Raw genomic sequence first — 115343 nt, 5'->3', positions numbered from 1 at the left:
ATGATTCGTTGCATGCCTCGAGCCTAGAGGCTGCGGCGTGTCCTACAGGTACTGGCCGGTGTTCGTCTCGGTGTCGATCGCGCGGCTGGCGCCGGCGCTCTTGCCGGTGACCAACGTGCGGATGTAGACGATCCGCTCACCCTTCTTGCCCGAGATCCGTGCCCAGTCATCGGGATTGGTGGTGTTCGGCAGGTCCTCGTTCTCGGCGAACTCGTCGAGGATCGAGTCGAACAGGTGCTGCACCCGCAGTCCCGGTGTGCCCGTCTCGAGCTGCGACTTGATCGCGTACTTCTTCGACCGGTCGACGACGTTCTGGATCATCGCGCCGGAGTTGAAGTCCTTGAAGTACATGACCTCCTTGTCGCCGTTGGCGTAGGTCACCTCGAGGAAGCGGTTGTCGTCGTTCTCGGCGTACATCTTCTCCACGACGCGTTCGATCATCGCCGCGATGCACGCGGAACGGTCGCCACCGAACTCCTCGATGTCGTCGGCGTGGATCGGCAGTGTGTCGACGAGGTACTTCGAGAAGATGTCGATCGCGGACTCGGCGTCGGGTCGCTCGATCTTGATCTTCACGTCGAGGCGGCCGGGCCGCAGGATCGCGGGGTCGATCATGTCCTCGCGGTTCGACGCACCGATGACGATCACGTTCTCGAGGCCCTCGACACCGTCGATCTCGCTGAGCAGCTGTGGCACGACGGTGGTCTCGACGTCGGAGGAGACACCCGATCCGCGGGTGCGGAAGATCGAGTCCATCTCGTCGAAGAACACGATCACCGGTGTGCCCTCGGACGCCTTCTCACGCGCACGCTGGAAGATCAGGCGGATGTGCCGCTCGGTCTCACCCACGAACTTGTTGAGCAGCTCCGGGCCCTTGATGTTGAGGAAGTACGACTTGGCCTCGCGGGCGTCGTCGCCGCGGGCCAGTGCGATCTTCTTGGCCAGCGAGTTGGCGACGGCCTTGGCGATGAGCGTCTTGCCGCAGCCGGGAGGGCCGTACAGCAGGACGCCCTTCGGCGGGCGCAGGTCGTAGTCGCGGAACAGGTCCTTGTGCAGGAACGGCAGCTCCACGGCGTCGCGGATCTGCTCGATCTGGCGTCCGAGACCACCGATGTCCTCGTAGCCGACGTCGGGCACCTCCTCGAGCACGAGGTCCTCGACCTCGGCCTTGGGGACCCGCTCGAACGCGAATCCGGCCTTGGTGTCGACGAGCAGCGAGTCGCCCGGACGGAGCTTGCGGCGGTGGCCGTCCTCGCCGTCGACCTCGCCCATGAGGGGTTCGGCAAGCCACACGACGCGCTCCTCGTCGGCGTGACCCACCACGAGTGCCCGGTCACCGGTGCCGAGGACCTCGCGCAACGTGCTGATCTCACCGACGGAGTCGAACGCGAGGGCCTCGACGATCGTGAGGGCCTCGTTCAGGCGCAGCGTCTGACCACGCTTGAGCGTCTCGACCTCGATGTTCGGGGAGATCGTGAGACGCATCTTGCGGCCCGAGGTGAACACGTCGACCGTGGAGTCCTCGTAGGTGTCGAGCAGCACGCCGTACCCGCTCGGCGGCTGGCCGAGGCGGTCGACCTCCTCGCGCAGCGCGAGCAGTTGCTGGCGGGCGTCCTTGAGGGTGTCGAGGAGCTTCGCGTTGCGCGCGGTGAGCGTCTCGATCCGGGTCTGCGGGTCGGTGCCGGTGGAGTCCGGCCCGAGATCGACACCTCGGTTCCCGGTATCGGGCATGGGGACGTTGCCTGAGCCTGCCGAGCGCGCGGTCGATTTCTGCGCGCCGGTGGGGTCGTGGCGATCGGATTCGGTCATTGCTGACTCCTCTCCCCGGCGGAACACCATCGGTTTCACCGTTCCCCCACGCTACCGGCGTGCGGGACGACGTGCCCCGCACGCCACGACGTTCGGTGGCGCCGTCTCGTCAGCTGGGATGACGCGGGCGCCCGCCCGGTCGGTCAGCGGTCGTCGGAACCCTTGTTGGAGCGCCGCTGCGGCCGCAGGGTGACCGTGCCCGGTGCGAGACGTCGGGCGGTCACCAGAAAAGCGGTGTGACCTTGCATCTTGTGCGACGGGCGGACGGCGAGGCCCACCACGTTCCATTCGCGCAGCATGGTCTCCCACGACCGCGGTTCGGTCCAACACTGCTGCTCACGCAGGGCCTCGACGACCCGGGAGAGCTGTGTGACGGTCGCCACATAAACCACGAGCACGCCGCCGGGTCGCAACACCGACGCCACGGCGTCGAGGGTCTCCCACGGCGCGAGCATGTCGAGGATCACGCGGTCGACCGATGCCGCGGCGTTCGCGGTGGCGGCGAAGTCGACGATGTCGGCGACGGTGAGTTCCCAGTTCGCCGGCCGCTCGCCGAAGAAGGTCTCCACGTTGCGCACCGCGTGTTCGGCGTGGTCCTCGCGCACCTCGTAGGACAGCACCCGTCCCTGGGGGCCGACCGCACGAAGCAGTGAACACGTCAGCGCGCCCGATCCGGCACCGGCCTCGAGCACCACGCTGCCCGGATAGATGTCCCCCTCGGTGACGATCTGCGCGGCGTCCTTCGGGTAGATGACCTGCGCCCCGCGCGGCATCGACAACACGTAGTCGGTGAGCAGCGGCCGCAGCGCGAGGTACTGGGCGCCGCGGGTCGACGAGACGATGGTGCCCTCGTCCGTACCGATCAGGTCGTCGTGTGCGATCGCGCCCTGGTGGGTGTGGAAACTGCCCCCCGCCTCGAGGTGGACGGTGAACTTGCGGCCCTTGGTGTCGGTCAGTTGGACGCGGTCGCCGACGGTGAACGCCGAGGCGGCCGCGATCGGGTCGCCGGTGGCGTCCTGCGCGGCTGTGTCGTACATCAGGCATACCCTGCCAGGTGTGAGCACGGCGTCAGATCTCAACCCCACCGGCGACAACCCCGCAGGCCTCGACCTCGCAGGGGCCGACCTCGCAGGGACAGACCCCGCACCGTTGGTCGACCCCGTCCCCGAGGGACCACGCCGACCGGCCCTGTCCCCCTCGCGCGCGGCCGACTTCAAACAGTGCCCGCTGCTGTACCGCTATCGCGCGATCGACCGTTTCCCCGAGGCGTCGACGACAGCGCAGGTCCGCGGCACCGTGGTGCACTCGGCGTTGGAGAACCTCTTCGACCTCCCCGCGCCGTTGCGCACCGTCGACACCGCCGACGTCCTGGTCGACGCCGCATGGGATGTGCTCTGCGAGAAGGATCCCGGCCTGCGGTCCCTGGTGGCCGAGTCGGAGGTCCCGGCCTTCCTCGCCGAGGCCCATCGACTCATCGCCACCTACTACACGATGGAGGATCCGACCGCGTTCGACGCGCAGGCGTGCGAGATGCGCATCGAGATCGACCTCGCCGACGACGTCGCCCTGCGCGGGTTCGTCGACCGCATCGACGTCGCCCCGACCGGGGAGGTCCGCGTCGTCGACTACAAGACCGGCCGCTCCCCCGGCGAGATGTTCGAGGCCCGGGCTCTGTTCCAGATGAAGTTCTACGCCTTGGCCGTCATGCGACTCCGCGGCGTCGTCCCCGCGCGTCTGCAGTTGATGTACCTCTCCGACGGTCAGGAACTGCGGTACACCCCCGACGCCGAGGAACTCGAGCGCTTCGCCGGTACCCTCACCGCGATCTGGCAGGCGATCCTCGCCGCCGGTGTCACGGGGGACTTCCGCCCGAAGAGATCGCGGATGTGCGCCTGGTGCGACCACAAGGTCCGCTGCCCCGAGTTCGGCGGCGAGATCCCGCCGTACCCCGGCTGGCCCGGCGCGCCGGCCCAGGACACCGTCGCCGACCACCTCGCCTCATGACCGCCTCGACCGCAGGGACCCCTCCGACGGCGGCCGAGCCGCGCGGCTACTACGTGCCGCTCGGCGCGGACGACGGCTGGGAACACCTCATGCCCACGGCCGACTCGGTGAGCGTGTGGACCGACACCATCCAGCACGGCGGCCCGCCGTCGGCGCTCATGGTCCGCGCCATCGAGAACCTGGAGTTGCCGGGGCACCTGGCGATGTCGCGGGTGACGATCGACATCCTCGGTGCCATCGGGCTGTCGGAGAACCGGGTCCGTGCGCAGGTCATCCGCCCGGGCAGGCAGATCGCCCAGGTGCAGGCCGAACTCGACGTGCGCACCGACTCCGGTGGGTTCCGGACCGCTGCGCGCGCCACCGCGTGGTTCATCGCCACCTCCGACACCGCCGCGGTCACCGCGCCCGTCGAGAACCCCCCGGTGCCGACCGCCACCGACGACACCGTCGGTGGTCTGCCGCCGTGGCTCGACGCCGGTTGGGGTGCATCGGGTTTCATCTCGACGGTCGACTTCCGCGCGTCGACCGACCCGGATCGGCCGCGGCTCGCCTGGCTGCGGCCCACCGTCGACATCGTCGCCGGGGAGACCGCCACACCCCTGGTGCGCACCTGCTGCATGGTCGACGTGGCGAACGGTCTGGGCTCGGTGCTCTCGCCGACGGAATGGACGTGGATGAACACCGACACCACCATCCATCTACGCCGGACGCCGACCGGCGACTGGACCGGCATCGACGCCGCGATGGTCGGCGGGGCACACGGATTCGGCTACACCGCCGCCGATCTGTTCGACGACGAGGGCTCACTGGGTCGGTCGAGTCAGACGATCCTCATCACCCGCGCCGGCTGACCCCGCTCAGAAGCGGCAGGAACGGATGTCGCTGGCCAGGATGGCCTTGGCGCCCATGGCCGAGAGATCGTCCATCACCGACTGGTGCCCGGCCCGCGGGACCATGGCGCGCACGGCGACCCAGTTGTCGTCGGCCATCGGTGCGACGGTGGGCGATTCGAGCCCCGGGGTGATCGCGACCGCGGCGTCGAGGAGATCTTTGCGGCAGTCGTAGTCCATCATCACGTACTGCTGACCCACCACCACGCCCTCGACGCGTTTGATGAGCTGTTCGGCGGCGCGGGACGGCGCGACGTCGGCGCCGTGGATGAGCACGGCCTCCGACTGGCACATCACCTCGCCGAACGCCTTCAGATTGTGTTGGCGCAGTGTGCGTCCGGAGCCGACGACGTCGGCGATGGCATCGGCGAGGCCCAGCTGGATGGAGATCTCGACGGCACCGTCGAGCCGGATGATCTCGGCGGTGATGCCGCGGCGGTCGAGGTCGGCGCGCACGATGTTGGCGAACGACGTCGCGATCCGGCGACCCGACAGGTCGGCCTCGGTCATGTCGGTGTCCACGGGACCGGCATAGCGGAACGTCGACGCGCCGAACCCCAGCGACAGGCTCTCGGTGACGGGAGCCTGCGAATCCCAGGCGAGATCACGCCCGGTGATGCCGAGATCGAGTTCCCCCGAACCGACGTAGATGGCGATGTCCTTGGGACGCAAAAAGAAGAACTCGACGTCGTTCGCGGAGTCGAGGACGGTCAGGTCCTTGGCGTCGGTGCGTCGGCGGTAGCCCGCCTCGGCGAGCATGGCCGCGGCCGACTCCGACAGCGCACCCTTGTTCGGCACGGCAACGCGCAGCATGTGATCGGTTTCCTTCGTGAGGGACGTGAGATGTCCGTCTGTCGTGGGTGCGGGTCTACAGGTACCGGTACACGTCGTCCGGGGTGAGACCACGTTTGATCATCATCACCTGCAGCCAGTAGAGCAACTGGGATATCTCCTCGCCCAGCGACTCGTCGGACTCGTGCTCGGCGGCCAGCCACACCTCGCCGGCCTCCTCGATGATCTTCTTACCGAGGGTGTGGACGCCGGCGTCGAGTGCGGCGACCGTGCCGCTGCCCTCCGGTCGGGTCGCTGCACGCTCGGTGAGCTCGGCAAAGAGGTCGTCGAAGGTCTTCACGGGAGATCAGTCTCCCACGGCCGCGTGGGCGGCCCGCCCGCGACGCCACGCGTCGGACACCGCGGTCTCGTCGAGTCCCACGAGACTCGTCCGGAACGTCCGACCAGGTGCCTGCGGCACGTCGGCGTCGGACGGCACCACCAGGGTCGGGCACCCCGCCGCGCCGGCGGCCGCGGCACCGGTCGGTGAGTCCTCGATGGCCAGACAGTCCGCGGGTGACACCCCGGCCGCGCGCGCCGCGGCGAGGTAGATGTCGGGTGCGGGTTTGCCCTCGGCCACCTCGTCGCCACACAGGGTGTGCGCGAACCGGTGCTTGCCGATGGTCGGCAGCGCCCGCTCGGTGAGGTCGCGTTCGGTGTTGGTCACCAACACCATCGGGATCCCCGCGGCCGCGATCGTCGTCAACGCCTCGTCGGCTCCCGGCCGCCACGGGATGCCGTCGGCGAACAGCTCCGCGACCCGCCCGCGCAACCAGTGCGCCTGGGTGTCGAGGTCACGCTCCGCCTCGGGCACACCGGCGGCGTCGAACAGTTTCGTCATGGCGCCGACCATGGAGTTGCCCAGCGTCGACTGACGCAACTCCACGGTCATCACCGCTCCGAGCCGCACCGCGAGCTCGGCCATCGCCACATCCCACAGCTTCTCGGAATCCAGCAGCGTCCCGTCCATATCCCAGAGAACCGCCCGCGGTAGGGCCGTCGATGCCACGTCAGACGTTGAAATACTTGGCCTCGGGGTGGTGCAGGACGAACGCGTCGGTCGACTGCTCGGGATGCAGCTGCAGCTCCTCGCTCAGCTCGACCCCGATGCGGCCGGGCTCGAGCAGCTCGATCATCTTCGCGCGGTCCTCGAGGTCGGGGCAGGCGCCGTAGCCGAACGAGTACCGCGCACCGCGGTATTCGAGATCGAAGAAGCCCTGCGGCGAATCGGGGTCGTCGCTCGCGACCGACTGGTCTCCGAAGGTGAGCTCCGACCGGACGCGCTGGTGCCAGTACTCGGCGAGCGCCTCGGTGAGCTGCACACCGATCCCGTGCACCTCGAGGTAGTCGCGGTAGGAGTCCTTCGCGAACAACTCGTTCGCGAAATCGGCGATGGGCTGACCCATCGTGACGAGCTGGAACGGCAGCACGTCGACCTGACCGAGCTCGGTGGCCCGTTCCTTCGAGGCGATGAAGTCGGCGATGCACAGGAACCGACTGCGCTGCTGACGCGGGAACTCGAAGCTGAACCGGATGTCGGCGTCGGGTCGCGGCTCGGTGAGCACGTGGACGGTGTCGCCCTCGCTGACCGCCGGGAAGTAGCCGTAGACCACCGCGGCGTGCTGCAGGATGTTCTCCGTCGACAGACGGGCGATCCATTCGCGGAAACGCGGACGCCCCTCGGTCTCGACGAGCTCCTCGTAGCTGGGACCGTCGCCGCTGCGGGTCCCGCGCAGACCCCACTGCCCGAGGAACAACGCGCGCTCGTCGAGCAGGCCGCGGTAGTCGGCGATCGGGATGCCTTTGACGATCCGCGACCCCCAGAACGGCGGTGTCGGGATCTCGTTGTCGGCGGCCACGTCCGAGCGAGCCGGCACCTCGACGGGGGCCTGCTCGGCCTTGCGCTTGGCCGCGATCCGGGCCGACTTCTCGTGTCGGGCCTTGCGTTCGGCGGTCTTCGCCTCGGCCGCGGCCTTCGCCTCGGGATCCTGGGTCGAGCCACCGCCGCGCTTGGCCGACATGATGTCGTCCATCAGACGCAGACCCTCGAACGCGTCACGTGCGTAGTACACGTCGCCCTCGTAGGTCTCCGACAGATCGTTCTCGACGTAGCCGCGGGTGAGCGCGGCACCGCCGAGGAGCACCGGGAAGTTCTCGGCCAGCCCGCGGGAGTTGATCTCCTGCAGGTTCTCCTTCATCACCACGGTCGACTTCACCAGCAGGCCCGACATGCCGATCACGTCGGCACGCTTGTCCTCGGCCACCTCGATGATCGTCGTGATCGGCTGCTTGATGCCGATGTTGACGACCTCGTAGCCGTTGTTGCTCAAGATGATGTCGACGAGGTTCTTGCCGATGTCGTGGACGTCGCCCTTCACCGTGGCCAGCACGATGCGACCCTTGCCGTCCTCGCCGGTCGCCTCCATGTGCGGCTCGAGGTGCGCGACCGACATCTTCATGACCTCGGCCGACTGCAGCACGAACGGCAGCTGCATCTGCCCCGAGCCGAACAGCTCGCCGACGGTCTTCATGCCCGCGAGCAGCGTCTCGTTGATGATCTTGAGCGGCGGGACCTCTTTCATCGCGTCGTCGAGATCGGACTCGAGACCGTTGCGTTCACCGTCGACGATGCGCCGCTCGAGACGCTCGAACAGCGGCAGCTTGGCCATCTCCTCGGCGCGACTCTCGCGTGCCGACGCCGCCGACACACCCTCGAACAGACCCATCAACGTCTGCAGCGGGTCGTAATCGGGGTTGCCCTCGCTACGGACACCGTCGACACCGCGGCGGTCGTAGACGAGGTCGAGGGCGACCTCGCGCTGCTCGTCGGGGATGCGCGCCATCGGCAGGATCTTCGAGGCGTGGACGATCGCGGTGTCGAGCCCCACCTGGGCGCACTCGTGCAGGAACACCGAGTTGAGCACCTGGCGGGCGGCGGGGTTGAGGCCGAACGAGATGTTCGAGATGCCGAGGGTGAAGTGGACCGCCGGGTGCGCCTCGTGGATCCGCCGGATCGCCTCGATGGTCTCGATGCCGTCCTTGCGGGTCTCCTCCTGACCGGTGGAGACCGGGAACGTGAGGGCATCGATGATGATGTCCTCCTCGCCCAGACCCCAGTTCTCGGTGATGTCGGTGATGAGCCGTTCGGCGACGCTGACCTTCCAGTCGGCGGTACGCGCCTGGCCCTCCTCGTCGATGGTCAGCGCGACCACGGCGGCGCCGTGTTCGACGGCGAGCTCCATGATCTTGGTGAATCGCGAGTCAGGTCCGTCGCCGTCCTCGTAGTTCACCGAGTTCACCGCGCAGCGGCCGCCGAGCGCCTCGAGTCCGGCCTTGAGGACCGCGGGCTCGGTGGAGTCGAGCATGATCGGGAGCGTCGACGAGGTCGCCAGGCGCGTGGCCAGGGCGGTCATGTCGTCGGCGCCGTTGCGGCCGACGTAGTCGACGTTGAGGTCGAGCATGTGCGCGCCGTCGCGGGTCTGGTCCTTCGCGATGTCGAGGCACTTCTGGTAGTCGCCGGAGAGCATCGCCTCACGGAACGCCTTGGAACCGTTGGAGTTGGTCCGCTCCCCGACCATCATGAAGCTGTTCTCCTGCTCGAACGGCACGGAGGCGTAGAGCGAGGACACCTCCGACTCGTGCTCGATGGTGCGGGTGCCCTTGGTGGTGCCGCGCACGGCCTGGGCGAGCTGGGAGATGTGCTCGGGGGTGGTGCCGCAGCAGCCGCCGACGAACGACAGGCCGTAGTCGGAGACGAAACCGCTGACCGCCTCGGCCAACTCGTCGGGCAGCAGCGGGTACTCGGCGCCGGACGGGCCGAGCTGCGGCAGGCCGGCGTTCGGCATCACCGACACCGGGATCCGGGCGTGCTTGGACAGGTAGCGCAGGTGCTCGCTCATCTCGGCCGGGCCGGTCGCGCAGTTGAGCCCGATCAGGTCGACGCCCAAGGGCTCGATGGCCGCGAGTGCCGCGCCGATCTCCGACCCGAGCAGCATCGTGCCGGTGGTCTCCACCGTGACGTGGGAGATGATCGGGATCCGCCGACCGAGCTGCTCCATCGCACGCTTGGCGGCCAGCACCGCGGCCTTCACCTGCAGCAGGTCCTGCGAGGTCTCGATGAGGATCGCGTCTGCGCCGCCCTCCAGCATGCCCAGCGCGCACTCCTGGTACGCGTCGCGGATCACCGCGAAGGTCGTGTGGCCCAGCGACGGCAGCTTGGTGCCGGGGCCCACCGAACCGAGGACGAACCGCGGCGTCCCGTCATCGGACGGGCCCATCTCGTCGGCGACACCCTTGGCGATCGCGACGCCCTTGCGGGCGAGCTCACGGATGCGGTCGGCGATGTCGTAGTCGCCGAGGTTGGAGAGGTTGCAACCGAAGGTGTTCGTCTCGACCGCGTCGGCGCCGGCCTCGAAGTAGGCGCGGTGGATGCCGGCCAACACCTCGGGGCGGGTGTCGTTGAGGATCTCGTTGCACCCCTCGAGATTGTTGAAATCGTCGAGGCTGAGATCGGCGGCCTGGAGCATGGTGCCCATGGCCCCATCGCCCACGAGGACCCGTTTGGCCATCGCGTCGAGGAACGCCGAGTCGTACGAACCGGTTCCGGTGGTGGCAGACATGGTACTCAGCGTAGTTCGCTCCCTATCGGTGTTCGGTCGTAGGCTGGTTCGGTGCACGCTGAGAAGTCCGGCCATCGCCCCACACTGCGGTCACCGATCCTCGTCGCAGCGTTCGAGGGCTGGAACGATGCAGGTGACGCCGCCAGTGGCGCGGTGGAACATCTGGCCCTCATCTGGGATGCGCAACCCCTCGCCGAGATCGATTCCGACGACTACTACGACTTCCAGGTCAACCGTCCCATCGTAAAGCAGGTCGACGGTGTCACGCGACGGATCGAGTGGCCGGCCACATCGGTGTCGTGGTGCAGCCCGCCCGGATCCGATCGCGACGTCGTCCTGCTCCGCGGGATCGAACCGAACATGCGCTGGCGTGGATTCTGCGCGGAGATCCTCGACATCGCGCGCTCGCTCGACGTGCAGACCATGGTCATCCTCGGCGCGCTGCTCGCCGACGCGCCCCACACCCGCCCCGTGCCGGTGACCGGGACGGCCTACAGCACCGATTCGGCGTTGGCCTACAACCTGCAGGAGAGTCGGTATGAGGGCCCGACGGGCATCACCGGTGTGCTGCAGGACCAGTGTGTGAACGCCGGCATCCCCGCGGTGTCCTTCTGGGCCGCTGTCCCCCACTACGTGTCGACACCGCCCAATCCCAAGGCGACCGTGGCGTTGCTCGGTCAGGTCGAGGAGGTCCTCGACCTCGAGGTGCCGCTCGGTGATCTGCCCGCCCAGGCCGAGGAGTGGGAGCAGGCGGTCACCGAGATGACCGAGGACGACGAGGAGATCGCCGAGTACGTCCGCGGCCTAGAGGAGCGCGGCGACGCCGAGGCCGGCACCGACGACGCGCTGTCGAAGATCGACGGCGACGCTCTCGCCGCGGAGTTCGAGAAGTACCTCCGCCGACGCGGACCGGGGTCGTTCGGCGCCTGAGCGCTCACCGGTCCCGCAGCGGCGCGGTGAACAGCTGAGCATCGAGATGTAACACCGCGGCAAAAGTCCATTGATCCCGGCGACGAACACTGACGCTCATGTCGTCGACTCCCATGTTCCTGCAGGGGGTGTTCGGGTTCACCGGTTCCGGACTCACCGCGCCCGCCCCTCTCGACCCGTCGCTCACGTACGTGGTCCCGCCCGGTATGACCGCGCAGCCGTTGTACTTTCGCGGCGGCAACAGCTCCGACGAGCTGGTCTACGTGACCCTGACGCTCGACGGCGCCCCGATGCGACTGTTCCCGATGGGTGCGCGGGCATCGGTCAACGTGCCGTTGCGGGTGGTGCAGGACGTCGACCCGGATTCGGTGCTCGCGCTGACCTTCGCGGCCCCCGAGGGGTGCAGCGGCTCGATCGTGGTGGATTTCGGTTGGGTGGTCTTTTGATGCCGCGTCGCCGCCTCGTGGTGGTCGGCAACGGGATGGCGGGTGCGCGCACGGTCGAGGAGATCCTGGCCCGCGGCGGTGGCGATCAGTTCACGATCACCATGATCGGCGACGAGCCCTACGGCAACTACAACCGCATCATGCTCTCCCACGTGCTCGCCGGCGAGAACTCCATCGACGACGACGATCTGATGCTCAACCCCATGGCCTGGTACCGCGACAACGGTGTCGAACTGTTCGCGGGTGACCGTGCGGTCTCCATCGACCGTTTCGGCAAGGTGGTGACCTGCGAGAGCGGTCGGGAGATCTCTTTCGATCTGCTCGTCATCGCCACCGGGAGCACCACCTTCTTCCCGAACATGGACGGGCTGCGAGAGTCCGACGGCCGACTCGCGCGCGGCGTCTTCGGGTTCCGCACCATCGCCGACACCAACGGGATGTTGCAGATGGCCGAGACCGGTGGGGCCGAGGGCAGGGTGCGTGCGGTCGTCATCGGTGGCGGCCTGCTCGGACTGGAGGCCGCGTACGGCCTGCAGACGCAGGGTGTGGCCGTCGAGGTGGTGCACTCCCCCGGCCACCTCATGAACCAACAGCTCGACGAGCGCGGCGGACGGGTGCTGCGGACGAAGATCGAGGCGCTGGGAGTCGGGGTGCACACCTCCCGTCGCACCACCTCGGTCCTGCGTGACGACACGGGAACGGTGACCGGTGTCGCGTTCGCCGACGGGTCGAGCCTGCCGGCGGACATGGTGGTGGTCACCGCAGGGATCCGACCCAACGTCGAGTTGGCGCGTCGTGCCGGTCTGGTGATCGAGCGCGGCATCGTGGTCGACGACCAGATGCGTTGCGAGGACGAGGGTTTCCTCTATGCAGTCGGCGAGTGCGCGCAGCACCGCGGTGAGGTCTACGGGTTGGTCGCCCCGCTGTGGGAACAGGCCGTGGTGCTCGCCGACGTCCTCACCGGCGCCGATCCGGCTGCGGCGTACCACGGTTCGCGTCTCACCACGAAGCTCAAGGTCGCCGGTGTCGACGTCGCCGCGATGGGGGTCAAGGGGCCCGAGCGCGACGACGACGAGTTCGTCCAGTTCTACGAACCACGCAGCGGCACCTACAAGTCGGTGGTGGTCCGCGACGACAAACTCATCGGCGCGATGCTGCTCGGCGACATCAGCAAGGCGAATTTCCTCACGCAGGCCTTCGACGACAAGGTCGCGCTGCCCGCCGAACGCATCAGCATGCTGTTCGACATGGGAACCCCGTCGGCCGCGGTCGGCGCGGCCGAACTCGCCGACGACACCGCGGTGTGCAACTGCAACGGGGTCACCAAGGGTGCCATCGTGTCGTGCGTGCAGGGCGGGGCGCGCACCGTCGGGGAGGTGGTGGCGGCCACCCGGGCCGGCAAGGGCTGCGGATCCTGCAAGGGTCTCGTCGCCGACATCGTCGCCCACGCCGCGGGCGGCGACCTCGCCGAGGACGTGTCGGCGAACTGGTACGTGCCGTGTATCCCGATGACCAAACCCGAACTGCTGGGTGCGATCCGGGCGAGCGACATCAGGTCGGTGTCGGAGATGTTCGAGAAGCTGGCCCCGAACGGTGAGGACGCGGCGGCCAAGATGCCGTTGGCATCGCTGCTGCGGATGGTGTGGGGTCCCGACTGGACCGACGAACGTGGCGCGCTCTACATCAACGACCGGGTGCACGCGAACATCCAACGCGACGGCACCTTCTCGGTGGTGCCACAGATCAAGGGAGGGGTGACCACGCCGGATCAGCTGCGGCGTATCGCCGATGTCGCCGACAAGTACGCGATCCCGATGGTGAAGATCACCGGCGGCCAGCGCATCGACCTTCTCGGCGTGCGCAAGGAGGATCTCCCGCAGGTGTGGGGCGACCTCGACATGCCGTCGGGTTTCGCCTACGGCAAGAGCTTCCGCACCGTGAAGACATGTGTGGGCACCGAATACTGCCGGTTCGGGTTGGGCGACTCGACCGCACTCGGCATCGCCATCGAGACGCGGTTCCAGGGCCTCGAGACACCCGCGAAGCTGAAACTCGCCGTCACCGGCTGCCCGCGCAACTGTGCCGAGGCCCTGTGTAAGGACGTCGGCGCGGTGGCCGTCGGCGCGGCGGGCGCGGCGTCGGATCGGTGGGAGATCTACGTGGGCGGCGCGGCGGGTGCCCACATCCGCAAAGGCGACCTGCTTGCGACGGTCGACTCGTCCGAGGAGGTGGTGCGGTTGTGCGGCATCTTCATCCAGCACTACCGCGAGCACGCCAGGTGGCTCGAACGCACCTACGCGTGGGTGCCGCGAGTCGGCATCGACGAACTGCGGGCGGTCCTCGTCGACGACCGAGACGGCATCGTCGACGGCCTGCAGGCACGTATCGAGGAGAGTGTGGCCGGCTACCGCGACCCGTGGCAGGACCGCACCGAGCCACGATCGCCCGCGCAGTTCACCTCCGCGCTGCCGCTGCTCCCGCTCCCCCGGGTCCCCGTCCGATGACCTCCGACACCGGCGACGTGGTCGAGACCCGCAGCCCGGCAACGTTCGTGGCGGTCGGACCGATCTCCGACCTCACCCACGGAGAAGGTCGGGCCTACGCGATCGACGGCGTGCAGATCGCGGTGTTCCGTGTCGGACCCGACGAGGTGCGGGCGACCGGCGCGGTGTGCCCACACCGCGGTGGACCCATCGCCGACGGACAGGTCGACGGCACGAAAGTGATGTGTCCGCTGCACCAGTACAGCTACGCGTTCGCCGACGGCACGTGTTCGGACCCGTCGATCGGGGTGTTGCCGGTCTATCCCGCGCGGGTGGTCGGCGACGTCGTCGAGGTGGCGCTCTGACGGGAGGCCGCCGGGGAGCGCAGCAGCGTCAGCTGATGCGTTCGATCGACACGACGGGGGTGGTGATGCGCCAGGTGCGCACATCGGGATCGTCGGCCGCACGCACCCAGAACTGAGCCGATTCGCCTATGCGACATGACTTCACGCCGAGTAGCGGGATGTCCTCGGAATCGCGGCGCAACTGGCTCACGGCCCAGGAGTCGTCGGCCGACCCGCCGACCCCGGGTGCGCGCAGCAACGTCATCTCGGAGAAGTCGAGCAGGTAGGTCGAGGTCCGGGTGACGACGGTCCACACGCCGGTGGTGGTGTCGGGGTCGATCTCTTCCAGATGGGCCACGTGCAGGACTCTACCCAGCGCACCCAGGCCCGTGACGGCGTACGGCGTCAGCGACGCAGCGCCACACCGAGCAGCGTGTCGAGTGCGTGCTCGACGTCGGCGCCGGCGGTGGTCGACGACCCGAGACCGCGCACCGCGTCCGCTGCCCACGCGTCGAGCGCGGCAAGCGCTTTCGGGGTGTCGAGGTCGTCGGCGAGGTGCTGACGCACCCGGGCGACGGTGTCGGTGGCGTCGGGTCCGGTGGGTCGTGACACCGCGTCGCGCCACGACGCCAACCGGGTGTGCGCCGTCGCGAGAGCGTCATCGGACCACATGCGGTCGGTCCGGTAGTGATCGGCGAGCAGGCCGACACGGATCGCGTTCGGGTCGACGTCGGCGGCACGGAGTTTCGAGACGAACACGAGGTTGCCGCGGCTCTTCGACATCTTCTCGCCGTCGAGCCCCACCATGCCGGTGTGCACGTAGTGGCGGGCGAACCGTCGCTCGCCGGTGAGCGCCTCGGCGTGGGCCGCGGAGAACTCGTGATGCGGGAAGATGAGGTCGCTGCCGCCGCCCTGCACGTCGATCGGGGACCCGAGCCGGTTCAGCGCGATGGCGGCGCACTCGATGTGCCATCCCGGTCGACCCGGCCCGTGCGGTGAGGGCCACGACGGTTCGCCCTCGCGGGCCGCGCGCCAGATGAGAGCGTCGAGGGGGTCACGTTTGCCCGGCCGCTGCGGGTCCCCGCCGCGTTCGGCGAAGAACTCGGACATGGTGGCGTGGTCGTAGTTCGACTCGTAGCCGAACTGCGGTGTCGCATCGGTGCGGAAGTAGATGTCGGGGTACTGCTCGTCGTCGACGATGTATGCCGCGCCCGAGGCCAACAGCTTGTCGACGACCTCGACGACCTCGTCGATCGACTCCACCGCGCCGATGTAGTGCCGCGGCGGCAACACCCGTAGCGCGGTCATGTCGTCGCGGAAGAGCTGCGTCTCGCGGGCACCGAGATCGCGCCAGTCCTCCCCGTCGCGGTCGGCCCGCTCGAACAGGGGGTCGTCGACGTCGGTCACGTTCTGCACGTAGTGCACCTCGTGGCCGAGGTCGCGCCAGATCCGGTTGACGAGATCGAAGGTGAGGTACGTGGCGGCGTGACCGAGGTGCGTCGCGTCGTACGGGGTGATGCCGCAGACGTACATCGTCGCCTCGGCGCCGGGCGTGACCGGTCTGACCTGCCGATCGGAGGTGTCGTAGAGCCGGAGCTGCGGGCCCTGCCCGGGAAGCGGACGTACCTCGATGTCTGACCACGACTGCATCGCTCCACCCTATGGGCGAGCCGTCACCGGCCGTCGGGGCACCCACCGACGGGCCGCGGGCCGCTCGTCTAGAACGCGGGCCAGGGAATCGGGCGTGACCGGTCGGCGCTGGGCATCACCGGACGGTCGAGGAGATCGCGGACGCGCAGGGTGAGGGCGGCCACCTCGGTCGGGGTGATGAGCGTGGGCAGGTCGCGTGCCAGATCCGAACCCGCGGTGGTGAGCTCCACGAGGAGCTCCTCGATGTCGGCGACGAGGTGTGCGGGCACCGGCTCACCGGCCCACCCCCACAGCACCGTGCGCAGCTTGTCCTCCGAGTGCAGGCAGATGCCGTGATCGACGCCGTAGACCTGCCCGTCGAGACCCTCGAGGACGTGCCCGCCCTTGCGGTCGGCGTTGTTGATGACGACGTCGAGGACGGCCATCCGCTGCAGCCGCGGGTCGTCGGCGTGGACGAGCGTGACCTCGTCGCCGCGGGCGTCGTAGGCGTCGATGACGCGGCGGAAGTTCTCCGGCACCATCGCCGTCGGGCACAGGTCGACGAGATCGAGGTGTTCGGGGACGGTGTCGGTGGGCTCGGGGGTGTCGATCCAGCGCTGGACCATCCCGGGGCCGAACTGACCGTCGCGGAGCACCGTCGTCGGGATCACCGACCACCCCAGCGCGTCGGAGATGCGATACGAGGCGATCTCACGTCCCGCGAGGGTTCCGTCGGGGAAATCCCACAACGGCTGCTCACCGCGTACGGGCTTGTAGACGCATCGCACGGTGTCGTCGCCGAGGCTCGCCTCGCACACCAGGGTGGCGTTGCTCGCTCCGCGGATCTGCCCGATCAACTCCATCTCGCCCGTGCGCAGGATCTCTGCGACGTCGGGTGAGGCCCCCGATTCCGCCACGGTGGGCGGCATCAGCGAGACGGCCCGTCGGTGGCGTCGTCCCCGCCGTCCTCGTCGTCATCGTCCTCGAGGGCCGCGCGCAGGTCCGGGTCGTCGAACACGTCGGGGTCGACGAAGTCGAGCGACTTGTCGAAGGTGATGTCGCGCTTGTAACCGTTGGTGCGCACGCACATGTGACCCGTCGGGTCGAGCGGTAGACCGCACAACGGGCACGGCTCACGACCGGCCGAGATGACGCGGGTCGAACGCGCCGCGAACTCACGTGCGGCCGCAGTGCTGAGGAACACGCGCACCGCGTCGGGACCCTCGTCGGTGTCGTCGAGCACGACACTCTCGTCGAACTCGCCCTCGGTGATGGCGAGGAGTTCGACGACGACGGCCTCGGACTCGGCGTCCCACCCCAGGCCCATCGTGCCCACCCGGAACTCGGCGTCGACCGGCATGATCAGTGGGCTGAGGTCGGCGATGTGATCGGACTCCGGTGGGAGCGGGGTGCCGAAACGCCGGTTGATCTCCTCGAGCAGGGCACCGATGCGGTCGGCGAGGATCTGCACCTGCTGCTTCTCCAACATGACGCTCACCACGCGTGCCTCGTGGGTGGCCTGCAGATAGAACGTCCGGTCGCCGGGCACGCCGACGGTCCCGGCCACGAAACGGTCCGGGCTACGGAAGACGTGTATCGCTCTGGGCATGGCACCTCCTGTCGCTGTCGTGGGTCGTGGGACGGGCTCTCACGGGTGGTTCAGCCCGCGTGGTTCGTGTGCGGCGTCGGCGGTGCCGCGTGTGATGGCGTGCCGTGGGCTCCGGTCGAGCCTCCGATGACGGCGTCGTCGTCGGAGGCGGGTGTGGTCCCTGACGCGCTGTCGGCGGGCGGCGGCGCGGGCACCGTGGGGCGCGCGCCCGTCGAGTTCACGGTGTGCACGTACGGGCGCGACGAGCTGTATCGGATCACGCTGATCGACGCCGGTTCCACGACGATCCGTTGGAACGAGTCGAGATGCATCCCCATCGCGTCGGCGATGATCGACTTGATGACGTCGCCGTGCGAGCAGGCCACCCACACGCCGGAACCGTCAGGACCGCCGTAGTGCGCATCGAGTTCGCGGATGGCGGCCACCGCTCGGCTCTGCACGTGCGCGAGGCCTTCACCCTCGGGGAAGATCGCCGCCGACGGTTGCTGTTGGACGGTCTTCCACATGTCCTCGCCGAGCAGGTCTTTGATGGGCCGGCCGGTCCACCGGCCGTAGTCGACCTCCACGAGGCGTTCGTCGACCACCTCGGTGAGACCGCGTGCCTCGACCAGCGGTGCGACGGTCTGCCGGCATCGCTGCAGCGGCGAGCGGACCACGGCGACCAGCTTCTCCACGTGTCCGAGGCGTTCGACGACCTCACCGGCCTGCCTGCGACCGGTGTCGTCGAGATCGACGCCGCCGCTGCGACCGGCCAGCACACCCGAGGTGTTGGCGGTCGAACGGCCGTGGCGCAGCAGGATGACGGTCACCCGACCACCCTATGCGGCGCATCGGCGCGCCCGCCGTCGTCGCGGTGCGCGTTCGCGGCCAGCGCAACCGGGCACCTCGGCGACCGCGAGAGACCGGCGGTGCGGTCAGGTCGCGCTGACGACCCCGCCCGCGAGCAGGCCCAGGACGACGAGTCCCACGATGGCGCGGTAGCCCACGAACCAGTTCAGGGAGTGTTTGGCGACGAAGCGCAGGAGCCAGGCGATCGACGCGAACCCGATGACGAACGCGATGATCGTCGCCACCAGCAGTTGTGGACCGCTGGCCTCGAGGCCATCACCGCTGGGAGAGAAGGCGTCGGGGAGGCTGAACAGCCCCGACGCGGTCACCGCCGGGATGGCCAACAGGAACGAGAAGCGCACCGCCGCCTCACGCTGGAGGCCGAGGAACAGGCCGGCGCTGGCCGTGGCGCCCGAGCGCGACACCCCCGGGATCAGCGCCAGACACTGGGCGAGGCCCATGGTGACGCCGTCGCGCAGGGTCAGCTCCTCGATCGGGCGGCGACGCTTGCCGTACCGCTCGGCGAGCACGATGACGGCCGAGAACACGATGAGCATGGTCGCGATGAGCCAGAGGTTGCGTGCCCCGGTGCGGATCTGGTCCTTGAAGACGAACCCGAGCAGCCCGATGGGGATCGTGGCGAAGATCACGTACCACCCGATGCGGTAGTCGAGTCCCCGCTGCTCGGACGAGAAGAGGCCGCGGAACCACGCGGCGACGATGCGCACGATGTCGCGGGCGAAGTACAGGAGCACGGCCGCCTCGGTGCCCAACTGCGTGACCGCGGTGAACGAGGCGCCGGCGTCGTCGCCGAAGAACACCCCGGACACGATGCGCAGATGGCCCGAGGACGACACGGGCAGGAACTCGGTGAGGCCCTGCACGGCCCCCAACACCACGGCCTGGGTCCACGTCATCGCATCAGTCACCGCGCGAATGCTACGTCACCGCCACACCCGCCCCCGACCTGAACGCACACCCATCTCCCGCGGTGCGCCACTATGGTTCTCATGCCCTCACAGCGCCCGGCCGCGCGATACGCGCCCGCCCGCCACGTCGTCGGCGCCGTGCTGGCGGCCGTCCTGCTCGTCGCGGTGTCGGCGTGCGGCAGCGGTTCGTCGGACACACCTTCTGTCGCCACCACCACCCCGCAGACGCCGTTGCCCGCGCCGACGGGTTCCGCCCGCCCGGCCGGGTCGGTGGTGGCCGCGCCCGCCTCGAGTCACCTCGTGCTCGACTCAACGGGCAAGCGGCTCGCCGTCCTCGGCGCCGACCGCCGATCGGTCGTCGTGTACTCCACGGCCATCCCGACCGCGCCCGTCGCGACCCGGACGATCCCGCTGCCCGAGGCGGTGTCGGCGATCGGTGCGGTGGCGGGCGACGACCTCGTGGCCGTCGCGCCCTCGACGCTCGTCGACGTCGATCTCGCGACCGGTGTCGCCTCGCGCCACGACGTCGCCGTCGGTGAGCCGCTGAGCGTGGCCCGCCTGTCGAACGGGTCGGTGCTCATCGGCACCGCCGACGGGAAGATCGTCGAGGTCGGGGCCGATCGTCGCGTCCTCCGGACCGTCGACGGTCTCGTCCGGGTCGACGAACTGGCTGTGGCGGTGAGCGACGGGCGGTCCGATCAGGTCGTGGCGCTCGACCGTGCGCAGTCCTCGGTGACCTCGGTCGACATGTCCGACGGGTCGCTGGGCGAGGCGCTGCGGTCCGGGGACGGCGCGACCAACCTCGTCGTCGACCACTACGGGCGGTTCCTCACCACCGACACCCGTGGCGGCGAATTCCTCGGCTTCGACGGCGACCCGCTGCTCACCAAGTTCCGCTATCCGGTGGCGCAGGGACCGTACGCCGTAGGATACGACGACGTCCGCAACCTGGCCTGGGTCGCGACCACCGGCACCAACGAGGCCATCGCGTTCGACCTCGCGTCGGGGATCCCGATCGAGAAACGCCGTGTGGCCACGGTGGGCCAGGCCGATGCGTTGGTGGTCGACAGCGCGACCGGGATGGTCTACCTGCTCTCGGCTCGCGGCGACGGGTTGCAGGCCGTCAGCGGATGACCGTGGTCACGAGCAGGATCCGGGAGGCACAGTGCGACGTGGATCGGAGGGTCGGGTGACCCGCGCAGGCGCGTTCCCCGCGGAGTGGAACGAGATCCGCAGCGCCGAGGACTACGAGTACGTCCCGCTGCGGCTGCCCCCGGACGTCACCCGGGTGACGGCGTCGATGCGTCTGGCCATCGAGGCCGAGTTCGGGGGCTGGGAGATCTCTCGCGTCCGTCTCTACACCGATGGCAGCCGCAAGGTGCTGTTGCGGCGCAAGCGGACCCGCACCACCCCCGACGCCGCGCCCGCGCAGGTGCACCGGTGATCAATCGGCTGTACCGACTGCTCTATCCCCTCGCGCTGCGGGCCATGTTCCTGCTGCCCGCCGAACGTATCCACACGCTCATCTCGCGGGCGCTGTCCACCCTGGGACACCGCACACCCGTACTCGCGGTGACCACCCGCCTGTTCGCGCCGACCGACCCGATCCTGCGGTCGCAGGTGTTCGGTGTCGACTTCCCGGCGCCGATGGGTCTCGCCGCGGGCTTCGACAAGAACGCCGAGGCGATCGACGCCTGGCCGGGAATGGGTTTCGGCTTCATCGAGATCGGCACGGTCACCGGGTCGGCCCAGCCCGGCAACCCGCAGCCGAGATTGTTCCGGCTCCCCGCAGACCGCGCCCTGATCAACCGCATGGGCTTCAACAACCACGGGGCAGCGGCCGCCGCGCACCGGTTGCGGGGGCGTCGCCGCGGGCCGGGATCGATCCCGGTGGGCGCGAACATCGGCAAGACGAAGCTGGCCGGACCCGACGAGGCCATCGACGACTACCGCACCAGCACAAGGCTTCTCGCCCCGCTCGCCGACTTCCTGGTCGTCAACGTCAGCTCCCCCAACACCCCCGGTCTGCGCGATCTGCAGGCCGTCGCGTCGCTGCGACCGTTGCTGTCGGCGGTGCTCGAGATCGCCGACATCCCGGTGCTGGTGAAGATCGCCCCCGACCTGTCCGACGCCGACATCGACGACGTCGCCGATCTCGCGGTGGAGCTCGGACTCGCCGGGATCGTGTGCACCAACACGACCATCGGCCGCGAGGGCCTCACGACCGACGCCGACGAGGTGGCGCAGATCGGTGCCGGTGGTCTGTCCGGTGCCCCGCTGGCCGACCGATCGCTGGCGGTGCTCCGTCAGCTCTACCGCCGTGTGGGCGACCGCGTCGCCCTGGTGTCGGTGGGCGGTGTCGAGACCCCCGAGCAGGCGTGGGAACGGATCTGCGCCGGCGCGTCACTCGTGCAGGGGTACACGGGCTTCATCTACGGCGGCCCCATGTGGGTGCGCGACATCCACGACGGGATCGCCCGACGCCTACGCGCGCAAGGGTTCTCGTCGTTGCGCGAGGCGGTGGGAAGCGAGAACGCCCCCCACGCTGCTGCGTGAGGGGCGCCCCGGAACACGGTGGGACAGACGCGTGTCTCAGTCCTCTGCGGCCTGCTCGTAGGTCGCGTGGATGACCGCGCGCCCGATGGCGTGGCTGAAGAGGTTGAATCCCAGGAACGCGGGCGTCGCGTCGTCGGGCAGCCCCAGTGACTCCACGTCGACCGCGTGGACGACGAGGAAGTAGCGGTGCGGTCCATGTCCGGGCGGCGGTGCGGCGCCGATGAAACGCTTCGCCGATGCGTCGCCGGCGAGGGTGACCGCTCCGGCCGGGAGGCCACTGCCGTTCTCGTCACCTGCGCCCTCGAGCAGCGACGTGGTCGACACCGGGATGTCGGCGACGGCCCAGTGCCAGAAGCCCGACGCGGTGGGGGCGTCGGGGTCGTAGACGGTGACCGCGAAGCTCTTGGTGCCCTCGGGGAAGCCCGACCAGCTCACCTGCGGCGAGGCGTCGTCGCCCCCGGCGCCCATGATGCCGCTGACCTGCGGCTGCTTGAGGGCCTCTCCATCGGCGAAGCTCTCGGAGGTGACGGTGAACGTCGGGAGGTCGGGCAGGGCGTCGTACGGGTTGTAGCTCGACATGGGTGTGGTGCACATCCTTTCGAGATCACGTGCGCCCGGGTGGACGCATCGTGACCGTCCAACGCCCGGGAACCGCGTACGTGTTCCCGGGCGTGGTGACGACGTGGCTCAGTAGAGCGAGAACGTCGCCCTACCGGGGAGGTTGGGGAGCGTGGTCTCGCCGGATTCGTCGTACTTGCTGTACGTCGTGATGGTGGACTCGACCCGGCCGGATCCGGGCGCGAAGCCGAACCCGTCGAGGATGTTGTCCGGGACACCCTCGATGGTTCCGTTCGGTAAGACCGTCTCGATCTGGCCGCCGGTTCCCCCGACCGTCAGGTTCCGCCAGTTCACCGCGAGCTTGAAGGCGCCGCAGTTCGCGCCGAACCGGCTGATCTGCACCTTCACCCGGTAATCCATGGCCCTCGTCTGCGGCAGTTTGGTCGCGTTGATCACCGCGAAGCAGGCGAAGCCCGGTGTGACGGTGAGTGTCGGCGAGTAGGGCACCGCACCGGTGTAGACGGTCGGCGGGGCAGGAGCAGCGGTGGCGGCGCCCGCAGCACCGGTGACCGCGCCGGCGGCGACGACGGTCGCCGCGATCAGTGTGCGCAGTCGCTGCGAACCAGAACGTGTCGAGATCATGTGCGTACTCCTCGTGATCACGGGTCGGAGGGCTCCGACCTCACGGGGTACGTCGCTGTACCGAACGTTTGCGTTACTAGTTAGCGAGAAGTATGGATAACGATCTGATCTCGGGTCAGCTGTGCAGCAGGAAGTGCTCGAGGACGCGGGTGCCGAACAGCAGCCCGTCGACGGGGACCCGCTCGTCCACGCCGTGGAACAGCGCCGCGAAATCCAGATCGGGCGGCAGTTGCAGCGGGGCGAAGCCGAAGCATCGGATGCCGAGCTTCGCGAACGCCTTCGCATCGGTGCCGCCGGAGAGCATGTACGGCACGGTCCGACCGTCGGGGTCGAACTCCAGGATGGCGTCGTTCATGGCGTCGACCAGGTCGCCGTCGAAGGTCGTCTCGTACGAGTCGAGCTTCGTCACCCACTCCCGCGTCACGTCGGGGCCGATCAACTCGTCGACCTCGGCTTCGAACTGCGCCTGACGGCCCGGCAACACGCGGCAGTCGACGACGGCGGTGGCGGCCTGCGGGATCACGTTGGCCTTGTAGCCCGCGTCGAGCATCGTCGGGTTCGCGGTGTCACGCAGTGTGGCGCCCACGATCCGGGCGATCGACCCGAGCTTGAACAGCGTCGTCTCGAGATCCGGCGACGCCGCGTCGAGCTGCAGCGTCGACTCCTCGCTGACCGCGGCGAGGAACTCCGAAACCGACTCGGTCATGACCAGCGGGAAGGTGTGTCGGCCCAGCTTCGCGACCGCCTCGGCGAGGATCGTGACGGCGTTGTTCTCGTGCAGGAACGATCCATGACCCGCGGTGGCCGTCGCGGTCAGCTTCATCCACGCGATGCCCTTCTCGGCCGTCTCCACCAGGTACAGCCGCTTGGTGGAGCCGTCCGGGGTGTCGACGGTGAGCGAGTAGCCGCCGACCTCGCCGACGGCCTCGGTGATGCCCTCGAACAGATCGGGGCGGTTCTCGACGAGCCAGTGCGAACCCCACTTGCCGCCGGCCTCCTCGTCGGCGAGGAACGCGAAGACGATGTCGCGTGGCGGCACGGTGCCGTCGCGTCGGAACTGTCGCGCCAACGCCAGGGCCATGCCGACCATGTCCTTCATGTCGATCGCACCGCGGCCCCACACATAGCCGTCGGACACCGATCCCGAGAACGGGTGCACACTCCAGTCCTCGGGGCGCGCGGGCACCACGTCGAGGTGGGTGTGCAGCAGCAGGGTGCCGCGTTCGCGATCGGCACCGGGGAGGCGTGCGAAGACGTTGCCGCGCCCCGGTTGACCGGATTCGACGTACTCCGTCTCGTATCCGACGTCGGCGAGCTGCTGCGCCACCCAGCGCGCGCACTCCTCCTCGCCGACCGTGGTCGCGAGGTCACCGGTGTTGCTGGTGTCGAACTGGATGAGTCGGCTCACGAGGTCGACGACCTCATCGGTCGCTCTCGGGCTGGTGTGCTCGGAGGTGTCGGTCACGGGAACCATCCTGTCACCCGGCTGCCGACGCCTCGGCGCACCGGGGATTTGGGATCCGACGATCGGGTCGGTTAATGTCGTCAGGCACTCGCACGGGCCTCATCGCCCGTACATGTCCGGGTGGCGGAATGGCAGACGCGCTAGCTTGAGGTGCTAGTGTCCTATTAACGGACGTGGGGGTTCAAGTCCCCCTCCGGACACTCTTTTTCGACTTTCGCCGGTTCACGGCAACTCCCCTCGCACGGCCTTCAGCGCGGCATCGATCGTGTCGTCGACGGACCCCGTCGCGGCGACCCGCACCCCCCGCTCGTCGGGTCCGAGTTCCTCCAACGTCGCGAGCTGCGACTCGAGCATGCTGACCTTCATGTAGTGCCCACGGCGACCCTCGAGGCGACGGCGCAGCTCGTCGGTCGGCGCCGTCAGATGCACGAAGACGACCCCGGCACGCGCATCGGCGATCCGGTCCCGGTACGTCCGCCGCAGTGCCGAACACGCGAACACCGTGGGTTCCGCGTCACCGTGGCCGTCGAGCCACGCGACGACCGCGTCGAGCCACGGTGACCGATCGGCATCGGTCAGGGGCTGCCCGCTCGCCATCTTCTCGATGTTCGACCGCGGATGGAGATCATCGGCGTCGCCGAAAGGCCGCCGCAGCCGCTCGGCGAGGCCCTGGGCGATGGTCGTCTTCCCCACCCCGCTGACACCCATCACGCAGAGATGAGGGCCGGCGATCGGGTCCGCGGAGCGCGTGTCGGTCACGCCACCCTTCTAGCACAGCCCGGGCGCCTCGAGACGTTTCGTGTCGCGCGCACCTGCTGCCTAGACTGGCCTCCCGTGACGTCTCCGATCGATCCTCCGCAGCAGATCGATCCTGCGGACATGGCCACGGTGCGGCGCGTCCTCGATCAGGTGGCGGCCATGGACACCGCGCATCCCGATTCGATCGAGGTGCAGCGTGCGGTGGCCCGCATGTTCAAGCTCGCGAAACGATCGAAGAAGAAGGCCCGCCACGCCGAGCGGCTCGCCGCCGACCGCGCCGTCCTCGGTGCCACCGCCACCGGATCGGCCGACCGTATCGACGACGAGACCGCCGGCGTCGGGTTGTCGGGTGACGGCAGCGGCATCGCGGGGCACCTCATCCGGCCGCAGGCCTGCTACATCTGCAAGACCGAGTACACCGAGATCAACGCTTTCCACCATCAGCTGTGCCCGGACTGCGCCGCGGACAACCGCGCGCGCCGCAACCAACGCACCGATCTCACCGGACGCCGCGCCCTGCTCACCGGCGGGCGGGCGAAGATCGGCATGTACATCGCGCTGATGCTGCTCCGCGACGGCGCCGAGCTGACCATCACCACCCGGTTCCCCCGCGACGCCGCCCGCCGATTCGCCCGGCAGGCCGACGCCGACGACTGGTTGCACCGACTCACCATCGTCGGCATCGACCTGCGTGATCCGGCTCAGGTGGTCGCGCTGGCCGGTGCGGTCGCCGAGCGCGGCCCCCTCGACATCCTGATCAACAACGCCGCGCAGACCGTGCGCCGCTCACCCGGTTCCTATCGCTCGCTCGTCGACGCCGAGGCCGCTCCGCTGCGCGGCGCCGCCGCCACGATCCCCGCGCTGACGATGGGCGACAGCTCGGAGCTGCACCCCACCGCACTCGCCGGCGGGTCGAGTTCGGATGCGGCTGCAGAATCGCTGGCGGCGCTGGCGATGACGGCCGGATCGGCATCGCCGGCACGCATCGCCGACGGCACCGCGGTCGACGCCGGTGGGTTGCTCCCCGACCTGGTCAGTTCCAACAGCTGGGTCGCCTCGGTCGACCACGTCGACCCGCTCGAACTCCTCGAGGTCCAGCTGTGCAACAGCGTGGCGCCGTTCATCCTGCTGTCACGGCTCACGCCGGCGCTGCGGGCGTCGAGCGCCCGACGCAAGTACGTGGTCAACGTCTCGGCGATGGAGGGGATCTTCTCGCGCGGCTACAAGGGGCCCGGACATCCGCACACCAACATGGCCAAGGCGGCCCTGAACATGTTGACCCGCACCAGCGCCGGGGAACTGTTCGACGACGGCATCCTGGTGACCGCCGTCGACACCGGATGGATCACCGACGAACGCCCGCACGAGTCGAAGATGCGCCTGGCCGACGAGGGCTTCCGCGCGCCCCTCGATCTCGTCGACGGCGCGGCGCGCGTCTACCACCCGATCGTCGACGGCGAGAACGGGATCGACCTCTACGGCTGCTTTCTCAAAGATTTCGAGAGGTATCCGTGGTGACCACCCCGGCACTCCACGACGCCGCCGAGACGATCATCCAGGAGAATCTCGGTGCGCTTCGGGCCATCGTCGCCGAGCTCGGCGACGACCTGGCGAACACGACACCACCGCTGCCGCAGACCAATTCGCCCTACGCCATCGTGTTCCACTGCGTGGAGATGCTGAAGTTCTGGGGCGGCAGCGTGATCGGCGGCGAGAAGATCCCCCGCGACCGCGACGCCGAGTTCACCGCCACCGGAGCAGTCGGCGCACTGTGCGAGGCCGTCGATGACGTCGCCTCCCGTGTGCCGGGGTGGATCGCCATCGCGACCACCGAGGGCGTCCGCGATCGCAGCGCCCGCGGCTCGACCCGCACCACCGCCATCGACACCGCCACCCCCGAGTGGATCCTGCTGCACATCGTGCGCGAACTCGCCCAGCACCTCGGACAGCTCGAACTCACCCGCGACGTCCTCGTCGCCGGGGCGCATTCAGTCGAACGATAGTGTGCGCGGATGACCGTGCACCCCATCGTGTTCGACTGCGACACCGGCATCGACGACTCCCTGGCGCTGCTGTATCTGCTGGCCCGCCCCGACGCCGATCTGCTCGCCGTGCTCTCCACGGCCGGGAACGTGCCCGCGGACGTGGTGTGCGCCAACAACCTCGCCTGGCTGGAGCTGTGTGGACGTGACGACGTCGAGGTGTGCCTCGGCGCGTCGTCGCCGCTGGTCGCCGAGTTGATGACGACCGAGGACACCCACGGGCCGATGGGCATCGGGTACGCCGATCTGCCACCGGCACCCCGCGCACCGTCGCCGCGGTCGGCCGCCGACGCGTGGATCGAGATCACCGCAGACCGACCGGGCGAGGTGGTCGGACTGGTCACCGGGCCGTTGACCAACCTCGCGCTCGCCGTCGAGCGCGACCCCGACCTCCCGTCGCGTCTGCGGCGGCTGGTGGTGATGGGCGGCGCGTTCCACCACCCCGGCAACACGACCCCGACCTCGGAGTGGAACATCGCCGTCGATCCCGAGGCCGCCCAGCGGGTGTTCGCCGCTTTCGGCCGCGACGGCGCACCCGCACCGGTCATCTGCCCACTCGATCTCACCGAGACGATCGTGATGACGCCCGATCATCTGGGTCGCCTGGCCGCGCAGGCCGGGAGCGCCCCCGTGGAACAACCGTCGCCGACCGACGACCGCGGCCTGCGGTCGGTGGCCGACAACCGCGTGGTGCGACACCTCGTCGACGCGGTCCGGTTCTACTTCGAGTTCCATGCCGATCACGATGAGGGCTACATCGCCCACATGCACGACCCGTTCGCCGCGGCGGTCGCCCTCGATCCGTCGGTGGTCACCACCCGATCCGCCGTGGTCGATGTCGAGCTCGTCGGCGCATTGACCCGCGGCACCACCGTCGCCGACGAACGCGGGATGTGGGGTCGAGACGTCAACGCCGCCATCGCGACCGCGACCGACCCCGATGCGTTCTTCGACGACCTCGTCGACCGGATCGCCGCGCTCGCCGCTCAGTCGCGCTGAGGGGGCCCGGGGTGGGCGGCATAGAACTCGAGATGGCGCTCTGCGGCGACATGCCATGACATCGACCGGGCGAGGGCGCGGCCGACGTCCGCGCGGTCCGCTTCGAGCGTGAACGCCTCGCCGAGCCGCGCGGCCAACTCGTCGACCGTGGCGGCGTACTCGACGGCGTCGCCGAACACCTCGCGGAGCACGGGTAGGTCGCGCGCGACGACCGGGCGGCCGGCGGCGAGTGCCTCCATCGCCGCGAGACCGAACCCTTCCTTCACCGACGGGAACGCGAACACCTCGGCCGACGCGACGAGCGCGGGCAGCTCATCGTCGTCGACGGTGCCCAACACCACCGGCGCGACCGCGAGTTCGGCACGACGACGGTCGAAGGCCTCGCGGTAGTCGCGGTAGTCGAACAGCGTCTCGCCGCCCGCGAACACGAGCGTGACGTCGGGATGTGAGACCTGCAGCCGCGCATACGCTTCGAGGAGGTCGATGCTTCCCTTGCGGGGTTCGATACCCCCCACGGCGAGGATGTGACGCCCGAGACGATCCCGCCACCGATCGCGCTGCGCCGTCGCCGCGGGGGTGTCGGCCGCGGCGGCGGCGAACCGGTCGGCGTCGACACCGTTGGCGATCACGGTCGGGTGATGCCCCCAGCCCGCGGTCACCTCCGCGGCCACCGCGGCCGACACGCAGATGTGGGCGTAGGGCTCCACGATGGCCTTCTCGTGGCAGTCCGCGAGCACCGGTGTGGTGAAGGTGTCGAGGTGGTGCACGGTGCGGATGCAGGGACCGACGGCGTTCGCGCTGATGCAGTCCTGCGCGTGCACGATGTCGTACTCGTGGGGGGTGAAGGCGCGGCGCATGGTGTCGATGGACCGGACGATCCGCTCGGTGACCGTCTCGTCGTCGACGACCGGGAAGTCGATGAGCCGCAGTCGGACCCGCGGATCGACGGCACGGAAGAACCCGCGGTCACCGGCACGGGCCAACGACCACACCGTCACCTGTGCGCCGGCGTCGACGAGAGCCTCGGCGAGGTTCAGGGTGTGGACCACCCCGCCCCGCGGCTTGGTCGAATACGTGATCAGGGCGATGTGCACGGCTTCTCCTCCCCTACGCCGACGGGAGGGTCTGCGGCGTCGGAACCGGGTCGGCACCCGTCGTCGTCGCCGAGAGGTAGGTGTCGGGACGTCGTTCGGCGAGATGGTGCAACACCTTGCGCGCACGGGTGATCTCGGCCTCGACGTCCATCGTCACCGTCGCCATCCCGCCCTTCGAGCGGGTGGTGGCGAGGATCTCCCCACCGGGCCCGACGACCTTCGCCTGACCGAGGAAACGCAGCGACCCCATCACGCCGGTCTGATTCGACGACACCAGCACCACCTGGTTCTCCGCGGCGCGCGCGGCGTCGTAGAGATCGAACAGTCGCGACTGGCGGTCGGCGGGGAGCCGCGACGCGCGGTCGGTGACGCTGGCCGGCCACGCCGACAACGCCGCGATGATGTGCGCACCGTCGAGGGCGACGGCGCGGGCGGCCTCGGGGAAGGTCTTGTCGTAGTCGATGAGCATCCCCAACCGACCGACGGGGGTGTCGAAGGCGGCGAAGCGATCTCCGGCGGTGTAGGCGATGGACTCCCCCGCCGGTTGATGGACCTTGCGGTGGGTACCGAGGACGCCGTCGCCACTGACACAGACCGCAGAGTTGTACCCGCTCCGCGGTGCCGCCAGGCCCTCGTCGGACACCTCGGCGTACCCGACGCACACCGTCATGTCACCGGCCGCGGCGATGATCGCGGCGATCTCGGGTCCGTCGGTCGCGAGCACCGGCGGCAGTTCGGTGAGGTCGGGACTGCGCAGGTCGCCGATGTAACCGCCCAGGCTCGCATCCGGGAACACGAGGAGATCGACACCGTCGCGGCGCGCCGACTCGACGATCCCGACGACCTTCGCGACGCTGCGCTCGAGGTCACGGCCGAAATGCGCGGCCACCGCGCCGATGGTGATCGGTGCCATCAGCACGCACCCGGGTGATCGGGGGTCACGCGCGACCCAGACCGGTGACCCCCGAGCTCACCGCGATCGTCCTGACCCCGTCGGGCCAGCGCAGTCGGACGCCGGGGTTCGGGGTCAGCCGACCGCAGACCGCGCTCACCACATCGTGCGGCAGACCCGCAGGCGCAGCGGAGCCCGCGGCGTCGGCGGTGAGCATCGCGAATCCGGGGAAGCACGTCAGCCACGATCCCATGTCGACGCCGGTCGGACGGGGAACAGCGCCCACGTCGATCTCGGCGCCGGTCCCGCACGCCTCGGCCAACATCCCCGTGGTGCCCGCGATCCCGGCCATGCTCACGTCTTTCGCCGCGTGCGGGGCGAGATCGCGGACCATCGCGTTCATCGCGCGCAGGTCGGCGGCCGAACGCGTGCTCGTCGAATCCCACTGCCCGCCGTGATAACCGGGACGCCACGATCCGCTCACGTCGACGGTCAGTCGGATCTGCTCCCCCACCCCGGCGCCACCGGCCGGGACGGGACGAGGTGTGGTGCCCAGGGCGGTCACCGAGAGCGAGGCGGGCACCCCCAGTTGGGTGTGGCCGCCGAGAACCGGCACCCCCCACGCCCGGGCGGCGCCGACCATGCCCCGCACGATCCGGGTGAGCTGCGATCGGGTGGTCGCGCCGACGGCGTCGAGGAGACCGGTCGGCGTGGCACCCATCGCTGCCAGGTCGTTGAGATTGACGAGCACCGCACACCACCCGGCCCACTCGGGGTCGCGATCGACCATGGAGGGGAGGATGGCGTCGCAGGCGGCGATGATGTCGCTGCCGGGGACTGGGACCCCGTCGTCCCCGGTGAAACCGGCCGGACCGAGGCCGCCCGGCTGTCGGCGGAACGGTTCGAGGGCGTCGGCGAGGAACGACTTGGTCCGCTCGGCGACGTGGGCGATGCGGCGCGGATCCCACCGCATGCGAACGTGGGGTCGGCCGCCGATCTCGCACTCACCGACCACCTCCCAGCCGAGATGGACGAACATGCGTCGGTGCGGCCGCTGCACGGTCGCCTCGAAACGCAGTACGCCGTGCTCGGAGGCGTGCGCGCACGCCGCCCGCACCAATGCGGGGCCGATGCCGGTGTCGTGCCGTGATCGGTCGACGACGAGTCTGCTCCCGGTCCACCACCCGATGTCGGTGTCGGTCCCCCACCCGTGCTGCGGCGCGATGCGCACCCCGCCCACCACGGCGCCCTCGGGGGTGACGGCCACCAGCACGACGGCGCGCGGGTCGTCGTCGATGTCGTCGATGTCGCTGCCCGCGAACACCTTCTGCTCGTCCACGAACGCCGCGCGACGCAGCCTCCGGTAGGCGTCGTGCTGCGCGGGGGTGGTCGCGGGGGTGATGAGGAACCCGACCCGTGTGGCGTCGACACCTCGCGGGTGCCCGGAGAGGATCGACATCTCGGCGAGCGGTGGGTGCACGTCAGCCGCCGACGTTCGGCAGGATGCTGCACGCGCCGCAGGCGGCGCACCCCGCGTTCTGGTCGGCGCCGCTCATCCCGGACAGCTGCAGATGTTCGGCGACACCACGCGAGACCTTCTCCAGGACAGCCGCATCGGGTGCCCCTGCGCCATCGACATCCACGGCGAGGGTGCCCGGGTGCGGACGGAACGGGACGACGAAGGGGTACACGCCCGCGTCGATCAGTTCGCGAGCACCGGCGACCATCTCGTCGGCGTCCTCACCGAGTCCGACGATCAGGTACGTCGAGACCTGGTTGCGCCCGAAGACCGCAACCGCCTCGGCCCAGGCGGCCCGGTACTCCGACAGGGGGACCGTGGCCTTTCCCGGCATCCACCGACGGCGGACGTCGTCGTCGAGCGACTCGACGTGGATGCCGATCGATCGGGCACCCGCCTCGTAGAGCTCGGTGATCGTGCTCAGATCCGCCGGTGGCTCACACTGCACCTGGATCGGGAGGTCGGGTACCGCCGCGCGCACCGCACGGACACACCGCGCGAGATGTCGTGCACCCCGGTCGCTCCCGGCCGAGGTCCCGGTGGTCATCACCATCTGTCGCACACCGTCGAGGCGAACCGCGGCCTCGGCGACCTCGGCCAACTCGTGCGGTCTCTTCACCGCGACCGTGGCCCCCGACCGCAGCGACTCCTCGATCGAACAGAAACGACACCGCTGGTCCTCGCCGTAGCGGATGCAGGTCTGCACCACCGTGGTCGCCAACACGTCCCGTCCGTGCAGTCTCGCCAGCTTGTCGTAGGCGACACCGTCGGCGGTCTGCAGATCGTAGAAGTTCGGTCGGTCGACCGGTGAGACGTCCAGGCCGGTGTCCACGCCGTCGAGCAACACCCTATCCCCGTCGAAGACGAACGGGCTCAACGGGTTGCGCGGGATCGCGGCGGGCAGGCCGTCGATGACGAGATGCCCGTCGTCGCTGGGTCCCGCGCCGGGCGACCGCGTCACCGGGGCGCTGCCCCGGAAGCCGAGCAGCGCGAGGTCGACGCGCGTGGATACCGACATGTCCGTCTCCTAGACCATGTACGTCGAGTTGATGATGGCGCCCTTGCGGGCGTAGTGGATGAGCGCGTCCTGGACGTCGAGGGGATGGGCCGGGATGACGCCCTCGATGAGGTCCTCCTCGCGCCCGCCGTGCAGCGCCAGCCCGAAGCGACAGCAGTAGACGGTGCCGCCCTCGGCGATGAACGTCTCCAGCGAACCGTTGATGTTCTGCTCGCCCGGGAAGCCGGAGTCCCCGGTGGTCGGGAATCCGCGTGTTGCCGAACAGTTCATCGCGCCGGGTCCGTAGAAGTAGATGGCCGATTCGAAGCCCTTGCGCAGCGCGCGCGTGGCCTGCAGGACGGCGACGAAACTCACCGACGACTCGTGGGCGATGCCGTGAACGAGGGTGAAGTAGGTCTCGCCGTCCTCGGCCTGGTAGTCGGGGAACAGCTTCGTCGAGCCGTAGATGTTCGACCCCTTGGGAAGTGAGGGGTGCGGGATCTCGGCGAGGGACTTCTTGATGTTCTCGGCGATCTGGTCGTCGATCTCGGACATGGGTCCTCCTGGAGGTGAGGAGATGACGAGGGTGTCATCTCGTGGGGTTGTCCCGACTGGTTCGATGTCGAGTACACAGGTGAGCCGTTTCCGGCTGGTTGTGGATGGAATAACGCGTTGTTACGCAATCGATCCCGCGTTGCGGTCAGGTTTCGCCCATCGGTCCGGCCCCGACCGTCCGTGGCAGCGACGAGCGGCGCACCTTCCCGGCGGCGTTGCGTACCGGCACGCGACGCACGGTGATCGGTCCGGTGGCGCAGTGGGCGGCGAGGTGGGTCCGGGTGAAGGTCTCGACACTGTGCCGGCCGACCTGTGCGTCACCGATGTCGACCACCGCACACAACCGCGTCTCGCCGGCGCTCGTGCGGGAGCCGAAGACCACGGCCTCACGGACGGCGGGATGACCGACGATGTGTTGTTCGAGCCGTGTGGGGTAGATGTCGGTGTCCCCGCAGGTCACCACCTGCGTCCGGCGATCGACGATGTGGAGCCACCCGTCGTCGTCGACGAACCCGAGGTCGCCCAGGGTGTCCCAGCCCTGGTTGTCGCGGCGGGAGTCGGCCCCGAGATAGCGGTACCGTGACCCTCCCGATCGACGCATCCAGATCTCGCCGGTCTCACCGGGAGCGGCGCGACCACCGTCGTCGCGTCGGATGCACACCTCGGTGTCGCCCAGTGGCCGCCCGACACTACCGGGATGGGCCAACCACTCGGTGCCGTCGATCATCGTGATGCCGTTCGATTCGCTCCCCGCGTAGATCTCCACCACACGCTGCGGACCCACCAGGTCGATGAGTGCGCGTTTGTCCGCCTCGGGACACGGTGCGCCCAGGTGCAGGACGGTGTCGAGCGAACTGAGATCGGTATCGGACCGTCGCGCGGCGTCGGACCGTACGAGTCGGTGGATCTGGTTGGGGTTGAGCATCATCCACGTCACCCGGTGGCGGGCGACGACCGCGAGCAGCGACGGCGCGTCGAGCGGGTCGGCGAGCACCAGGGTGTGGTCGGTCATCAGTCCACGGAAGGCGTAGGTGAAGGTCGCCGAGTGCCACATCGGTCCCGTGACCAGAGCGACCGCCGACCGCGGGAGGAACGCGGGGCCGGCGGCGTCGGGATCGAAGCGCGCCGGCGCCGTCGACTGCACGACCTTCGGCGTCCCGGTGCTTCCCGAGGATGTCGGTGCCTTCCAGCTCGCGGCGCAGCGATCCTCGACCGGCCCCGCCGACACCGAGGTCGGCGCGATGCTTCCGGCGGGCCACCACCGAAGGGTCTCGTCGACCGGTGGGGCGCCGACGACCAGCGCAGGCCGGGCGACGGCCTCCACGGCGGAACGTTCGGCGGGGTCCAGCTCGGGCGCGAGGGGTTGTGGTGTGGCCCCGCACTTCCAGATCGCCGCGCACGTCACGACGAACTCGATCGAGGTGGGCAGGGCGACGGTGACGAGGTCGTCGATCCCGACACCGATCCCCTCGAACACACGCGACAGGCGATTGCTGCGCCGGTCGAGCTCGGCTGCGGTCAGCTGCTCGCCGGAGTGGTGGTCGACGACGAGTACCCGATCGGGGTGGTCGGCGGCGCGATCGGAGATCAGGCGGCCGATGGACTTCTCGGTCATGGTCGATTCACCCCGTCACCGTCCTGGGCGTCGGGTCACGGCCCGACCGCCAGGCGCAGCGACCCGCCCCGACCGGACGCGCGGCCGGCGATGACGTCGGCGACGTGGGCGGCGTCGCGGTCGATCCCGAGGAAACGCCCCGATCCCCATGTGTGCATCCACGGCAGACCGATGAAGCTCAATCCCTCGACGGCGGTGATCCCACGTGTCTGCATGGGTCGACCACCCCCGTCGAAGGCACTGGCCTCGATCCATCGGTAGTCGGGTCGGTAGCCGATGGCCCAGATGATGGTGGTGACACCGGCGGCGCCGAGATCGAGTTCGGTGGGGTCGCTGTCGGGTTCCCACACCGGTGTGTAGCGCGACGGCGGTGGCGCATCGAGGCCGGCGCGGTCGATGTGGGCGTCGATGTCGCGGCAGATCGAGTTGTAGACGGCGTCGGCGGCGTCGAGGGATGCCGACAGCGTGGGGGCGAACCGCAGTGTGCTCCCCTGGCCGTCGACGAGGGTCCCGTAGAGCCCCATCCCCTCGCGGGCGAAGGCACGCAGATCGACATCGCGGCCCCCGTCGCGCCCGGTGACGTAGTGGTTGGTCTTCTCCCGTGCCGCGGCGCCGCCGGGGTACTGCTTGGCCGGGACGTCGTACAGACCCATGTCGGCCAACCAGGTCATGGCGTCGCGGCCGCGGTAGAACCGCGCGACCCGGGGTGCGTTGCCGATCGCGAGGTGTACGTCGCGGCCCTCGAGGTGCAGGTCCTCGGCGATCTGTGCGCCGGACTGCCCCGAACCGACCACGAGGACGGCGCCGGGGGCGAGCTCGCCGGCGTTGCGGTATTCCTCGGAATGCATCTGACGCACACCGGGATCGATCGAGCCCGCGAACGGTGGGACCACCGGGATCGGGTATCCCCCGGTGGCGATGACGACCTCGTCGCACGACAGCGTGGTGGTCCCCTCCGCCGATTCGAGGGTCAGCGCGAAACCGCCGTCGGCGTCGTGCGCCAGACGCGTGACCCGCGTGTGGGTGATCAACGGCGGTGAGAAGGTCTCCAACCACCCGGCGAGCCAGTCGACGACCTCGTCACGGGTCATGAACCCGTCCGGGTCGCTGCCGTCGTAGGCGTAGCCCGGCAGTCGGCAGTGCCAGTTCGGGGTGACCAACGTGAAGTTGTCCCAGCGGGTGTCGGCCCACTGGTGCATCGGCGTCTGCGCCTCGATGACGACGTGGTCGACCCCGCGGTCGGCGAGGTGCCAACTGACCGACAGACCGGCCTGTCCGCCGCCGATGATCGCGACCGGAACCCGTTCGGGCGGCTGCTGCGGATCACGCGCGAGGCGCTCGGCGGTCGTCACGACGCACCGTGGGATCGGTGACCGACGGAGGCCGGGGCGTGCAGCGGGGGATGCATCTGCGTGACCGTGACCACGGCGTCGCCCGCGAAACGTGTTGAGCTCGAAACGATCTTCTCGCTCGTGGCCATCGCCGAGGTGCAGGCGAAACCGTACTTGGCGCGCACACGTTCGGCGGCGGCGTCGAGCGCCGAGACCGATCGGGTCACGAAATCGTCGACGGTGTAGCTCGCGCCGTCGGTCAGGTGATCGTGCATCACCAGGCTGGGTGAGTAGCAGCGATCGACACTGCCGTCGGGCCACCGGACGTCGAAGGTCATCTCAGGCATGGGTCAGTCCCTTCCAGGCCGCGGTGTGGTCGGTGTCGGTGAGCGCGCCGTAGACGTCGGGGCGACGGTCGCGCAGGTGGAACATGCCGCCCCGCATGGCGCGGAAGGTCTCGTCGATGTCGACCTCGGCAACGGCCATGCCGCTGCCGAGGAGCGTGGTGGCGAGGATGTTGCCGCCCGGGTCGACGACCTTGGCGTTGCCGACGTAGCGCAGTGAACCGAAGGTCCCGGATTGGTTCGCCGCGATCCAGAAGACCTGGTTGTCCAGTGCGCGCGCCTGGTCGAACAGGTTGAACCGGTGGGTCCAGCGGTCGTCCTGCAGGTTCTCCGCGGTCGCGGTGCGCGCTGCCGGCCACGCCGAGAGGCTCGCGATGATCTCGGCACCGTCGAGCGCCATGGTTCGCGCCGCCTCGGGAAACGCCTTGTCGTAACAGATCTGGAGACCCACACGCCCGACCGGGGTGTCGAACACGCCGTAATGGTCACCAGCCGAGTACGACATGTTCTCCCCCAACGGCTGGTGCACCTTGCGGTAACTGCCGTAGACCTGCGTGCCGTCGAGCACCGCGGCCGCGTTGTAGCGGACCTCGCCCCCATCACGTGAGTCACCGTCGGGTGCGGTCCCGAGCTCGCAGAACCCGATGGCCACGACCATGTCGCCGACGATCTGCTGGACCCGGCGGATCTCGGGGCCGTCGAGGCTGATGGCCGGGGGCAGGGACCGCGAGGTGGTCTTCACCGTGTCGCCGTGGTTGCCCAGCGACGACAGGTAGCCGCCGATGGCGGCCTCGGGGAACACGAGGAAGTCGACGCCCCGCTCCCGCGCCTGGGCGACCATCGTCTCGATGAGTGCGTAGTTCTGGTCGAGGTCGCGCGTGAAGTTCGCCGACACACCTGCGATCGTCGTCATGATGGGTTCCTCTTCGTGTGACCCGCTGGGGGTCGGACTGGTTCGGGTCTCGTGCTCGAATCCAGTACACGGGTGGGGAATTGCGTGGTGGTTGCGCCCAGAACAACGCTGCGCAGCGCACTGCTCACAGCCGTAATGTCGCCGAAACGTATGGCGGAGGGTGGCGGGTCAGCCGCGATCGTCGAAGGCGCTGACGATCTCGAGGGCGGCCAGCGCGGGCGTCAACGACCCGTCGCGCACCTGCGCCTCGACACGGGCACGGGTCGCCCGGACCGTCGGATCGGTCCCCAGACGGTGCATGAGGGCATCGGTGACCATCGCCCACATCCAGTCGACCTGTTGTTGGGCCCGCCGCGACTCGAATCGTCCCGCGGACGCCAGCACCTCACGGTGACGGCACACGGTGTCCCAGAACTCCCGTACGCCGGTGTTCTCCAGTGCACTCATCGTGAGCACCGGCGGGAGCCACAGGGCGTCGTGCGGATAGAGAAGTCGCAGCGCACCACCGAGCTCCCTTGCCGCCGAACGCGCTTCGCGCTCGTGCTTGCCGTCTGCCTTGTTGACCACCACGACGTCGGCGAGTTCGAGGACGCCCTTCTTGATGCCCTGCAGCGAATCCCCGGTGCGCGCGAGGGTGAGGAAGCAGAAACTGTCGACCATGTTCGCGACCGTCACCTCCGACTGGCCGACCCCGACCGTCTCGACGAGGACGACGTCGAAGCCCGCGGCCTCGAGCAGCACGATGGTCTCGCGCGTGGCCTTCGCGACACCGCCGAGGGTGCCCGATGTCGGTGACGGCCGGATGTAGGCCTGCGGGTGCACCGACAGGCGCCCCATCCGGGTCTTGTCGCCGAGGATGGATCCGCCGGTGCGGGTCGACGACGGATCCACCGCGAGGACCGCGACCTTGTGCCCCTGCTCGATCAGGTACATGCCGAGCGCCTCGATGGTGGTCGACTTGCCCACCCCGGGCACTCCGGTGATCCCCACGCGATACGAACGGCCCGCGTCGGGCGTCAACTCCAGGAGCAGTTCCTGGGCGAGTGCGCGGTGGTCGGCCCGCGTCGACTCGACCAGCGTGATGGCGCGCGCGAGTTGAGGTCGACGGTCGGCTCGGATGTCCTCGGCGAGCGCCGTGGGATCGATGGGTACGGGAGGCATCAGCGCGGCGAGGGGCCGTCCCGGTCGATCATCCGGCGGCCGCCGAACTCGGCAGTTCGTGGCCGAGCTGCGCGGCGAGCTCGGTGATGAGCTGCACCGCGCTGTCGGCGATGACGGTGCCGGGCGGGAAGATGGCGGTCGCGCCGGCCGCGTACAGCGCGTCGAAGTCACCGGGCGGGATGACGCCGCCGACGACGATCATGATGTCCTCGCGACCGACCGCGGCGAGGGCCGAACGCAGCGCGGGCACCAGGGTGAGGTGACCTGCGGCGAGCGAACTGACCCCGACGACGTGCACGTCGTTGTCGGCAGCCTGACGGGCCACCTCGTCCGGCGTCTGGAACAGCGGGCCCACGTCGACGTCGAAGCCGAGGTCGGCAAAGGCGGTGGCGATCACCTTCTGGCCGCGGTCGTGACCGTCCTGGCCCATCTTGGCGATGAGCACACGGGGGCGGCGACCCTCGGCCTCGGCGAACTCGCCGACGATGGCGATCGCGGCATCGATGTTGCTCACCTGCCCGGCCTCATGTCGGTACACCCCGCTGATGGTCTTGATCTCCGCCTGGTGCCGACCGTAGACCTTCTCCAACGCCTCGGAGATCTCGCCGACCGTCGCCATGTGACGCGCTGCCTCGATGGCCAACGCCATCAGGTTGTTCTCGACACCGTCCTGCGCCCCGGGCCCGCCCTCGGTCGCCGTACCGGTGGCCTCGGCGGCCCGGGTCAGGTTCGCCAGTGCCGCCGTGACCGCCTCGGTGTCGCGTGACGCCCGCAACGACGCGAGCTTCTCGAGTTGCTCGGCACGGACGCGGCTGTTCTCGACCTTGAGGACCTCTACCTCCTGATCGGAGTCGACGGCGTACTTGTTGATGCCGATCACCGGCTGTCGGCCCGAGTCGATGCGCGCCTGGGTGCGGGCGGCGGCCTCCTCGATCCGCAGCTTCGGGATGCCCTCGTCGATGGCCTGGGCCATGCCGCCGGCCTCCTCGACCTCGGCGATGTGGGCGCGTGCCCGTTCGGCGAGCCGGTGGGTGAGCCACTCGAGGTAGTACGAGCCGCCCCAGGGGTCGATGGGACGGGTGGTGCCGGATTCCTGCTGCAGCAGCAGTTGGGTGTTGCGGGCGATGCGTGCGGAGAAGTCGGTGGGCAGGGCCAGCGCCTCGTCGAGGGCGTTGGTGTGCAGGGACTGGGTGTGGCCCTGCGTGGCAGCCATCGCCTCGATGCAGGTGCGGGCGACGTTGTTGAACGGGTCCTGCGCGGTGAGCGACCACCCCGAGGTCTGCGAATGGGTGCGCAGCGACCGCGATTTCGGGTTCTTCGGCTCGAACTGGGCCACCAGTTCGCTCCAGATGAGCCGGGCGGCACGGAGTTTGGCGACCTCCATGAAGAAGTTCATGCCGATGCCCCAGAAGAACGACAGGCGCGGGGCGAACGTGTCGATGTCCATACCCGCGGCGAGCCCGGCGCGGATGTACTCCACGCCGTCGGCGAGGGTGTAGGCGAGCTCGAGATCGGCTGTGGCCCCGGCCTCCTGGATGTGGTAGCCCGAGATGGAGATCGAGTTGTACCGGGGCATCTTCTCGCTCGTGTAGGCGAAGATGTCGGAGATGATCCGCATCGACGGCTTCGGCGGATAGATGTAGGTGTTGCGGACCATGAACTCTTTGAGGATGTCGTTCTGGATGGTCCCGGCCAGCTTCTCCGGCGCCACGCCCTGCTCCTGCGCCGCGGCGACGTAGAGCGCGAGGATCGGCAACACGGCGCCGTTCATCGTCATCGACACCGACACCGAGCCGAGGTCGATGCCGTCGAACAGCTCACGCATGTCGAGGATCGAGTCGATCGCGACCCCGGCCATGCCGACGTCGCCCTCCACCCGGGGATGGTCGGAGTCGTAGCCGCGGTGGGTGGCGAGGTCGAACGCGACCGACAGACCCTTCTGACCGGCGGCGAGGTTGCGCCGGTAGAACGCGTTCGATTCCGCGGCGGTGGAGAACCCGGCGTACTGGCGGATCGTCCACGGCTGGTTGACGTACATCGTGGGGTACGGCCCGCGTAGGAACGGGGCGGTGCCGGGATAGGTGTCGATCGGGAAGCCCTCGGCGACGGCCTCGTCGCGATCGGCGCGTCCGTACACCGGACGCACGTCGATGCCCTCGGGGGTCGACCACGTCACCTGCTCGGCGGTGTACCCGTTGGCCTCGGCGCCGGACTCGGCGAGTGAGTCCAGGTCGTCGCGACCGATCTCGGTGGTGTCGGGACCCGCGGCGCCGGGGTCGACGAGAGGGATCTCGGCGAAGCTGCCGACACCGGGTCGTGTCTGCTGTGTCGTCTCGGCCGGGGCCGTCTCGGGTGGGGTCGTCATGCGGGGGCTCCCTGCGATGTGAGCATGTCGAGCAGGTCGGTGAGGACGGCCACCGCGTCGACCCCGAGGGTCAGGTGGCCGTCGGGACCGAGCGTCTCGTCGTCGGCGGCCGCGGTGTCGGCGAGGGCTTTTCGGGGCCCGGCCAGCAGGACCCGGGTCACCCCGGCCGACCTCAGCGCGGCGATGGCGTCGAGTGCCTCGGCGGCATAGCGCTTGTCGGTGCCGCAGACCACCGCGACGGTGCACCCGGCCGACCGTGCCGCGTCGGCGAGGTCGTCGGTGGGTCCGGGGTCGATCGCGGCGATCCCGCCCGCGGCCATCAGGTTCGTGGTGAACGTGGTGCGCGCGTTGTACTCCGCGACGGTGCCCAGCGGTGCGAGGAGGACCGACGGGCGGTCGCCGGTGGCGGCGAGGTGCGCGTCGGAGCGGTCGCGCAGCGCCTCGAAGGCCTCGCCGTAGCGAGCCGCGGTGGGCGCGACGCGGTCGGCCGGAAGGGGCTTCTCGGCGAGGTTCGGGAACTCGGTGACACCGGTGACGGCGACGCGTCGGTGCGCGATGTCGTCGTCACGACGCGCGCGGGTGGCGGCCACGTCGTCGGCGAGCGATCCGGAGTCGAGCGCCGCGGTGTACCCGCCGCCGGCGTCGATCCGCTGCAACACCTCCCATGCCGCCTGCGCCATGCGATCGGTGAGGTCCTCGACGAACCACGATCCGGCTGCCGGGTCGAGCACCCGACCCAGGTGGGATTCCTCGAGCAGCAGCAGTTGGGTGTTGCGGGCCATTCGTTCGGCGAAGGTGCGCGAGACCCCCAACGCGTCGGGCGGTAGGGCGGCGTCGAACGGGAGCACGGTCACCTGATCGGCGCCCCCGATCCCGGCGCCGAACGCTCCGAGCGTGGTGCGCAGCAGGTTCACCCACGGATCGCGCTGGGTCATCATCGCCGACGACGTGACCCCGTGCTGGGGGGCTCCCCCGTGCTCGGGGGCACCCGCGACCTGGGCGACACGTGCCCACACCCGGCGGGCGGCGCGGAACTTGGCGATCGTCTCGAACTGGGCGTCGGTGGCGGCGAGGCGGAAGGAGATCTGGTCGAGGGCGTCGGCGACCGACATGCCGCTCTCGGTGGCCAGTCGCAGGTATTCGACGCCGGCCGCCACCGCCGCACCGATCTCTTGTGCCTCCGATGCACCGGCGTCGTGGAACACCGTGCCGTCGACGCAGATGGTCCGGATCGGTTCGGTGCGTGCGGCCGCGGCGGCCGCCAGCGACAGGGTGTCGGGGACAGAGGTGCCGTCGCGTCCGGCGAACCTTGCGGTCAGGGGGTCGGCCCCGAGGCAGATGTGGGTGGTGGTCGGGTCGGCGGCGTCGGGTCGCGCGTCGAGCAGGGAGAACAATGCCGAACCGACCGAGGCGGTGGCGGCGCCGGCATCCACGGTGAGGGGTGCGAGGTCGAGGAGCACCCCGTCGAGGGCGCGGGTGAGATCGGCGGCGGGGTCGTCGGTGCTCGGGCTCCACCAGATCGCGCTGACCCCGGTCGTCAGACCGTCGAGGATGGCCGTGTTCACCTCGGCGGGGTCGGTTCCCTCGCCCCCGTAGACCGCGGTGACATGCCAACCGCGTGTGACGTCGCGGGTGGCGTCACGACCGCGGACGAACGGGAACCGGCCGGGCAGGGCGGGCTCGGGTGTCTCGGTGCCGGGATCGTAGAGCGGGTCGATGCCGATGTCGTCGTAGGTGGTGGTGGTCAACAGCGCCGACGCGGGCTGGGGGATCTCCGAGGGATCGACACGGCGTGTCTTCGCCAGCACCCCGGCGACGGCCTGCTCCCAGGCGGCGCGGGCGGCCTCCGGCGCATCGGCGGTCGATGCCGCCCGATCTCCTGAGCTCTGAACCACGTGTGGAACTCCTCGTCCCCGGTCGATCCCCGGTGGGTGTGATCGTAGCGGCGGTCGGTCACCGTGCGGCGTCGTCGGCGGTGGTCGACGGGCATGCGTGGTGGGTGGGCCTCCTGTGTATCTACCGCATCCGTCGATGAGACGGCGGTCACACCCGTGTGAACGCTCGGTCGGGTGGCGGTGGTGGGGTGGCGGGTACGGTGAAACACCGTGGTCGGAGCTCTTCGCCGGTGGTGGCGACTCGGTGCGGTGGGTGTGGTGTTCGTCGCTGCCGCGATCACCGCGACCGTTGTCGGTCTGCCCGACGTCGACCAGTTCCGACAGTGGTCGTCGTCCATCGGTCCCGGGTTCGTGATCCTCTTCCTCGTCGTCCACGCGGTGGTCTGCGTGGCGCCGATCCCGAGGACGATCTTCACCCTGGCCTCCGGCGTCCTCTTCGGCCCGGTCCTCGGCCTCGCCGTCGCCGTCGTGGCCAGCACCGCGAGTGCGACCGCGGCGTTTCTGCTGGTCCGGTCGCTGGGCCGCGAGACGGTCGCCGCGAGACTCACCCATCCGGCCGTGACCGCGGTCAACAGGCGACTCGAACGCCGCGGATGGTTGGCCGTCGGGTCGTTGCGGATGATCGCGCCCGTGCCGTTCTCGATCATCAACTACTGCGCCGGGTTGTCGGCGGTGCGTCTGCTCCCTTTCGTGGCCGCGACGGTGGTCGGCATCCTCCCCGGCACGGTGTCGATCGTGATCCTCGGCAGCGTGATCGGTGGCGGGGCGAATCCGTGGGGTCTGGTGGTGTCGGTGGCCGGTGTCGCCCTGGGCCTGGTGGGTATGGCCCTCGACGCGCGCCTACCGGTCACCGAGACAGGCAAGCCTTCGGACTTGTCCAGCAAAGATCAAGCCTCGGACATGGACAAGGATCCGGTGACGCCGCACTCGTAAAGTCGTGAGGCTTGACATGAGCTGGTCAACCATTCAGACTTGACGAATGTTCGTGATGACCGTCGATCAGCGACGCAGCCGCCGCGAACGCGACCGTGTGCCGGACCTGCTGGCACGGTTCGCCGACACACCCGTGGTCCGATCTTTCGACCGCACCGCCGGCGACGAGGTCCAGGCCGTGGTGGCCGAGGCATCGGTGGTCGTCGACATCACCCTCGTGCTCGCCGAACTCGGCACCTGGAGCATCGGCATCGGCGCGGGCCCCGTCGAGGAACCGCTCCCCGCGGTCACCCGGGCCGGTCGGGGGCCGGCTTTCGAGGCGGCGCGCGAGGCGGTGACCCTCGCCAAGCATGCGCCGGGATCGGTGTGTGTGCGCGGCCCCGACACCGACACCGCGGCCGACGCGGCAGCCGTGCTCAGCCTGCTCGCCGTCCTCGTCGCACGTCGATCCCCGGAGGGTCGTGCGGCGGTCGAACAGATGCGGGCCGGCCGGTCGCAAAGCGAGGCCGCCGACGCACTCGCCGTCAGCAAACAGGCGGTGTCGCAACGACTCGCGGTGGCCGGATGGCAGGCCGAGACGGCCGGTCGACGCACCGCCATCCGTCTCGTCGAGCGCGTCGACCCCGGGCCGGGCGGTGCGTCGTGATGGTCCTGGTCGTCGCCGCCCTCGTGGTCTCCGCCCTCGCCCCGCTCCCCCAGATCCTCGGGCTCCGATCGCCCACCGCGCGTCGCATCGCCGCGGGCCTCGGGGTCGTCGGGGTGATCGTCGCCGCGATCGCGGCCACCCAGACCGATCCGGCCACCGGGTTCGCACGCGGACTGGTCCTCGTCCTGGGCGTGACCTCGGCAGCGACCGGCGCCATCGCCCTGGTGCCCCTGCTCTTCGACATCGTGCGGGCCGAGGACGACCGACACCCCGCACCCGATCCCGACAGCGCAGATCCCGACAGCGCGGATCCCGACAGCGCGGATCCCGACAGCACCGACCCCGCGCCGACGATCGTCACGACGCCGTTGCGCGGCGGACGACTCATCGGGGTCCTCGAACGTACGGCCGTCGCCGCCGCCGTCCTCGCCGGGTGGCCCGAGGGCATCGCCGTCGTGCTGGCGGTGAAAGGTCTCGCCCGCTACCCGGAGATCCGCGCCGCCCACGCCGGCGAACAGTTCATCATCGGCACGTTCGGATCGGTCCTGTGGGCGCTGGCCGTCGCGGGCACCGCACACCTCGCCCTGTACTGACACCTCGCCGAGATCGGTGCGTCCACGAGGCGTCTTACACTGTGCGCCATGATCTCTCGTACGGGGCTCGCCTCGGCACTCGTCGTGACCACACTCACGATGTCGATTCCCACGATCACCGCGGCCGCATCACCGACGCCCTCGGTGTCCGGTGCCGGCGCGATCGTCGCGCCCGTCGTCGAACGCCTCGTGCTCGCCGACGCGGTGGCGCGGTCGAAATGGCTGACCCGCGGTGCGATCGATGATCCGGTGCGCGAACGGGCCGTCATCGACGCCTCGGTGGCGGGTGTGGCGCCCGCGTCGACCGATCGGGTGCGTGCCGTGGTCCGCGATCAGATCGAGGCGAGCAAGACGGTGCAGCGGGCACTGTTCGCCGAGTGGCGGGCGGCCCCGTGGACCGCACCCCGCGTCGAGCCGGACCTGTCGGTCACCCGCAGCAGGATCACCGACCTGACGACCGCCATCGTCGTGCGACTCACCGACCGCGACATGCGCGACCCGTCGTGTCGGGCCGACGTGGCGTCGGCCACGGTGCGTGCCGTCGCCGACCGCAGGCTGACGCCGCTGCAGACCGTGTCCCTCGTGCAGGCCGAACGCTCGCTGTGCGCGCTATGAGCCTGTGCCGGGGCCGATCTCGTCCTGACCGGCGTCCGGGTAGCCGCGATCGCGACCACCGAGCACCGTCTCCGGTACCGACGACTGTGAGCGCGACGTGAGCGGTTCGGCGACCGGCTTGCGGGCCACCGCCTCGGCCTCGGCGACCGCCTGCGCGACCTTCGGGTCCGATGCGAGATCGAACCAGTCCTCGACGTCGGAGTCGTCGACCACCGGCGGCTCGTCGGAGTCCGACGGCTCGTAGCGGAACACGCCGTCGTCCCCCTGTGCGCCGAAGGACTTCGCGAACCCCTGCAGCGCGGACCCGAAGTCCGACGGGACGACCCATACCGAATTGCCTTCGCCCGCAGCCATCTCCGGCAGCTTCTGCAGATACTGGTAGGCGAGGAGTTCCGGGGTCGGCTTGCCCGCCTTGATCGCGGCGAACACCTTCTCGATCGACTTGGCCTCACCCTGCGCATAGAGATACTGCGCGGCGCGCTCACCCTGGGCGCTGAGGATCCGAGACTGGCGGTCGGCCTCGGCGGCGAGGATGGCGGCCTGCTTCGCGCCCTCGGCCGAGAGGATCTGGCTCTGCTTGTTGCCCTCGGCGGTCTTGATCGACGACTCGCGCTGACCCTCGGCGGTGAGGATCATGGCGCGCTTCTCGCGGTCGGCCTTCATCTGCTTCTCCATCGACTCCTGGATCGACGGCGGCGGCATGATGCTCTTGAGCTCCACACGGGCGACCCGCAGGCCCCAGCGTCCGGTCGCCTCGTCGAGCACGCCGCGCAGCTGCGCGTTGATCGAGTCGCGGGAGGTCAGCGTCTCCTCCAGCGTCATGCCACCGACGACGTTGCGCAGGGTCGTGGTCGCGAGCTGCTCGACACCGATGATGTAGTTGTTGATCTCGTAGACCGCCGACTGCGGAACCGTCACCTGGAAGTAGACGACCGTGTCGATCGACAGGGTCAGGTTGTCCTCGGTGATCACCGGCTGCGGCGGGAACGACACCACCTGCTCACGCAGATCCACCCGCGCGCGGATCCGGTCGACGAACGGCACCAGCAGCGTGAGCTGGCCCGACACCGTCTTGGTGTAGCGGCCGAGTCGTTCGATCACCGCCGCCTCCGCCTGCGGGATGAGGGCAACCGACCGGAAGAGGATGACGAATGCCAGCAGAACCAGCACCACCACGACCACGAGTCCGACAACCATTGCGTACCTAGCCTTTCCAGACGACCGCGGTCGCCCCGTCGATCTGCATGACCATGACGTCCTGGCCGGATTCGAAGACATCGGACTCGTGCAGGGCACGAGCCGACCACACCGCGCCGTCGAGCTTCACCTGTCCGCCGCGACCGTCGACGGTGGTGACCACCGTCGCCGTCTTCCCCTGCAACGCCTCGGCGTTGGTGGCCAGCATCGGTCGACGCATCAGATGCCGTCTGGCCACCGGACGCACCGCGCCGAGCAACAGCACCGACACCCCGGCGAACACGATGCCGTCGACCACCAGCGGCAGGTCGAACAACGCGACACCCGATGCGGCGAGTGCACCGCCGGCGAGCATCAGCAGCACCAACTCGCCGCTGAGCGCCTCGGCACCGACCAGGATCAGTGCCGCAGCCAACCACAGGAGCGCGGACATGACCCCATACTGCCAGAACGCTCGTACGAGCCGGTCGATCGTCGATCGCGGCCCGGGCCCGCGGAGGCCGGTACGACTTCCGCGCCGGACAGGGGCCTACTCCGGTACGGCCGTGACGAAGTCGATGAGTTCCTCGACACTGCGGAGCAACTCGACCCGCACGTCGCGGAAGTCACGCACCGCGGCGTACACCCGACGCCACCCGTCGGTCGGTGTCCCCCAACCCAGTCGGGCGCAGACACCGGCCTTCCACTCCTCCGACCGGGGCACCGTCGGCCACGAGTCGATCCGTAGTCGTTCGGGTTTGACGGCCTCCCACACGTCGATGAACGGGTGGCCGCACACCAGCACATGGGGTCCGACGCTCCGGGTCAGCCGGCTCTCCTTCGAGTGGGCGACGAGGTGGTCGACGAGGACCCCGGCACGGCGATGCGGTGCCGGGCCGAACTCCGCGAGGACCTCGTCGAGGTTGTCGAGACCGTCGAGGCTGACCACGACGATCCCCTCGGCGCGCAGATCGTCACCCCAGATCCGTTCGACGAGGGCCGCGTCGTGCACCCCCTCCACGAACAGGCGACTCGCACGGGCGGTTCGGGCCCGCCGTGTGGGGGCGGCGACCGATCCCGACGCCGTCCGTGCCCGGGTGGTGGGCGCCGAGACGGTCGGGCGGGTGAGCGTGACCGGGGCACCGTCGATGAGGAAGGCTGCGGGCCACATGCCGAACAGTCGGGTGCGGCCGGCACGGTCCTCGAGCCGGACGTGGTCGACGTCGTTGCCGCGTTCGATCCCGACGACCGCGCCGCAGAAGCCGGTCGCCGCGTCCTCCACGACGAGATCGGTCTCGGCGGCCACCGTGGGCGTCGGGGGTCGGCGACTGCGTCCTCCCGCGAGGACATCGGATCCGTAGCGGTCCCCGGAAGCGTTGCTGTGCACGGGGTCGACGCTAGATTTCACCGCCCCGGAAAGGGTCGTGCCACGCCGGGCGCACCTCGTATCGGGCCGGCTTCGGCGCGCCCGGTGTCGTCGGCGGGCGCTATCGTGGCGGGGATGACCGAGACCACCCACGATCCCCGGGTCGGCAGCCTGCGGGCGCTGACCGGCCTCGCCACGTCCGGTGCCCTGTGGCGCCGTGGCCGACGCTCCCCCGACGACATCGTCGACACCCTGGCCGACATCGCCCCCGGTCACCGCGTCGCCGCTGCCGACCCGGACGCGGCAGCCGCCATCGGCGTCGGCGCGGCCGAATCCGGTACCGGAGCGCTTCTCCGCGCGATCCGCACCGCCGACCGGATCAGGTTGCTGATGCCCGCGGCCGGCGACACGTGTGGGATCACGAGTCCTGGTGCGCTGGCGGTGGCACTCGAGGCGCGCGCCGTTCTCTCGTTGTGGACCGGTGTCGGCGACGACGCCGTCGGCATCGTGGTGCGCGCGGTGGCACCGGGCTCGCTCTCGTGGACCGCGCACCACCTCGGTGAGGTGCGCGGCCGTCCGGTGGAGAGTCTCGGAGAGGTGGAATACGAGCTGCGACAGGCGGTGCGCGACGCGGCCGAACTGTTCGCGACGCTCGACACGATCGATCCCGGTTCACGCTCGGCGAGCGATCTCCGGACCCGGCTGACGACGCTGATCGACATCGACCGGGTGGAACTGCCGCCCGAGGCGGGCGACCGGATCATCCGGGTGATGGACCAGGCCACCCAGGTCGCCGCGATCGTCACGCTCGTCGGTGAGCGGACCCCCGCGGTGGGTATGACCGCGGGCAGTCAGGACAGCGTCGACGCCGCCCTGGAACGTCTACGGACGCTGACCCGCCAGGCCCGGATGACCGCGGTCAACACGGTCATCTCGGAGCTGGAGCGGTCACCGCACTGAGGTCGTGGGCTCCGGCCGTGACGGTCGCTTCGATGCGCAGCACCCGACCGCGCAGCGTGCCCCGTTGTCGGTGCAGCCGAGCCCGGCGGCGTCGGTGGTCTGGCCCTCGAGCTGATCGGTGATCAGCGCGACGATCATGTCGATGTAGCGGTCGTCGGCCCCGACGGTGCCCGCGCGGGCCAGTGCGATCCCGACCTCGCCGGCCGTCTCGACCGCCTCGGTGTCGAGATCCCACACCACCTCGAGGTGGTCGGAGACGAACCCGATGGGGCACACGATGGCCGCGGCTGCGCCGTCGGCGGCGATCGCCTCGAGGTGATCGCAGATGTCGGGTTCGAGCCACGGGATCTGCGGCGGACCCGACCGCGATTGCCACACGACGTCGTGCGCATCGAAACCAGCTGCGGCCGCGGCCTTCTCGGATGCGGCGGTGACCTGACGGCTGTAGAGGTGTCCACCGAGTTCCGGTGGGCCCGCGGCGGTGTCGGCTGCCACCGGGATCGAGTGTGCGGTGAACACCAGGCGCGCATCGTCACGGACCTCGGCGGGCAGCCGGGTGCGTGCGTCGGCGATGGCGTCGGCGCACGCGCTGATCATCTCCGGGCGATCCCAGTAGTGCGGCAGCTTGCGCAGCGTGATCGGGTCGTCGGCGTGTGCGGGGTTCGCGGCGGACAGCGACTCGAGCGCGCGTGCGATGTCCTCGTGGTACTGCGCGCAGCCCGAGTACCCGCCCCACGCCGACGTCGGGAACACCAGCACGTGGCGGTGGCCCGCGGCGTACATCGCCGCGACGGTGTCCTCGATCATCGGATGCCAGTTGCGGTTGCCGAAGAACACCGGCAGGTCGATCGCCGCGGCCGACAGAGCGGCCCGCAACCGGTCGATGATGTCGAGGTTGAGCGCGTTGATCGGCGACACACCACCGAAGTGGAAGTAGTGCTCGGCCACGGCGTCGAGTCGCTCGGGTGGAACACCGCGACCGCGGGTGACGTTCTCGAGGAACGGTCGGACGTCATCGGGACCGTCGGGCCCGCCGAACGACAGCAGCAGGACGGCGTCGAACGGGGTGGCGTCGGGGGATGCGGTCTCGGGGGATCCGGTCTCGCCTGCTGCGGTCATGAACCGGTGAAACCCTCGGGGAACCAGGTGTTGTGGCTCGCGCCGCCGTCGACGTAGACGATCGACCCGGTGGTACCCGGCAACCAGTCCGAGAGCAGCGCACAGATCGACTTCGCGACGACTGTCGGGTCGTCGACGTTCCAGCCGATCGGCGATGCGCCGTCCCAGTACTCGTTGAGCATGTTCAGCTGCTTGGCGTCGTCGGTCGCCGTGCCCGCGATGGCCTTGGCGGCGAGGGTCTTGATGGGGCCGGCGGCGACGAGGTTGGAGCGGATGCGCTTGGCCTCGCCCACCTCTCGCGCAACATAGCGGTTGACCGCCTCCAGCGCCGCCTTCGCGACGCCCATCCAGTTGTAGTACGGCATGGCGGTGCGCGGATCGAAGTCCATCCCGACGATCGATCCACCTTCGTTCATCACCGGCAGGACCGCGCGCGCCAACGAGGCGTAGCTCCACGCCGAGATCTCGAACGACTTCGCGGCGTCGGGGCCCGGGGCGTCGAGGAACGGCACGGCGTCGGGACCCATGAGGTTCTTGGGCGCCATCGCGATCGAGTGCAGGACACCGTCGACGCCCTCGGGCGCGAGTTCGCGCACCTTGTCGGCCAGTTGGCCGAGGTTCTCCTCGTCGGTGATGTCGAGACCGATGGCCGGGGGCACCTCCTGCGGGAGTCGCTTGGCGATGCGGTCGATGAGGCGCAGCCGCTGCGGGATGCCGGTGATGATCACCTTCGCGCCCTGCCCCTGCGCCATCGCCGCGGCGTGGAACGCGATCGACGAGTCGGTGATGATTCCGGTGATCAGGATGGTCTTGCCCTCGAGCAGTCCGCTCACGTGTGAACTCCTAAGACGTCGGTGCAGATGAAAGTTGTTCGGACGGTGTCGCGTCAGTGACCCATGCCGAGACCGCCGTCGACCGGGATCACGGCGCCGGAGACATACGACGAGTCGTCGGAGGCTAGCCAGCTGACCACGGCCGCGACCTCGTCGGTGCGACCCATCCGCTGTGCCGGGATCAGCTTGAGCGCCTGATCCTGGTACTCCTGCGGCAGCTCGGCGGTCATGTCGGTGTCGATGAAACCCGGCGCGACGACGTTCGCGGTGATCGACCGTGAACCGAGTTCGCGGGTCAGCGAGCGCGCCATGCCGATGAGGCCGGCCTTCGACGAGGCGTAGTTGATCTGTCCCGGAGTGCCCATGGTGGCGACCACCGAGCCGATGAAGATGAACCGCCCGAATCGCTTGCGCAACATCGAGCGACACGCCGCCTTGGCCACCCGGAACGAACCGGTGAGGTTGGCGTCGACGACCTTGGAGAACTGTTCTTCGCTCATCCGCATGAGCAGCGTGTCGTCGGTGACGCCGGCGTTCGACACGAGTACCTCGACCGGACCCTGGTGCTTCTCGACCTCGGCGAACGCCGCGGTGATCGAGTCGGCGTCGGTCACGTCGCACACCACGCCGAACAGGCCGTCGGGCGCGCCGGACCCGCGGTGGGTGACGGCGACCTTGTGGCCGTCGGCGGCGAGTCGCTGTGCGATGGCCAGTCCGATTCCGCGGTTGCCGCCGGTGACGAGGACCGAGCGGGACACACGATCGTTCGTGGTGGTGGTGTCTGCCATGACGGTCAACCTATCGGGCGGGCGTGGGCGCCGGACAACCGGCGCGCGCACACCGCGTTCACGGCAGACGCCGATTCATCGCGATCGCGCCGACGGCGGCGATCAGCACCAGGATGGTGCCCGCGATCACCCACGGCCGCGAGTTGTCGCCGCGTCGCGTCTCGAAGCCGATCTGCTGCTGGAGGGTGTCGTAGACCCTGGTCAGCTCGTCGAGGCTCGACGCGGTGAAGAACTCGCCGCCCGAGAGGTTCGCGATGCGGTTGAGCGAGTCGTCGTCGACGGGCACCGGAATCCGGTCACCCTCGAGATCGACGGTGCCGGTTCGGGTTCCGAAGGAGATCGTGTTGACCGGGATCTTCTCCTCCTTCGCCTTACGGGCGGCGGTGAAGGCACCCCGGGGGTCGTCGGGGTCGTCGGGCACGGTCTCCTTGCCGTCGGATTCGAGGACGATCCGGGCCGGCGGCGCGCCGGTGTCGCCGCCCAGCACGGCGTTGAGAGTCTTGATCTGCTGGATCGCGGCGAAGATGCCCTCGCCCGTCGCCGTCTTGTCGGCGAGCTGCAGCTTGTCGACGGCTTCTTTCGTCGCGTTGTGGTCCGGTGTCGGCGACACCAACGTCGCGGCGGTGCCCGCGTAGGAGATCAGCCCGAGGTTGATGCCGTCGGTGAGGTCGTCGGCGAACTTCTTCGCCGCCTGCTGGGCGGCCTCGATACGCGTCGGCGCGACGTCGGTGGCGTTCATCGACCGTGACACGTCGATCACGAGGATGACCGTCGCCTTGTTGCGGGGGATCTTGCGGTCGGCCTGCGGTCCGGCCAGCGCGATGGTGAGCAGCAGGAGTCCGACGAGCAACACCGCTATCGGTGCGTGTCGCAGCCGATTGCGTTGCGGTGGCACCACCGAGTCGAGCAGGTCGAGGTTGGCGAACCGGATGGCGCGGGTGTGCCTGCGCCGCTGCATGTAGACGTAGCCGGCGGCGAGTGCCACCACGACCAGGGCTAACAGCAACCACCACGGGGTGGCGAGATCGACCATGTCAGCGCCCCGTCCCGGCACCGAGGCCACGGCGGCGTCGCACCACGAACCGGACCACGTCGGCGATCCAGTCGCGATCGGTGCGCAGCGCGAGAGTCGGTGCCCCACATGTACGCAACGTGCGATGCACCTCCTCGGAGTGGGCGCGGGCCGCGCGCGCGAAGTCGTCGCGGATCCGGTCGGTGACCGTCAGTTCCCGCACCTGACCGCTCTCGGCGTCGCGCAGCACGATCTCGCCGACGTCGGGCAGTTCCATGTCGCGCGGGTCGAGGACCTCGACACCCAGCACCTCGTGGTGGCCGCCGACCGCGCGCAGCGGGCGGGACCAGTCGATCGGGCCGAGGAAGTCGCTGACGACGACCGCGAGCCCGCGGCGTCGCTCGGGACGCCGCAGTGCCTCGATCGCGGCGTCGAGATCACCGCGCACGCCGTCGGATGCGCGATGGGTGGTGGCGATGGTCTTGAGGAGGTTGAGCGCGTGCGCCCGGCCGGCGCGTGCCGGGATCCGCACGATCTGGTCGCCGGTGGCGACGATCGCGCCGATCCGGTTGCCGCCGCCGAGGGTGAGGTGGGTGATCGCCGAGCACGCCGCGACGGCGAGGTCGCGTTTGGTGCCGTTCACGGTGCCGAAATCGAGGCTCGCCGACATGTCGACGACCAGCCATGTCTCGAGTTCGCGGTCGGCGACCATCTGACGGACGTGGGCGTGGGTGGTGCGCGCGGTGACCGACCAGTCCATCCGGCGCACGTCGTCGCCGGGCTGATACATCCGCGCCTCGCCCGGCTCGGATCCCGGACCGGGGATGAGCCCGAGATGATCGCCCTGCAGCACGCCGTCGAGCTTGCGGCGGACGGTGATCTCGAGGGTCTTCAGAGCCGCGGTCAGGGTCGGGTCGTCGAGAGTGCCCGCGCCGAACGACGGCAGACGGTCAGCGTCGGCCATCGGCGGCGTCGGTGCGACCGTAGGTCGGCGCCGGGTGACCACCGGTGGACCGCGGGTCATGCTGCCCGTAGGGCCCCGGTCCGGGCGGGGTCTGCGGCGGCATGGGGTTGCCGACCGGCTGCTGGGGCGCCGACGGGGGCTGCTGGGCCGGGTTCTGCTGTCCCGGATTCTGTTGGGCCGGGTTCTGTTGGCCGACAACGGGTCCGGGGCCGGTGGGCTGAGCCGACACCTGCGGCAGCCCGACGGTCTGGAGGACGCGGGCGATGACCTGATCGGCGTCGACCTCGTCGGCCAGCGCGTCGTAGCTCAGCACCAGCCGGTGACGCAGGACGTCGGGGATGATCTCCACGACATCCTGCGGGATGACGTAGTCGCGGCCACGCACCAGTGCCAGGGCACGGGCGGCGGCGACGATGCCGAGTGTCGCGCGCGGCGAGGCGCCGTAGGACAGCCAGTTCGCGACGTCGGTCAGTCCGACGGTCTCGGGGCGGCGGGTCGCGGTGATGACACGGACGACGTAGTCGACGAGCGCGTGGTGGACGAACACGTTGGCGGCGACGCGCTGCAGCCGGACGGTGGCCTCGGGATCGAGGACGGCGTTCGCACTCGGCGGCACGTTGCCCATCCGGTAGACGATCTCGCGTTCCTCCTCCACCGACGGGTAGTCGACGAGGACCTTGAACAGGAACCGGTCACGCTGCGCCTCGGGCAGCGGGTAGACGCCCTCGTTCTCGATCGGGTTCTGGGTCGCCATCACCAGGAACGGATCGGGCATCGGGTAGGTGACGCCGCCGATGGACAGGTGGCGTTCGGCCATCACCTCGAGCAGCGCCGACTGCACCTTCGCCGGGGCGCGGTTGATCTCGTCGGCGAGCAGGAAGTTCGCCACCACCGGGCCGAGTTCGGTGTCGAACTCCTCCTTGCCCTGGCGGTAGATGCGCGTGCCGATGAGGTCGGTCGGCACCAGGTCGGGTGTGAACTGGACGCGGGAGAAGCTGCCGCCGATGACGCGGGCGAAGGTCTCGACGGCGAGGGTCTTGGCGACACCGGGGACACCCTCGAGGAGGATGTGTCCTCGGGCGAGCAGGCCGACGAGGATCCGCTCGATGAGCTGGTCCTGACCGACGATGACGCGCTTGACCTCGAACATCGTGCGCTCGAGCAGCTTTACGTCGGACTCGGTGAGGGCCGAGCCGCTCCCGCTCCCGTTCTGCCGATCACTGCCGTCGTGCATTTGCGCCACGCGAGATCCTCCGATTGCCGCCGCTGCGTCGAGTTTGACCTCACCGAGAGTAGCCGTACCCGCGAGCGGGACCCGGCCACCTCGCCTCCGAGCAGGCGCTATCCGGTGAGTCGGACCACCGACGGCATCGCCCCGCTGGTGCGCAGCGGCGAGATCTTCACGACGCTGCCCGACTGCGGTGCCTCCACCATCTGGTTGTTGCCGAGGTAGAGCGCCACGTGCTGACTGGCGTTGGGGCCGTAGAAGATCATGTCGCCACGCTGCATCTGCGACAGCGGGAACTTGGGCCCCGACGTGTACTGGTAGCCGGTGTAGTGCGGCAGCGAGATCCCGATACCCGCGAACGCGTAGATCATCAGGCCCGAGCAGTCGAAGCCGCTCTTGTTGTAGTCGCCGTAGCTGTCGGCGACACCTCCGTCACGGATGCCCTTGGTGGGACCGTTCGCGTTGCCACCACCCCAGGCGTAGGTGACGCCGAGCTGCGACAGCGCGCGGTTGACCACGATCTCGACGGCAGCCGGTCCGGTGACGCCGGGGGTGATCGACGTCGCCCCTCCGGTCCCGGGCGATGCGGTGGTGCCCTGGTTCGTGCCGTCGAGGTCGGTGTGCGGTCGTTGGATCGACGCGACGACCGAGGCGAGGACCTGTTGCGCGGCGTCGACGGCGAGCTTCGCCGCCGCCTGCGCGGCCACCTGGAACGCCGACTGCGCGGCGGTCGCGATGGCGGACTGCAGGGGATCGGCCGCGGCGGGGACCCGGCCGGGCAGGGGCGCTGCGGCATCCTGTCGACCGGGGACGACCGCGGCGACACCCTCGGGAGTCGGGGCGGCTGCGGGGGTTCCGGCCGGTGCGGGTGCGGCTGCGTTCGGAGCCGGTGCCGCGGCGACGCGTCCACGAATGGCGTTGAGTTGACGCTGTGCCTCGTCGCGGGCGGCGGCCAGTGAGGCCTTCTTCGCCGATTCGGACTTCACCGCCGCCATCGCCTGGGCGATCGCCCCGAGCGCATCGTCCTTGCGCTCTGCGGCGGTCGATGTCGCGAGCGCCGCCTGGCGACGGGTCGCGGTCGCGGTGGCGACGCGGTTGGCCTTCTCGTTGCGGGCGACCTTGAGCTTCTCGATGGTGGCCTGTTGGTCCCGGGTGAGCTGATCGATCACTCCGGCTCGGTCGAGCACGGCGCCCGGATCGGCGGCCGAGAGCACATTGGCGATCGAGGCCTGATTGCTGCCCTGGCGGTACAGATCGCGGACGAAGTCGTCGAAGCGCTTCTGCGCCTGCGCGATCGCACCGTCGGCACGACCGAGGGCGTCCTTCGACCCCGTGACGGCGAGCGTGGCCAGACGCTCCTGGTCGCGGGCGTTCTGGAGGTCGACGAGGGAGCGGTTGACCGACTCGCGTTTCGCCGCCACCGAGTTGTCGAGATCGGCGAGGTGCTGATCGGTGTCGGCGATCTGGTTGATCAGCGACGCGATGCCGGTGGGACCGCGTGGCGCGTCCACCCCGGGGGCGGCGGTCGCCGCGCCGGTTCCCAACAGACCCATCGCCACCAGGGTCGACAGGACGAGGGCCGACAGCAGTCGGATCCTCGATTCGGACAGACCGAACACGTGAGCGGCGGGATCCCGACGATCCCGAGCAGCGTGTGACGGGCGGCGCGGGCTCGACCACACAGAACGTGATCGGCAGCCCGATGCGGAACGTCGCCTCACAGATGACTCCCTCGCAGAACTGACGTGCGGTCGCCGGCCGACGCACCGAGAAGGCGCCGGACTCCAGTCGGAAACACCGATCACGACCGCGAACTTGCGTCACGAAAGATGTCAACTTCCCCATCAACACCATCAATGACAGCTCGAACCGTACGCCACAATCGTCCCGAGTGAAACATGAGTCACAAATTACAATGGGGTGATTACCTGCGGATATGCCGTGAACTGGCGCTCATCACGAAAGCATTCCGGGAATCACAACGGTGTCATTTTCGGACGAGTGAGGGCGAACCCGTCGATCGTGAGGCGCGATACGTGCGAACGGACGAATCAGGCGGTGTCGCGTGGCCGCATCAGACCTCGCGCGTCGACGCCTCCGGGTCCGCGGGTTCGCCGGGCGTCGATGTGGCGGCCGGCGTGGGTGCGGCCTCGGGCGCCGACCGACGACGCTGGAGGACGCGGGCGGCGACGGCTCCGATCGCGACGACCACCACGAGCAGCACGGTCACGATCGTCCACGGCACCTGGGTCTGGTCGGTCATGCGGTCGAGCAGGGTGTCGGCGGCCGCGGTCGGATTCGTCACCGACAGGTTGTCCTGGGCCTGCTCGAGTTGCACCCGGCTGAAGTCGTCCGACGCCGTCCCCAGCGTGTTGGGGCCGAACACCACGACCGTGCCGCCGGTCTTCTCCTGCAGAGCGGTCGCGATGTCGCGGTAGTAGGTGAACTTCGGCTGCGTCTCGGTCAGCACCACGAAGTACATGTCGTGGCCCTCCCCCTTCGCCTTCGCCACGACGTCGACGAGTCCCGGGGTGACCTCGGCCGGGGCGTCGACGTGGTCGTCGGCCAGACCGCGCTCGATGGCGCCCAGGTCGACGTCGTCGGGGACCACCGCGTGCAACCCCGTCACCGTCTGCAGCGGACCTCCCGAGGCCGGACTCGTCTGGTGCCACGGGAGCGAGGTCGGGGCCATGGCGTGTCGTTCCCTTCAGAGCGCAGCGGTCGAGCCCGGAGCAACAGGCTCACATCAACAGGGACAGTACGACACAATCGAGGGGCGCCGGGTCACCCACTCGGTGACACCCGTACCCGCTGTTCACCCGAATGCGCCGAGTTTTCACCGGGATCGACTCAACCAGTACGCGCGTACTGCTAGACTGGCGGCACGCATCGGGGTTCGTGAGACCGGTGCCCCGCATACAGCGTCGGCCAGCCCGCCGGCGGCAAGTCGTCGGCCACGCCCAGCCGACCGAAGCGAGAGTGGAGTGTTCTGTGAGCTCGTCAATTGATTCATTCGGTGCCAAGGGAACGCTGGAGGTCGGTGAGAACTCCTACGAGATCTTCCGGCTGAGCGCGGTCGACGGCGTCGACAAACTCCCCTACGCCCTCAAGGTTCTCGCGGAGAACCTGCTACGTACCGAGGACGGCGCCAACATCACCAAGGACCACATCGAGGCGATCGCCGGATGGGACCCCTCGGCCGACCCGAGCATCGAGATCCAGTTCACCCCGGCGCGCGTGATCATGCAGGACTTCACCGGCGTGCCCTGCATCGTCGACCTCGCGACCATGCGTGAGGCCGTCAAGGAGCTCGGCGGCGACCCCGACAAGGTGAACCCGCTCGCGCCGGCCGAGATGGTGATCGACCACTCGGTCATCATCGAGGCGTTCGGCAACGCGCAGGCCTTCGAGCGCAACGTCGACATCGAGTACCAGCGCAACGAGGAGCGCTACCAGTTCCTCCGTTGGGGCCAGGGCGCATTCGACGACTTCAAGGTCGTCCCCCCGGGCACCGGCATCGTCCACCAGGTCAACATCGAGCACCTCGCGCGCTCGATCATGGTCCGCAACGGCCAGGCCTACCCCGACACCTGTGTCGGCACCGACTCGCACACCACGATGGAGAACGGTCTGGGCGTCCTGGGCTGGGGCGTCGGCGGCATCGAGGCCGAGGCGGCCATGCTCGGTCAGCCGATCTCGATGCTCATCCCCCGCGTCGTCGGCTTCAAGCTCTCGGGCGAGACCAAGCCGGGCGTCACCGCCACCGACGTGGTGCTGACCATCACCGAGATGCTGCGCAAGCACGGCGTCGTGGGCAAGTTCGTCGAGTTCTACGGCAAGGGCGTCGCCGCGGTGCCGCTGGCCAACCGCGCCACCATCGGCAACATGAGCCCGGAGTTCGGCTCGACCTGCGCGATGTTCCCGATCGACGAGGAGACGGTGAAGTACCTGCGTCTCACCGGTCGCAGCGAGGAGCAGCTCGCACTGGTCGAGGCCTACGCCAAGGAGCAGGGCATGTGGCACGACGGCGACAAGGAGCCGGTGTACTCCGAGTACCTCGAGCTGGATCTCGCCGACGTGGTCCCGTCGATCGCCGGACCGAAGCGCCCGCAGGACCGCATCGAGCTGTGGGACGCGAAGAACGCGTTCCGCAAGGACATCCACAACTATGTCGAGAACGGCAACTCGGCCGAGCACACCCAGCTCGACGAGGCCGTCGAGGACACGTTCCCCGCATCGGATCCGGCTGCGCTGTCGTTCGCCGACGACGACGCCGCTCCCCTGCACTCGGCCGCCCGCAACGCACAGGGGCGTCCGTCGAAGCCCGTCACGGTGGAGTCCACCGAGCGCGGCAAGATGATCCTCGACCACGGGATCGTGACCATCGCATCGATCACGAGCTGCACCAACACCTCCAACCCGTCGGTGATGATCGGCGCGGGTCTCCTCGCCCGCAACGCGGTGGAGAAGGGCCTCACCAGCAAGCCGTGGGTGAAGACGTCGATGGCGCCGGGCTCGCAGGTCGTCACCGGGTACTACGAGAAGGCGGGCCTGTGGCCGTACCTGGAGAAGCTCGGCTTCTTCCTCGTCGGCTATGGCTGCACCACCTGCATCGGCAACTCGGGCCCGCTGCCCGAGGAGATCTCGAAGGCGATCAACGACAACGACCTGACCGCCACCGCGGTGCTCTCGGGCAACCGCAACTTCGAGGGCCGCATCAACCCCGACGTTAAGATGAACTACCTCGCGTCGCCTCCCCTGGTCATCGCCTACGCCCTCGCCGGGACGATGGACTTCGACTTCGAGTCCGACCCGCTGGGCCAGGACACCGACGGCAACGACGTCTTCCTGAAGGACATCTGGCCCTCGGGTGAGGAGATCGAGAAGACGATCTCCGAGTCGATCTCGCCGGAGCAGTACGCGGCCGACTACGCCGACGTGTTCAAGGGCGACGAGCGCTGGCGCGGACTGCCCACCCCGGACGGCAAGACGTTCGAGTGGGACGAGAAGTCCACCTACGTGCGCAAGCCCCCGTACTTCGACGGCATGGAGCGTGAGCCGGCCCCGGTCACCGACATCAAGGGCGCGCGCGTGCTCGCGAAGCTGGGTGATTCGGTCACCACCGACCACATCTCCCCCGCCTCGACGATCAAGCCGGGCACCCCTGCGGCGCAGTACCTCGACGCCAACGGGGTCGAGCGCAAGGACTACAACTCGTTGGGCGCCCGTCGCGGCAACCACGAGGTGATGATCCGCTCGACGTTCGGCAACATCCGGTTGCAGAACCAGCTGCTCGACGGGGTCTCGGGTGGGTACACCCGCGACTTCACCCAGGACGACGCCCCGCAGTCGTTCATCTACGACGCCGCGCAGAACTACGCCGCGCAGGGAACCCCGCTCGTCGTGCTCGGTGGCAAGGAGTACGGCACCGGGTCGTCGCGTGACTGGGCCGCCAAGGGCACCAGCCTGCTGGGCGTGAAGGCGGTCATCACCGAGAGCTTCGAGCGCATCCACCGCTCGAACCTCATCGGCATGGGCGTCATCCCGCTGCAGTTCCCCGAGGGTGAGTCGCACGGGTCGCTGAAGCTCGACGGCACCGAGACCTTCGACATCACCGGTATCGAGGAGCTCAACAACGGCGGTGTCCCGTCGACGGTCAAGGTCGTCGCGACCAAGACCGACGGATTGACCGTCGAGTTCGACGCGGTCGTCCGCATCGACACCCCCGGCGAGGCGGACTACTACCGCAACGGCGGCATCCTGCAGTACGTGCTGCGCAACATGATCAAGAACTGACGCGACCGGTTCTCGATGTACGTCCACACCCGGTGGGTTCGGCACACGCCGGAACCACCGGGTGTGTCGTATCTGCCCACGCTTATCCATCTCTCACCGGTTCACCACCGTCGACACAGGGGGTCGTCTCGTGCCGAAGGTCAGTGAGGACCGTCTGGCCGCCCGTCGTCGCGAGATCCTCGCCGGCGCCCGCAGGTGCTTCGCCGAGTACGGCTACGACGGCGCGACGGTCCGGCGGCTGGAGGAGGCGACCGAGCTCTCCCGCGGCGCGATCTTCCACCACTTCCGCGACAAGGAGGCGCTGTTCCTGGCTCTCGCCCACGAGGACGCCGAACGCATGGCCGATGTCGCCGCCGATCAGGGACTCGTGCAGGTGATGCGGGACATGCTCGACCACCCCGAGGAGTTCGACTGGCTCGGAACACGTCTCGAGATCGCGCGCAAACTGCGCACCGACCCGGCGTTCCGGTCGGAATGGCTCGACCGGTCGGCCGACCTGGAGACCGCCACCCTCGCCCGCCTCGAACGCCAGCGCAGCGCGGGCCGTCTGCGTGACGACGTGCCCACCGCGACCATCGTCGCCTACCTCGATCTGGTGCTCGACGGGATGATCACCCGCCTGGCGTCGGGTCGCGACACCGACGACCTCCACGCGGTCCTCGACCTCGTCGAGGAATCGGTGCGTCGGGGCACCGCGGGCTGACGAGCTCACCGGAGGTCGTCGATCGCACCGGCCATTCGTACGGCACGCGATGATGACCTCCGCTAACGTCACGGCCATGATGGCTCAGGAGTATCGATTCGGCCCAGGCATCGCGATCGGCTACGGGGCGACGGCACTCGCTGCGGTCCTCCTGTTCGTCGGGCTGCTCACCGGAACCACCTGGCTGTGGGTGGTGGCCTTCGTGCTGTTCGTGCTCGCCGGCCTGTGGTGGGGCGGGATACGCCGGCAGTTCTTCCCCCACGAGGGTCGGTCGCGCAACCGCTGACCGACGTGCTGTCCGATGTGTAAGTTCACTTACTTCGCCCCGGCGGGGCAGATCGATCGTTACCATCGGGGTCACCGAGTGATCGCTCGGTCGTCCCGAGCGGAAGGCCCTCGATGTTCCCTGGAGTGTTCGCAGCGACCACCCCCGATGCACTGGCGGCGGTCATGCCGTCGACCGGACAGCAGCTGACCTACGCCGAGCTCGACGACCGGTCGACCCGGCTCGCCAACCATCTCCACGGACTCGGCTTACGACGCGGCGACTGCATCGCGCTGGTCTCCGACAACGACCTGCGGGTGTTCGAGGTGTACTGGGCCGCACTGCGTTCCGGTCTCTACATCACACCGGTCAACAATCATCTGACCGCGGCGGAGACCAACTTCATCCTCGGCGACTGCGGTGCACAGGTCCTCTTCGCGTCCGCCGCTTGCGTCGACGCCGTGGCGCAGAGCGCAGATGTGGCCTCGATCGGCCATCGCATCGCGTGGGGCGGCCTCGACGGTTTCGAGAGCTACGACGACGTCCTCGCCGCGGCGTCGCCGACCACACCGACCGATCAGCCCCGCGGACACGACATGCTCTACTCCTCGGGGACCACCGGGCGTCCCAAGGGCATCCGACCGCCGCTCCCCGAGGGGCAGGTCGACGAGGTCCCCGACATCTACACCGCCATCTTCGCTCCCATGTACGGCTTCGACGGCTCCACCGTCTACCTGTCGCCGGCTCCGCTGTATCACGCTGCGCCGCTGCGGTATTGCGGGATGACCCAGTCGGTCGGCGGCACCGTGGTGGTGATGGACCGGTTCGACGCCGAGACGGCGCTGTCGCTGATCGACGAGTACCGCGTGACCCACAGTCAGTGGGTGCCCACCATGTTCGTGCGCATGCTCAAGTTGCCCGCCGACGTGCGCGAGAAATACGACGTCTCGTCGATGAAGGTGGCCATCCACGCCGCCGCGCCGTGCCCGGTGCACATCAAACAGGCCATGATCGCCTGGTGGGGACCGGTGATCGAGGAGTACTACTCCTCCACCGAGGCCGTCGGGGCCACCTTCATCAACAGCGAACAGGCGCTCGCACACCCGGGTTCGGTCGGCAAGCCCCTGCTCGGCGTGATCCACGTGTGCGGCGACGACGGCGCCGACCTGCCCGTCGGCGAGACCGGGACGGTGTACTTCGAACGCGAGGCGCAGGCCTTCGAATACCACAACGACCCCGACAAGACCCGTGCCGCACAGCATCCCGAGCACCCGCTGTGGGCCACCACCGGCGACATCGGTCACGTCGACGACGACGGTTTCCTCTACCTGACCGACCGCAAGGCGTTCATGATCATCTCCGGCGGGGTGAACATCTACCCGCAGGAGGCCGAGAACGTGCTCATCGGCCACCCCTCGGTCTTCGACGTCGCGGTGATCGGTGTGCCGAACGACGAGTTCGGCGAGGAGGTGAAGGCCTGCGTCCAACTCGAGGAGGGCGTCGAACCCTCCGATGCCCTCGCCGAGGAGATGATCGAGTTCACCCGCGCGTCGCTCGCGGCCTACAAGGCGCCACGCACTGTCGACTTCGTCGACGAACTCCCCCGCACGCCCACCGGAAAACTGGTCAAACGGGAGCTGACGGCGCTGTACCGGTAGTGCACCCCGAGGAGGAGCTCAGCTCCACTCCACTCCTCGTGGTCAGGGTCAGGCGAGCTCGATGAGCTCCTGATACTCGTCGGACCAGTGGTCCTCGGTGCCGTCGGGTAGCAGGATGACCCGCTCGGGCTCGAGCGCGGCGGCGGCACCGGGATCGTGCGTCACCAGGACCACGGCCCCGGCGTACGTGCGCAGAGCGTCGAGGACCTGCTCGCGCGAGATGGGGTCGAGGTTGTTGGTGGGCTCGTCGAGCAACAGGACGTTGGCCGCCGACGACACAAGGCCCGCCAGCGCGAGACGGGTCTTCTCACCGCCGGAGAGGGTGCCCGCGGGCTGCTCGAGTTGCGGACCGGTGAACATGAACGCACCGAGGAGGCCGCGCAGATCCTGCTCGCCGGCGTCCGGCGCGGCGTGGCGGATGTTCTCCCATACCGACGCCCGGTCGTCGAGGGTGTCGTGTTCCTGGGCGAAGTAGCCGATCTTCAACCCGAACCCGGGCTCGAGGGTCCCGGTGTCGGGTTTCTCGACGCCGGCCAGCAACCTCAGCAGCGTGGTCTTGCCCGCGCCGTTGAGGCCGAGGATGACCACGCGTGACCCCTTGTCGATGGCGAGGTCGACACCGGTGAAGATCTCCAGCGAGCCGTAGATCTTCGTCAACCCCGACGCCATCAGCGGCGTCTTGCCGCACGCCGCGGGCTCGGGGAAGCGGATCTTCGCGGTCTTGTCCGACACCCGCTCGGCGTCGAGTTCGTTCATCATCTTGTCGGCACGCTTGAGCATGTTCTGCGCGGCGACGGCCTTGGTCGCCTTGGCGCCCATCTTCGCCGCCTGCACCCGCAGCGCGCCGGCCTTCTTCTCGGCGTTGGCGCGTTCACGCTTGCGGCGCTGCTCGTCGGTCGCACGGGCGTCGAGGTACTTCTTCCACGTCATGTTGTAGACGTCGACCTCACTGCGCACCGCGTCGAGGAACCACACCCGGTTGACGACGTCGGCCAGCAGGTCGACATCGTGGCTGATGACCACCAGTCCGCCCTCGTGGTTGTGCAGGAACTGCCGCAGCCACGCGATCGAATCGGCGTCGAGGTGGTTGGTGGGCTCGTCGAGTAGGAGGGTGGTGTTCGATTTCCCGCCGCTGCCGTCGGACGCTGCGAACAGGATGCGCGCCAACTCGATTCGTCGGCGCTGTCCTCCCGAGAGTGTCCGTAGGGGTTGTTCCAGCACGCGGTCGGGCAGGCTCAGGCTGTTGCAGATGCGCGCCGCCTCCGACTCGGCGACGTACCCGCCGAGCGAGGAGAAGCGGTCCTCGAGCTCGCCGTACTTTCGGACCGCCCGGTCGAGTGCGGCCGGGTCGGCGACCTCGGCCATCAACGCCTGCTGCTTCTCCAGATCGCGCAGCAGCGTGTCGAGGCCGCGCGCGGACAGCACCCGGTCCTTGGCCAGCATCGACAGGTCCCCCTCCTTGGGGTCCTGCGGAAGATAGCCGATCTCGCCGATGACGCTGACCGACCCGGCGTAGGGCTCCCCCTCGCCCGCGAGCACACGCAGGGTCGTGGTCTTGCCGGCGCCGTTGCGTCCGACGAGGCCGATGCGGTCGCCGGGCTGGATGCGGATCCCCGGTCCCGGGACGCTGAGGAGAGTGCGCACTCCCGCGCGTACCTCGAGGTCGGTTGCCGTGATCACGTCGACTGACTTTACGCGGGTTTGCGCAGGTCTTTTCCCACCGTCGCCGCGGGTGGGTGCTCACAGGCTCGACTACGGTGGCCGATGTGACCGGATCAACACCTCCCAGCTCCCAGACCGACACCGCGGCGCCCTCCGGTGGGCCTGCGCTCACCGGCAGGTCCGCGCTGGTGACAGGAGCGAGCCGGGGTATCGGCTTGTCGATCGCCGCCGAGCTCGCACGACGCGGCGCGTCGGTCACCATCACCGCCCGTAAGGTCGACGCGCTCGATGCCGCAGCCGAGTCGATACGGGCCGAGGTGCCCGGCGCCACGGTGACCGTCTCGGTCGGCAATTCCGGATCGGCGGACGACCGCGCATCGGCGGTGGCCGCGGCCGCAGCGCACACCGGGACCGTCGACATCCTCGTCAACAACACCGGCATCAACCCTGTGTACGGCGCACTGATGGACGCCGATCTCGACGCCGTCCGCAAGATCTTCGACGTGAACGTCGTCGCGATGCTCGGCTACATCCAGGAGTGCCACCGGGCCGGGATGGGCGAACACGGTGGTGCGATCGTCAACATCGCCAGCACCGCGGGCCTGCGATCGACCGGCGTCATCGCCGCCTACGGCGCGTCGAAGGCCGCGGTGATCAGGCTCACCGAGGAACTCGCCGCCGAACTCGGTCCGGGCATCCGCGTCAACGCCATCGCCCCCAGTGTCGTGAAGACCAGGTTCGCCGAGGCCCTCTACGCCGCCGACGAGGAGGCGGTCGCGTCGCGCTACCCCCTGCGGCGACTCGGCATCCCACAGGATGTGGCGACACTCGCGGCTTTCCTCGTCGGGGACGAGTCGAGCTGGATCACCGGCGAGACGATCCGGATCGACGGAGGCATGTTGGCCGCAGGTGGCTGACACCCAGGGTCGCCGACACGATCTCGCCGTCGTCGGCGCCGGTCCCGCCGGACGCGCCCTCGCCCATCGGGCCGCGAGCGCCGGTCTCGACGTCGCGTTGATCGATCGTGCACCGCACAAGCCGTGGCGGGCGACGTATTCGGCGTGGACCGACGAACTGCCCACCTGGCTCGCCCCGGGTGCGGTCGAGCACGCCGTGCCGTCGATCTCGGTGTACTCCCCTCGCCGACACCGCATCGACCGCGGCTACTCGGTGCTCTCGGAGACCTTCGCCCACACCCTGACGCTCGATCACGTCACCGTGGTGACCGGGACCGCCGTTCGCATCGCCGCCGACCGCGTGGAGCTCGTCGACGGATCCGAGGTGACCGCGGGCACGGTGGTGGACGCCCGCGGCGCGATGTCGACCACGGGGCCCGCACAGACCGCCTACGGTGTGTTCCTGCCCGCCGCCGCGGCCGCACCGCTGCTCGACGGAGAACACGCGGTGTTGATGGACTGGCGGTCGGAGAACGGTTGGGCCGGTGAGCAACCCAGCTTCCTCTACGTCGTGCCGGTCTCGGCCGGTCGAGTCCTGGTGGAGGAGACCTGCCTGGCCGGCGACCCGGCGATCGGGGTCGGCGAACTACGTTCGCGGCTGCACCGCCGACTGGCCGACTCCGGTGTCGACGTCGCCGCACACGAGACCGACGACTCCATCGAGCGCGTGCATTTCGCCCTCACCGCGGGCGGGCCACGACCGTGGGAACACCGTCCCGCCACCCACGGTGCGGCGGGCGGGCTGATGCATCCCGCGACGGGCTACAGCGTCGCGACGTCCCTGCGGTGGACCGACACGGTCGTCGAGGCGCTGGTGAGCGGCCGTGAGGTGAGTCGGGCGCTGTGGCCCACCGGTGCACGTGGCGTACACGCCCTGCGCCGCAGGGGTCTGAACTCGCTGCTGCAACTCGACGGTCCCTCGACGGTCGCGTTCTTCGACGCGTTCTTCGCGATGCCCCCCGAGCGCCAGCACGCCTATCTCAGCGGGCGCGACGACATGTCCGGGGTGATGGCGGCGATGATGACCATGGCGTGGTTCGCGCGCCCGCGACTGGGGCTGCGTGTCGCGCGGGGGGCCACCGCACTCCCCCGATGGTGACTAGTCGTCGGTGGCGGTGTCATCGACTGCGGATGCCCGCTCGGCGTCGAGGAGCCTGCTGAGAAGGGTTGCGAGGTGGGCGAGTTCGTCGTCGGACAGTGTCGACACCGAGGCGGGTGGACGCGAGAGAACCGTGTCTGCTGTCGCGATGGCGTGCCATCCGGTGTCGGTGAGGGTGACGAGTTTCCGACGTCTGTCGTCGGGATGCGGGCGTCGCTCGACGAGTCCGTGGCGCTCCAATTTGTCGACGATCAGCGTCGTATAGGGGGCGTCGACGTTGTTCGCCTCGGCGAGTTCACGCAGCGTCATGGGTCGCTCGCGCAGACTGAACAGCACCTTGCCGCGGCCACCCCCGAGCCGGAAGCCGAGCGCGTCGGCGAGTTCGGCACGACGGTTCTGCGCCTCGACGTAGCTGTACATCAGCGACCACACCCGCGCGCCGCCGACGATGTCGTCGTTCACCACGGAACGGTCCGGCCCAGGTAGTCGACGTAACGCAGGCCGGGCGTCCCGGCGAGGGCATCGATGGTCTGCGCGACGTTGGGGATGCTGTCGGCGATCGTCAGCCTGGCGTCGCTGCCGCCGAGGTCGGTCTGCACCCACCCCGGGGCCATCAAGACCAGTGATCGTTTGTCGTCGACGTTGCGGGCCGCATAGCTGCGCATGAACGTGTTCAACGCGGCCTTGCTGCCGCGATACACCTCGTGGCCGCCGTTGACGTTGTTCGCGACACTCCCCTGCCCCGAAGACATGATCCCGATGGTCCCGTCGGGTTCCACCAGGTCGGCCAGTGTCTCCACGACGCGCAATGGACTCAGTGCGTTCGTGATCATCACGCGCGCGAACTCCTCGTCGGTCGTCTCGGCGACCGTCCCCTCGGGGGAGTTCGTGACGCCCGCATTGATGAAGACGAGGTCGAACGTCCGTCCCCCGAGCCGATCGTGCAGTGCGCGGATCTCATCGGGCGCGGTGATGTCGACGGTCTCGATCTCGATCGCCCGGTCGTCGCGGCCGGCGAGGTCGTGCAACGGGGTACGACCCCCACCGCGCACGGTGGCGACCACCTGCCTGCCGAGTCGGGACCATTCGTCGGCCAGTGCCAGACCCAGGCCGCGTGATGCTCCTATCACCAGGATGCGATCGAGGGTGCGACCACCGGCACGTGCGCGCAAATTCGTTGTAGTCACAGCAATCATTGTTATCACTACAACTAACTGTCCGCCACCGGGACATCTACCGCGTCAACGCTCGCCACCGCGTCACCATCTCGTCGACATCGATGGTGGCCACCACGATCCGTGACGCCGGGCCCAGTGACGGCGCCAGCCGCTCCCGCTTCACGCGGCGGTTGAAGTCGGTGAGGATGCTGCGGACGGCGTCCTCGCTGTGGATGTCGCGCAACGACTCCGGGTACTGCTCGCGTTCGCGCCGCAACTGCAGGGTGGGGGGCAGCAGCGCAGAGGAGTCCAGCCCCTCGTCGCGGATCTTCTTCTTCACCCACCAGTCGGGGTCGTCCAGACCGCCCAGATCCAGCGGCTGTCCCAGTCCGGGCAGGTCGTCGAAGTCGCCTCGTTCCGAGGCCTCGCGTATCAGACGGTCGACACGTGATTCCGCCACCGGTGGGCGGTGCCACCGCCGACGTCTGCGCGCCCGCCGCTCGTCGAGGCCCGACGTCGCATCCGCGTCCGGGGCCTCGTGGGGGCCGGTCGGCCGCTCGAGACCGGTGTGAGGATCCAACGCCGATCGTGGAGGGTCAGACGGTGAAGCCGAGCGCCCGCAACTGCTCGCGACCGTCGTCGGTGATCTTGTCCGGTCCCCACGGCGGCAGCCACACCCAGTTGATCTCCAACTCGGTGCACAGGCCGCTGCTGACGACCGCGGCGCGCGACTGGTCCTCGATCACGTCGGTGAGGGGGCATGCCGCCGAGGTGAGGGTCATGTCGATCTTGGCCTTCGCGTCGGCGTCGACGTCGATGCCGTAGACCAGGCCCAGATCGACGACGTTGATACCGAGTTCGGGGTCGACCACGTCGCGCATGGCCTCCTCGACGTCGTCGATGCTCGGCAGCGAGGTGGTCACCTCGGCGGGGGTCTGGGTGTCACTCATGTCAGTTCCTTTCTGCGGACTGCCGGGCAAGCGTTTGCGCGAGTGCATCTTTGAAAGCCATCCAGCCGAGCAGCGCGCACTTCACTCGCGCGGGGTATTTGCTCACACCGGCGAAGGCTATGCCGTCACCGATCACGTCCTCGTCGCCGTCGGACTTGCCTCGTGAGGTCATCATGTCGTTGAACGATGCGACGGTGTCGAGCGCCTCGTCGACGCTCATGCCGACCACCTGGTCGTAGAGCACCGATGTCGCGGCCTGCGAGATGGAGCATCCCTGCCCGTCGTAGGAGATGTCGGCGACGGTTGCGGTGTCGTCGGACAGCGAGACCCGCAGCGTGATCTCGTCGCCACACGTGGGGTTCACGTGGTGCACCTCGGTGCCGAACGGCTCGCGTAGGCCGCGGCCGTGCGGGTGCTTGTAGTGGTCCAGGATCACCTCCTGGTACATCTGTTCCATTCTCATGCCGACGCCTCCACCCCGAAGAATCGCCGGGCGGTCACGATCGCTTCCGCGAGTGCATCGACCTCGGTGAGGGTGTTGTAGGCCGCGAACGAGGCGCGCGCCGTCGCGGCCACACCGAAACGCTTGTGCAGCGGCCATGCGCAGTGATGACCGACCCGGATCGCGACACCTTCGTCGTCGAGAACCTGTCCGAGGTCGTGGGCGTGGATGCCGTCGACCACGAACGCCACCGCTCCTCCACGTCGGTCCATCGTGGTCGGGCCGATGACGCGGACGCCGTCGAGCGACGCGAGCCGATCGAGGGTGTGCTTGACGAGCAGATGCTCGTGCGCGGCGATCGCACCCATGCCGATCGTCTGCAGGTAGCGGACGGCAGCGCCGAGTCCGACGACCTGCGAGGTCATCGGCACGCCGGCCTCGAAACGCTGGGGCGGGGCGGCGTAGGTCGACACCTTCATCGACACCGTCTCGATCATCGAACCGCCGGTGATGAACGGCGGGAGCTGTTCCAGCAGAGACGCTTTGCCGTACAGCACGCCGACCCCCGACGGGCCGAACATCTTGTGTCCGGAGAAGGCGGCGAAATCGACGTCGGAGGCAGCGAAATCCACCGGCATGTGCGGCACCGACTGGCAGGCGTCGAGCACGACGAGCGCACCGACGGCACGTGCCCGTCGGACCATCTCGTCGACGTCGGCGACGGCGCCGGTCACGTTGGACTGATGGGTGAACGCCAGCACCTTCACCGAGGCGTCGAGGTCGAGCGAATCCAGATCGATGCGACCGTCTTCGGTCACGCCGTACCACCGCAGGGTGGCACCGGTCCGCCGACAGAGTTCCTGCCACGGAACGAGATTGGCGTGGTGTTCGAGTTCGGTGACGACGATCGTGTCGCCCGGCCCGAGCGGCTTGCCACCGAAGACCGCACCCGAACGGTCGTCGCCGAGTGTGTGGGCGACGAGGTTGATCGACTCGGTCGCGTTCTTCGTGAACACGATCTCGTCGACCTGCGCACCCACGAACTCGGCGATGATCGCGCGGGCGTCCTCGTAGGCGTCGGTGGCCTCCTCGGCGAGCTGATGAGCGCCGCGATGCACCGCGGCGTTGCACGTCACCAGGAAGTCGCGTTCGGCGTCGAGCACCTGCACCGGCCGCTGCGATGTCGCACCGGAATCGAGGTACACCAGCGGCTTCGAATCACGGACGGTCCGTCCGAGGATCGGGAAGTCCGCGCGCAGTGCCGCCACGTCGAGTGGGGTGGAGCGGGTGTCGGTCGAGACCGTGCTCGTCACGTCGATGACCTCCGTGGGTTCGCGGTGGATCAGGCCTGCGCGGGTGCGGAGGCGAACTTCACGTAGCCGTTCTCCTCGAGCTCGTCGGCCAGCTCGGGTCCGCCGGACTCGACGACCTTGCCCGCGACGAACACGTGGACGAACTCGGGCTTGATGTACCGCAGGATGCGTGTGTAGTGGGTGATCAGCAGCACGCCACCGTTCTCGCGCTCGCGGTAGTTGTTGACGCCGGCCGACACCACGCGCAGCGCATCGACGTCGAGACCGGAGTCGGTCTCGTCGAGGATCGCGATCTTGGGCTTCAGCATGCCCAGCTGCAGGATCTCGTGGCGCTTCTTCTCGCCACCGGAGAACCCCTCGTTGACCGACCGCTCGATGAACGACGGATCGATCTCGAGTTCGCCGAGCGACTCCTTGACCTCTTTGACCCAGTGCCGCAGCTTGGGCGCCTCGCCGCGTACCGCGGTCGCCGCGGTACGCAGGAAGTTCGACATCGAGACACCGGGCACCTCGACCGGGTACTGCATGGCGAGGAACAGCCCTGCCCGGGCGCGCTCGTCGACCGTCATGGCCAGCACGTCCTCGCCGTCGAGGGTGATCGATCCCTGGGTCACCTCGTACTTGGGATGGCCGGCGATCGCGTAGGACAGCGTCGACTTACCCGATCCGTTGGGGCCCATGATCGCGTGGGTCTGGCCCGACGAGATCGTGAGATCGACACCCTTGAGGATGTGGATGGATTCGGCGTCGGAGTCGTTGGATGCGACATCGACGTGCAGGTCGCGGATTTCGAGTGTTGCCACGGTGATCAGGTTCCTCTGGGTGATGTGGTGATGAGTCGTGTGTGCGCGGCGTCAGGCCTGATGCCTGTCACGCACCGGCGATCTGCAGTTCGGCCTCGACGGCGTTCTCGAGCCGTTCGCGGATCTCGGGGACGCCGATCTTCGCGATGATCTCGCCGAAGAAGCCGCGGACCACGAGCCGTCGGGCCTGGTCCTCGGGGATACCCCGGGCCTGCAGGTAGAACAGCTGCTCGTCGTCGAAACGTCCGGTGGCACTGGCGTGTCCCGCACCGACGATCTCGCCGGTCTCGATCTCGAGGTTGGGGACCGAGTCGGCACGGGCGCCGTCGGTGAGCAACAGGTTGCGGTTGACCTCGAAGGTCTCGGTGCCCTCGGCGGCGGCACGGATCAGCACGTCGCCGATCCACACCGTGCGCGCCTCACGGGCGCGATCTGTGGCATCGCCCTGCAACGCACCCTTGTAGACCACGTGTGACGTGCAATGGGGCTGCGAGTGGTCGACCAGTAGACGTTGCTCCAGGTGCTGCCCGGCGTCGGCGAAGTACAGACCCCACAGTTCGGCGTTGCCGCCGGGACCGTCGTAGTGCACCAGCGGTGACAGACGCACCAGATCGCCGCCGAGGCTGATGGCGAAGTGCCGGATGGTCGCGTCGCGGCCCAGCCGGATGTGGTGGGCGGCCACATGCACGGTGTCGTCGGCCCAGTCGTGGAGGTTGACCACGGTCAGGTGCGCACCGTCTGCGACCACGAACTCGATGTTCTCGGCGTAGGTACCGCTGCCGTTCTGGTCGATGACGACCACGGCGCGGGCGAAACGCTCGACACGCACCTGGAGGTGGCCGAAGGCGACCTCGTCGACACCCGGTCCGGTGATGGTCACCGTGATCGGGTCGTCGAGTTCGGTGTCCTTGCCCACGGTGACGACGGTCGCGGTGTCGAACGACGTGTACGCCTGGGCGGCGACGCGGTCGAACGGCACCCCGCCCTGACCGAGCCGCTCGTCGGCGCGGTCGACGGTGTCGACGGTCACGCCGTCGGCGACGCCGTCGACGGTGATCGTGGCCGTGCCGGTCGCGACCGCGGCACCGGTGTGCAGACCGCGCAGGCGACGGAACGGGGTGAACCGCCACGCCTCGTCACGCGAACCGGGCACCTCGAAGGCGTCGACGTCGAACGACGTGAACAGCTCGCCCTTGTTGGTCACCGGGTGTGCGGCGCCCGTCGGGTTCTCGCCGCGGACGGCGGCGACGACACCGCCGGGGGTCTGTGCCTGACTCAACCGACAGATCCTTCCATCTGGAGCTCGATGAGCCGGTTGAGCTCGAGCGCGTACTCCATGGGGAGTTCCTTCGCGATCGGCTCGACGAACCCGCGCACCACCATGGCCATGGCCTCGTCCTCGGTCATGCCGCGGCTCATCAGGTAGAACAGCTGGTCGTCGCTGACCTTCGACACGGTCGCCTCGTGGCCCATCGTCACGTCGTCCTCGCGGATGTCGACGTAGGGGTAGGTGTCGCTGCGGCTGATCGTGTCGACGAGCAGTGCGTCGCACTTCACCGTCGAACGGCTGCCGTGGGCACCCTTGTTGATCTGCACCAGACCGCGGTACGACGCGCGACCGCCGCCACGGGCGACCGACTTCGACACGATGTTGCTCGAGGTGTTCGGTGCGAGGTGCACCATCTTCGAGCCGGTGTCCTGATGCTGGCCGGGTCCGGCGAACGCCACCGAGAGCACCTCGCCCTTGGCGTGCTCACCGGTCATCCACACGGCCGGGTACTTCATGGTGACCTTGGAACCGATGTTGCCGTCGACCCACTCCATGGTGGCGCCGGCCTCGGCCTTCGCGCGCTTGGTCACCAGGTTGTAGACGTTGTTTGACCAGTTCTGGATGGTCGTGTACCGGCACCGACCACCCTTCTTCACGATGATCTCCACGACCGCGGAGTGCAGCGAGTCGGTCTTGTAGATCGGCGCGGTACAACCCTCGACGTAGTGCACGTAGGCGTCCTCGTCGACGATGATCAGCGTCCGCTCGAACTGGCCCATGTTCTCGGTGTTGATGCGGAAGTACGCCTGCAGCGGGATGTCCACGTGGACGCCCTTGGGCACGTAGATGAACGAGCCACCCGACCACACGGCGGTGTTCAGCGCGGAGAACTTGTTGTCACCCGCGGGGATCACCGAGCCGAAGTACTCGCGGAAGATCTCCGGGTGCTCCTTGAGCGCGGTGTCGGTGTCGAGGAAGATCACGCCCTGCTGCTCGAGGTCCTCGCGGATCGAGTGGTAGACGACCTCGGACTCGTACTGCGCGGCGACACCGGAGACCAGCCGCTGCTTCTCCGCCTCGGGGATGCCGAGCTTGTCGTAGGTGTTCTTGATGTCGGCGGGCAGGTCGTCCCACGTCGCGGCCTGCTTCTCGCTGGACCGCACGAAGTATTTGATGTTGTCGAAGTCGATGCCGTCGAGGTCGCTGCCCCAGTTCGGCATCGGCTTGCGCTCGAAGGTCTGCAGCGCCTTGAGGCGGGCCGCGAGCATCCACTCGGGTTCGCTCTTCTTCGCCGAGATGTCGGTGACGACCGCCGGGTTGATGCCGCGCTGCGCGCTGGCACCGGCGACATCGGAGTCCGACCAGCCGTACCCGTAGGTGCCGAGCGAGTCGATCGTCTCTTCCTGCGTCAGAGCCGGGGCGACCGGCGTGCGGGGATCGGTGACTGTCATCGAGAGTCCTCTCGGTTGATGCCGGTGGCCGACGCGAGCTGTGCGTCGGTCCGGCTCGGGGCGGTGGTCTGAGGCGGGTTGTCGGTCCGGTGGTCGGTGTTCGTCGCCAGCGGGACGTGGGTGGTGCACGCGCAGTCGCCGTTGGCGATCGTCGCCAGACGCTGCACATGCGTTCCGAGCAGTTGCGTGAAGCGGGCGGTCTCCGCCTCGCAGAGCTCGGGGAACTCGGCGGCGACATGCGCCACCGGGCAGTGGTGCTGGCAGATCTGCACACCCGCACCGACGCGACGTGTGTTCGCCGAGAAGCCAGCCTCGGTCAGCGCCGAGGCTATCCGCTCGGCGGTCTCGATCACCGCATCGGGATCGGCGGGGTCGTCACCGGCGTCGGTGGCCATCTCGACACCGGTGAGGATGGCGTCGATCCGGTCATCGGCGAAATCGCGGACCGCGTCGTCGCCGCCGAGGTCGCGGAGACGCCGCATGGCCGCTCCGGCGAGGTCGTCGTAGGAGTGATGCAGTTTCCCGCGACCGTGCGCGGTCAGCTGGAACTGTTTGGCCGGACGCCCTCGGCCGCGTGTGACGTGGCGCCCCGAGCCGGTGGTGGCCCGGACCTCGCCCGCGGCGATGAGGGCGTCGAGGTGGCGCCGCACTCCGGCCGCGCTCATGCCGAGTTCGTCGCCGATCTCCCCCGCCGTCGCCGGACCACGCTGCACCAGCAGGGTCACCACCGCGGTGCGGGTCTGGCCCTCGGAGCCGACCGACACCGGACCACCGTCGCGCACGGCGACCGACGGCGTGGAGGCAGACGTGTGCCCCTCGTCGTCGCGTGCTGGGACAGCGGTCCCGGTGGTTTTCACAACACAAGTGTCACCTAATTGCCGGCAGCACGCCAGCAAGGGTGACCTTGCCCGCCGCGGAGTCGTTTGACCGCGGACCGGCCATGGCCCCCACCTGCGTCGAACACTGCAGCATTCGAGCTTTCGGAGACCTCCGGCAAAGCCCGATAGAGTCTGCAGCTGTGCCCGATCCCACACCGCAGTCGCCGCCCGACGGCACCGCTGCGACCCGCCGCGAACGTGTCGCGGCGACCGCAGCGCAGCGATGGCGCTCGGTGACGGGCTACCTCGGGCTGCGCCGTGCCGCGAAGGCCGCGCCACCCGATCGGGACACCACCGGCGACTACGGCGTCACGATGGCCCGCCTGCACGGCGCCGAACCCGAGGTGGGTGGTCTCGACCCCGTCGAGAGTCGCACCCTCCTGCGGATCCGGTTGTTCGGTGCCGTCGGATCCATCCTGATCCTCGTCGGCTCGCTGGGCACCGGTGCCGTGCCCGTCCTGCAGAACCCGATCGCCGGCATGCGTCTGCTGTCGCTGCCGTCGCGGATGTGGACCACCGCGCTGACCCTGTCCATCGGCGGCACCATCGTCCTCGTGCTGGCCTGGCTGATGCTGGGTCGCTTCGCGGTCGGTCGGCTCTCCGTCGAGGTGATGGGCGGCACCGCTCCCCGACGCCGTATGACCCGTCGACAGGCCGATCGCACCCTGCTGGTGTGGATCGCCCCGATCGTGCTGGCGCCGCCGATGCTCAGCAAGGACATCTACTCCTACCTCGCCCAGAGTGCGATCGCCTACCGCGGGATGGACCCGTACGTGGTGAGTCCCGTCCGCGGGTTGGGGGTCGGTGACGTGCTGACGCGGTCGGTACCGAACCTCTGGCGCGACACCCCCGCGCCGTACGGACCGCTGTTCCTCTGGTTGGGCAAGGGGATCACCGGCATCGTCGGCGACAACCTGTCCGCAGCCATCCTCGGGCACCGCATCATCGCCCTGGTCGGTGTCGCGCTGATCGTGTGGGCGCTGCCCCGCCTCGCCCGACGGTGCGGGGTGTCGCCGGTCGCCGCCCTGTGGCTGGGCGCCATGAACCCGCTGCTGATCCTCCATCTGGTCGGCGGCATCCACAACGAGGCCCTGATGCTCGGCCTCATGTTGGCCGGCATCGAGCTGTGCTTCCGCGCGATCGACAGTCCGCACCGACTCCGACGCGTCGGGACGCTGATGCCGTCGGCCACCGGCTGGCTGCTCATCGCCGGTGCGGCGACCATGGCCGCCTCGTCGATGGTCAAGATCTCCTCGATGCTCGCGTTCGGTTTCGTCGGCATCGCCCTCGCCCGTCGCTGGGGCGCGACCCTGCCCGCCCTGCGGCACGCACCGCGCGCGCAGTGGTGGGAACGCTCGCGCCGGTCGTTCTGGGCACTGGCCGCCTCCGCCGGCGTCCTCGCGTCGATCCTCGTCGCCGTCGTGGTGTCGATCTGTCTGGGCACCGGACTCGGGTTCGGGTGGACGTCGACGTTGAGCACCGGCGACGTGGTGCGTTCGTGGATGTCGATGCCCACGCTGCTGTCGGTGACCGGCGGCCGGGTCGGTGTGGTGCTCGGGCTCGGCGACCACACCCAGGCGATGCTCGACGTCGCACGGCCGGTCGGTCAGCTCATCGCCGGCCTGTTCATCGTCCGATGGTTGCTGGCCGCACTCGCCGGTCGGCTCCATCCCCTCGGTGCCCTCGGCATCGCCATGGCGACCTTCGTGCTGTTCTTCCCGTTCGTGCAGGCCTGGTACCTGCTGTGGGCGATCATCCCGCTCGCGGCGTGGGCGACGGGTCGTTGGTTCCGCATCGCCGCCATCGCGGTGTCGGCCGTCATCGCGGTCGTCGTGCTGCCCACCGGCGCGGGGACGCGCGGGTTCCAGCTCGCCGAGGCGATCATCGCGTCGGTGCTGCTGACGGCGGTTCTCACGGCGTTGTTCTTCGAGAAGATGCCGTGGCAACGACGACGGCGCGACGAGCGACCGTCGCGGTCACCGGTCGGCCCATCGGCCCCGGACGACACCCCCGACGGCGAGACCCCCGACGACGGCGCCCAGGCGTCGGCACCGACAGCCGAGCGCGTCTCCTGAGCCAGACCGGGCGACCACCCTCGCGAGTCCGTTTGGCGGCTGCGGGTGGCCGACGAATAGTGTTGGCCCTGTGAAGAGTCCGTCCCGTCCCCCGGTCGCCCCGTCCTCGGGGCTCTCCGGTATCGGTTCCGGTGGCGACGCGCCGGCTCTGCAGGTCCGGGGCCTGATCAAGCGGTACGGCGACGTCACCGCGGTCAACGGGCTCGACCTCGAACTCCATCGTGGGCAGGTTCTCGCGCTCCTGGGCCCCAACGGCGCCGGCAAGACCACCACGGTCGAGATCTGCGAGGGGTTCGGCGTGGCCGACTCCGGCGAGGTGCGCGTCCTCGGACTCGACCCCGTCGTCGACAACGACCGCCTTCGTACCCGGATCGGCGTCATGTTGCAGGGCGGCGGCGCCTATCCGGGCGCCCGGGCGGGCGAGATGTTGCGGTTGTGCGCGGCGTACTCGGCCAACCCCATCGACCCGGACTGGTTGATGCGCACGCTCGGACTCGTCGACGCCCAGCGCACCCCCTACCGGCGCCTGTCGGGTGGCCAGCAACAACGGCTCGCGCTCGCCTGCGCGCTCGTGGGCCGCCCGGAACTGGTGTTCCTCGACGAGCCGACCGCCGGGCTCGACGCCGCCGCACGGATCCTGGTGTGGGAGTTGATCGATCGTCTGCGGAAGGACGGCGTCTCGGTGCTGCTCACCACGCACCTCATGGACGAGGCCGAACAGCTCGCCGACGACCTCGTGATCATCGACCGCGGCGAGGTCGTCGCGCACGGCACGCCCGCGGAGGTGACCAGCCGGGGTGCGGAGAACGAACTGCGGTTCCGGGCACCCCGCGGACTCGACTTGAGTCTGCTCGAGTCGATCCTGGCCGAGGGATACCGCGTCTCGGAGGTCAATCCCGGCACCTACCTCGTGGCGGGTGAGGTCACCCCGCAGGTGATGGTCGCCGTGACCAGCTGGTGCGCGAAGATCAATGTGCTCGCCACCGACCTGCGTGTCGAGACCCGCAGCCTCGAGGACGTCTTCCTCGACCTCACCGGACGGGAATTGCGCGGATGACCCGCACCGAGGGCGCCACAGGTCGCAACGCGACATCGGGTCGATTCGAACCAGGCCAGTTCACCCCCGACCCCCGGCCGGCGCCGATCGCACGGATGGTCGCCGCGCAGTCGCGGATCGAGCTCATCCTGTTGCTGCGCAACGGCGAACAGTTGCTGTTGACCCTGTTCATCCCGGTCACGTTGCTGATCGGGCTGTGTCTGCTGCCCATCGGCACCTTCGCCGAGAGCCGTGCCGACCGCTTCGTGCCCGCGATCATGACCGTGGCGGTGATGTCGACCGCGTTCACCGGTCAGGCCATCGCCGTCGGTTTCGATCGCCGCTACGGCGCGCTGAAACGGTTGGGTGCGACACCGCTGCCGCGATGGGGCGTCATCGTCGGCAAATCCATCGCCGTCGCGATCGTGGTCGTCCTGCAGGCCATCGTGTTGGGGATCATCGGGTTCGCCTTCGGGTGGGACGTCACCGCCCCCGGCCTGCTGCTCGGCGCCGTCGCCATCGCGATCGGCACCATGACCTTCTCCGCGCTCGGCCTGCTGCTCGGCGGCACCCTGCGCGCCGAGATCGTGCTCGCACTGGCCAACATCGTCTGGTTCGTCTTCATCGGCGTCGGCAGCCTCGTGGTCGTCGGCGACGGTGTCCCGGAGGCCGTGCGGTGGATCGCCCGTGCCATCCCCTCCGGCGCACTCAGCGAGGCCCTGCACCAGGCCACCCGGCACTCGGTCGACTACGTCGGGCTCGGTGTGCTCATCGCGTGGGGCGTGGTCGCCGGCATCGCCGCCGTCCGGTGGTTCCGCTTCACCTGACCCGACCGGTTCGTGGCCCGCTGACGCGGGGGTGGCCGAGACGACATCGCAGGATTGCCGTTCCGACCGGCCCGTTCTATACGATCGAGTCGTGCTCTATCGCGGTTTCGTCCGGCTGGTCGACCTCCTCCCCATGCCCTCTCGGCGTGCGCAGATCGGGGTCGCCATCGCGGTCCTCATCACCCAGGCGGGTATCGCCGTCACCGGCTCGGTGGTGCGTGTCACCGCTTCCGGTCTCGGCTGCCCGACCTGGCCGCAGTGCTTCCCGGGGAGCTTCACCCCGGCGCCGCACACCAACGTCGCGGGGTTTCATCAGGCCGTCGAGTTCGGCAACCGGTTGCTCACCTTCGCCGTCGTGGCCACCGCAGCACTGATCGTCATCGCGGTCACCCGCGCGCGGCGTCGGCGTGAGGTGAAGGTCTACGCCTGGCTGATGCCGCTGTCGACCGTCGCCCAGGCCGTCATCGGTGGACTCACCGTGCTCACCGGGTTGCTCTGGTGGACCGTCGCGATCCATCTGCTGGTGTCGATGGCGATGGTGTGGCTCTCGGTCCTCCTCCTCGAGAAGGTGCGCGAACCCGACGACACCGAGGCGATCTCCGTGGTTCCCCAACCACTGCGCGCGCTGACCGTGCTCAGCGCGGCCGTCCTGGGACTGCTGCTGGTCGCCGGCACGATGGTGACCGGCGCCGGTCCGCACGCCGGGGACGCGAGCATCGAGAAGCCGGTACCGCGCCTGGAGATCGCGATCACCTCACTCGTGCACTTCCATGCCGAGGTGATGGTCGCCTACCTCGCACTCATCGTGGCCCTGGGATTCGGTCTGGCCGCCGTGGGCGCACCGGCTCGGGTGCGTAACCGCCTCTACGTGGTGGTCGGGCTGATCGTGGTGCAGGCCGGCATCGGGTTCACCCAGTACGTGACCGGGATCCCCGAGGCACTCGTCGTCGCCCACGTGGCGGGAGCCGGCGCGTGCGTCGCGGCCACCGCAGCACTGTGGGTGTCGATGCGCCCACGCCTGCGGGTCGAGGAGGTCGCCGCCGCGACGAGCGGCGCCGACCGTACGGGACGTGAGCGGGTCGGGCTGGAGCGGACCGGATCAGGCGACAGTTGAGCCGCGCTCAGGTGCGTGCTACCCAGCCCGCCATCTTGGCGTGGTGTCCGTCGCGGGGGGTCGCCACCGAGCTGAGGTCGCGGTCCCATTCGGCGGCCTCGAGGCCCGCGACCCGTTCGACCAGAGCGTTCGCCGTGACGACGTCGTCGACCACCTGATCGCCCATCACGCCGTTGTCGCCCACGAGCAGCACCCGCACGCCGTCGGCGCCGATAGGCTCGACGACCGCTTTCGCGCTGCCGCCGTTGCGCCGGACGAAGCGCGTCACCGCGGCCAGCGTCCCGCGCGCGATCCGGACGTCACCGCCGGCCTGCTCGCTGGTGGTCGTGTCGTCGGTCGTCTTCTCCTCGGCCATGTCGATGAGCATATCTGTCGGCCGAACCGTCACGTCGCGGTGACGCGGCCTCGGCGACCGCGGGCCGGGTCGGCCGGGTAGAACTACAGGCATGCGAGCGATACATGTCACACGCCACGGCGGTCCCGAGGTCCTCCAGGTCGTTGATCTGGACAGTCCGGTCGCCGGTCCCGGCGAACTCCTCGTCGACGTGGCGGCGGTCGGGGTCAACTTCATCGACACCTACTTCCGGTCGGGTCTGTATCCGTCGGATCCGCCGTACGTCCCCGGCAGTGAAGGGTCGGGAACGGTCGCGGCCGTCGGCGAAGGTGTGTCCCCTGACCGTGTCGGCACCCGTGTCGCGTGGTGCGACGCACCGGGTTCCTACGCCGCGCAGGTGACCGTGCGTGCCGATCGGGCGGTGGAGGTCCCCGACGCGGTCGACGACGCCACCGCGGCGTGTGTGCTGCTGCAGGGCCTCACCGCGCACTATCTGCTCGACGGCAGCGCCCACCCGGTCGCGGGTGACACGGTGCTCGTCCACGCCGGCGCCGGTGGTGTCGGGCTCATGCTGACCCAGCTGGCCACCTCCGCGGGCATCCGGGTGATCACCACGGTCTCCACCGACGCCAAGGAGGAGCTCTCCCGCGGTGCCGGCGCCACCGATGTCCTGCGCTACGGCGACGACGTCGCCGAGCAGGTCCGTGCGCTCACCGACGGCGCAGGGGTGGCGGTGGTCTACGACGGTGTCGGGGCCGACACGTTCGAGCAGTCGCTGAGGGCGGCACGTGTTCGCGGGACGGTCGTGGTCTTCGGGGCGGCGAGCGGGCCCGTTCCGCCGTTCGACGTGCAACGGCTCAACGGGCTCGGTTCACTGCACATCACGCGGCCGACCCTGGCGCATTTCACCACTGACGCCGACGAGTTCGCCTGGCGCACCGGTGAGGTGATGGGAGCGGTGGCCGACGGGAGGCTCTCGGTGCGGGTGGGTGCGAGCTATCCGCTGCACGAGGCGGCGCAGGCGCACACCGATCTGGCCGGACGCGCGACGACCGGATCGATCGTCCTCATCCCCTGACGGGGAGGTGGGTCAGAACCAGCTCGCGACGGTGGGCAGGTGCACGACGGAGTCGACGGCCAGACCGCAGAACACGATGGCCAGGTACTCGTTCGACTGCAGGAAGACCTTGAGCGGCGTGATGGGCTCGCCGCGACGGGTCGCGACGAGGAGCTTGTGCACGGCCCGCAGGAACCACGCGCCCGCGCCGATCGCGACGACCGCGTAGATCGGGCCGGTGGCCCACACCAGGACGAGGGTCGAGGCGACCGTGGCCCAGGTGTAGTAGACCATCTGTCGCGCGACGTGGAGTTCGGTGGCGACCACCGGCAACATCGGCACGCCCGCCGCCTTGTAGTCCTCCTTGTACCGCATCGCGAGCGCCCAGGTGTGCGGCGGCGTCCAGAAGAAGATGACGGCGAAGAGCACCACCGGCTGCCAGCTGAGCGAGCCGGTGACCGCGGCCCAGCCGACGAGTGTCGGCATGCACCCGGCCGCACCGCCCCAGACGACGTTCTGCCAGGTGCGGCGCTTGAGGATCATGGTGTAGACGAAGACGTAGAACGCGATCGTCGCGGTGACGAGCAGCGCGGACAGCAGGTTCGCATACGCCCACAGCACGGCGAAGGATGCGACCCCGAGGACCAGGCCGAAGACCAGAGCGTGCATGCGCGACACCGCGTGGCGTGCCAGCGGGCGCCGCTCGGTGCGCTTCATCTTCTGATCGATGTCGTGGTCGATGACCATGTTGAGGGTGTTGGCGCTCGCCGCGCCGAGCCAGCCGCCGACGAGAGTGATCGCGATCAGACCGATGTCGATGGATCCGCGATCGGCGAGGAGCATGACCGGGACGGTGGCCACCAGCAGGAGCTCGATGACCCGCGGCTTGGTGAGGGCGATGTACGCGAAGAAGATCTGCCGCGCCCGACTCGCACCGGACGCAGGCTCGGGGACTCCGGGTGACAGTCCGGGCCGGGTGGCCGCGGATCCGTGTCCACCCACGCTGTGCCCCATCTCCACTGACGCTCCTGGTCCCGAAATAGATACCGACTCCACCAACTGCTTCGTCTACTACACGGAATGGTAGACGCCGACGCGCCCCGACCGACAATTGACGCCGCTCGGGGGTGCCGCACACGCGACACCCCGGCGACCGCCCGGGCGAGGGACCTGCGGACTACGCTTGGCCCCGAGTCGGGTGACAAGCGCTACCGCCGCTTCTCCGACTCCGTCCCGGCTCGATGCGACCGACACAGGAGAAGTTCACAAAGTGGCAGTGACAGACGAGATCCGCGCCCTGACCCAGCCGTCACATCCGGAGGGTTGGACCGATCTCGACACCAGAGCCGTCGACACCGTGCGGGTGCTCGCCGCTGATGCGGTGCAGAAGTGTGGATCCGGCCACCCCGGCACCGCCATGAGCCTCGCCCCGCTTGCGTACACGCTCTTCCAGCGCGTCATGCGCCACGATCCGAACGACACCGCGTGGCTCGGTCGTGACCGGTTCATCCTGTCGTGTGGTCACTCGAGCCTCACCCTCTACATCCAGCTCTACCTCGGTGGCTTCGGTCTCGAGCTCGCCGACCTCAAGGCGCTGCGCACCTTCAAGTCCAAGACCCCGGGGCACCCCGAGTTCCGCCACACCCGCGGTGTGGAGATCACCACCGGTCCGCTCGGCCAGGGCCTGGCGTCGGCGGTCGGGATGGCCATGGCCGCGCGCCGCGAGCGCGGTCTGTTCGATCCCGAGCCCGCGATCGGCGAGAGCATCTTCGACCACCACATCTACGTCGTCGCCTCCGACGGCGACATCGAGGAGGGCGTCACCTCCGAGGCGTCCTCGCTCGCCGGTACCCAGCAGCTGGGCAACCTCATCCTGTTCTACGACGAGAACAAGATCTCCATCGAGCACAACACAGACATCGCGCTGTCGGAGGACACCGCCAAGCGCTACGAGGCGTACGGCTGGCACGTGCAGACCGTGCAGGGCGGCGAGAACGTCACCGGCATCGAGGAGGCGGTCGCCAACGCGAAGGCCGTCACCGACAAGCCGTCGATCATCCTGCTGCGCACCATCATCGGCTACCCCGCGCCGAACAAGATGAACACCGGCGGCGTGCACGGCTCGGCGCTCGGCGACGACGAGGTCGCGGCGACGAAGGAGATCCTCGGGTTCGACCCGGCGAAGACCTTCGACGTCGCCGACGAGGTGATCGCGCACACCCGTGAGCTCGTCGAGCGTGGTCGCGACGACCACGCACGGTGGAGCACCGAGTTCGACGCCTGGGCGAAGGCCAACCCCGAGCGCAAGGCCCTGCTCGATCGCCTCACGGCCGACGAACTCCCCGACGGCTGGGCCGACGTCCTGCCGACATGGGAGGTCGGCGACAAGGGGCCGGCGACCCGCGCCGCGTCGGGCAAGGTGCTCACCGCACTCGCCCCGGTGCTGCCCGAGTTGTGGGGCGGTTCGGCCGATCTCGCCGGCTCGAACAACACCACGATGGACGGCGCGAAGTCGTTCGGGCCGACGTCGATCTCGACCGACGACTGGGACGCCGAACCCTACGGCCGCACACTGCATTTCGGGATTCGTGAGCACGCGATGGGGTCGATCCTCAACGGCATCGTGCTGCACGGCCCGACCCGGGTCTACGGCGGCACGTTCATGCAGTTCTCCGACTACATGCGCCCCGCGGTGCGGATCGCGTCCCTGATGGACATCGATCCCATCTACGTCTGGACCCACGACTCCATCGGGCTCGGCGAGGACGGTCCGACCCACCAGCCGATCGAGCACCTCGCGGCGCTGCGCGCCATCCCCAACCTGTCGGTGGTCCGCCCCGGCGACGCCAACGAGACGGCGTACGCATGGAAGTCGGTGATCGCGCGGTCGTCGAGCAGTGGCCCGGTCGGTCTCTCACTGACCCGACAGGGTGTCCCGATCCTCGAGGGCACCAGCGCCGACGGCGTCGCCAAGGGCGGTTACGTCCTCGCCGACGCGGCGAACGGGGCGCCGGAGGTGGTCATCATCGCCACCGGTTCCGAGGTCCAGTACGCCGTCGAGGGACGAAAGAAGCTCGAGGAGCAGGGAATCGCGGCGCGCGTCGTGTCGATGCCCTGTGTGGAGTGGTTCGAGAGCCAGGACCAGAACTACCGGGACCAGGTGATCCCGCCGACGGTCAAGGCCCGCGTGTCCATCGAGGCCGGCATCGCGATGCCCTGGTACAAGATCGTCGGCGACGCCGGCGAGATCATCTCGCTGGAGCACTACGGCGAGTCCGCTGACGCCGAGACCCTGTTCCGCGAGTACGGCTTCACCGCCGACGCCGTGGTCGCGGCCGCTCAGCGCTCCATCACGAACGCGAAGGGATGACCAGCATGACCCAGAACAAGAATCTCGAGAACCTGTCCGAGGCAGGGGTGTCGGTGTGGCTCGACGACCTGTCGCGTGAGCGCATCTCCTCGGGCAACCTCGCCGAACTCATCGCCACCCGCTCGGTCGTCGGTGTCACCACCAACCCGTCGATCTTCCAGGCCGCGCTGTCGGCCGGCGACAGCTACGACGAGCAGATCAACGAACTCGCCGGTCAGGGCGCCGATGTCGACGCCACCATCCGCACCGTCACCACCGACGACGTCCGCAACGCCTGCGACATCTTCGCGCCGGTGTACGAGTCGTCGAACGGTGTCGACGGCCGGGTGTCGATCGAGGTCGACCCGCGCCTGGCCCACGACTCCGATCAGACGGCCGCCCAGGCGGTCGAGCTGTGGAAGATCGTCGACCGCCCCAACCTGCTCATCAAGATCCCGGCGACCGAGGAGGGCATCCCGGCCATCGCGAAGACGCTCGCCGAGGGCATCAGCGTCAACGTCACGCTGATCTTCTCCGTGGAGCGGTACCGCGCGGTGATGGGTGCCTACCTCGACGGCATCGAGGCGGCCAAGAAGGCCGGCCACGACATCTCGACCATCCACTCGGTCGCGTCGTTCTTCGTCTCGCGTGTCGACACCGAGATCGACTCCCGGCTCGACGCCATCGGCACGCCGGAGGCGACCGAACTCAAAGGCAAGGCCGCCCTGGCCAATGCCCGCCTGGCCTACGTCGCCTACCAGCAGGTGTTCGAGGTCGAGTCGCGCTTCCAGGCGCTGCTCGCCGACGGTGCGCGCCCCCAGCGCCCGCTGTGGGCATCGACCGGGGTGAAGAACCCCGACTACTCCGACACGCTGTACGTCAGCGAGCTCGTGGCGCCGAACACGGTCAACACGATGCCGGAGAAGACGATGCAGGCCTTCGCCGACCACGGGACCGTCGACACCGAGTCCCTCGCGGGCCGTGGCCCCGAGTCGCAGGAGATCTTCGACGCCATCTCGGCGCTCGGGATCGACCTGACCGACGTGTTCCTCACCCTCGAGAACGAGGGCGTGGACAAGTTCGAGAAGGCCTGGGGTGAGTTGCTCGACGCGACCACCGAGCAGCTGCAATCCGCCAAGGGCTGACACCGGTGACGGCAGCCACCGACACCGGCTGGACCAACCCGCTCCGGGACTCGCGCGACAAGCGCCTGCCCCGGATCGCGGGTCCCTGCAGCCTGGTCATCTTCGGTGTGACCGGCGACCTGGCCAAGCGCAAGCTCATGCCCGCGGTCTACGACCTCGCCAACCGGGGTCTGCTGCCACCGAGCTTCGCGCTCGTCGGGTTCGCCCGCCGCGACTGGGACGACCAGGACTTCGGTCAGGTGGTCCACGACGCCGTCCGCGACCACTCCCGCACACCGTTCCGTGAGGACGTGTGGGAGCGGTTGTCGGAGGGATTCCGCTTCGTGCAGGGATCCTTCGACGACGACGCCGCCTTCGATCAGCTGGCCGCGACCCTCGCCGATCTGGATTCTCGACGCGGTACCGACGGCAACCACGCGTTCTACCTGTCGGTGCCGCCGAAGGCGTTCCCGACGGTGTGCGAGCAGTTGCAGCGGTCGGGACTGGCCCAGCAGACCGGCGACAACTGGCGGCGAGTGGTCATCGAGAAGCCGTTCGGCCACGATCTCGCGAGCGCCAAGGAGCTCAACGCGGTCGTCAACGGGGTCTTCCCCGAGGACTCGGTGTTCCGCATCGACCACTATCTGGGCAAGGAGACCGTCCAGAACATCCTGGCGTTGCGGTTCGCGAATCAGCTGTTCGATCCGCTGTGGAGCTCGCACTACGTCGACCACGTCCAGATCACCATGGCCGAGGACATCGGCCTCGGCGGTCGCGCCGGCTACTACGACGGCATCGGCGCCGCGCGCGACGTGATCCAGAACCACCTGCTGCAGTTGTTGGCGCTCGTGGCCATGGAGGAGCCGGTCTCCTTCGAGCCGCGGGAGCTGCAGGCGGAGAAGATCAAGGTGCTCTCGGCGACCCGCAACATCCTGCCGCTGGAACTGAACACCGCGCGAGGCCAGTACGGCCCGGGATGGCAGGGCAGCCAATCGGTACCCGGCCTGGTCGACGAGGAGGGCTTCGCGGCCGACTCGATCACCGAGACGTTCGCGGCCATCGCGGTCGAGGTCGACAGTCGCCGGTGGGCGGGTGTGCCGTTCTACCTGCGCACCGGGAAACGCCTGGGCCGCCGGGTCACCGAGATCGCCCTGGTGTTCAAGAAGGCGCCGCACCTGCCGTTCGACAAGACCATGACCGAGGAACTCGGCGAGAATGCCCTGGTGATCCGGGTGCAGCCCGACGAGGGCATCACGCTGCGCTTCGGATCGAAGGTGCCGGGATCGAGCATGCAGGTGCGTGACGTCAACATGGACTTCAGCTACGGCCAGGCGTTCACCGAGTCCTCCCCCGAGGCCTACGAGCGGCTCATCCTCGACGTGTTGCTCGGCGAGCCGTCGCTGTTCCCCGTCAACGCCGAGGTGGAGTTGTCGTGGAAGATCCTCGACCCGGTGCTGCAGGCGTGGGCCGCGCAGGGCACCCCCGACACCTACGAGTCGGGCATGTGGGGGCCGCGGTCGGCCGAGGACATGATGACCCGGGTGGGGCGCGTGTGGCGTCGGCCCTAGAGGTGTCGAACCCGGAGCTCTCGCGATCTTCTCCCACGAAGGAACACTGCCGATGATTCTCGACCTGCCCGCGACGACGACCGAGAAGGTCAGCAAGAAACTCGTGAAGATGCGCGAGTCCGGTGGCGCGGTCACCCTCGGCCGGGTGCTCACCCTGGTGGTGTGCGCCGACGAGGGTGAACCGACCGAGGGTGCGATCGAGGCCGCCAACGACGCCAGCCGGGAGCATCCGTGCCGCGTGATCGTGGTGTCGCTCGGAAACCGCGCTGCCGCAGCACGTCTCGACGCCCAGATCCGCGTCGGCGGTGACGCGGGCGCCTCGGAGGTGGTGGTGTTGCGTCTCTACGGCGACCTCGCCGAGCACGCCGAGAGCGTTGTGGTGCCGTTCCTCCTGCCCGACACCCCGGTGGTCACCTGGTGGCCCGGGGAGGCGCCGAGCGAGCCCGCCACCGACCCGGTGGGACGTCTGGGCACCCGCCGCATCACCGACGCGGCCAAGGCCACCGACCCCGACACGATCCTCGCCGAGCGGCTCGCCGGTTACGCACCCGGCGACTCCGACCTCGCGTGGGCGCAGATCACCTACTGGCGGGCCATCCTCACCGCCGCCCTCGACCGACCCCCGCACGAGCCGGTCGAGCGTGTCGTGGTGAGCGGGCCCGACCGGTCGCCGTCGATCGACCTGCTCGCCGGGTGGTTGCGCGCGCAGCTCGGCGTGGACACCCTGCGGCACGTCGGCAGCTTCGAGGTCCGCCTCGAGCGGACGACCGGGCCGCTGGTCCTCGCCGTCGACGGCAACAACAACGCCGTCCTGTCGAACCCCGGCAAACCCGACGGCCGCGTCGCGATGAGCACGCGCGGCGTGCGCGACTGCATCGCCGAGGAACTCCGCCGACTCGATCCCGACGAGGTGTACCACCTGGCGCTGCAGGGCGCCGCGCAGATCCGCCGCGAGCCCTCAGGTGCGGCAGAAGGGGTGTCGGCATGACATCGTTCGAGGTCCCGGTTCCCGAGGTCGTCGTGTCCGACGACAAGGTCGCGCTCATCGAGGCCGCGGGTATCCGGCTCGTGCAGACCCTGGTGATCGCGCAGCGTGAGCGTGGCTCGGCGTCGCTGGTCCTCACCGGCGGCAGCAACGGCGTCGCGATCGCGGAGTGGTTGCGCGACAACGCCGCGACGGCGGCCGACGAGCCACTGGACTGGGCGCGACTCGACCTGTGGTTTGGCGATGAGCGATTCGTCGCCGACAGCGACGACGAGCGCAATCACAAGCAGCTGTCGGAGGCTCTCCTCGACCACGTCGGCGTCGATCGCTCGCGGGTGTTCGTGATGGCACCGTCGGACGGCGAGTTCGGCGACGACATCGAGGCCGCGGCCGACCAGTACCGGCAATGGCTCACCGACGCCGGTCACGGTGCGGCGAGCCCCACCTTCGACGTCCACCTGCTGGGCATGGGCGGCGAGGGCCACATCAACTCGCTGTTCCCGCACACCCCCGCTCTCGCCGAGCGCACCGACACCGTGGTGTCGGTGCTCGACTCTCCCAAGCCGCCTCCGCGACGGATCACACTGACCGTGCCGGTGGTGTGTCGCTCCCGCGAGGTCTGGTTCCTCGTCGCCGGCGAGGACAAGGCGCAGGCGGCCGCCGCCGGGGTGACCGGCGGCGATCCTGCGCAGTGGCCCTGCGCGGCCGTGCACGGCAGCGAGGCGACCGTGTGGTTCCTCGACTCCCCCGCCGCCGCGTCGCTCGATCCCGACGCCGCCCACCCCCTGTGAGGGCGTAGATGGCGCGTTCGCCACGTCTGTCGGTCGAGGACTGGGTCAACGCGGCGTTCGACCTGCTCGTCGCCGACGGCGTGGCCGGGGTGAAGATCTCGCGCCTGTGCGAGCAGCTCGGTGTCACCAAGGGCAGTTTCTACTGGCATTTCACCGACATCGACGGACTCATGGTGGCCGTCGCGCGCCGCTGGCAGGAGCTGCAGGCCGCGAACATGGCGCGGGTCACCGAGCTGGGGTCGCTCCCGCCGGCGAAACGCATCGAGGCCATGGCCCGGACCCTCTTCGACGAACGTGTCCGCGCGGTCGAGGTCGCGATGCGTGAATGGGCGCGCACCGACGACGCGGTCGCCGAGACCGTTCGCACGATGGACCGACTCGTCGTGACCATGGTCCGCGACGCACTCGTCGAGTCGGGATTCGACCGACGCACCGCCGAGGTCCGCGCTGCGGCACTGCTGTTCGCCGGGATCGGGTTCCTGCACCACCGCGACGCACTCGGGCCGTTCGACGCCGACGGACTCCACGAGGTGTTCGCCGTCTTCACCGCCCGCTGAGCCGCGAGCCGCTCACCCGCTGTTGCGCAGCGCGGTGGCGAGCCCGTTCATGGTGAGCTGGATCCCGCGACGGACCTGCGGCGAGTCGTCGCCCGCACGGAATCGGCGCAGGAGTTCGAGCTGCAGCAGGTTGAGCGGCTCGAGATACGGGAACCGGTTGAACACCGAGCGGGCCAGCGCCGGGTTGTCGGCCAGCAGATCGTCGGATTCGGTGATCGCGAAGTACATCTCGGTGGTGGTGCGGTGTTCGGCGACGATCATGCCGAACACCCGGGCCCGCAGGTCCTCGTCGCTCACCAGATGCGAATACCGTTCGGCCAATCCGAGATCGGACTTCGCGAGCACCTGCGCCATGTTCGACATCACCGTGCGGAAGAACGGCCACTGGCGGTAGTAGCCGCGCAGCGTCGCGAGGCGGTCGGGGTCGTCGCCGATCCATTCCTTGAAGGCTGTACCCGTGCCGTACCACCCGGGCAGCATCACCCGACACTGTGTCCACGACAGCACCCACGGGATCGCGCGCAGGTCGGTGATCTTCTCGGTCTGCTTGCGCGACGCCGGGCGGCTGCCGATGTTGAGTGCCCCGATCTCCGACAGCGGCGTGGAACTGGTGAAGTACTCCACGAAACCGGGGGTGTCGTGGACGAGTGCGCCGTAGGCCGACCGTGCGCGGGCGGCGAGGTCGTCGAGGATCTCGTAGGCGCCGTCGGCGGCGTCGCCGAGGCCCTCGGTGTCGAGCAGGGTCGACTCTATGGTCGCGGCGAGCAGCGTCTCGAGGTTGCGGCGCGCCAGCACCGGCTCGGCGTACTTGGCCGCGATCACCTCACCCTGCTCGGTGATCCGCAGCGATCCCTGTACCGCGCCCGGGGGTTGGGCGAGGATGGCGTCGTAGCTGGGGCCACCACCGCGGCCGACGGTCCCGCCGCGTCCGTGGAACAGGCGCAACCGGATACCGGACTTCTCGGCGGCCTCCACCAGGTCGAGTTCGGCACGGTAGAGCGCCCAGTTCGCGGCGAGGTAACCGCCGTCCTTGTTCGAGTCGGAGTACCCCAGCATGATCTCCTGGATGTCCCCCTGAGCGGCGACGAGATCGCGGTACAGCGGCACATCGAGCACGGCGAGCAGTGTCGATGCGCCCTGCTGAAGATCCTCGATGGTCTCGAACAGCGGCACCACGCGTACCGAACACCGCGGGCCCTGCTCGGATGACCCCGGGTCGAACAGCCCGGCCTCCTTGAGCATGATCATCGCCTCCAGCATGTCGCTGACCGAGGTGCACATGCTGATGATGTAGTTCGGGACCGCCTCGGGGCCGTAGTCGGCGACGGCCTTCGCACCCGCGGTGACGATGGCGAGTTCTTTCGCGGCCAGCTCGCCGAGTTCGGCTCCGGGACGGACCAGCGGGCGTCGGTCGGACAGCTCGCGGGTGAGCAGTTCGACCCGCGCGGGCTCGTCGAGTGCGGCGTAGTCGTCGTGGACCCCGGCCCACGCCAACAGCTCGGCGACGACCTCCTCGTGGATGTCGGAGTTCTGTCGCATGTCGAGGCCGGACAGATGGAACCCGAAGGTGCGCACCGCCTCCCGGAGGGTGAGCAGTCGGTCGTCGGCCAGCGCGGAGTCGCGGTTGTCGCGCAGGGAGGCGTCGATGACGTCGAGATCGGCGAGCAGATCGGGCGCCGCCGCGTACGGCTCTGCGGCGGTGTCGACGAAGGCGTCGGCCAGCGGGGCGACGTCGTCGCCGAACCGGAGCCGGGCGGTCGCGAGGAGGCGGGAACGGATGTGCCGTAGCGCGAGGCGGTACGGCTCGTCGGTCGCGACGTCGCCCTCGTCCCCGCCGCCCAGCTCGATCACCGCGTCGCTGACCGTCACCAGACGTGACGACATGCTGAGCTCCTGGGCGAGGATCGTCAGCTGCTCGAGGTGATGGGTGAGCGCGGTCTGGGCGGCGCGACCGGTCGCCATCGCCACGATGCGGTCGGTGACGAAGGGGTTGCCGTCGCGGTCGCCGCCGATCCAGGAGCCCATCCGCAGGATCGGGTCGTCGCCGAGACCGGCCTCGGGGTACCGGGCGCGCAGTTCGGCCCGCAACGAGGCGTTGATCGCGGGGATCACCTCGAAGAACGCTGCGTCGTAGTAGCGCAGGCCCACCTCGATCTCGTCCTCGATGCGCAGGCGCTCGAGGCGGATGAGGGCCGTCTGCCACAGCGTGAGGATCTGTCGCCGCAGGCCGGCGACCACCTCGTCGTCCTCGGCCGGCGTCAGCTCGGTGCGCCCGCGGAAGCGCATGAGGTCGGTGATGCGCCGCTGGGTCTCGAACACGGTCCGGCGTCGTGTCTCGGTCGGGTGGGCGGTGATGACGGGGACCACCACCGCGTCGGCCAGGGCCGCACCCACCGTGGCGTCGTCGAGGCCGGCGGCGTCGAGTTTGGCGTGGGTGGCCGCGAGGCTGCTGGCCACCGGCGGATCGCCGGCCCGGACGTGGATGGCGCGTCGCCGCTCGCGGTGGATATCCTCGGCGAGATTCGCCAACAGCGCGAAATGACTGAAGGCCCGGATGACCGGGATGGCCTCGGACACGTCGACGCCCGAGAGCGTGTCGGCGAGTTCCCCGCGGTCGATCTCGGACCGGCGGACACGGAACGATTCGACGCGGGCGCGTTCGACCAGGTCGAAGATGTCGGTGCCCGCGTGTTCGCGGACGATGTCGCCCAGCAGTCCACCGAGCAGCCGGATGTCCTCACGAAGAGGCTCGGTGGCCGCACGACCGGTGGCGGTGGAGGTGACCCGGGCGTCCGACGGGGCGGTGAGGGTGTCGGAGGGGGTGGTCGGCTCGGGACCGCTTGGTGCCGTGGACTGTTCCGTCATCCTGGACTGTTCCGTCATCGCACCAGTATCGCGCCTGGAGCGTGCGACGGCAGTCCGAGCGTCGGGCGGAGGCTCAGGAGAGCTTGATGTCCAGCCCGATGCCGAGGATGAAGATGAACCAGATGATGCCGACGAAGATGGTCAGGCGGTCGAGGTTGCGCTCGACGACGCTCGATCCGGACAGGCTCGACTGGACGCCGCCGCCGAAGAGTGACGACAGGCCGCCACCCTTGCCGCGGTGCAGCAGCACGAGGACCACCATGAGAACACTGGTGATCACCAATCCGATGTCCAAGACGAGCTTCACTGCCGAGGGTCCTTTGGTCGTCACGCGAGAACGGCGGATGCCGCGAACGCAATGGGAGTCTACGTGGTGATCGGCCCCGATCAGGGCAGGGGCCCACCGGCGGCGATCGCCGACAGGGTCGCGAACTCGTCGGACTTCAGTGATGCCCCGCCCACGAGGGCGCCGTCGACATCGGTCTGTCCGACGATCTCGCCAACGTTCTTCGAGCTCACCGATCCTCCGTAGAGGACCCGCACCGATGCCGCGACCTCGGCGTCGGCGAGTTCGGCCAGCGTCGCCCGGATCGCCGCACAGACCTCCTGCGCGTCGGCCGCGCTCGCCACCCGTCCGGTGCCGATGGCCCACACCGGCTCGTACGCGATGACGACCTTGAAGATCTGTTCGGCGGTCAACCCGGCCAACGACCCCTTCAGCTGGTCGACGTTGTACGAGACGTGGTCGCCCGCCTCGCGGACCTCGAGTCCCTCGCCGATGCAGACGATCGGCGTGAGGCCGTGGCGCAGCGCGGCGGTGGCCTTGCCGAGGACGACCTCGTCGGTCTCGGCGTGCAGGGTGCGTCGCTCCGAGTGTCCGACGACGACGTAGGTGCATCCGAGCTTGGCGAGGAACGCGCCGCTGATCTCGCCGGTGTAGGCGCCCGAGTCGTGTTCGGAGAGATCCTGTGCACCGTAGGTCAGCAGGAGCTTGTCGCCGTCGATGACGGTCTGCACGCTGCGGATGTCGGTGAACGGCGGGATGACGGTGACGTCGACCTTGTCGAAGTACTTCGCGGGCAGGGCGAACGCGATCTTCTGCACCAGGGCGATCGCCTCGAGGTGGTTGAGATTGCACTTCCAGTTGCCGGCGATGAGCGGCTTGCGGGTGGCCACGATGGGGTCAGTCCTCCAGAACTTTCAGCCCCGGCAGCTCTTTGCCTTCGAGGTATTCCAGCGATGCCCCACCGCCGGTCGAGATGTGCGAGAACGCGTCGTCGGACAGTCCGAGGTGACGCACCGCGGCGGCCGAGTCGCCGCCGCCGACCACGCTGAACGCACCGTCGGCGGTGGCCGCGGCGATGGCCTCGGCCACACCGCGCGTGCCCGCGGCGAACTTGTCGAACTCGAACACCCCCGAGGGGCCGTTCCAGAAGATCGTCTGGGCGCCCGAGAGCACCGCGGCGAAGCGCTTGACCGACTCCGGCCCGATGTCGAGACCCATCCACCCGTCCGGGATGTCCTGCACGGCAACCGTCTTGGCCTCGGCGTCCGCCGAGAACGAATCTCCGATGACCACGTCGACGGGCAGGTGGATCACGTCGCCGAACCTCTCGAGAAGGTCCTTGCACACCCCGACCTGGTCGTCCTGCAGGAGCGAGTTGCCGACCGTCAGCCCCTGGGCCACCAGGAAGGTGAACGCCATGCCGCCGCCGATGACGAGCGTGTCGACCTTCGGCGCGAGCGCCTCGATGACGCCGAGCTTGTCCGACACCTTCGACCCGCCCAGCACGACGGCGTAGGGGCGGGACACCTCGGCGGTGAGCTTCTCGAGCACCTTCACCTCGGACTCCACCAGCCCACCGGCGTAGTGCGGCAACAGCTTCGCGACGTCGTACACCGAGGCCTGCTCGCGATGGACGACGCCGAAACCGTCGGAGACGAACGCGCCGTCGTCACCGACGAGTTCGACGAGCGCCCTGGCCAGCTTCTCGCGTTCCGCGGGATCCTTCGATGTCTCGCGCGGATCGAACCGGATGTTCTCCAGCAGCAGCACGTCGCCGTCGGTGAGACCCTCCGCGCGTGCCAGCGCGTCGGTACCCACCACGTCGGAGGCGAGCTGGACGTTGCGGCCCAGCTCCTCCCCCAGCCGCTGCGCGACCGGTGCGAGGGAGAACGTCGGGTCGGGCTCACCCTTCGGGCGGCCGAGGTGGGCGGTCACGATCACCGACGCACCGGCGTCGGCGAGCTTCGCGATCGTCGGCGCCGAGGCGACGATGCGCCCCGGGTCGGTGATGGTCGAGCCGTCGAGCGGGACGTTGAGGTCCGACCGCACCAGCACGGTGCGCCCGGACACCCCGGAGTCGAGCAGGTCTTTCAGTGATGCGAGTGCCATGAGGTGCGGGCCGACCCTTACAGGGACTTGCCGACGAGACCGATGAGGTCCACGAGGCGGTTGGAGTAACCCCACTCGTTGTCGTACCAGGAGACGACCTTGGCCTGGTCGTCGATGACCTTGGTGAGGCCGGCGTCGAACAGCGAGCTGTGCGGGTCGGTGACGATGTCCGACGACACGATCGGCGCGTCGTAGTACTTGAGGATCCCCTTGAGCGGTCCCTCGGCGGCGGCCTTCATGGCGGCGTTGATCTCGTCGGCCGTCGCGGCCGTGCGCAGGTGCGCGGTGAGGTCGGTGACCGAGCCGGTCGGGATCGGCACGCGCAGGGCGTAGCCGTCGAGCTTGCCCTTGAGCTCCGGGAGGACGAGGCCGATGGCCTTGGCGGCACCGGTCGAGGTGGGCACGACGTTGATCGCGGCGGCGCGGGCGCGGCGCAGATCGGCGTGCGGGCCGTCCTGCAGGTTCTGGTCCTGGGTGTAGGCGTGGATCGTGGTCATGAGGCCCTTGACGATGCCGAACTCGTCGTTGAGGACCTTGGCGATCGGGCCGAGGCAGTTCGTGGTGCACGAGGCGTTGGAGATGATGTTCTGGCTGCCGTCGTACTTGTCGTCGTTCACGCCGAGGACGATGGTGATGTCCTCGTCGGACGCGGGCGCGGAGATGATGACCTTCTTGGCGCCGGCATCGAGGTGGCCCTGCGCCTTGTCGCGCTTGGTGAAGATGCCGGTCGACTCGACGACGACGTCGACGCCGAGGTCACCCCACGGCAGGGCCGCGGGGCCCTCCTTGACCGACAGGCTCTTCAGCTTCGCGTCACCGATGACGATGGTGTCATCGCCCTCGAGCGACACGTCGGCGTCGAGGCGGCCGAGGATCGAGTCGAACTTCAGCAGGTGCGCCAGGGTGGCGTTGTCGGTCAGGTCGTTGACGGCGACGATCTCGATGTCGGTGGTGCCCAGCGCTTTCTGCGCTTCGACGGCACGGAAGAAGTTGCGGCCGATGCGGCCGAATCCGTTGACGCCTACCCGAACGGTCACTATGTGCTCCTTGCTTGTGGAGATGGAGTCGATCACTACGGTGACCCAAGCCTAAACGGAGCCCACTCTCGCGGCGCCGCCAGGCCGGATCGTCACGCCTCGTCGAGCAGTTCCGACGTCACCGCCGACTCGGTGTCGGGGATGCCGTCGGTTCGGGCCTTTTTGTCGGCCATCGAGAGCAGTCGGCGGATGCGACCGGCGACCGCGTCCTTCGTCATCGGCGGATCGGCGAGCTGGCCGAGTTCCTCCAGTGAGGCCTGGCGGTGTTGCACCCGCAGTCGTCCGGCGTTGAGCAGGTGATCGGGGACGGTGTCGCCGAGGATGTCGAGGGCCCGCTCCACACGGGCGGCCGCGGCGACCGCGGCGCGCGCCGACCGACGGAGGTTCGCGTCATCGAAGTTCGCGAGCCGGTTCGCCGTGGCGCGGACCTCGCGCCGCATCCGGCGTTCCTCCCACGTGAGCCGGGTGTCCTGTGCGCCCATCCGGGTGAGCAGTGCGCCGATGGCCTCGCCGTCGCGGATGACGACACGGTCGGCCCCGCGGACCTCACGGGCCTTCGCGGCCACACCCAGCCGACGGGCTGCGCCGACGAGCGCCAGAGCGGCCTCGGGTCCCGGGCAGCTGACCTCCAGCGCCGACGAGCGGCCGGGTTCGGTGAGCGATCCGTGGGCGAGGAACGCGCCTCGCCAGGCCGCCTCGGCGTCGGCGACACCACCGCCGACGACCTGGGCGGGCAGACCACGCACCGGGCGACCGCGCATGTCGAGCAGCCCGGTCTGTCGGGCGAGTGCCTCGCCGTCCTTGGTGACGCGGACGATGTAGCGGGCGCTCTTGCGCAGTCCGCCGCTGCGCAGGACGTGGACCTCGGAGTTGTAGCCGTACAGATCGAAGATCTCCTTGCGGAGTCGCCGGGCGACGTTGCCGAGATCGACCTCGGCCTCCACCACCACGCGGCCGGCCACGATGTGGAGTCCGCCGGCGAAGCGCAGCAACGCAGACACCTCGGCCCTGCGACAGCTGGTCTGCGTGACCACCAATCGACTCAGCTCGTCCTTGACGGCTGCTGTCATCGCCACCGGTTGTCGTCCTCCTGCCGGGGTGATCCCCAGATGTCTCGCGTCGGGCCGCCGTGCGCGCCGCGACGGCGTCGTGCGGTTGCCGGTCTCGTGTCGTGGGCGACGCACCGGCGATGACTCACCGTCGATGAGTCACTCGGGGCCCCCGCGTGTCCGGACGGGTGCGCGGACCCGTCTATCGCCCCGACAGCCTAGCCATCTGCCGAACCTGCGCACAGCGTATGCACCATGGCTGCCAATTTCTCCGGATCGTGTACATGGGTCCCGTCGCGCGCGAGATCCCCGATGCGCAGCTGCGCGCCGAAACGTGCCGCCGCGCGTTCGACGTGGTCGCGTTCGCGACCCGCGGGCGCGGAGCCGACATCGACGATCACATCGTCGATGCGCAGATCCGAGGCGTGCGCATGTAATACGTGCAGGTGACGTTCCACCGAGAAACCACTGGTCTCACCGAGTTCGGGTGCGAGGTTCACGAACAGCATCCGGCGTGCGTCGGTGGTCTTCAAGGCCTGCAACTGATCAGGGACGAGGACGTGTGGGATCACGCTGGAGAACCACGAACCGGGGCCCAGGACGACGAGATCGGCTGCGGCGATGGCATCGGTGGCCTGCGAGCACGCCGGCGGGTCCGCAGGGAGGAGCCGCACCCGCCGTACCTTGCCCGGCGTCGTCGCGACCGCGACCTGCCCGGTGATGCTGCGACTGATCCGCGGATCGACCTCCAGTCCTGACACGTCGGCCTCGATGCTCAGCGGGACCGTCGACATCGGCAGCACCCGGCCGGTGACCCCGAACAGGTCTCTCATGGCGTCGAGCGCGGCCACCGGGTCGCCGAGCACCTCGGTGAGACCGGCGAGCACCAGGTTGCCGACGGGATGTCCCGCGAGTGCTCCTCGACCGCCGAATCGATGCTGTAACAACGTGACCCACAGATCCGGGTCGTTCGTCGTGGCACCGTCACCCGGATGCGCACCGTCGGCGGCAAGGAGTGCGGCGAACGCCATCCGGAGATCGCCCGGTGGGATCACCGACAACTCCGACCGCAGGCGACCCGAGGATCCGCCGTCGTCGGCGACCGTCACCACCGCGGTGACATCGGTGCTGATGCGACGCATGGCGGTCAGAGTGGCGAACAGCCCGTGCCCGCCGCCCAGGGCGACCACGCGGCCGACGTCGACGCTCGCCGTCATTCGCGACCCAGGTCCCGATGGGCAACGCGCGCATCGAACGCACCGTTCTCGGCGGCCGCGGAACCGTTCTCACCACGCTCCGACGCCGACGACAGTCGGCGACACATCTCGTGGGACATCGCGACGCTGCGATGCTTCCCGCCGGTACAACCGATGGCGACGGTCATGTATCGCTTGCCCTCACGCTGATACCCGCGGGCGGTCAGGCGGATGACCTGTTCGAGTGCGGCGAGGTAGTCGTCGGCGCCGTCCTGCCGCAGGACGTACTGCGACACGGGCGCATCGAGTCCGTTGAGCTCGCGCAACTCCGGGACCCAGTACGGGTTCGGGAGGAAGCGGACGTCGGCGACGAGATCGGCGTCGATCGGGAGGCCGTACTTGAAACCGAAGGACTGCAGCGTGATCCGTACGTCGGTCGCGCTGGGTTGAGCGAAGGCGTTGTCGACGATCTCGCGCAGAGCGGTGACCGACAGGGTGGAGGTGTCGACCACGAGGTCGGCGGATTCGGCGACGGCGCGCAACACCGATCGTTCCCGACCGATGGCCTCGATCAGGGTCCCACTGTCCTGCAACGGATGTCGACGCCGTACCTGCTCGAACCGGCGGACGAGGGCGGCGTCGTCGGCGTCGAGGAACAGCAGACGCGGACGATGCCCGGCCGCGGCGAGCTCGCCGCGCAACTCGGCGACCTCGGTGGCGAATCGTGCTGCGCCGGCGCGCATCACCATCGCCAACCGCGTGAGAGCGGGGTCGTCGGAGCGGGCGACCGACACCATGTCCGCGATGAGGGAGGCGGGCACGTTGTCGGCGACGTACCAGCCGAGGTCCTCGAGGAGTTTCGCTACCGTGCCCCGACCGGCACCGGACATTCCGGTGACCAACAACACGTCCATCTCGGCCCCGTGACCCGCCGAGGCGTTCACGACTGCGTCCCGTCGGTGAGGGCCCGCTGGACCGCGAGCGCCGTCGACCGGCCGATGCCGGGGACCCCGGAGATCTCCTCGACGGTGGCGCTGCGCAGGTTGGCCACCGACCCGAAGTGCGACACCAGCGCCGCCCGGCGGCTCTGCCCGAGACCGGGCACGCCGTCGAGTACCGACGCCGTCATCCGCTTGCTGCGTTTGCTTCGGTGGAACGTGATGGCGAACCGGTGTGCCTCATCGCGGACCCGCTGCAACAGGAACAGTGCCTCGCTGGTGCGTGGGAAGATCACCGGATCGTCGTCGTCGGGTGTCCACACCTCCTCCAGCCGCTTCGCCAGGCCGACGACGGCGACGTCGGTCACACCGAGATCGTCGAGCACCGCCGCGGCCGCGCGCACCTGGGGCCCGCCGCCGTCGACGACGAACAGGTTGGGCGGGTAGGCGAACCGGCGGGGCCGACCCGTCGCGGGATCGATCGAGGCCTCCGGCGCCATGTCGCCGCCGTCGCCCGAATCGGCCACGACGTCCGCACCGGCTTCCTCGCCCGTGGTGGTCACGGTGTCCGGCAGATGGTCGGTGCGGTGTCGCAGGAACCGGCGGCGGGTGACCTCGGCGATCGAGGCGACATCGTCGGAGCGGCCGTCGCCGGCGGCCTCCTTGATCGAGTAGTGCCGGTAGTCGGACTTGCGCGGCAGGCCGTCCTCGAACACCACCAGCGACGCCACCACATCGGTGCCCTGCACATGGGAGATGTCGATGCACTCGATACGCAGCGGCGCGATGTCGAGACCCAGGGTCTCCTGGATCTCGGTGAGCGCGGCCGAGCGTGTGGTGAGGTCGCCGGCGCGGCGCAGCTTGTGTCGGGTGAGCGCCTCCCCCGCGTTGCGTTCGACGGTCTCCATCAACGCCTTCTTGTCGCCTCGTTGGGGTACGCGGAGATCGACCGCGGCCCCGCGCAGATCGGAGAGCCACCGGGTGAACTCGTCGGCGTCGGGGGGCAGGACTGGCACCAGCACCTCACGCGGGACGGTGTCGTTCCGGTCCTCGCCGCCGGAGCCCTTCACCGTCGCGTTCTGGTCGATCTGCTCACCGTAGAACTGGGTGAGGAACTGTCCCACCTGCTCGCCGAGATCAGCATCGTCGGAGTCACTCTCGGCGCCGCCGGTCATGACGTCGGTCCGCTCGACGACCCATCCGCGTTCACCGCGCACGCGGCCGTCGCGCACGTGGAACATCTGCACCGACACCTCGAGCTGGTCGGCGACCATGGCGATGACGTCGGCGTCGGTGCCGTCGCCGAGTACCACCGCCTGCTTCTCGAGGGCCCGGCGCAGGGCACCGACGTCGTCGCGCAGCCGCGCCGCGCGTTCGAAGTCGAGATCTGCTGCCGCGGCGGCCATCTGGTTGTCGAGCTGACGGATCATCTTGTCGGTCTTGCCGGCGAGGAAGTCGCAGAAGTCGTCGACGATCTCGCGGTGTTCGGCGGCGCTGACCCTTCCGACGCAGGGCGCGGCGCACTTGTCGATGTATCCCAGCAGACACGGGCGGTCGATCTGCCTGTGACGCTTGAACACCCCGGCGGAACAGGTGCGGGCAGGGAAGACACGGGTCAGCAGATCGAGGGTTTCGCGGATGGCCCAGGCGTGGGCGTAGGGCCCGAAGTAACGGACCCCTTTGCGGCGCGGACCGCGGTAGACGAACAGCCGTGGGTATTCCTCGTTGAGGGTGACCGCCAGCATGGGGTAGGTCTTGTCGTCGCGGTAGCGGACGTTGAAGCGGGGATCGAACTCCTTGATCCAGTTGTATTCGAGCTGCAGTGCCTCGACCTCGGTACCGACCACGGTCCACTCGACCGACGCGGCGGTGGTCACCATCTGGCGGGTTCGCGGGTGCAGGCCCGACAGGTCGGCGAAGTACGACGTGAGGCGCGACCGGAGGCTCTTCGCCTTGCCGACGTAGATCACGCGGCCGTAGGTGTCCCGGAACTTGTAGACCCCCGGCGCCACCGGGATGCTCCCGGGTGCCGGGCGGTAGGTCGTCGGATCGGGCACGGGTCCCAGGTTAGTACGGCGCACCGACGACGGTCGGTCCGCGCTCGCCCCGCGAGGGGCCCGCCGCACGCGTGTCGCGGGGTTACCATCACCGGCACGCCAGGACCGACGACAGGTGAGGTGGGCCGATGGCTCCGTTCGTTCGCACATCCAGCACCCCCGCGAATCCGCGGCGGGTGGTGCCACGCCTCGTCGTGCTCGGTGCGGTGGCCGCTCTCGTGCTCGGCACCGCCGCGTGTTCGGAGGACTCCGGATCGGGATCGGACAGTGCGCCCGGCACGTGCGCGACCGTCCCCAACGGGACACCCGTGGCCGCCGCCGCGTCCGCGACGGGTGGGGCCTCGCCGAGCCGCGACATCGCCACCAACCCGGAGATCGCGACGGGATACCGCACCCAGATGACCCCGGTGCGGACGGGCACGTTCGCGGTCGCCACGGCCAACCCGCTGTCGACCGAGGCCGCGTGTGAGGTGGTCCGTGACGGCGGTTCGGCCGCCGATGCCCTCGTGGCGGCCCAGGCGGTCCTGGGTCTGGTCGAACCACAGGCGACCGGGATCGCCGGCGGCGCGTTCCTCATGTACTACGACGCCTCCACGAAGTCGGTGCAGGCCTATGACGGTCGCGAGACCGCGCCCGCGGCGGCCACCGGCGACTATCTGCGGTACATCAGCGCCTCCGACCGACGCACCCCCATCCCGTCTGCCCGGGCCAGCGGACGCTCGATCGGGACGCCCGGTGTGCTGCGGATGCTCGAGATGGCCCATGCCGATCACGGCGCGAAGAAGTGGCGTGACCTCTTCGGGTCCGCGATCACCTTGTCGGACAACGGGTTCGAGATCAGCCCGCGTATGGCGGCCGCGATCGCCGACAGCAGGTCGGACCTCACGGCCGATCCGGATGCCCGTGCCTATTTCCTCAACCCCGACGGCAGCGCCAAGACGGCAGGGACAAAGCTGACCAACCCGGCTTACGCGAAGACGCTGGGGGCGATCGCCACCGACGGTCCCGATGCGTTCTACACCGGTGCCATCGCACGCGACGTCGTAGACAAGATCGGATCGACGACCGACGGCATGACCCCCGGGCTCACCACCACCGCCGATCTCGCCGCGTACAAGGCCAAGAAGCGTGAGGCGCTCTGCACGCCGTACCGCGGTCGGGTGCTGTGCGGGATGCCGCCACCGTCGTCGGGCGGGATCACCGTGGCCTCGACCATGGGCATCCTGGCGAACTTCGATCTGGCCGCCCTCGGACCGCGCGCGGTGGACCGCGACGGCGGTGTACCGCAGGCCCAGGCGGTGCACCTGATCTCGGAGGCCGAGCGCCTCGCGTACGCCGATCGCGACAAGTACGTCGCCGACACCGATTTCGTCCCGCTGCCCGGGAACTCGCCGGCGGCGCTGACCGATCCGGCGTACCTCGCCAGGCGGGCCGCTCTCATCGACCCGAACAGGTCGATGGGTACGGCGCAGGCCGGGGACTTCGGGCCGGTCCCCGCGGGCGTGGTCCCCACCCCCGAACACGGAACCAGTCAGATCGTCGTGATCGACAAGAAGGGCGACGCGGCGTCGATGACCACCACCGTCGAGTCGGCCTTCGGCTCGTTCCATTTCGTCGACGGCTTCGTACTGAACAACCAGCTGACCGACTTCTCCGCGCAGCCGACCGACGACACCGGCGCCCCGGTCGCCAACCGGGTCGCGCCCGGCAAACGACCGCGCAGCTCGATGTCGCCGACGCTGGTGTTCGACGGCGCGGGCAACGGATCCCGCGGCGAACTGATGGCGGCACTGGGTTCGCCGGGAGGTTCGGTGATCATCCAGTTCGTCGTGAAGACACTGGTGTCGCTGCTCGACTGGGGTCTCGACCCGCAACAGGCGGTGTCCGGGGTCGACTTCGGTGCCGCGAACACGCCGGTGACGAATGTCGGCGGCGAACACCCCGCCATCGATGCGGCCGACGACGGCAACCGGGACCCGCTGGTCACCGAGCTACGCCGAAAGGGACATCAGGTCTCGGTCGCCGACCAGTCCTCCGGACTCGCCGCCGCGGTCCGCGACCGCACGGGGTGGATCGGTGGCGCCGACCCGCGGCGCGAGGGCGAGGTCATGGGCGACCCCCGCTGACCCCACCGGTTGCTGACTGTGTGGAAACCGCCATCGAGTGTGCTGACCACAGACGGTGCGGTCACCACGAAACGACGCACACTCGGCGGCGGGCTTCCGCAGGCGGCTTTTCTCGACGACGGACAAGCCGCTCACGGTGCGGAAGCACAACAGACTCAGCCACCAGAAGCTGAAGGCGTTTCGGCAGATCAGGTGCGGTAGCGGTCGTGGAGCTCGCGGAAGGTGTCCATCGCCTCGACGGCGCGGATGCCGTCGTTCGCCTGGATCGCCATGACCGGGACGTGTTCGAACGCCGGGAGCTCGAGGCGCGCCCAATGGCCTTTGTCGGGATACCAGATCCCCTCGACGTCGGGCCACTCGAACAGCCTCTCGCCGAGGATGTTCCGGACCTCGACGCCGGCGGCGCCGACCCGCAACCGGGGCCGTGCGAGGGTCATGATGGCGCCGCCTAGCACGACGCCGATCATCGCGATCCCGACCTGGTCGGTGACGCGGAAGCGGACCCCGGTGTCGGACACCCGCAGCAGGATGCCGACCACGACGTGGGCGATCACGAACAGCGACGCCACGAGGGTGGCCCACCGCGGGGTTCGCTTGGCGCGGTACGTCAGATCCCACTCGACGGTTCCGGTGGCCGGGACGGAACGCGTCACCGGGCGTCGAGGCGCGAGAGTTCGCGCAGGGTAATCGCCGAGGCGAGCGCCGCGGTCGCCGCCTGGGCGCCCTTGTCCTCCCCCGACTCGGGTAGACCGGCCCGCGCCAGGGCCTGCTCCTCGGTGAGGACTGTCAGCACGCCGTTGCCGACCGGTGTGCTCTCGTCGAGCGACACTCTCGTCAGCCCGGCGGTGACGGCATCGCAGACGTACTCGAAGTGTGGTGTCTCGCCACGGATCACGACACCGAGCGCGACGACGGCGTCGTGGGTGCGAGCCAACGCCTGCACCACCACGGGTAGCTCGATGGCCCCCGCGACGCGCACGACGGTGGGTTCGTCGATGTCGGCGTCGGCGGCCACCCGAAGTGCTCCGTCGAGCAGCGCCGTGCAGATCTGCTCGTGCCATTGCGAGGCGGCGATCGCCAGGGTCAGTCCCGTGGCCGCGCCGAGCTCGACGACCGGTTCACCGGCGCCGCTCATGCGCCGGCTCCGCCGCCGACGCCGGTGTGGTCGTCGAGGCCGATCAGGTCGTGGCCCATACGATCCCGCTTGGTCCGCAGGTAGCGCAGGTTCTCGGGGTTGGGCCGCACGGGCATCGGAACACGATCGGTGATGTGCAGGCCGTAGCCGTCGAGCCCGACCCGCTTGGCGGGGTTGTTGGTCAGCAACCGCATCGACGTGACCCCGAGATCGGTGAGGATCTGCGCGCCCAGACCGTAGTCGCGGGCGTCGGCGGGCAAGCCGAGTTCGAGGTTGGCGTCGACGGTGTCGGCGCCGCTGTCCTGCAGTTGATAGGCCTGCAGCTTGTGGAGCAGTCCGATCCCCCGCCCCTCGTGTCCGCGCATGTAGAGCACGATGCCGCGGCCCTCGGCGGCCACCATCTCCATGGCCGCGTCGAGCTGGGGTCCGCAGTCGCACCGCAGCGATCCGAACACGTCGCCGGTGAGGCATTCCGAGTGCACACGCACCAGGACGTCCTCGCCGGCACCGTCGGGACCGGGGATGTCACCGAGGACCAGGGCGACGTGCTCGACCTCGTCGTAGATGCTGGTGTACCCGACGGCACGAAATGTCCCGTGGTCGGTGGGGATGCGGGCGTCGGCGACGCGCACCACATGCTTCTCGTGCCGTCGACGCCACGAGATCATGTCGGCGATGGAGATCAGCGCGAGGCCGTGTTCGTCGGCGAACGTGCGCAGTTCGTCGGTCTGGGCCATGTGGCCCTCGTCCTTCTGGCTCACGATCTCGCAGATGACGCCGGCCGGGGTGAGTCCGGCCATGCGGGCGAGGTCGACCGCGGCCTCGGTGTGGCCGGGGCGACGCAGCACGCCGCCCTCCTTGGCGCGCAGCGGAACGACGTGTCCGGGTCGGGTGAAGTCGCCCGCGGTGCTCTCCGGGCGCGCCAGCAGACGCATGGTCGCCGCGCGGTCCGACGCGCTGATACCGGTGCCGATGCCCTCGCGTGCGTCGACGGTGACGGTGTAGGCCGTCCCGTGCTTGTCCTGGTTCATCGTGTACATCGGTGGCAGTCCGAGGCGGTCGCAGTCGGCGCCGTCGAGCGGGACACACAGGTAGCCCGAGGTGTAGCGCACCATGAACGCGACGAGTTCCGGCGTCGCCTTCTCGGCGGCGAAGATGAGGTCGCCCTCGTTCTCGCGGTCCTCGTCGTCGACGACGACTACGGCCTTGCCCGCGGCGATGTCGGCGATCGCACGCTCGACGGTGTCGAAGCGATTCGTGCGGACGGGATCGAGCTGTGTCATGACGAGACCTCGTTGTTCTCCGGGTGACTGTTCTCCGGGTGGCGGGCGCCGGGCACGGATGGGATCGCCAGGCGCTCCACGTATTTGGCGATGACGTCGACCTCGAGGTTGACCGTGGCGCCCACGTCGAGGGCGCCGAGGGTGGTGACGTCGAGGGTCGTGGGGATCAGGGAGATCTCGAACCAAGGGTCGGCGGCGTCGGCGGAGGAGATCGACGACACCGTCAGGGAGACACCGTCGACGGTGATCGAACCCTTCTCGACGATGTACCGCGACACCGACGTGTCGATGGCGATACGGATGACGGTCCAGTGCTCGGACGGCGAGATCGACGAGACGGTCCCGGTGCCGTCGACGTGGCCCTGGACGATGTGTCCGCCGAACCGACCCCCGGCGGCCATGGCGCGCTCGAGGTTGACCGGGGCGCCTGCGCCGAGGGACGCCAGCGAGGAGCGGTTCAGCGTCTCGGCCATGACGTCGACGGTGAACTCGCCCGCGTCGGGGGCGCCGACCACGGTCAGGCACACACCGTTGACGCAGATGGAGTCCCCGGGTCCGGCGTCGCTGGTCACGAGCGGACCACGGACGGTGAAACGTGCAGCGTCGGCGAGGTCATCACGTGACACAACCGTGCCGCGCTCCTCGACTATTCCGGTGAACACGTGCGCTCCTCTTCGGTCGATCGACCCAGGGCGGCACGACCGCGGTCGACGACGACCGCGGAGGTTCTCTCTCATCCGGACTGTGACCGTCGGCTCCGGGTTCACACCGGAATCTGCTGACCCCGCCCGCACCGATGGGATCGGGGCGAACGGGCGCTCGCGGGCTCGACGATCGCTCGTCATCACCGCCGGTGGGGAATTGCACCCCGCCCTGAGAACTCTGTTTTCGACGCTAGCACAGCGCGGGGGTGCCGATGTGTCCGCGATGGGCGAAAAGCGCCGGTCAGACGGTTGGCGCCAAGGTGATCAGAAGGTCGTCGCCCAGGATCTCCACCGATTCGCGGGTGAATCGGTGGGCCTGGCCGAGGGTGGCGACCGAGGTGTCGAGCACGGCGGCCGCACCGGCGCCGAGGACGGTGGGTGCGAGGTAGGCCTGCACGCGGTCGACGAGTCCGGCGGCGAGGAACGCGCCGATCACGGTGGGGCCTCCCTCCACCAGCACCGACAGGGCGTCCCCGGCCGCGGTGACCGCCTCGGCGGGGTCGTGGGAGGCGACGTGCAGTGTCGTCGCCTCGGGGCCGAGGACGCGGGCCCCGTCCCGGATGGGCCGGTGGCCCATGACGATTCGCGTCGGTTGGTGCGCGCGCAGCGATCCGTCGTCGTGGCGGGCGGTGAGTGCGGGGTCGTCGGCGGCGACCGTCCCGGAGCCGACCACGATCGCGTCGAGCCGGGCACGGTCGCGGTGTACGCGTTCGCGGGCGACGGGTCCGGTGATCCACCGGCTCGTCCCGTCGGGTGCGGCGATGCGGCCGTCGAGGGTCGCCGCGAACTTCGCGGTGACCAGTGGACGGCCGGTGCGTAGTCGGAACAGCCACGCGCGCAACGGATCGGCTGCGACCTCGTCGGCGAGGACGCCGCCGATCACCTCCACCCCGGCTGCGCGCAGGGTCGCCGCTCCCCCGGCGGCGACCGGGTTGGGGTCGGCAACGGCGTACACCACCCGCGTGATCCCGGCGGCGATCAGGGCCGCCGTGCACGGACCGGTGCGACCGGTGTGGTCACACGGCTCGAGCGTCACGACCGCGGTGGCACCACGGGCACGGTCGCCTGCGTCGGCGAGCGCGACCACCTCGGCGTGCGGTCCGCCCACCGGCGCCGTGTGCCCGACACCCACCACCACCCCCGCGGCGTCGACGACGACCGCACCCACCGGGGGGTTCGGGGTGCTGGCCCCCCGTGCGGCCTGCGACGCCTCGATCGCCGCGCGCATCGCCGCCTCGTGGCCGACGGTCGGTGAGGTCATCGACGTGGGTCAGCCGCGGGCCGCGAGGGCCGCGGCGCGCAGCTTCTCCACGGCGACGGCGGGGTCGTCGGCGCCGTAGACCGCCGAGCCGGCCACGAAACAGTCGACCCCGGCCTCGGCGGCCTCGGTGATGGTGTCGGCGTTGATGCCGCCGTCGATCTCGACCAGCAATCGCAGGTCACCCGAGTCGATCCTCGTCCGGATGGTGCGCACCTTGTCGAGGACCTCGGGCATGAAGGACTGCCCGCCGAAGCCCGGTTCGACACTCATCACCAGCAACGTGTCGAACTCGCGCAGGATCTCCAGGTAGGGCTCGAGATCGGTGCCCGGCTTGATGCTCAGCCCGGCGAGCGCGCCCGCGGCGCGGATGTCCCTGGCCACCGACACCGGGTCGTCGGTCGCCTCGGCGTGGAAGGTGACGTTGCGGGCGCCGGCCTCGGCGTACGGCGGGGCCCATCGTTTCGGGTCCTCGATCATGAGGTGGCAGTCGAGGGGGATGTCGGTCGCCTTCAGCAGGCTCTCGACGATGGGCAGACCGAGGGTGAGGTTGGGCACGAAATGAGCGTCCATCACGTCGACGTGCAGCCAGTCGCTGCCGCGGACGGCGTCGGCCTCGGCGGCGAGATTGGCGAAGTCGGCGGACAGGATCGACGGGGCGATCATGGGCTGATCGGGGCGCTGCGGGGACGACATGGTCTGCAGAGTCTATGCACGCCTCGCGGTGGGTCAGGGACGGGTGAGAGCCGCCAGGAACATCGCGTCGGTGCCCTGGCGGTGCGGCCACAGCTGGACGTGGGGACCGTCGCCCACATCGTCCACGGGCACGAGCGGGCGGGCGTCGAGCACCCGCGCGCCGGTGTCGGCGACCACCGCGTCGACCACGCCCACGGTTTCCGCCGGGTGCGGCGAGCAGGTCGAATAGAGGACGACACCACCGGGCCGCACCAGATCCAGTGCCGCGGTGAGCAACTGACGCTGCAGGGCCACCAGCTCGGGTACGTCCGCCGGCTGTCGACGCCACCGTGCCTCAGGGCGACGACGCAGCGAACCGAGACCGGTGCACGGCGCGTCGACCAACACGCGGTCGTAGCCCGGTGTGAGTCCGCTGCTGCGCCCGTCGGCGACGTGGACGGTGACGGGGAGACCGTCGACCGACTGCCGCACGAGCGTCGCGCGGTGGTCGGAGGGTTCCACGGCGTCGAGCGTGGCGCCGTCGATGTCGGCGACGGCGCCGATGAGTGCGGCCTTGCCGCCCGGGCCCGCGCACAGGTCGAGCCAGCGTCCGGTGTCGGGACCGTCGACCTCGGCGACGGTGAGCGCGCGGGCCACCAGCTGGCTGCCCTCGTCCTGTACGCCGGCGAGGTGTTCACGGACCGCGTCGAGCGCACCGGGGTCACCACCGGGGAGGTACACGCAGTACGGCGAGAACGCCCCGATGTCGCCGCCGGTCGCCGAGGCCAGCTCTTCGGCGGTGATCAGTCCCGGTCGCGCCACGAGGTGGACCAGTGGTCGTTCGTCGTCGGCAGCCAGTGCCGCCTGCAGCTCCCCCGCCCGAACCGGGGTGTCGGGACCGCTCAGCGCCTCGGCGAACACCTCGGCGATCCACCGCGGATGGGCGTATCGGAACGCGAGGTGTCCGACGAGGTCGTCGGCCATCGTCGGGGCCAGCTCGTCGGTCCAGAGATCCTCGTCGCGCTGGGAGATCTTGCGCAGCACCGCGTTGCAGAAACCGGCCGGACCCTGGCCGGCCTCGGACCGGATCAGGTCGACCGACGTCGACACCGCGGCGTGGGCGCCGATGCGGGTGCGCAGCAGCTGATAGGCACCCAGTCTCAGGACGTCGAGGACGGTGCCGTCGATGTCGGCGACGGGCCGACCGGCGGCCGCGGCGATGATCTCGTCGAGCATGCCTGCGCTTCGACACGTTCCGTAGGCGAGTTCGGTGGCCAACGCGGCGTCGCGCCCGGTGATCTTCCGTTCGCGCAGCAGCGCGGGCAACACGAGGTTGGCGTAGGAGTCGCGCTCACGCACCGCACGCAGCACATCGCGGGCGACGGCGCGGACCGGGTCGACGGCCTTGTCGCGGATGTGGGCGGGCCGGGTCATGCGAGGACCATCCCGTCGGTGAGGTGGGCACCACGTGCCCAGTCGGCGGCGGGCATCGGCTTCTTCCCCGGGGGTTGCACGGTGCCGAGTCGGACCGGCGTGGTGCCGGTGCCGACGAAGACGGCTTTCTTGGTGACGCGTAGTTGACCGGCCGGGATCGGTGCGCCCTCGAACAGGTCGGGGTCGGCGACGGTCACCGGGCCGGTCTTGAGGCGGACACCGTCGAGCTCGGTCCACGCGCCGGGAGCGGGCGTCGCTGCCCTGATGTGGCGATCGACGATGTGCGCCGGCCGATCCCAGCGGACCCGGGTGTCGGCGACCTCGATCTTGGGCGCCAGGCTCACACCGTCGGCGGGCTGGGGCACCGCGACCAGCTCACCGGTCTCGATGCCGTCGAGGGTGGAGGTCAGCAGTTGGGCGCCGCCGTCGGCCAGTCGGGTCAGCAGGTCGCCGCTGGTGTCGGTGGGGCGGATCGTCTCGGTCATGGTCCCGAAGACGGGGCCGGTGTCGAGTCCGGCCTCGATGCGGAACGTGCTGGCACCGGTCATCACGTCACCGGCGGCGATGGCCGCCTGCACCGGTGCGGCACCCCGCCAGGCCGGGAGCAGCGAGAAGTGCAGGTTGATCCAGCCGTGGGTCGGCAGGTCGAGCAGGTCGGGTGGGACGAGCGCGCCGTAGGCGACGACCGCACAGCAGTCCGGCGCCCACCGTCGCAGGACCTCTTGTGCATCGTCGTCCCGCAGTCGTCGGGGGGTGGCCGCCTCGACACCCGCGGCGTCGGCGAGCTGCGCGACCGGCGAGCGGGTGACCGTGCGACCGCGTCCGGCGACCGCGTCAGGCCGGGTCAGGACCCCGACGACCTCGTGGTCCGGGGAATCGAGGAGCCGTCGCAGCGACGGCACGGCCGGCTCGGGCGTTCCCGCGAAGACGACCCTCACAGGGCGGCGTCGGAGGTCGCGCCGGAGGCGTCGGCGGTGTCGTCCTGGACCCACGTGGTGGGGTACGAGCCCGGATCATCGGTCGACGTGCGTCCCTCGGTGAACCAGGCGCTCGCGCGCACCACCCGCATCGCGGCCTTGCGCACGTCCGGGGTGAGTCGCTGCAGGAACAGCACCCCGTCGAGGTGGTCGGTCTCGTGTTGGACGCAGCGAGCCATGATGTCGTCGACCTCCAGGCTCACCGGGTCGCCGTTGCGGTCGACGCCGCTCACGCTGACCTGTGCCGCGCGGGTGGTGTCGGCCTGCACGCCGGGGATCGACAGGCAGCCCTCGGGTCCGGTCTGGGTCTCGGTGCCGACAGCCGTCCACACCGGGTTGACGATGTGCCCGCGCTGCCCGCCGCAGTCGTAGGTGAAGACGCGCGCACCGACGCCGATCTGCGGTGCGGCGAGTCCGGCGCCGTGGTGGCGGTCCATCGTCTCGAGCATGTCGTCGACGAGGCGGTGCAGTTCGGGACCGAAATCGGTGACCTCGGCGGCGCGGGTACGTAGTACGGGATCACCGAACAACCGGATGTCCGCCACCGCCACGCCGTCCTCCTTCTCGCCTCGCCGATCGCACCCGAATCGGGTCGGGCGATCGGCTGCATGTCCAGGGGACGAGTCTAGGTCGCTCCCGGCACGCCGGGTCGGGCAGGCCGGTCGGGGTCAGCCGACGGTCGGGGGATCGACCTGGACACGCAGCACCCCGGTCTCATGCGTCGACGTGCGATGGACCTGCGCGAGCCGGATCGCCTCGACGAGGTCGCGGCCCGCCGCACGCGGTACGCGCAGCAGCACCCGTTCGATGCGTTCGGCCGCCGGATCGACCGAGCCGGGCCGGTCGGCTCCGGCAGGCGGACGGGCATCACCGGGGAGATCGACCGGTCCCAGGACCTCGGCGGCGTCGGGGAGGGCGACCGCGCGTACGAAGTCGCCGACGGTGGACGCCGACCCGTCCACCGACACCATCGTGACCGCGGGTGGCAGCCGGAGTTCGGCTCGTTGACGGACCTCTTCGGCGGCGAACCCGACCGGATCCCAGCGGATCGCGGCCTGCGCCACCGACAGGCCCGCGTCGGCCACGACGACCGCCGAACCGGTGCGTGCCACGAGCGTGAGGACCGCGAGCCAGCGGCGCAGGGTCTGTTCACCGGCGCGGAGGTCGGCGCGGTCGAGTTGGGCCCAGGTGTCGAGCAGGATGGCCGCGCCGTAGCCGCCGAGGACCACCGGTTCGGCCCCCGGGGTGGCCACGACGACGCGGGCACCGGTCTCGACGGTGTCGACGACGGTCGATCCGCCCGAGGTCACCACCGGGACACCGGGGAACGCCTTGCCGAGTTCCTCCGCGGTGCGTCGGGCCCCGGCGGTCAGCGCCCGCAGATGCGTGTCGCCGCATTCGGCGCAGCGGAACGACGTCTCCCCACGACCGCACCACCGACAGGTGATGGCGACCGGTGCTCCATCGCGGGGCGAGGTCGGGCCGTCGGCGAACATGGGACCACGACACCGTCTGCACCGGACGCGGGTGCGACAGCGTTCGCAGGCCAGCGACGGGTGGTATCCGCGCCGCGGGACGCTGATGAGCACCCCGGTGTCGTCGGCGAGCGCCCGGCGGGCTGCGTCGAATCCGATCGCGGGGATGCGGGCGACGCGCGCCATCGGGTCACGGGCGATCTGTCGGTCGTCGTCGCTGATGGCCGCGATCCTCGGCGCGCGGTCGCGGACGGTGGCCCGGTCGGCGACGAGGTCGTGCATCCACCCCGACTCGACGAGGATCTGGGTCTCGGCTGTGCGCGATGTCCCCCCGATGACCAGTGCGCACCCGGTCTCGACGGTGCGCAGCACCGCGACCTCGCGGGGGTGGGGGTACGGCGCCCGTGGTTCGGTGAGGCTGTCGTCCCCGTCGTCGAACACCACGATGAGCCCGAGGCGGTGCACCGGGGCGAACCCCGCGCTCCTCGTGCCGACGACGACATCGGCCGTACCCCGCAGCACCCGCAGCCATCTCCGATAGCGGGTCGAGGGACCGAGACCGGCCGACAGGGCGACCACCCGGTCTCCGAGCACGGCACGACACGCGGTCTCGACGCGGTCGAGGTCGCGTTGATCGGGGACGACCACGATGACCCCGTGCCCGCCGCGCACGGCGTGCGTGGCCAGGTCGGCGATCCGGGCCGCCCAGTCCTCCCCCGGCAACGCCTGCCAGGCCGCGCGCCCGGGACCACCGGCCGCGACGACCTCGGCGAACGCCTCGGCGCCGCGATAACCCGACCACCCTGCGGGGTCGGGTGGCCCGGGTGCGGGGAGTTCGGTCGCGGCGGGTTCGGCGAGCAGGGTGGGGGCCTGCTCGGTGCGACCGTGTCGCGGCGGGATCGCCAGACGCACCACATCGGTGGTGGTGCCCGCGTACCGCGCGGCGACGGCGCGACAGAGCGTGAGGAGCTCAGGGGTCAACACCGGCTCGTCGGAGACGACCCGTTCCAGCCATCCCAGACGGCCCGGATGCTCGCTGGCCTCGAGTCGCTCGAGGACGTACCCGTCGACGAGTCGGCCGGAGAACCGCACACGCACACGGGTGCCGGGACGCGCGGCGGCGTCCTGCTCGGCGTCGACCTGATAGTCGAACGGCCGATCCAGATGGGCCAGCCCCAGAAGTGGCAACACCGACGCCACCGGTCGATGAGGCGCAGGCGTGCGGGGGGCAGCGCGTGGGCTCATCGCCGGGGTGGCGTCGGTGTCGTGGTCGCGGTCGTCACGACGGTGCAGACCGCAGGGGTGTCACAGACCGGCGGCGGCCTTCAGCTTGTCGGCGCGATCGGTGTTCTCCCAGGGCAGGTCCACGTCGGTACGGCCGAAGTGTCCGTACGCGGCGGTCGGTGCGTAGATCGGGCGCAGCAGGTCGAGATCGCGGATGATCGCGCCGGGACGCAGATCGAAGGTCTCGGTGATGGCCGAACGGATCTTCACCGGGTCGATGGTCTCGGTGCCGAAGGTCTCGACGAACAGACCGACGGGCGCAGCCTTGCCGATGGCGTAGGCGACCTGGACCTCGATACGCGTGGCCAGACCGGCGGCGACGGCGTTCTTCGCGACCCACCGCATCGCGTAGGCGGCGCTGCGGTCGACCTTCGACGGATCCTTGCCCGAGAAGGCGCCACCACCGTGACGGGCCATGCCGCCGTAGGTGTCGACGATGATCTTGCGGCCGGTCAGGCCGGCGTCACCCATCGGTCCACCGAGCACGAACTTGCCGGTCGGGTTGACCAGCAGTCGGATGTCGGAGGTGTCGAGATCGGGGAGGTCGAGATCGGCGAGCACCGCGTCGACGACGTTGGTCTTGATGTCCGGGGTCAGCATGTTGACGAGGTCGATGTCGGCGGCGTGCTGCGTCGACAGGACGACGGTGTCGAGCCGGACCGGCTTGTCGCCGTTGTACTCGATGGTGACCTGGGTCTTGCCGTCGGGACGCAGGTACGGCAGCGTGCCGTCCTTGCGGACCTCGGTGAGACGACGCGACAGACGGTGCGCGAGGGCGATCGGCACCGGCATGAACTCGGGGGTCTCGGAGGTGGCGTAGCCGAACATCAGGCCCTGGTCGCCGGCGCCCTGCTTGTCGATCTCGTCGGTCTGGCCGTCGACGCGCGCCTCGTAGGCGTTGTCGACGCCCTGGGCGATGTCGGGTGACTGCGCGCCGATCGCGACGTTG

General features: G+C 69.4%; 108 protein-coding genes, 1 tRNA gene and 1 riboswitch (2 of these 110 cut by a window edge). Of the genes, 36 read left to right on the top strand and 73 right to left on the bottom strand.

All coding sequences use genetic code 11. The features are described from left to right. The 3 genes from dop to ACLBW1_RS19330 all read right to left on the bottom strand — a co-directional run. A protein-coding gene (dop, locus tag ACLBW1_RS19340; protein WP_447813404.1) for a depupylase/deamidase Dop crosses the window boundary here: on the bottom strand, positions 1-14 show its 5' portion. The gene continues 1486 nt to the left of window position 1, outside the view; only the first 14 of its 1500 coding nucleotides appear in the window; it begins with the start codon at positions 12-14; its stop codon lies off the left edge, out of view. 28 nt (positions 15-42) lie between these two features. After that, positions 43-1809, bottom strand: coding sequence for a proteasome ATPase (arc, locus tag ACLBW1_RS19335; protein ID WP_447813403.1), 1767 nt, complete (start codon positions 1807-1809; stop codon positions 43-45). A gap of 143 nt (positions 1810-1952) precedes the next feature. Further along, positions 1953-2846, bottom strand: a complete 894-nt coding sequence (locus tag ACLBW1_RS19330) for a tRNA (adenine-N1)-methyltransferase (RefSeq protein ID WP_447813402.1) — start codon at positions 2844-2846, stop codon at positions 1953-1955. A 112-nt stretch (positions 2847-2958) separates the two neighbouring features. Here ACLBW1_RS19330 and ACLBW1_RS19325 point away from each other — a divergent pair, with 112 nt between their 5' ends. Then, complete coding sequence (locus tag ACLBW1_RS19325; RefSeq protein ID WP_447813632.1) at positions 2959-3813, top strand: RecB family exonuclease; 855 nt, start codon at positions 2959-2961, stop codon at positions 3811-3813. Beyond that, positions 3810-4664 (top strand): thioesterase family protein, encoded by an 855-nt coding sequence (locus ACLBW1_RS19320; RefSeq protein WP_447813401.1) that lies wholly within the window; start codon positions 3810-3812, stop codon positions 4662-4664. The genes ACLBW1_RS19325 and ACLBW1_RS19320 overlap by 4 nt, the downstream gene beginning before the upstream one ends. A gap of 6 nt (positions 4665-4670) precedes the next feature. Here ACLBW1_RS19320 and hisG read toward each other — a convergent pair whose 3' ends face one another. Genes hisG through metH form a run of 4 tightly spaced genes read right to left on the bottom strand, consistent with a single transcriptional unit; the run spans position 4671 to position 10153 of the window. Beyond that, positions 4671-5516 carry an ATP phosphoribosyltransferase gene (gene hisG / locus ACLBW1_RS19315; RefSeq protein WP_447813400.1) on the bottom strand — a complete coding sequence of 282 codons (846 nt, stop codon included), beginning with the start codon at positions 5514-5516 and terminating at the stop codon, positions 4671-4673. A gap of 55 nt (positions 5517-5571) precedes the next feature. Further along, on the bottom strand, positions 5572-5835 hold the full coding sequence (locus tag ACLBW1_RS19310) for a phosphoribosyl-ATP diphosphatase (RefSeq protein ID WP_447813399.1): 264 nt from the start codon (positions 5833-5835) through the stop codon (positions 5572-5574). A gap of 6 nt (positions 5836-5841) precedes the next feature. After that, positions 5842-6504, bottom strand: coding sequence for an HAD family hydrolase (locus tag ACLBW1_RS19305; protein ID WP_447813631.1), 663 nt, complete (start codon positions 6502-6504; stop codon positions 5842-5844). A 40-nt stretch (positions 6505-6544) separates the two neighbouring features. Next, positions 6545-10153 carry a methionine synthase gene (gene metH, locus ACLBW1_RS19300; RefSeq protein WP_447813398.1) on the bottom strand — a complete coding sequence of 1203 codons (3609 nt, stop codon included), beginning with the start codon at positions 10151-10153 and terminating at the stop codon, positions 6545-6547. Positions 10154-10204: 51 nt separating this feature from the next. Here metH and ACLBW1_RS19295 point away from each other — a divergent pair, with 51 nt between their 5' ends. The 4 genes from ACLBW1_RS19295 to ACLBW1_RS19280 all read left to right on the top strand — a co-directional run bounded on the left by ACLBW1_RS19295 (position 10205) and on the right by ACLBW1_RS19280 (position 14377). Then, positions 10205-11083, top strand: a complete 879-nt coding sequence (locus ACLBW1_RS19295) for a PAC2 family protein (RefSeq protein WP_447813397.1) — start codon at positions 10205-10207, stop codon at positions 11081-11083. A gap of 98 nt (positions 11084-11181) precedes the next feature. Continuing rightward, a complete protein-coding gene (locus ACLBW1_RS19290) occupies positions 11182-11529 on the top strand; it encodes a molybdopterin oxidoreductase (protein WP_447813396.1) in 348 nt (115 codons plus the stop codon). Beyond that, positions 11529-14033 (top strand): nitrite reductase large subunit NirB, encoded by a 2505-nt coding sequence (nirB, locus tag ACLBW1_RS19285; RefSeq protein WP_447813395.1) that lies wholly within the window; start codon positions 11529-11531, stop codon positions 14031-14033. Before ACLBW1_RS19290 ends, nirB begins: the two co-directional genes overlap by 1 nt. Further along, a complete protein-coding gene (locus tag ACLBW1_RS19280) occupies positions 14030-14377 on the top strand; it encodes a Rieske (2Fe-2S) protein (protein WP_447813394.1) in 348 nt (115 codons plus the stop codon). Before nirB ends, ACLBW1_RS19280 begins: the two co-directional genes overlap by 4 nt. A gap of 28 nt (positions 14378-14405) precedes the next feature. On the opposite strand, the gene ACLBW1_RS19275 is transcribed toward ACLBW1_RS19280, so the two are convergent. The 6 genes from ACLBW1_RS19275 to ACLBW1_RS19250 form a co-directional block, all read right to left on the bottom strand. Beyond that, positions 14406-14714, bottom strand: coding sequence for a hypothetical protein (locus ACLBW1_RS19275; RefSeq protein ID WP_447813393.1), 309 nt, complete (start codon positions 14712-14714; stop codon positions 14406-14408). Positions 14715-14761: 47 nt separating this feature from the next. Continuing rightward, on the bottom strand, positions 14762-16006 hold the full coding sequence (mshC, locus tag ACLBW1_RS19270; RefSeq protein ID WP_447813392.1) for a cysteine--1-D-myo-inosityl 2-amino-2-deoxy-alpha-D-glucopyranoside ligase: 1245 nt from the start codon (positions 16004-16006) through the stop codon (positions 14762-14764). A 68-nt stretch (positions 16007-16074) separates the two neighbouring features. Next, positions 16075-16914 carry an SCO1664 family protein gene (locus ACLBW1_RS19265; RefSeq protein WP_447813391.1) on the bottom strand — a complete coding sequence of 280 codons (840 nt, stop codon included), beginning with the start codon at positions 16912-16914 and terminating at the stop codon, positions 16075-16077. Next, positions 16914-17594: a DUF3090 domain-containing protein gene (locus ACLBW1_RS19260; RefSeq protein ID WP_447813390.1), complete on the bottom strand. Its 681-nt coding sequence runs from the start codon at positions 17592-17594 to the stop codon at positions 16914-16916. The genes ACLBW1_RS19265 and ACLBW1_RS19260 overlap by 1 nt, the downstream gene beginning before the upstream one ends. A gap of 50 nt (positions 17595-17644) precedes the next feature. Then, complete coding sequence (locus tag ACLBW1_RS19255; RefSeq protein WP_447813389.1) at positions 17645-18403, bottom strand: MSMEG_4193 family putative phosphomutase; 759 nt, start codon at positions 18401-18403, stop codon at positions 17645-17647. Positions 18404-18508: 105 nt separating this feature from the next. After that, on the bottom strand, positions 18509-19351 hold the full coding sequence (locus tag ACLBW1_RS19250; RefSeq protein ID WP_447813388.1) for an undecaprenyl-diphosphate phosphatase: 843 nt from the start codon (positions 19349-19351) through the stop codon (positions 18509-18511). Between the two features lie 81 nt (positions 19352-19432). Between ACLBW1_RS19250 and ACLBW1_RS19245 the strand changes: the two genes are divergently transcribed. The 3 genes from ACLBW1_RS19245 to ACLBW1_RS19235 are packed head-to-tail and all read left to right on the top strand — an operon-like array spanning position 19433 to position 21907. Beyond that, the gene (locus ACLBW1_RS19245; RefSeq protein ID WP_447813387.1) at positions 19433-20485 is read left to right on the top strand and encodes a YncE family protein; all 1053 of its coding nucleotides are present in this window, start codon (positions 19433-19435) and stop codon (positions 20483-20485) included. Between the two features lie 55 nt (positions 20486-20540). Further along, complete coding sequence (locus tag ACLBW1_RS19240; protein WP_447813386.1) at positions 20541-20795, top strand: DUF5703 family protein; 255 nt, start codon at positions 20541-20543, stop codon at positions 20793-20795. Continuing rightward, the gene (locus ACLBW1_RS19235; protein WP_447813385.1) at positions 20792-21907 is read left to right on the top strand and encodes a quinone-dependent dihydroorotate dehydrogenase; all 1116 of its coding nucleotides are present in this window, start codon (positions 20792-20794) and stop codon (positions 21905-21907) included. Before ACLBW1_RS19240 ends, ACLBW1_RS19235 begins: the two co-directional genes overlap by 4 nt. Positions 21908-21943: 36 nt before the next feature. Here the strand turns inward: ACLBW1_RS19235 and ACLBW1_RS19230 are convergent, their stop codons facing one another. From ACLBW1_RS19230 to ACLBW1_RS19220, 3 genes are all read right to left on the bottom strand, one after another. Next, positions 21944-22486, bottom strand: a complete 543-nt coding sequence (locus ACLBW1_RS19230) for a YbhB/YbcL family Raf kinase inhibitor-like protein (protein WP_447813630.1) — start codon at positions 22484-22486, stop codon at positions 21944-21946. 108 nt (positions 22487-22594) lie between these two features. Then, positions 22595-23107: a hypothetical protein gene (locus ACLBW1_RS19225; protein WP_447813384.1), complete on the bottom strand. Its 513-nt coding sequence runs from the start codon at positions 23105-23107 to the stop codon at positions 22595-22597. Positions 23108-23222: 115 nt separating this feature from the next. Continuing rightward, positions 23223-24572, bottom strand: a complete 1350-nt coding sequence (locus ACLBW1_RS19220) for a M20/M25/M40 family metallo-hydrolase (protein WP_447813383.1) — start codon at positions 24570-24572, stop codon at positions 23223-23225. Between the two features lie 114 nt (positions 24573-24686). On the opposite strand from ACLBW1_RS19220, the gene ACLBW1_RS19215 reads away from it, so the two are divergent. Then, a tRNA-Leu gene (locus ACLBW1_RS19215) sits at positions 24687-24772 on the top strand. Between the two features lie 22 nt (positions 24773-24794). Here the strand turns inward: ACLBW1_RS19215 and ACLBW1_RS19210 are convergent. Continuing rightward, positions 24795-25331, bottom strand: coding sequence for a gluconokinase (locus tag ACLBW1_RS19210; protein ID WP_447813382.1), 537 nt, complete (start codon positions 25329-25331; stop codon positions 24795-24797). Positions 25332-25406: 75 nt separating this feature from the next. Between ACLBW1_RS19210 and ACLBW1_RS19205 the strand changes: the two genes are divergently transcribed. From ACLBW1_RS19205 to ACLBW1_RS19195, 3 genes are read left to right on the top strand one after another with little or no spacing between them, the layout of a single operon-like run. Further along, positions 25407-26849, top strand: coding sequence for an SDR family NAD(P)-dependent oxidoreductase (locus ACLBW1_RS19205; protein WP_447813381.1), 1443 nt, complete (start codon positions 25407-25409; stop codon positions 26847-26849). Further along, complete coding sequence (locus ACLBW1_RS19200) at positions 26846-27334, top strand: mycothiol transferase (protein ID WP_447813380.1); 489 nt, start codon at positions 26846-26848, stop codon at positions 27332-27334. The genes ACLBW1_RS19205 and ACLBW1_RS19200 overlap by 4 nt, the downstream gene beginning before the upstream one ends. Positions 27335-27343: 9 nt before the next feature. After that, complete coding sequence (locus ACLBW1_RS19195) at positions 27344-28372, top strand: nucleoside hydrolase (protein ID WP_447813379.1); 1029 nt, start codon at positions 27344-27346, stop codon at positions 28370-28372. Here the strand turns inward: ACLBW1_RS19195 and ACLBW1_RS19190 are convergent. The 12 genes from ACLBW1_RS19190 to ACLBW1_RS19135 all read right to left on the bottom strand — a co-directional run bounded on the left by ACLBW1_RS19190 (position 28360) and on the right by ACLBW1_RS19135 (position 43053). Beyond that, a complete protein-coding gene (locus tag ACLBW1_RS19190) occupies positions 28360-29466 on the bottom strand; it encodes an MSMEG_0565 family glycosyltransferase (RefSeq protein WP_447813378.1) in 1107 nt (368 codons plus the stop codon). The two genes, ACLBW1_RS19195 and ACLBW1_RS19190, sit on opposite strands and share 13 nt — an antisense overlap. Before the next feature lie 13 nt (positions 29467-29479). After that, positions 29480-30379, bottom strand: coding sequence for a carbon-nitrogen hydrolase family protein (locus ACLBW1_RS19185; RefSeq protein ID WP_447813377.1), 900 nt, complete (start codon positions 30377-30379; stop codon positions 29480-29482). Between the two features lie 25 nt (positions 30380-30404). After that, the gene (locus ACLBW1_RS19180; RefSeq protein ID WP_447813629.1) at positions 30405-31817 is read right to left on the bottom strand and encodes an MSMEG_0567/sll0787 family protein; all 1413 of its coding nucleotides are present in this window, start codon (positions 31815-31817) and stop codon (positions 30405-30407) included. Between the two features lie 22 nt (positions 31818-31839). After that, positions 31840-32895 carry an MSMEG_0568 family radical SAM protein gene (locus ACLBW1_RS19175; protein ID WP_447813376.1) on the bottom strand — a complete coding sequence of 352 codons (1056 nt, stop codon included), beginning with the start codon at positions 32893-32895 and terminating at the stop codon, positions 31840-31842. 9 nt (positions 32896-32904) lie between these two features. Beyond that, positions 32905-33429: an MSMEG_0572/Sll0783 family nitrogen starvation response protein gene (locus tag ACLBW1_RS19170; protein WP_447813375.1), complete on the bottom strand. Its 525-nt coding sequence runs from the start codon at positions 33427-33429 to the stop codon at positions 32905-32907. A gap of 145 nt (positions 33430-33574) precedes the next feature. Further along, on the bottom strand, positions 33575-35044 hold the full coding sequence (locus ACLBW1_RS19165) for an AMP-binding protein (RefSeq protein WP_447813374.1): 1470 nt from the start codon (positions 35042-35044) through the stop codon (positions 33575-33577). Positions 35045-35079: 35 nt separating this feature from the next. Beyond that, positions 35080-36396 (bottom strand): MSMEG_0569 family flavin-dependent oxidoreductase, encoded by a 1317-nt coding sequence (locus ACLBW1_RS19160; protein WP_447813373.1) that lies wholly within the window; start codon positions 36394-36396, stop codon positions 35080-35082. Next, positions 36393-36722 carry an MSMEG_0570 family nitrogen starvation response protein gene (locus ACLBW1_RS19155; protein ID WP_447813372.1) on the bottom strand — a complete coding sequence of 110 codons (330 nt, stop codon included), beginning with the start codon at positions 36720-36722 and terminating at the stop codon, positions 36393-36395. The genes ACLBW1_RS19160 and ACLBW1_RS19155 overlap by 4 nt, the downstream gene beginning before the upstream one ends. Then, the gene (locus ACLBW1_RS19150; RefSeq protein WP_447813371.1) at positions 36715-37632 is read right to left on the bottom strand and encodes a carbon-nitrogen hydrolase family protein; all 918 of its coding nucleotides are present in this window, start codon (positions 37630-37632) and stop codon (positions 36715-36717) included. Before ACLBW1_RS19150 ends, ACLBW1_RS19155 begins: the two co-directional genes overlap by 8 nt. Before the next feature lie 168 nt (positions 37633-37800). Then, entirely contained in the window at positions 37801-38793 is a 993-nt protein-coding gene (meaB, locus tag ACLBW1_RS19145) for a methylmalonyl Co-A mutase-associated GTPase MeaB (RefSeq protein ID WP_447813370.1), read from the bottom strand. Positions 38794-38821: 28 nt separating this feature from the next. Beyond that, entirely contained in the window at positions 38822-41158 is a 2337-nt protein-coding gene (gene scpA, locus ACLBW1_RS19140; protein ID WP_447813369.1) for a methylmalonyl-CoA mutase, read from the bottom strand. Beyond that, positions 41155-43053 carry a methylmalonyl-CoA mutase family protein gene (locus tag ACLBW1_RS19135; protein ID WP_447813368.1) on the bottom strand — a complete coding sequence of 633 codons (1899 nt, stop codon included), beginning with the start codon at positions 43051-43053 and terminating at the stop codon, positions 41155-41157. Before ACLBW1_RS19135 ends, scpA begins: the two co-directional genes overlap by 4 nt. A 210-nt stretch (positions 43054-43263) precedes the next feature. On the opposite strand from ACLBW1_RS19135, the gene ACLBW1_RS19130 reads away from it, so the two are divergent. Genes ACLBW1_RS19130 through aroQ form a run of 4 tightly spaced genes read left to right on the top strand, consistent with a single transcriptional unit; the run spans position 43264 to position 45840 of the window. Continuing rightward, positions 43264-43986 carry a TVP38/TMEM64 family protein gene (locus ACLBW1_RS19130; protein WP_447813367.1) on the top strand — a complete coding sequence of 241 codons (723 nt, stop codon included), beginning with the start codon at positions 43264-43266 and terminating at the stop codon, positions 43984-43986. 46 nt (positions 43987-44032) lie between these two features. Next, complete coding sequence (locus ACLBW1_RS19125; protein WP_447813366.1) at positions 44033-44632, top strand: hypothetical protein; 600 nt, start codon at positions 44033-44035, stop codon at positions 44630-44632. Further along, the gene (locus ACLBW1_RS19120) at positions 44629-45225 is read left to right on the top strand and encodes a hypothetical protein (protein WP_447813365.1); all 597 of its coding nucleotides are present in this window, start codon (positions 44629-44631) and stop codon (positions 45223-45225) included. Before ACLBW1_RS19125 ends, ACLBW1_RS19120 begins: the two co-directional genes overlap by 4 nt. 48 nt (positions 45226-45273) lie before the next feature. Beyond that, positions 45274-45840: a gamma subclass chorismate mutase AroQ gene (gene aroQ / locus ACLBW1_RS19115; protein ID WP_447813364.1), complete on the top strand. Its 567-nt coding sequence runs from the start codon at positions 45274-45276 to the stop codon at positions 45838-45840. Here aroQ and ACLBW1_RS19110 read toward each other — a convergent pair. The 3 genes from ACLBW1_RS19110 to ACLBW1_RS19100 form a co-directional block, all read right to left on the bottom strand. Continuing rightward, positions 45835-47037, bottom strand: a complete 1203-nt coding sequence (locus tag ACLBW1_RS19110) for an SPFH domain-containing protein (protein WP_447813363.1) — start codon at positions 47035-47037, stop codon at positions 45835-45837. The two genes, aroQ and ACLBW1_RS19110, sit on opposite strands and share 6 nt — an antisense overlap. A gap of 7 nt (positions 47038-47044) precedes the next feature. Continuing rightward, positions 47045-47470: an NfeD family protein gene (locus ACLBW1_RS19105; RefSeq protein WP_447813362.1), complete on the bottom strand. Its 426-nt coding sequence runs from the start codon at positions 47468-47470 to the stop codon at positions 47045-47047. Between the two features lie 96 nt (positions 47471-47566). Continuing rightward, the gene (locus tag ACLBW1_RS19100) at positions 47567-48403 is read right to left on the bottom strand and encodes a DUF3097 family protein (protein WP_447813361.1); all 837 of its coding nucleotides are present in this window, start codon (positions 48401-48403) and stop codon (positions 47567-47569) included. A 114-nt stretch (positions 48404-48517) separates the two neighbouring features. On the opposite strand from ACLBW1_RS19100, the gene ACLBW1_RS19095 reads away from it, so the two are divergent. Then, entirely contained in the window at positions 48518-49342 is an 825-nt protein-coding gene (locus tag ACLBW1_RS19095; protein ID WP_447813360.1) for a hypothetical protein, read from the top strand. Here the strand turns inward: ACLBW1_RS19095 and ACLBW1_RS19090 are convergent. From ACLBW1_RS19090 to ACLBW1_RS19055, 8 genes are all read right to left on the bottom strand, one after another. Then, positions 49331-50461 carry a ferrochelatase gene (locus tag ACLBW1_RS19090; RefSeq protein WP_447813359.1) on the bottom strand — a complete coding sequence of 377 codons (1131 nt, stop codon included), beginning with the start codon at positions 50459-50461 and terminating at the stop codon, positions 49331-49333. The two genes, ACLBW1_RS19095 and ACLBW1_RS19090, sit on opposite strands and share 12 nt — an antisense overlap. Then, entirely contained in the window at positions 50458-51294 is an 837-nt protein-coding gene (inhA, locus tag ACLBW1_RS19085; protein ID WP_447813358.1) for an NADH-dependent enoyl-ACP reductase InhA, read from the bottom strand. Before inhA ends, ACLBW1_RS19090 begins: the two co-directional genes overlap by 4 nt. 53 nt (positions 51295-51347) lie before the next feature. Then, complete coding sequence (fabG1, locus tag ACLBW1_RS19080) at positions 51348-52082, bottom strand: 3-oxoacyl-ACP reductase FabG1 (RefSeq protein ID WP_447813357.1); 735 nt, start codon at positions 52080-52082, stop codon at positions 51348-51350. A gap of 58 nt (positions 52083-52140) precedes the next feature. Beyond that, on the bottom strand, positions 52141-53115 hold the full coding sequence (locus ACLBW1_RS19075) for a VWA domain-containing protein (protein WP_447813356.1): 975 nt from the start codon (positions 53113-53115) through the stop codon (positions 52141-52143). A gap of 1 nt (position 53116) precedes the next feature. Beyond that, complete coding sequence (locus ACLBW1_RS19070) at positions 53117-54058, bottom strand: DUF58 domain-containing protein (RefSeq protein WP_447813355.1); 942 nt, start codon at positions 54056-54058, stop codon at positions 53117-53119. Further along, positions 54045-55292, bottom strand: coding sequence for an AAA family ATPase (locus ACLBW1_RS19065; RefSeq protein ID WP_447813628.1), 1248 nt, complete (start codon positions 55290-55292; stop codon positions 54045-54047). The genes ACLBW1_RS19070 and ACLBW1_RS19065 overlap by 14 nt, the downstream gene beginning before the upstream one ends. Positions 55293-55399: 107 nt before the next feature. Beyond that, on the bottom strand, positions 55400-56839 hold the full coding sequence (locus ACLBW1_RS19060) for an NlpC/P60 family protein (protein WP_447813627.1): 1440 nt from the start codon (positions 56837-56839) through the stop codon (positions 55400-55402). Between the two features lie 521 nt (positions 56840-57360). Beyond that, positions 57361-57978 (bottom strand): Rv1476 family membrane protein, encoded by a 618-nt coding sequence (locus ACLBW1_RS19055; RefSeq protein ID WP_447813354.1) that lies wholly within the window; start codon positions 57976-57978, stop codon positions 57361-57363. A 299-nt stretch (positions 57979-58277) separates the two neighbouring features. Between ACLBW1_RS19055 and acnA the strand changes: the two genes are divergently transcribed. The 4 genes from acnA to ACLBW1_RS19035 all read left to right on the top strand — a co-directional run bounded on the left by acnA (position 58278) and on the right by ACLBW1_RS19035 (position 63708). Further along, complete coding sequence (acnA, locus tag ACLBW1_RS19050) at positions 58278-61082, top strand: aconitate hydratase AcnA (protein ID WP_447813353.1); 2805 nt, start codon at positions 58278-58280, stop codon at positions 61080-61082. A gap of 130 nt (positions 61083-61212) precedes the next feature. Then, entirely contained in the window at positions 61213-61785 is a 573-nt protein-coding gene (locus ACLBW1_RS19045; RefSeq protein WP_447813352.1) for a TetR/AcrR family transcriptional regulator, read from the top strand. 76 nt (positions 61786-61861) lie between these two features. After that, complete coding sequence (locus ACLBW1_RS19040) at positions 61862-62071, top strand: hypothetical protein (RefSeq protein WP_447813351.1); 210 nt, start codon at positions 61862-61864, stop codon at positions 62069-62071. Between the two features lie 113 nt (positions 62072-62184). After that, positions 62185-63708, top strand: a complete 1524-nt coding sequence (locus tag ACLBW1_RS19035) for an acyl-CoA synthetase (protein WP_447813350.1) — start codon at positions 62185-62187, stop codon at positions 63706-63708. A 48-nt stretch (positions 63709-63756) separates the two neighbouring features. Here the strand turns inward: ACLBW1_RS19035 and ACLBW1_RS19030 are convergent, their stop codons facing one another. After that, a complete protein-coding gene (locus ACLBW1_RS19030) occupies positions 63757-65388 on the bottom strand; it encodes an ATP-binding cassette domain-containing protein (protein WP_434217767.1) in 1632 nt (543 codons plus the stop codon). 86 nt (positions 65389-65474) lie between these two features. On the opposite strand from ACLBW1_RS19030, the gene ACLBW1_RS19025 reads away from it, so the two are divergent. Both ACLBW1_RS19025 and ACLBW1_RS19020 read left to right on the top strand, forming a co-directional pair. Further along, positions 65475-66287: an SDR family oxidoreductase gene (locus ACLBW1_RS19025; protein WP_447813349.1), complete on the top strand. Its 813-nt coding sequence runs from the start codon at positions 65475-65477 to the stop codon at positions 66285-66287. Continuing rightward, positions 66280-67425: a lycopene cyclase family protein gene (locus ACLBW1_RS19020; RefSeq protein ID WP_447813348.1), complete on the top strand. Its 1146-nt coding sequence runs from the start codon at positions 66280-66282 to the stop codon at positions 67423-67425. The genes ACLBW1_RS19025 and ACLBW1_RS19020 overlap by 8 nt, the downstream gene beginning before the upstream one ends. On the opposite strand, the gene ACLBW1_RS19015 is transcribed toward ACLBW1_RS19020, so the two are convergent. The 10 genes from ACLBW1_RS19015 to ACLBW1_RS18970 form a co-directional block, all read right to left on the bottom strand. Next, positions 67426-67887 carry a MarR family winged helix-turn-helix transcriptional regulator gene (locus ACLBW1_RS19015; RefSeq protein ID WP_447813347.1) on the bottom strand — a complete coding sequence of 154 codons (462 nt, stop codon included), beginning with the start codon at positions 67885-67887 and terminating at the stop codon, positions 67426-67428. It abuts the gene before it with no gap. Then, positions 67884-68612, bottom strand: a complete 729-nt coding sequence (locus ACLBW1_RS19010) for an SDR family NAD(P)-dependent oxidoreductase (RefSeq protein WP_447813346.1) — start codon at positions 68610-68612, stop codon at positions 67884-67886. Before ACLBW1_RS19010 ends, ACLBW1_RS19015 begins: the two co-directional genes overlap by 4 nt. 46 nt (positions 68613-68658) lie before the next feature. Continuing rightward, positions 68659-69042: a DnaJ family domain-containing protein gene (locus ACLBW1_RS19005; protein ID WP_447813345.1), complete on the bottom strand. Its 384-nt coding sequence runs from the start codon at positions 69040-69042 to the stop codon at positions 68659-68661. Positions 69043-69178: 136 nt separating this feature from the next. Beyond that, positions 69179-69532 (bottom strand): metal-sulfur cluster assembly factor, encoded by a 354-nt coding sequence (locus tag ACLBW1_RS19000; RefSeq protein WP_447813344.1) that lies wholly within the window; start codon positions 69530-69532, stop codon positions 69179-69181. 1 nt (position 69533) lies between these two features. Then, positions 69534-69995 (bottom strand): Fe-S cluster assembly sulfur transfer protein SufU, encoded by a 462-nt coding sequence (gene sufU, locus ACLBW1_RS18995; RefSeq protein WP_447813343.1) that lies wholly within the window; start codon positions 69993-69995, stop codon positions 69534-69536. Further along, positions 69992-71287, bottom strand: a complete 1296-nt coding sequence (locus ACLBW1_RS18990; protein ID WP_447813342.1) for a SufS family cysteine desulfurase — start codon at positions 71285-71287, stop codon at positions 69992-69994. Before ACLBW1_RS18990 ends, sufU begins: the two co-directional genes overlap by 4 nt. 29 nt (positions 71288-71316) lie before the next feature. After that, on the bottom strand, positions 71317-72090 hold the full coding sequence (gene sufC, locus ACLBW1_RS18985) for a Fe-S cluster assembly ATPase SufC (RefSeq protein ID WP_447813341.1): 774 nt from the start codon (positions 72088-72090) through the stop codon (positions 71317-71319). A gap of 67 nt (positions 72091-72157) precedes the next feature. Further along, a complete protein-coding gene (gene sufD, locus ACLBW1_RS18980; protein ID WP_447813626.1) occupies positions 72158-73294 on the bottom strand; it encodes a Fe-S cluster assembly protein SufD in 1137 nt (378 codons plus the stop codon). Between the two features lie 71 nt (positions 73295-73365). Further along, complete coding sequence (gene sufB, locus ACLBW1_RS18975; RefSeq protein WP_434217776.1) at positions 73366-74811, bottom strand: Fe-S cluster assembly protein SufB; 1446 nt, start codon at positions 74809-74811, stop codon at positions 73366-73368. Beyond that, on the bottom strand, positions 74808-75707 hold the full coding sequence (locus tag ACLBW1_RS18970; protein ID WP_447813340.1) for a helix-turn-helix transcriptional regulator: 900 nt from the start codon (positions 75705-75707) through the stop codon (positions 74808-74810). Before ACLBW1_RS18970 ends, sufB begins: the two co-directional genes overlap by 4 nt. Before the next feature lie 296 nt (positions 75708-76003). Between ACLBW1_RS18970 and mptB the strand changes: the two genes are divergently transcribed. From mptB to ACLBW1_RS18950, 4 genes are all read left to right on the top strand, one after another. Next, complete coding sequence (gene mptB / locus ACLBW1_RS18965) at positions 76004-77764, top strand: polyprenol phosphomannose-dependent alpha 1,6 mannosyltransferase MptB (RefSeq protein WP_447813625.1); 1761 nt, start codon at positions 76004-76006, stop codon at positions 77762-77764. Positions 77765-77885: 121 nt separating this feature from the next. Further along, complete coding sequence (locus ACLBW1_RS18960; RefSeq protein ID WP_447813624.1) at positions 77886-78821, top strand: ABC transporter ATP-binding protein; 936 nt, start codon at positions 77886-77888, stop codon at positions 78819-78821. After that, a complete protein-coding gene (locus ACLBW1_RS18955) occupies positions 78818-79627 on the top strand; it encodes an ABC transporter permease (protein WP_447813339.1) in 810 nt (269 codons plus the stop codon). Before ACLBW1_RS18960 ends, ACLBW1_RS18955 begins: the two co-directional genes overlap by 4 nt. 133 nt (positions 79628-79760) lie before the next feature. Further along, complete coding sequence (locus tag ACLBW1_RS18950; RefSeq protein ID WP_447813623.1) at positions 79761-80741, top strand: COX15/CtaA family protein; 981 nt, start codon at positions 79761-79763, stop codon at positions 80739-80741. A 7-nt stretch (positions 80742-80748) separates the two neighbouring features. Here the strand turns inward: ACLBW1_RS18950 and ACLBW1_RS18945 are convergent, their stop codons facing one another. Then, positions 80749-81096, bottom strand: a complete 348-nt coding sequence (locus ACLBW1_RS18945; RefSeq protein ID WP_447813338.1) for a hypothetical protein — start codon at positions 81094-81096, stop codon at positions 80749-80751. A gap of 91 nt (positions 81097-81187) precedes the next feature. Between ACLBW1_RS18945 and ACLBW1_RS18940 the strand changes: the two genes are divergently transcribed. Further along, complete coding sequence (locus ACLBW1_RS18940) at positions 81188-82153, top strand: quinone oxidoreductase family protein (protein ID WP_447813337.1); 966 nt, start codon at positions 81188-81190, stop codon at positions 82151-82153. A 12-nt stretch (positions 82154-82165) separates the two neighbouring features. Here ACLBW1_RS18940 and ACLBW1_RS18935 read toward each other — a convergent pair whose 3' ends face one another. Further along, positions 82166-83146: a heme o synthase gene (locus ACLBW1_RS18935; RefSeq protein WP_447813336.1), complete on the bottom strand. Its 981-nt coding sequence runs from the start codon at positions 83144-83146 to the stop codon at positions 82166-82168. A gap of 256 nt (positions 83147-83402) precedes the next feature. Here ACLBW1_RS18935 and tkt point away from each other — a divergent pair, with 256 nt between their 5' ends. The 6 genes from tkt to ACLBW1_RS18905 are packed head-to-tail and all read left to right on the top strand — an operon-like array spanning position 83403 to position 90506. Then, complete coding sequence (gene tkt / locus ACLBW1_RS18930) at positions 83403-85502, top strand: transketolase (protein WP_447813335.1); 2100 nt, start codon at positions 83403-83405, stop codon at positions 85500-85502. A gap of 5 nt (positions 85503-85507) precedes the next feature. Then, positions 85508-86626 (top strand): transaldolase, encoded by a 1119-nt coding sequence (gene tal / locus ACLBW1_RS18925; protein WP_447813334.1) that lies wholly within the window; start codon positions 85508-85510, stop codon positions 86624-86626. Between the two features lie 5 nt (positions 86627-86631). Then, on the top strand, positions 86632-88173 hold the full coding sequence (gene zwf, locus ACLBW1_RS18920; RefSeq protein ID WP_447813333.1) for a glucose-6-phosphate dehydrogenase: 1542 nt from the start codon (positions 86632-86634) through the stop codon (positions 88171-88173). A 52-nt stretch (positions 88174-88225) separates the two neighbouring features. Further along, the gene (locus tag ACLBW1_RS18915) at positions 88226-89161 is read left to right on the top strand and encodes a glucose-6-phosphate dehydrogenase assembly protein OpcA (protein WP_447813332.1); all 936 of its coding nucleotides are present in this window, start codon (positions 88226-88228) and stop codon (positions 89159-89161) included. Further along, a complete protein-coding gene (pgl, locus tag ACLBW1_RS18910; RefSeq protein WP_447813331.1) occupies positions 89158-89949 on the top strand; it encodes a 6-phosphogluconolactonase in 792 nt (263 codons plus the stop codon). The genes ACLBW1_RS18915 and pgl overlap by 4 nt, the downstream gene beginning before the upstream one ends. 8 nt (positions 89950-89957) lie before the next feature. Next, a complete protein-coding gene (locus ACLBW1_RS18905) occupies positions 89958-90506 on the top strand; it encodes a TetR/AcrR family transcriptional regulator (protein WP_447813330.1) in 549 nt (182 codons plus the stop codon). Positions 90507-90518: 12 nt separating this feature from the next. Here ACLBW1_RS18905 and ppc read toward each other — a convergent pair whose 3' ends face one another. The 9 genes from ppc to uvrC form a co-directional block, all read right to left on the bottom strand. Continuing rightward, a complete protein-coding gene (ppc, locus tag ACLBW1_RS18900) occupies positions 90519-93371 on the bottom strand; it encodes a phosphoenolpyruvate carboxylase (protein ID WP_447813329.1) in 2853 nt (950 codons plus the stop codon). Positions 93372-93444: 73 nt separating this feature from the next. Further along, complete coding sequence (gene secG, locus ACLBW1_RS18895) at positions 93445-93678, bottom strand: preprotein translocase subunit SecG (RefSeq protein WP_045822693.1); 234 nt, start codon at positions 93676-93678, stop codon at positions 93445-93447. An 80-nt stretch (positions 93679-93758) separates the two neighbouring features. Beyond that, positions 93759-94547: a triose-phosphate isomerase gene (gene tpiA / locus ACLBW1_RS18890; protein ID WP_447813328.1), complete on the bottom strand. Its 789-nt coding sequence runs from the start codon at positions 94545-94547 to the stop codon at positions 93759-93761. 7 nt (positions 94548-94554) lie between these two features. After that, positions 94555-95766: a phosphoglycerate kinase gene (locus tag ACLBW1_RS18885; RefSeq protein ID WP_447813327.1), complete on the bottom strand. Its 1212-nt coding sequence runs from the start codon at positions 95764-95766 to the stop codon at positions 94555-94557. A gap of 17 nt (positions 95767-95783) precedes the next feature. Then, a complete protein-coding gene (gene gap / locus ACLBW1_RS18880; RefSeq protein ID WP_447813326.1) occupies positions 95784-96803 on the bottom strand; it encodes a type I glyceraldehyde-3-phosphate dehydrogenase in 1020 nt (339 codons plus the stop codon). A gap of 92 nt (positions 96804-96895) precedes the next feature. Next, positions 96896-97873 (bottom strand): DNA-binding protein WhiA, encoded by a 978-nt coding sequence (gene whiA / locus ACLBW1_RS18875; RefSeq protein WP_200932760.1) that lies wholly within the window; start codon positions 97871-97873, stop codon positions 96896-96898. A gap of 197 nt (positions 97874-98070) precedes the next feature. Then, positions 98071-99069 (bottom strand): gluconeogenesis factor YvcK family protein, encoded by a 999-nt coding sequence (locus tag ACLBW1_RS18870; RefSeq protein ID WP_447813325.1) that lies wholly within the window; start codon positions 99067-99069, stop codon positions 98071-98073. Continuing rightward, positions 99066-99962, bottom strand: a complete 897-nt coding sequence (rapZ, locus tag ACLBW1_RS18865) for an RNase adapter RapZ (protein WP_447813622.1) — start codon at positions 99960-99962, stop codon at positions 99066-99068. The genes ACLBW1_RS18870 and rapZ overlap by 4 nt, the downstream gene beginning before the upstream one ends. 26 nt (positions 99963-99988) lie before the next feature. After that, positions 99989-102043: an excinuclease ABC subunit UvrC gene (gene uvrC / locus ACLBW1_RS18860; protein WP_447813324.1), complete on the bottom strand. Its 2055-nt coding sequence runs from the start codon at positions 102041-102043 to the stop codon at positions 99989-99991. Positions 102044-102171: 128 nt separating this feature from the next. Here uvrC and ACLBW1_RS18855 point away from each other — a divergent pair, with 128 nt between their 5' ends. Next, positions 102172-104169: a gamma-glutamyltransferase family protein gene (locus ACLBW1_RS18855; protein ID WP_447813323.1), complete on the top strand. Its 1998-nt coding sequence runs from the start codon at positions 102172-102174 to the stop codon at positions 104167-104169. A gap of 188 nt (positions 104170-104357) precedes the next feature. Here the strand turns inward: ACLBW1_RS18855 and ACLBW1_RS18850 are convergent, their stop codons facing one another. The 11 genes from ACLBW1_RS18850 to metK form a co-directional block, all read right to left on the bottom strand. Beyond that, positions 104358-104822: a PH domain-containing protein gene (locus ACLBW1_RS18850; RefSeq protein WP_447813322.1), complete on the bottom strand. Its 465-nt coding sequence runs from the start codon at positions 104820-104822 to the stop codon at positions 104358-104360. Continuing rightward, the gene (ribH, locus tag ACLBW1_RS18845) at positions 104819-105304 is read right to left on the bottom strand and encodes a 6,7-dimethyl-8-ribityllumazine synthase (RefSeq protein ID WP_447813321.1); all 486 of its coding nucleotides are present in this window, start codon (positions 105302-105304) and stop codon (positions 104819-104821) included. Before ribH ends, ACLBW1_RS18850 begins: the two co-directional genes overlap by 4 nt. Continuing rightward, complete coding sequence (locus tag ACLBW1_RS18840; protein ID WP_447813320.1) at positions 105301-106587, bottom strand: bifunctional 3,4-dihydroxy-2-butanone-4-phosphate synthase/GTP cyclohydrolase II; 1287 nt, start codon at positions 106585-106587, stop codon at positions 105301-105303. The genes ribH and ACLBW1_RS18840 overlap by 4 nt, the downstream gene beginning before the upstream one ends. After that, positions 106584-107249, bottom strand: coding sequence for a riboflavin synthase (locus ACLBW1_RS18835; RefSeq protein WP_447813319.1), 666 nt, complete (start codon positions 107247-107249; stop codon positions 106584-106586). Before ACLBW1_RS18835 ends, ACLBW1_RS18840 begins: the two co-directional genes overlap by 4 nt. A 59-nt stretch (positions 107250-107308) precedes the next feature. Beyond that, positions 107309-107472, bottom strand: a riboswitch (FMN riboswitch). A gap of 60 nt (positions 107473-107532) precedes the next feature. After that, complete coding sequence (ribD, locus tag ACLBW1_RS18830) at positions 107533-108552, bottom strand: bifunctional diaminohydroxyphosphoribosylaminopyrimidine deaminase/5-amino-6-(5-phosphoribosylamino)uracil reductase RibD (RefSeq protein WP_447813318.1); 1020 nt, start codon at positions 108550-108552, stop codon at positions 107533-107535. 9 nt (positions 108553-108561) lie between these two features. Then, positions 108562-109245: a ribulose-phosphate 3-epimerase gene (gene rpe / locus ACLBW1_RS18825; RefSeq protein WP_447813317.1), complete on the bottom strand. Its 684-nt coding sequence runs from the start codon at positions 109243-109245 to the stop codon at positions 108562-108564. 33 nt (positions 109246-109278) lie between these two features. Continuing rightward, the gene (locus tag ACLBW1_RS18820) at positions 109279-110658 is read right to left on the bottom strand and encodes an RsmB/NOP family class I SAM-dependent RNA methyltransferase (RefSeq protein ID WP_447813316.1); all 1380 of its coding nucleotides are present in this window, start codon (positions 110656-110658) and stop codon (positions 109279-109281) included. After that, positions 110655-111596 carry a methionyl-tRNA formyltransferase gene (fmt, locus tag ACLBW1_RS18815; RefSeq protein WP_447813315.1) on the bottom strand — a complete coding sequence of 314 codons (942 nt, stop codon included), beginning with the start codon at positions 111594-111596 and terminating at the stop codon, positions 110655-110657. The genes ACLBW1_RS18820 and fmt overlap by 4 nt, the downstream gene beginning before the upstream one ends. Further along, positions 111593-112186, bottom strand: a complete 594-nt coding sequence (def, locus tag ACLBW1_RS18810) for a peptide deformylase (RefSeq protein WP_447813314.1) — start codon at positions 112184-112186, stop codon at positions 111593-111595. Before def ends, fmt begins: the two co-directional genes overlap by 4 nt. A 117-nt stretch (positions 112187-112303) precedes the next feature. Next, a complete protein-coding gene (locus ACLBW1_RS18805; protein ID WP_447813312.1) occupies positions 112304-114355 on the bottom strand; it encodes a primosomal protein N' in 2052 nt (683 codons plus the stop codon). A 60-nt stretch (positions 114356-114415) separates the two neighbouring features. Beyond that, positions 114416-115343, bottom strand: the 3' portion of a protein-coding gene (metK, locus tag ACLBW1_RS18800) for a methionine adenosyltransferase (RefSeq protein ID WP_045822679.1). Its footprint extends 287 nt past the window's final position; the window shows 928 of its 1215 coding nt (coding positions 288-1215); the start codon falls outside the window, past its right edge; its stop codon occupies positions 114416-114418.

The organism is Williamsia sp. M5A3_1d, assembly GCF_053345315.1.
This window is presented reverse-complemented; position numbering and strand designations above follow the sequence as displayed.

Coding starts and splice junctions, on each gene's coding strand:
- arc (WP_447813403.1), bottom strand. CDS start 1,809: ATGACCGAATCCGATCGCCACGACCCCACCGGCGCGCAGAAATCGACC.
- ACLBW1_RS19330 (WP_447813402.1), bottom strand. CDS start 2,846: ATGTACGACACAGCCGCGCAGGACGCCACCGGCGACCCGATCGCGGCC.
- ACLBW1_RS19320 (WP_447813401.1), top strand. CDS start 3,810: ATGACCGCCTCGACCGCAGGGACCCCTCCGACGGCGGCCGAGCCGCGC.
- hisG (WP_447813400.1), bottom strand. CDS start 5,516: ATGCTGCGCGTTGCCGTGCCGAACAAGGGTGCGCTGTCGGAGTCGGCC.
- ACLBW1_RS19305 (WP_447813631.1), bottom strand. CDS start 6,504: ATGGACGGGACGCTGCTGGATTCCGAGAAGCTGTGGGATGTGGCGATG.
- metH (WP_447813398.1), bottom strand. CDS start 10,153: ATGTCTGCCACCACCGGAACCGGTTCGTACGACTCGGCGTTCCTCGAC.
- ACLBW1_RS19290 (WP_447813396.1), top strand. CDS start 11,182: ATGTCGTCGACTCCCATGTTCCTGCAGGGGGTGTTCGGGTTCACCGGT.
- nirB (WP_447813395.1), top strand. CDS start 11,529: ATGCCGCGTCGCCGCCTCGTGGTGGTCGGCAACGGGATGGCGGGTGCG.
- ACLBW1_RS19280 (WP_447813394.1), top strand. CDS start 14,030: ATGACCTCCGACACCGGCGACGTGGTCGAGACCCGCAGCCCGGCAACG.
- mshC (WP_447813392.1), bottom strand. CDS start 16,006: ATGCAGTCGTGGTCAGACATCGAGGTACGTCCGCTTCCCGGGCAGGGC.
- ACLBW1_RS19265 (WP_447813391.1), bottom strand. CDS start 16,914: ATGCCGCCCACCGTGGCGGAATCGGGGGCCTCACCCGACGTCGCAGAG.
- ACLBW1_RS19260 (WP_447813390.1), bottom strand. CDS start 17,594: ATGCCCAGAGCGATACACGTCTTCCGTAGCCCGGACCGTTTCGTGGCC.
- ACLBW1_RS19245 (WP_447813387.1), top strand. CDS start 19,433: ATGCCCTCACAGCGCCCGGCCGCGCGATACGCGCCCGCCCGCCACGTC.
- ACLBW1_RS19230 (WP_447813630.1), bottom strand. CDS start 22,486: ATGTCGAGCTACAACCCGTACGACGCCCTGCCCGACCTCCCGACGTTC.
- ACLBW1_RS19225 (WP_447813384.1), bottom strand. CDS start 23,107: ATGATCTCGACACGTTCTGGTTCGCAGCGACTGCGCACACTGATCGCG.
- ACLBW1_RS19195 (WP_447813379.1), top strand. CDS start 27,344: ATGACCGTGCACCCCATCGTGTTCGACTGCGACACCGGCATCGACGAC.
- ACLBW1_RS19185 (WP_447813377.1), bottom strand. CDS start 30,379: ATGGCACCGATCACCATCGGCGCGGTGGCCGCGCATTTCGGCCGTGAC.
- ACLBW1_RS19180 (WP_447813629.1), bottom strand. CDS start 31,817: ATGTCGATCCTCTCCGGGCACCCGCGAGGTGTCGACGCCACACGGGTC.
- ACLBW1_RS19175 (WP_447813376.1), bottom strand. CDS start 32,895: ATGTCGGTATCCACGCGCGTCGACCTCGCGCTGCTCGGCTTCCGGGGC.
- ACLBW1_RS19170 (WP_447813375.1), bottom strand. CDS start 33,429: ATGTCCGAGATCGACGACCAGATCGCCGAGAACATCAAGAAGTCCCTC.
- ACLBW1_RS19165 (WP_447813374.1), bottom strand. CDS start 35,044: ATGACCGAGAAGTCCATCGGCCGCCTGATCTCCGATCGCGCCGCCGAC.
- ACLBW1_RS19155 (WP_447813372.1), bottom strand. CDS start 36,722: ATGCCTGAGATGACCTTCGACGTCCGGTGGCCCGACGGCAGTGTCGAT.
- ACLBW1_RS19150 (WP_447813371.1), bottom strand. CDS start 37,632: ATGACGACGATCGCAGGTGTGTCGGCGAACTTCACGCGCGACCTCGAC.
- meaB (WP_447813370.1), bottom strand. CDS start 38,793: ATGCCTCCCGTACCCATCGATCCCACGGCGCTCGCCGAGGACATCCGA.
- scpA (WP_447813369.1), bottom strand. CDS start 41,158: ATGACGACCCCACCCGAGACGGCCCCGGCCGAGACGACACAGCAGACA.
- ACLBW1_RS19125 (WP_447813366.1), top strand. CDS start 44,033: ATGTTCGTGATGACCGTCGATCAGCGACGCAGCCGCCGCGAACGCGAC.
- aroQ (WP_447813364.1), top strand. CDS start 45,274: ATGATCTCTCGTACGGGGCTCGCCTCGGCACTCGTCGTGACCACACTC.
- ACLBW1_RS19110 (WP_447813363.1), bottom strand. CDS start 47,037: ATGGTTGTCGGACTCGTGGTCGTGGTGGTGCTGGTTCTGCTGGCATTC.
- ACLBW1_RS19105 (WP_447813362.1), bottom strand. CDS start 47,470: ATGTCCGCGCTCCTGTGGTTGGCTGCGGCACTGATCCTGGTCGGTGCC.
- ACLBW1_RS19095 (WP_447813360.1), top strand. CDS start 48,518: ATGACCGAGACCACCCACGATCCCCGGGTCGGCAGCCTGCGGGCGCTG.
- ACLBW1_RS19090 (WP_447813359.1), bottom strand. CDS start 50,461: ATGACCGCAGCAGGCGAGACCGGATCCCCCGAGACCGCATCCCCCGAC.
- fabG1 (WP_447813357.1), bottom strand. CDS start 52,082: ATGGCAGACACCACCACCACGAACGATCGTGTGTCCCGCTCGGTCCTC.
- ACLBW1_RS19075 (WP_447813356.1), bottom strand. CDS start 53,115: ATGGTCGATCTCGCCACCCCGTGGTGGTTGCTGTTAGCCCTGGTCGTG.
- ACLBW1_RS19070 (WP_447813355.1), bottom strand. CDS start 54,058: ATGGCCGACGCTGACCGTCTGCCGTCGTTCGGCGCGGGCACTCTCGAC.
- ACLBW1_RS19065 (WP_447813628.1), bottom strand. CDS start 55,292: ATGCACGACGGCAGTGATCGGCAGAACGGGAGCGGGAGCGGCTCGGCC.
- ACLBW1_RS19060 (WP_447813627.1), bottom strand. CDS start 56,839: ATGGGTCTGTTGGGAACCGGCGCGGCGACCGCCGCCCCCGGGGTGGAC.
- ACLBW1_RS19055 (WP_447813354.1), bottom strand. CDS start 57,978: ATGGCCCCGACCTCGCTCCCGTGGCACCAGACGAGTCCGGCCTCGGGA.
- ACLBW1_RS19040 (WP_447813351.1), top strand. CDS start 61,862: ATGATGGCTCAGGAGTATCGATTCGGCCCAGGCATCGCGATCGGCTAC.
- ACLBW1_RS19035 (WP_447813350.1), top strand. CDS start 62,185: ATGTTCCCTGGAGTGTTCGCAGCGACCACCCCCGATGCACTGGCGGCG.
- ACLBW1_RS19000 (WP_447813344.1), bottom strand. CDS start 69,532: ATGAGTGACACCCAGACCCCCGCCGAGGTGACCACCTCGCTGCCGAGC.
- sufU (WP_447813343.1), bottom strand. CDS start 69,995: ATGAGAATGGAACAGATGTACCAGGAGGTGATCCTGGACCACTACAAG.
- sufB (WP_434217776.1), bottom strand. CDS start 74,811: ATGACAGTCACCGATCCCCGCACGCCGGTCGCCCCGGCTCTGACGCAG.
- mptB (WP_447813625.1), top strand. CDS start 76,004: ATGGCCCGCCTGCACGGCGCCGAACCCGAGGTGGGTGGTCTCGACCCC.
- ACLBW1_RS18955 (WP_447813339.1), top strand. CDS start 78,818: ATGACCCGCACCGAGGGCGCCACAGGTCGCAACGCGACATCGGGTCGA.
- ACLBW1_RS18950 (WP_447813623.1), top strand. CDS start 79,761: ATGCCCTCTCGGCGTGCGCAGATCGGGGTCGCCATCGCGGTCCTCATC.
- ACLBW1_RS18945 (WP_447813338.1), bottom strand. CDS start 81,096: ATGGCCGAGGAGAAGACGACCGACGACACGACCACCAGCGAGCAGGCC.
- ACLBW1_RS18940 (WP_447813337.1), top strand. CDS start 81,188: ATGCGAGCGATACATGTCACACGCCACGGCGGTCCCGAGGTCCTCCAG.
- ACLBW1_RS18935 (WP_447813336.1), bottom strand. CDS start 83,146: ATGGGGCACAGCGTGGGTGGACACGGATCCGCGGCCACCCGGCCCGGA.
- tal (WP_447813334.1), top strand. CDS start 85,508: ATGACCCAGAACAAGAATCTCGAGAACCTGTCCGAGGCAGGGGTGTCG.
- ACLBW1_RS18915 (WP_447813332.1), top strand. CDS start 88,226: ATGATTCTCGACCTGCCCGCGACGACGACCGAGAAGGTCAGCAAGAAA.
- pgl (WP_447813331.1), top strand. CDS start 89,158: ATGACATCGTTCGAGGTCCCGGTTCCCGAGGTCGTCGTGTCCGACGAC.
- ACLBW1_RS18905 (WP_447813330.1), top strand. CDS start 89,958: ATGGCGCGTTCGCCACGTCTGTCGGTCGAGGACTGGGTCAACGCGGCG.
- ppc (WP_447813329.1), bottom strand. CDS start 93,371: ATGACGGAACAGTCCACGGCACCAAGCGGTCCCGAGCCGACCACCCCC.
- ACLBW1_RS18885 (WP_447813327.1), bottom strand. CDS start 95,766: ATGGCACTCGCATCACTGAAAGACCTGCTCGACTCCGGGGTGTCCGGG.
- whiA (WP_200932760.1), bottom strand. CDS start 97,873: ATGACAGCAGCCGTCAAGGACGAGCTGAGTCGATTGGTGGTCACGCAG.
- ACLBW1_RS18870 (WP_447813325.1), bottom strand. CDS start 99,069: ATGACGGCGAGCGTCGACGTCGGCCGCGTGGTCGCCCTGGGCGGCGGG.
- rapZ (WP_447813622.1), bottom strand. CDS start 99,962: ATGGACGTGTTGTTGGTCACCGGAATGTCCGGTGCCGGTCGGGGCACG.
- ACLBW1_RS18855 (WP_447813323.1), top strand. CDS start 102,172: ATGGCTCCGTTCGTTCGCACATCCAGCACCCCCGCGAATCCGCGGCGG.
- ribH (WP_447813321.1), bottom strand. CDS start 105,304: ATGAGCGGCGCCGGTGAACCGGTCGTCGAGCTCGGCGCGGCCACGGGA.
- ACLBW1_RS18840 (WP_447813320.1), bottom strand. CDS start 106,587: ATGACACAGCTCGATCCCGTCCGCACGAATCGCTTCGACACCGTCGAG.
- ribD (WP_447813318.1), bottom strand. CDS start 108,552: ATGACCTCACCGACCGTCGGCCACGAGGCGGCGATGCGCGCGGCGATC.
- rpe (WP_447813317.1), bottom strand. CDS start 109,245: ATGTCGTCCCCGCAGCGCCCCGATCAGCCCATGATCGCCCCGTCGATC.
- ACLBW1_RS18820 (WP_447813316.1), bottom strand. CDS start 110,658: ATGACCCGGCCCGCCCACATCCGCGACAAGGCCGTCGACCCGGTCCGC.
- ACLBW1_RS18805 (WP_447813312.1), bottom strand. CDS start 114,355: ATGAGCCCACGCGCTGCCCCCCGCACGCCTGCGCCTCATCGACCGGTG.